The following is a 115,343-nucleotide window of genomic DNA, read 5'->3' as shown; positions in this document are numbered from 1 at the left end:
ACGCCTTACAGGTTTTGGGCGATACCCATGTTCACTTCCATTAATAATAAATCTAACTTTTTCAACAACCTCATCGGGGGAACATCTTCCAATGTCCTCGATTGTGAGATTGTCTGTGCCACTTGTTTTACTTCCCGTATTTTTCTTGATATTTCTGTACGCTAGAAGAATGTTTTCCCGTTGAAGAATGACAGACATTAAATCTGTAAAAACTTCTCCGTTCAAACTTGCCTGGTATAGATTATCAATCGTATTCTGCATTCCGTAATACTCATTGTGACGCAGATTATCCTCACAGAGCAGTTGCTTTTTCTTTTTCATGGTCATAAGGCATCACTCTCCTTTCTTGGGAAAGTGTCCCTTTTTGTCATTCTCGTAATCCTTATAAGATTGAATGACAACAATTGTTTCTAACCGACTAAAGCTCATCCCTCGTGCCCGCCTTTTTCGTAGGGCTGTCGTAGGTTCGAGCTTCGCTTTTCAGCACAGATTAGGCGGCTTATATGATTCGTCCGCAGATTGCTTATGAGCAACTCTGTACCTTTCCACGTTCCGATAATTCTATCTGTGCATATATCCTTAGGTGTTCGCTATAGTCCTGTCAGCTTGATTGTGCCTGTAACACAATACGGAGTTTCATATTTTCGATTCTTACTACACCGCACTGACCCACAATTAAGTGTCCATACATTTCTATATGGTAAACATCTAGACCCGTACATTCGCGGTTTTCGTCAGTCCGTCGTGGACATTCTCACCATAGATATTTTATAGACTCCCGACGTGTCATCTGCATACAGTACCTCTACCGCACTTTCGACAGCTGTATTTCTACACTGTTTCGGCAGACTTCCGCCGACTTTATCGAGCTCCAGACCCCAACCATTACAGTCGGAGCCGGTCGAAGTATCAGAGAAGGCATTTCAAGGCGTTACCCCATCATTCTACCTTTCGAATTATCAGTTGTTACTTACCTCGTAAGAAGGTAAGTCCGACGATTTTAGCATCGCATGGCCATAAGTCCATGAAGTTTTACCCTCATAGAGCGATGTTTGTGCGTCAACGTGTCGCACCAAAAATGTTCTCGATCTCACGGCTTGCCAGCAAATCCTTAATGTTCTGGGTGATACCCGTGGGGATACCGCCCCATTTACGAAAGCGTTTCCAAATCTCCACGGAGTAGGCGGCGGTCTGTTCCTCCTTTAAGAGCAGATGGAACTCGTCACAGTAGAACCAGGTGTTGGCGTGCAGTTCCCGGTTTTCGGTGACTCTGCCCCAGACCTGGTCCTGGATGATGAGCATACCCAGCTTTTTAAGCTGTTTCCCCAGTTCCTTAATGTCAAAGCACACAAGACGGTTCTGAATATCCACGTTGGTACGGTGGTTGAAAATGTTAAGGCTGCCTGTCACATAGAGCTCCAGGGCGGCGGCGATACGGGCAGCCTCCAGCTCCGGCTGTCTCTGGATTTCCTCATAGAGATCGCCGAGGACAGGCATATTTTCCGGTCTGGGGTCAGCCAGATACCCGCGGTACACGGTGGTAACGGCCCGGTCAATAATGGTCTTTTCAATGGGCTGCAATCCATCCTTGCCGCCCACGATCAGCTCGCATAGGGAAAGGATGAAGTCGCTCTTTAAGGCCAGGGGGCTTTCATCCTCGGAGTAGTTCAGGTTCAAATCCATAGGGTTCACAAAGTCTTTGCTTGTAGGGGAAATCTTTACCACCTGCCCGCCCAGACGGTTCACAAGCGGAGCGTATTCTGCCTCCGGGTCGCAGATGATGATGGTATCTTTCTTACTTGCCACCAGGAATACATTGGTGATCTCCCTCTTTGCGGAGAAGGACTTGCCGCTGCCCGGTGTACCCAGGATAAGGCCGTTGGGATTTTTAAGCTGCTTTCTGTCTGCCATAATCATGTTGCCGGAAAGGGCATTGAGCCCGTAGTACAACGCCTCGCCGCCCTGAAAAAGTTCCTGAGTGGTGAACGGCACGAAGATGGCGGTGCTAGAAGTGGTGAGGCTCCGCTTGATATTTACCTGGTTCAGTCCCAAAGGGAGAGAGGACATAAGCCCCTGTTCCTGGCAGAAATCAAGGCGGGTCAGGGCACAGTTATATTTCTGAGCCACGCCCGCCGACTGGAATACATTGTTTTCAAGTTTCTGTCTGGTATCCGCAAAGTTCACCACCAGGAATGTGAGCAGGAACATCCTTTCATTTCTGCTCTGCAAATCACGGAGCAGGTTCTTTGCCTCGCCGCCATAGGTAGCAAGGTCAGAGGGGATTATATCCATATCATAACCTGCCCGGACTGCTTTTTTCTGTTCGGCGATCTTCATGGCGTCCAGATCGGTGATCTTCCTCTTGATGGTCTTGATCGCCTCGTTGTGGTCGATACTGCGGATATGCAGCGTCACCATAAGGCCGTCCTGTGCCTCCATGAAATCCGCCAGCATACGGTCATTGAGTTCCGGCGCCAGGATTTGCAGGAAAGAGACCGCACCCAGTTTCTTCCCCATGCGGAACATCCTTGTGTTTCCAAACTGGAATGAGGACGGGGCGATATAATCCTTGACAGAGAGGCCTGTCTTAGGAAGCCAGTTCCATTCAAAGGAAAACGGCTCCCCGTCCGGGTGCATGAGCCCGTGGAGGACTTGCAGGCGTTCTTTGCCGTTTAGTGGTCTTGCCGCCGCACCGATCACCTTAAAGAGGTTCAGCACATCCGTTTCAATCCGGGAGAGCCTTGCCCTGGCTGCCTTTAAGTCCTCCGCCTCGATGGTGAGGGTCAGATATTTCCGTTTCACCAGGCCGTTGTTGCCGCGAGAAAGCTGGTTCTTTAACATGAGGGCATATTCCTTTCGGATACTGTCAAAGCTGTCCCCCTGGTCGCTGATCTCGATGGAGCGTTCAAATTCCTCCCGGCCTACATACTGGCTGATAAGGGAGAGCTGCACTCCCACGGAAGCGTCAAAGTAGTTATACAGATCGCACAGGTTTTCAAAGGTGGCTGTCTTATCATCCGCCTGGGCGAGCTGGTAATTTATATCGTCAAAAGCAAGGCTTTTGGAATAGGATTTGCCCGGCAGCTTGCAGATACCGTCCGGGTATATCACCTCAAAAGGGATACTGTCCTGGGCAGTATGGGGCTTTCCGTCCCCCTTAGCCTGCCGGATGGCCTTATCCACGGCCTTTTTCTCTCTGGCGGTGAGTTTTACCTTTCCCGCCGTTTTTTCTGTTCTGGACAATCCGTTTCACCTCCATTTCCAGATCACGCTGCCTTGCCAGGGCCTCGTAGAAGTTGTTGGTCTGATAGGGGCGGTTCTTTGGGCGGATGAATTTTGTTTCGATCATCTGCTTTAAGATCACCTCTAAAGGCTGTCCGTTTTTCTCATACATGGCAAGCAGAAAGAACGGCAGCATAACCATCATCATGCAAAGGGTCGCCGTGGAGTTCCCGGCAGACTCTTTGAGTAAAAAGAAAAGCGGCACTCCTAAAAGCACCGCCGGGGTAAAGCAGACAAGCTGCCTTTTTGTCAGGCCGAAAAATACCTTTGTTTTGATTTTGGAAAGGTCTTTCGGTACGGTCACATAAGCCAATCAGCATACACCTCCTTTAATGGGCGCTGAAAATGCCCTTTGCCATGCTGCCGGTCTTAAAGAGGGTAAAGCATAAGAGGACCGTGTATCCCATGCAGCCCCAGATGGCAGCGGATATGTTGTCGGCGGTGGAAATCTCCTGGATGAGGACCGCATAAATGCCAACGCATATCATAATGAGAAACGCCTGGAAGCCTAAAGCGATCAGAGACTTTAAGTAGTTCTGCCCCACGCCGGACCATTCCCGGTTGCTCATGGTAGCAAAGGGGATAGGCCCCACGGAGGTTACAAGATAAATCTCGATCATACGGCCATAGACCACCAGGAAGATACAGATGGAGAGGATATTCATGGTGAGCCCCACCACCATGCTCTGGAACCACAGCCCTAAAAGAGGCCCTAAGTCCATAGCCTCAAGCTGAGCCTCCATATCAGGGATGGCGGTGGAGAGGTCAATGCTGGTAGATCCGCTGATGATACCGCCGCTCTGGCTTACCACGTTCTGGGCCACATCAAAGATCGCCATAACGATATTCCAGGTGTTGGTGACTAAGAACACGGCCACAAAGGTTTTGAATATCCACTTGAAGAAAATCCATGTGTCTACATCATGCAGGTTGTTCTTCTCGATCACAAGCTGAATGAGCTCGTAGCACATCACAAAGGTTAAAATGATACCGGCTATGGGGATAATGACTGTTTCAGACAGAGACCGAATGAGGTTGAAAACGCCACCGTTCCATGCCGACGGCGTCATGCCAACCTCCCCGGCGATCTCGCCCACTTTGGTATTTACCGTGTCAAACATCCCCGACAGATTACCGAGTATCCCGCTGATGAGCAGCTCTTTGAGCCACTCCGCCAGCTTGTCGAGTATGCTTTGCATAGGTTATCCCTCCGTCATTATCCAAACAGGCCGGAAAGCAGCGGTACAAGGGTCATGCCGATGAGGGCAACGCCGCCGCCCGCCATAAGCTGTTTCATGCCCTGGCTTTTTGCTCCAGGGTTATCATTTCCGTATCCCTCCATGAGGTTGATACCACCCCAGATACCAAGACCGGCTCCCAGAGCCACAACAAGGGTCTGTAATACGTCTACTGCGCTGTTGAAAAATTCCATAAATTCAATCCTCCTAATTTTTTTCGTTATCGCTGTCAGGTTCTATTTCCAGTTCGTACATCTCAAAAGGTTCCTCCGGCTTTACCACCGCAGGACGCCGTTTCATGTACCGTTCCACATCAAATTCATTTTTCTTGTCGGCATCGGCAAGGTATTTGTAATTCTTATGGGCTGTAATATCGAACTTGTCCGATAAAAACGGCCGGGTGCCCCGCACCTGCAGGATACACTTGCCTCCGTCCATGACTGCGATCTCGTCCTGGCTCATCAACTCCTTTCCTAATTTCTGATAATTGAGGCCGTGGGAAACCTGCGTCCCCCGGTTCTCTGAGGTGTTGAAACTGTCAATGGTCTCTTTCCCCAGGATTTCCGAGAGCTCTTTGAGCGTGGATTTCTCCTTGCCTCCCAAAAACAAGGTAGTGTCGCAGTTGCCGACAATGGTATCTGCGGCGTCCTTGTAGATGGTCTTTAGCTGTGACTGTGATTGTAAAATAATAGAAGCCGAGATTTCCCGGCTTCTGATAGTAGCGATCAGTTTATCAAAGTTTGGTATCTGTCCAATGTTGGCGAACTCATCCAGGATACACCGTACATGAACCGGCAGCCTGCCGCCGTATTCATCATCCGCCTTATCACAGAGCAGATTGAAAAGCTGACTCTGGAGCATGGCGATCACGAAATTAAAGGTGGTGTCCGTGTCGCTCATAATGAGGAACAAGGCGGTTTTTCGGTCGCCCAGGGTATCAAGTTCCAGATCGTCATACTCCATCAAATCCCGCAGTTCCTTAATATCGAATGGGGCAAGCCGGGCTCCGCAGCTAATCAGGATGGACTTTGCCGTTTTGCCGGCAGCCAGCTTGTATTTCTTGTACTGTTTGACTGCGAAATGGTCCGGCTCTTTTTCCTCCAGACGGGAGAACATGAGATCAACGGGGCTCTGGTATGCCTCGTCGTCCTCCCTGGCCTCGCTTGCGTTTATCATTTCCAAAAGGGTGATGAAGTTCTTTTCTTCCTCCGGGGCCTCATACCAGATATAGCCAATCAGGGCACAGTACAGGAGGCGTTCCGCCTTGACCCAGAAATCCTCGGAAGATTTTTCACCGTCGCCTTTGGTGTTGGCTATGATGGTGTTGGTAAGTTTCAAAATATCCTTTTCACTCCGCAGATAGGCGAATGGGTTATAGTGCATGGACTTCTTAAAGTTGATCGTGTTCAGCACCTTGACCTTGTAGCCTGCCCGCACCAGGAGAGAGCCTGTTTCCAGAATGAGGGTTCCTTTCGGGTCCGTGACGACATACGAGGAATGGAGCTGCATGAGGTTGGGCTTTACAAAGAACCTGGTCTTGCCGCTGCCAGAACCGCCGATCACCAGGATATTTTTATTCCTGGCATACTTTGGGTTCTTTGGGCGGTTCGACATCATCAGCCGTTCCGTTTGGGTCAGCAGTACATTGTTTTCAAATACCGGGTCTATGTAGGGTTTTATATCCTCCGGCGTTCCCCATCTTGCCGAGCCATACTCCATGCCTTTACGGTATTTCTTTGCGTTTTTGCCTTTGGTGTAGATAATCAACCGGATTATCACCACACCGATCAGCCCCACAAGCAGGTCTGCCGGGTGAAAACTGGGAGCAACGCTTTCCATAGCCTGAGAAAATCCGTCTCCCAGGTTCAGCAGTTTGCCGGAGAGGTCAGCTCCGGGAGAGAGCCGCACCGCCTGGGCTGCCTTATCGAACAGCCACACAAATAGTAAGTATGGGAGGTTTAAGATCAGCAGCTTTTTCACATTTACCTGTTTCATAGCTCCATCCCCCTGTCCTTGTGTTTGGTGCGGTCCAGAACTTTATCCTTTTTCTGCACCAGCTCTTTCATGCTGGACAGGAGTTTGCGGATAGAGGGCTTTTTCTCCTGGGAGAGCTGCTTTGCGGAAAACTCCTTAAAAGCCGCCGTCATAACGTCAGCGTCCCGGCCTTTGAAGAATACCAGGTACCGGGGCGGCTGCGTGCTGCTGTCTTTTTTCAGGGCAAAATCAATGCCGTACTTCTTAGCGGTGGCAGAAAATGCCCGGATGTTGTCGTTGGTGATCTCCAGGTTGGAGACTCCGGTGTTATGTTTCATCAGCTCCTTTAGGGTCTGTTTCCCTTTGGGGAGCTGGTGGCTTTTGTTTTTCTGTGCCTCCAGGAACTTCCGCATGGCCTTAGCCAGGACGGAGGCGGTCATTTTGGAAGTGGTGATGGCAAGTGCCATTGTTTTCTGGGTTACTTCTTCCTGCATGGATTACCTCCTTTCCCCTCCGCCGTACAGGTCATGGTTCACCAGGGAAGTGTAGTAGCTGCTGATGGTGGATGGTGCATTATACAGGGCCGCCAGCAGATATTTCTTGATGTTACGGACATAGGTGGTATTCTCCTGCATACTGGAAAGCACATACTCAATATGCGAACTGTCCAGTTTCATAAAGCGGGATTTCACCACCCCCGCCGGGTAGTCGTCCCCGGCAATACGGATGGTCTTTCTTGCGGAACAGACCGTGTCCACGATCAGTTCCACCAGTTCGTCAAGCCGCTCTCTGTCGATCTGGTTATTCTGGACCAGATGGCGGTACTCGATATTTTCCAGGATGATCTCCCGATAAATCTCTCTGGCAGACCTCGTATCCGTTCCCATCCCATCCGCCGCCTGTGGCTCATCCTCATACGGATTTGATCGGATAGGATTTGATACCTCCGTATTTGATAAATCAGTATTTAATCCCTGGTTACTTGATTTCTTAGTATTTAATTGTGCGGGGTTTCCCTGTTCAGGTTCTTCCTGTTCAGGACTTCCCAGGACTGGATTACCCAAAACTGGATTTTCCTGTTTAGGTTTTCCCTGTCCCGGCTGGGACGGCTTAGGCTGTTCTAAAATGGTGTACTGAATATCCGTAAGCTGCCCTTTGGCGTTTCGGATACGCTCCCGTATCACATAGCCGTGTTCCTCCAGCTCATTTACCGTTGAGCAAATGCTGTCCACACCGTCCTTGCATATCTTTGCAAGCCCTTTGGTGGTGTAATCCCAGTCCTCCGGTAGGGAGAGCATGAGGGAGAGAAGCCCCTTTGCTTTGAGGGAGAGTTTCGTGTTCCGCAGATGGTGGTTTGCCATCACGGTATAATCACGGGTTTTCTCTATGCGGAAAACTGCCATAATCGGACACCTCCTTTCCGTTTTCTAAAAAGGTCGTTTTTCTTGTGATTTTTCCTCTGTGCTGTTTCCGTCAGGGTACAGGGATAAATCCTCCTGCCTGTTGTCGGAGAGAGGCATACAGAGAGGAAAAGGGATGATTTTCGCCCCAAAAGAGGGTGCTTTTCAGAGGTCACGGTCTTTTGCGTCATAGTGGAGGTTTCCCGCTATCACTTTGGCGTGGTTTCTGATCTTGATAAATCCCTTGTCCTGGTTCTCCCTGGCTTTCTGGTATCCCTGCTCGGTGAGGAACAGACGCATACGCTCACCTTTATATCCCATAGGGGACTCATGGGAGAGAACATCTAAGACGATCATGTGGCGGGTATCAGGGGCAAAACGCTCCAGAGCCATAATGTCATGGCCGGCCAGTTTCTCTGCCCCGGACTTCTGCCTTGCCTCCGCAAGCATTTCCCCGATGGTTCGGGCTTTCCCCGGCAAGTGGTAATTCTTCTGAACATCATTTACCAGAGCCATGCACTCCTTGTCGGAGAGGGGGCGGATTTTTGCCATAAGGCTTTCCGCCGTGGCTTTGGTATCTTCATCCCGTGAATAGCGGCAGGTCATGTAAAGTTCGTTCAGGACACCCGCCTGGCTTGTGCTTTCAAGCTGGTAGGCCATCCTCATTTCAGGTTCCGTCAGTTTCATGGTTGGCTCCTTTCTGTAAATGGGCATGAAAAAAGCCATAGGCGAAAATACCTATGGCGGTCTGCCCGATGAGAGGCATACGGAGGCAACAGAAAAGGGATACTGCTGTCATAACAATATCCCTTAGTCTGTCTGATATTCAGTTTTAAGCCAAAGCCCTGTCTGTTGCTGTCCGCAATGCCTTGATTTTATTGGTTTTTTACTACCATCCTTATCAAAGCCTTGCTAACACTGGGTTTTTACGATACTCCAACTTATTCAAACTCGTAAAGTTCTATTTGCATTGTAGTTCTTCTGCTTTGTTTTAGTCTTAAATCCGTTCGTTTTCGAACTGTTTTGTATGTATTTGCTGTGATTTCATCAAATTGTATTGTCATTTTATTGTCAGCAACTTATATCGTATATCTCAAAATTCATCTGATGCTCTTACATCATAGTGTTTAAATACTTTCAGATAGCACTCCAACGCCCCTACAACCTGAAATTTAAAGTTATAGCGTAATCCAATATCTTTGTATTAACTTACCCTCTTCTAAAACTTCATTTTCTAATATTCCGCCATTATTGATAATCGATTTAGCAGAACCAATGTTGTCTTTATCACAAACCAATAAAACTTTATCAATGCCAAGTCTCTTGCATTCTTCTAAAGCCAAGCCAATCATTTTGGTTGCATAGCCTTTTCTTCTTTCACTTGGTCTTATACCATCTCCAATATGACCACCATATTTTAATAAATATTCATTTAAATAATGTCTAATATTAACAGCGCCAACAATAATATTCCTGTCTTCATCTAAACAAAAGAAAGTAGAATCAGGAACAAATCCATCTTCAGTGGTTGATATTTCTAAATTATTCAAATAATATTCAAAATCATCATAATCATTTTTAAATATAGCCCATGGCGAAGTATTTGCGTTATGGGCGTCGTTATGCGATTTCCACTCTTTAATCATTTCTATAATTTGATTTTTGTATTGTAAACTGCCTTTAATTAATTTTAATGCCATGAATTTACCCCTTCCAAATTCAAAGTTTCGTTTTTCTTTTTATTATACCACACTACTTATTCAAAATCTATTTAAGCTTTTCTTATTTTTACATTACCCAAAAACCTATTCACCAAATTCCAAAAGATCCGCCAGAGCCGTCTCCTCTCCCTGCCTATATAAAACTATGCCCTTTGAGTTTCAACTCAAAAAAGCAACGTCTAGACCGTACTTTTGGAGCACCAATTGGCTTCTATCAATTCCTTTTATCTTCGTTTATCTAACATCTCTATCTATGTGTTTCTTATTGGCTTTTTGTTTTGCATTTACCTGTTCCAAACGCTTCGCCATCGCTATCGCATCATCAACCTTACTTTTTCCAAGCATATTTCTTGCTCTTTCCAGATCATATGCCACATTTAACAAAGCTAAATTCTCTTTCTTTATAATAGACACTTCATCTCGCAATCGATCTACACGATTTTCAAGATCCATATTTCGATCGGATAGCTTTCGATTTCTGTCTTTCAGCTCTAAATATTTGCTATATAATGACTGTATCATATTCGCAACTTTTTTCAGCAAAGGAAATATTCTCTTCCGATAAGATTTTGCTGACTCTAAAGTTCCAGCTTCAGGCAGCCATTCTTCCGGGTAATATCCATACTCACGTGCATGTGAGTCAACAAGTCCAGCTTTTGAATTTAGTGCAGAAAATCGTTTCTCTAAAACTTCTGTCTTTTTTATTACCGCATCTCTCTCTTTTTCTACCTGTTCTTTTTCCTTTTGAATCTCATCCACACATTCACTAATATCATGCAAATCATGTTCCAATAAATTCTTATGTTCCGTTAATTCTTCTACTTCCTGTTCTCGAACCTTTTTCTTGTAATCCAACACAGAAAGATGTTGTGCATGAGTTCCTTTTTGATCCCATTCTATCTCATTTTCCCTCATGACCATGGCTAATTTTTGCTTTTCCGATTGTACCCATTGATTTAGCTCCGTCTCACTTCTGGAGCCACCTTTAAATCCTAATGACGATAAGGCTTGTTTTAAAGATACTCTTGTATCAAGTCCTCGCTTACTTCCTGTAACATAGGGAATAAAATCAATATGTAGATGTGGTGTTGCTTCGTCTAAATGCAGATGAGCAGCAAATACTCGCAACGTAGGATTCCGTTCTTGAAATCCTTTCATGTATTCATCTAATATCTTTGCAGCAAGTTGTCCTTCCATCGTTTCTGATCCCATATTGTCTTTATCACCGATCTGAAGGATAACCTCATGAAATAATTTTTCTTGTTTCCCGGAACGTATCTTTTCGTAGTAATCATCTATCTTACGATCTTTTCGAGTCTGTTTATCATTGTAACGCTTCAAGGCTTCGTCAAATAATTCATGATATACGTCTTTGATATCTTCATTACAATATTCAACATTCCAATGAGTTCTGTTCGGATCCGTATTCTTTGCATGAAATTTTCTACTGTTATGCTTCAGGGAGCCTTTTCCTGTCATAAAACTAATCGTCCTCTTCAATAAATCTCCTTTCATTCATTTTAAAACGCCAGATATGGCGATCATGTTTTGTTACTTTTGTCAAAAGTAACGCAAAAGCACTTTCGACAGCCTAACGTCCATCAAAAGTACCCTTGCGCCCTGCCGGGAGCTTCCAAATCAGCCAGTACCGTATCGGCTACACCCTACAGCAATTATCCTTGTTTGGTATTATACAGGTGCGTGCCACGCTCCTGTTCTATATTTTCCAAACAAACATCACCATCGATAACCGGCTGACACTCCACGTTTATCCAAATAATCCTGTCGTGCTTTCTCCTGCTCTTCCTCAGAAGGAGCCGTCTTATACTTCGTATAAAGTTCATGTCTGACTAATGCATCCAATTTGTCTTCCAAGCCATTTCGAATATCTTCTTCATACTGATCATCTGAACCCAGATGATAAAAGATCAATTTTCGAAACAGTTCATAATCAATCTGTACTTTTTTCATCGCTTCACTCCTTTTTATTCAAGGTGGCAAGATTCCCTATTCTTTAAGATATGGTAATCTTGCCATCTTCCTTTACTCGTCTTGTAACATCCAAAACCATTTATTCCCTATCTTCACGGAATCAATCTGCAGCTCTTTCTTCGCATTCCAAAGTGTTTTCTTTTTAATTCCTCGTTCTTCTGCTTCTTCCGCTATTTTTGCCTGTTCCATTGATCCATTCTCTAAGATCTCTTTTAAAAATTCTTTCGCACTTCGGATCTTTTGCCCTCGTCCATCACCAGACAATAAGTCCTCTGCACTGATGTCATATTTTCCAATCCAATGGAATCCTTTTTCTTTGTCTAATCGAAAGGCGATAGCATCTCCTTCCGGAGCAAGAGAACTCTTTACATGACAGATCACCCGGATTTCCGGTTCATCTTTCACTCTTCCAACAATCAATACGCTTCTTGCTGCCGCTTGAAAGTCAATAGAACCCAATCCACGATAGGATGATTTTCCATTACTATTCTTATTCATATGACCGATCAGAATAATGGCACATTGATATTTCTCTGCTAATACAGAGATTCTTTTCATCAATGGGCGAATCTCATTTGCCCTATGCATATCAACACCAGCCCCTAGAAAGCCTTGAATTGGATCTAATACTACAAGTCTTGCTTTTGTCTGTATAATCGCTTCTTCCAGCCTTGCATCTACCATTGTTAATGGCTGATCCTGATCATCAATTACCAAGACTCTGGAACAATCTGCCCCTGCCGCTAACAATCTTGGTTTGATCGTATCGCCCAATCCATCTTCAGCTGTTTGATAAATCACATTGATTGGCTCTACCCCTGTCTCTTCGGATTTTCCTTCGCTTGTTTCACTTAATATTGCTTCTCCTTTTGTTAACTTTGCAATGATCTGCAACACCACGGTGGTCTTCCCCTCTCCAGGATCTCCTTGAATAATGGTGACCTTCCCGTATGGTATGAAGGGATAAAAGAGCCATTTGATTTCTTCCACTTCAACCTGATCCATGTGGATCAATTTCAGGCATGGTTCTGCCTTTTTTACTTCTCTATAATTCTCTTCCATTTCCACCTCCTGCCCAACCGGGCAAGTCCCTGGCAAACAGAATTTAACAATTGTTGCAACAACAATTTTGTGATATACTCAAGTTGTTAAGGTGATATATCAGTTATTCTGATGATCAGGGAACTTGCTCAGATTATTTCTGGGCTTTTTCTTTTTTCCTTTTTTCATAGTTTCTTTCTTCTGCAAATGCATTTAATATCTCCAACATTGTTCGAATAGGTGTAAACAACTCTTCATCGGCATCCTCTAATGTAGTTAACCTTTTTAGTTCCTCTTCAATCCCTCGAAGCTGTTTTCTAAACTGTACTAACATCAACGGATTTCCTACTGCTGTGACTTTTTGATGTAAAACGCTTTCAATGATATATTCTTGTCTCGTCTGGTATCCACAAAGTTTTACTCTTAAATCTAGCTCTTCATTTTCTTCTGGAGACATTCGAAACGCTATGGTTACATTACGCCACCGGTTCTTGCTGTCCATATTTTTTTCACTCATCCAGATATTCCTCTCTTTCCTGATTTAGATTTTCCGCCATCTCTGTTTGAATTGTCGGGAACAAATGTGCATATCGATATGTGATTTCCACACTTTCATGCCCTACCCTTTCTCCAATTGCCACCGCAGAATATCCCATATTGATCAATAATGACACATGGGAATGCCATTACGGTATAATAACGACAAACGGAAAAAGCCTTGATTTTCAAGGGGTTTCAGCGTTTGTCGCCGTCTATTCAATTCCTTTTCCCAAGTTGAAATATGGCGAGAAAATTGACGAAAAAAGGAGGCTGTTACATTAACGACAAAACCGAATAGTGCCAGCGGTCCGGCATTTTGCCTGGCCGCTGATTGCCGTGGGCGTTTCATCTTTTTAGGTGGACGCCCTTTTTTCATGCAGATTTTTAGAAGAAAGGAGCCACACATGGAACTGAACGAAATGGAAAAAAAGATGCTCTTTCAGGCCGAAGGAGACTGTCAGGCAAAGGTTCTGAATGAGCTTTACATGACCGTGCGATATTCAAACAATTCCGAGCTGCGGGAGGCGGCGGAAAGCCTTATGGCAAAGGTGCGTGTTCTGTCGGACCGTGAGTGCATGGATTTGGTGCGGGACATTCAGAAGAATTACCGGCTGCCCCACCCGCCCCGGACTATCGGGGAAAGGATCGCCGAGGCCAGGCAGCAGTCCGGCGCGGAGAAATTAAAGGGGCATGACATCATGGGGCTGGAACGCTTTGACCCGGAGGTTAAGCACATGATCGTCTTTGATGTGCTGTCCTATGATTCCCCTGTTGGGGATAAGGGCGATAAAATGCGCCTGTTTCTTACGGAGGCCGGCTATCAGAAATTCTTAGAGAGCCAGGAACGGGGCGAAGTCAAACTGAAAAATCATGCGAAGGTCTCAGGCGGCCATCTCCATTATGACCGCAGGGACCGCGCTTTGTAACGGAATAACCGAAGAAAGGAGGCTGTGAAATGGCTGTATTCCGTGTAGAGAAAACGAAGGACTTTACGGTTATGAGCAATCACCACCTGCGCAATACGGAACTGTCCTTAAAGGCGAAGGGGCTTCTTTCCCTTATGCTGTCGCTGCCGGAAGATTGGGATTATACCACAAAGGGGCTGGCCCACATTTGCAGGGATGGCGTGGATTCCATTACCACCGCCCTGAAGGAGCTGGAACGGCACGGGTATCTCACCAGGCAGCGCCTCCGCAATGAGAACGGACAGCTCGGCGATATTGAGTACACGATCCACGAAAAGCCTGTAACCGGCGTAAAACAAGGTGTTTCACCTAAACGGGAAAATCCAAGACAGGTAAATCCAAGACAGGCAAAACCTGAACAGGCGGAACCTGAACAGGAAAATCCCGCACAATTAAATACTAATCCACAAAAAACTAAAAAATCAAAAACGGATATATCAAGGACACATCAATCAATCTATCCGGAAGAGCCGGAAACGGCAGGCTGTCAGGATGGGATTGATAGGATGGATATGGCAGAGGCATACCGTGGAATTATCAAAGAGAATATTGAGTATGACTTTCTGGTTCCCCGCTATGGGCAGGAACGCATGGACGAGACTGTGGAGCTTATGCTGGAAACGGTGCTGTCAAGACGGCCCTATATCCGCATTGCCGGAGACGACTTCCCACGGGAGGTTGTCAGGAGCCGGTTCTTAAAGATCAATTCCGACCACCTGGAGTATGTTTTTGACTGTATCGACAAGAACGTTACGAAGGTCAACAACATCAAGGCTTATCTGCTGGCAGCGCTGTATAACGCGCCGGCAACAATGGATAGCTATTACCGTGCGGAGGTCAACCATGACCTGTACGGCTGTTAGGCGCTTTCAGGCGTCTTTTTTCATATCATCACAGGAAGGAGGCGAAGCACGATGAAACGAAAATCTGTGCCGACACCATGCCCGGTGTAACCAAAGAGCAGATTCAGGCGGCACGGGAGGCGGACCTGTTCGCCTGGCTGCAATCCCATGAGCCCGGCGTGCTCAAACGGGACGGCCCCAATTACCGGCACAAGGAGCATGACAGCCTGGTCTATGTGACCGGGAAACGGTACTGGTACTGGAACAGCCGGGGCCGCAGTATTAACGCCCTGGATTACCTGATCCAGATTCGGGGCTATGGTCTGGTGGATGCGGTTCAAGCACTGGCAGGCGGAGAAATACGGCAGACGCCGGCTTACCAAAGCGCGGCGGCAAAGCAGGCACAGAGAGAGCCGGAAAAGAAACCGTTTACGCTGCCCTGGGCCAGACGGTGTGCTACCGCCGCTGTTTCGTATTTGCAGCGGCGCGGGATCAGTTCGGATGTGATCAGCCGGTGCTTTCGGAACGGGCTTTTCTATGAGGCCCGGTATCATGGCGAACCGGTCTGCGTGTTTGTCGGAAAAGACAACGCGGGGAAAGCGAAGTTTGCCTGTATGCGCGGTATCACCGGCAATCTCAAAAAGGATGTTTATGGCAGTGACAAGGAATTTAGCTTCTGCTACCCACCGCAGAATCCGGGCAGCCGCCATGTGGCCGTTTTTGAGGCTCCCATTGACGCACTTTCCCATGCCACGCTGCAAGAGCTCGAAGGCTGGAAATGGAATGGCTACCGCTTATCCCTGGGAGGCACCTCCCATGTGGCGCTGACCGCGTTTCTGGAACGCCACCCGGAAATAAAGCGGGTCACGCTTTACATGGACAATGATCTTGGCGGCCTTACCAATGCCCGGAAAATCAAAGCCATGCTCCATGAGGATCAGCGGTTTAAGCATATCCGGGTGAGCGTCAACCCGCCCCGCGTCGGAAAGGACTATAACGAAAAGCTGCAACATATCAGGGAACAAATTAAAGGCCGTCAACTACAATGCCGCCAGAAACAGGCGGCTATTTCAATTTAACAGGAGGATTTTAACATGACGAAGACAGAAAATACCGCTTTGCAAATGATCGCCGAAGCCGCCCGGTGCCCGGAATATGGCCCCGATATGGTTAAGGCTTTGATGGAAAAATTGGATATGAACGAAAAGGGCTTTGCGCTTCTGATGAACGTTACGCCCTCCACTGTCCGGCTCTGGACCAGCGGCGCCGTTCAGCCCAGCGGCACGGCCAAGCGCCTGATGCAAATTTATGAAACCGGGCCGGAAATCGTGAGCAAGATTGCCGGCGGACAGCACCCGGAGGATGGAAATGCTTATAAATGATTGCGTTAAGTTTTCGCACAGACTGGAGGTGATAATGTTTGGCAGAAAATTTACAGCATGAGGATTTTGGGGAAAAGATCGGAGGTGCGAAAAAAGACCTCTGGAAAGACCGCGGCCTGTATGTAGACGACCTGGGCGCCATGAATGAGCGGGAGGCGGAGAAATTCGTCAAGAAGGATAATGTCTGGAAGAAACCGGACTATCAGGCCATGCTTGACGATGGCGTTCCCCTCGGCGTTGTCTATTTCATCAAAAAGGCACGGGACAGCCTGGGGGCTTCTCCCCAATACCGGTACAGTGACAAAACCCCGGAGCTCAGGCGTGCCAGGCAGGAGGAATATATTGAGACCGTCCGGCAGCTACAGGCCGTGATCGAGGATGTGCGCACACTGGATGACGCTATGCAAGCCTATGACCGCTTTCTGATACAAAATGGATATGTGGAGCAGGTGCAGGGCTGGGCCAGCGGAACCCATTACCGCGCTACGAAGAAATCCCTGGATAACCCGGTCATTACCAATAAGCTGGTGCAGGCCTTACATATCCGCTCCGCTTCTCACTTTGACCGGGATTTCACGCAAAAGGCGCAGCAGGAACAGTTTGGCGTTTCCAAAGACCAGAAGATGCCAAAGGGCTATGCGATCCACTTCAATGACGGGAAAAACACCTATTCCAGAAATAACGACTGGAAACCCGGCACCTATTATGTGACGAAAGGCTATTCCATTTTGCAGACAAATTTGGAATCCCGTGAGGCAGCCCTGAAATGGGTACAGGATTTTGCCCGGCAGCGGAGCAAAGGCGGAAAGGTCCGGTTTACCCCTCCGCAGCTTGCGCATGTGAGACGGACCGGGCCGGACTACCGGAGCGGTCAGGAGATCACCGGACAGCATTATCTTGACACTTTCGGCTTCCGGGGCGGCGAATTTGGAAACTGGATGAACCAGAATGACCGGCAGGCGTCCCTGAACATGGGATTTGAAGCACTGAAAGACCTGGCGGCTGCCTTACAGATCAGCGATCAGGATATTGCCTTTGGCGGCACGCTTGCTATCGCTTTCGGTGCCAGGGGCAGCGGCAACGCCGCGGCCCATTATGAACCGCTCCGCAAGGTCATCAACCTTACGAAGATGCACGGGGCCGGTTCCCTGGCGCATGAATGGTGGCACGGCTTTGACGACTATTTGGGGGCAAAGATGGGCGCGAAAGGGATGCTCTCAGAACAGCCCCGCCTTTACCCATTGTTCCAAAAGCTCATTGATACCATGAAGTACAAACCGGAGACGCCGGAGCAGGCGGCCAAACGCACCGAGGCACAGAACAGCCGGACAAAGAAAAACGCGGCAAGCTGGCTGGATTCGGCGGTGCTTGGCTCCTTGAAGCGGTACGGCAATGAAAGTACGCTGGAACAGTATGTGGCATTAAAAGACGCTTTCCTTTCCGGGGAGGTCGGTTCTGTGGATCAGATCAGCGCCTTAAAGAAATCCGTCAGCGGCCATGTGATTCCCAAAAGTGATCGTGAACGTTTGGAAATGTTCGAGCGGATGCTTCACAGGATGCAGGAACAGGAAACCCCGCAGATCGGGCGGACAGAGACCGACTACTACCGCAATTCCGTAAAAATGGGAAAAGAATGCGAGAAAGACGGCGGCTATTGGGACAGCAACACGGAAATGACGGCCAGGGCTTTTGCCTGTTATATCAAGGATAAGCTGCCCTATGCTTCTGATTATCTGGCCGGCCATGCGGATTGCGCGGTAGCCCTTGTCATGGATAAATCCGGGGAAACAGAGGTTTTGAAAGCCTATCCCCAGGGTGAGGAACGCAGGGCGATCAACGCGGTGTTTGACGAGATCGTGGCAGATTTGAAATTGCAGCACACCCTTACCCATGCGGAAACAACGCTGCCCCTTGCGGTGCAGGCTGTACCGTTGGCTGAAAATGAGCAGATTACCATATTTACGATGGAACGCCCTTCGGTGATCGGGCAACTTGCGGCGGCAAGATCGGCAGAAAAAAGTACCCCGGCGCAGGCGGCTCCTAAAAAGTCCCACGCGCCGGAGATTTAAGGAGGTGAAACATTGGAAGAAAACAAGGATTATCAGGTTTACCGGTTTGACTATCTAACGGAAGGCAGCCAGCTCAAATTGGAGCACAACGTATATTGTGAGGATGTGGATATATCTTCCCTGATTACGCAGGGTGCGGATGCACTGGAGGCATTGCGTCAGGACAGCATAGACGGCGAGCAGAAAGCCCTTGCAATCGTGCAGGCGGCGGCAAAACAATGGGAACAGCAGGCGGCAGTCACACAGAAATTGAACCGCTCGCTGGAATACCTGCGGACCCCGGAGGTTGCACATACGGGAAATGAATGGCGCAAAACCGGCAACTGGCGGGACGCCGAGGAAATCAGCAACCGTGTCTATAAGATGACATGCAGCGTTTGGGAAGATACCAAATATGACCGGGAAACGAAGCAAAGCGTCCCGGTTGCCTGGTATGTGACATGGGATGTGTATGTGAATTCCCCGAAGGAGGGATATGGGGAAAAGATCGCCGGGCAGAACCAGAAACGCTATACCGACAAAGCCGCCGCTATGAAATACCTGGATGGGCGCAAGAAAGCCTACTCCCACCTGTTTACAGAAATCTCTCCGCAGATTCCAAAAGAATATGAGCACCACTTTACCGTTCACGGTACCCTCCTTCCCGGTTATACCGTGGAGGGCCAGGAACCGGTCAAGGCAGAGCACACCGCCGCCGAGGTTTCGGAGGGCGATATTTCTTTGCCCGAAAAGGCGGAAAAGCCTTCCGTGCTGGGGAAACTGGCGGCGGCGAAGCTGGACGCAAAAGAATCCGGGCAGCCGGTCCGACAGGGAGAAAAATATCAGTCAGAAGAAAGGAGCAGCTTATGAATGAGTGGGAAAAGAACCGCCGCATGGCAGAATCTTACCGGCAGTCATACCCTCCCGGTACAAGGCTGGAACTGATTGGGATGGATGATCCGTTTGCACCGATTCCGGCAGGAATGAGGGGAACGGTTAACTATGTGGATGACCAGTCTCAGATTCATGTGAAATGGGACAATGGCAGCGGGCTTGCCCTTATCCCGGACACAGACAGTTTTCGCAGGCTGTCCGCAAAAGAGATTGAGGCGGAGAATGCGGCGAAGGGTTCTGTCGTAAGCAGGCTTACCGCTTCCAAAACGCAGCCAGGGAAAGAACGGGAAGAAGGCAGGCGGCAGGCAAAGCCGAATAAAAAGAAGGAGGATATGCAGTTATGAAAGTTTTAATGGTGGAGCCTGGGAAAGTCCCCTATGCGGCAGAAATTGGCGAAGGTCTGGAGCCATTGCAGGCCGCTGTCGGCGGGGACATTCAGGCTGTTTACCCTTACGATGACCCGGTTGCCTTGATCTGTAACGAGGAAGGCAAATACATGGGGCTTCCCCTGAACCGTGCTCTCCATGATGACGAGGGCAATATCTATGACATTGTTGCAGGGAATTTCTTTCTCTGCGGGCTTGGCGAGGAAGATTTTACAGACCTTCCAGCAGACCTTATGGAGAAATACCGGCAGCAGTTTGAGCACCCGGAGCAGTTTGTCCGCATTGCCGGGAAAATCCTGGCAGTCAAGCAGCCGGTCCCTTCCCCTGAAGAACAGGAGGCACAGCGGGCGCAGATGGCCGCACAGGAGGCACAGCGGGAAGAAATGCGGCTGGACGAGTCCACGGACCTGGCCTTTGACCTGGATGTGTTCCTGCGGCAGTACAGTGACGCTTATGCGGATATGCACCCCGTTTTCCATGAGGAAAAAGAACGCATGGCGGACGAACTCCTTTCCGGGCAGACCGGAAAGATACGCATGAGGATGGCAACTGTCATTCAGGAGGAACACCTGAACGGCGAGGCCGGGCCGCTGCTGGATCGCATTGCCGCCTATGAAAAAGAATACGGGATCAGCGCCTACTCCATTTACCAGCTTGACTTATCGGACAGCACCGATGACCTGCGCTTTATGTCCCTTGATTGGCTGGAAAAGAAAGGGCTCCCGGTAGACAGGGACAATTACCAGATGGTCTATGCGGCGGAGCTTTCGCCCGGCGAAACACTGGAAGATATTTATACCCGCTTTAACATCGACCACCCGGAGGATTTTAAGGGGCATTCCCTTTCTGTCTCTGATGTAGTAGTGCTCCACGAAAAAGGCAGCGACACCGCCTACTATGTGGACAGCATTGGGTTTAAGGAAGTGCCGGATTTTTTGGGCGGCGCCCGGCAGCCGGAGGCAAAGCGGGATGTGTCGCTGCGGGAGCTGCTTGACGACGCTAAGAAACAGGCGGCAAAGGCAGAACCTAAGACGCCGGAGAAAAAGAAAGAACCGGAAAGGAGCTGATGGCTTATGCTGATGGCAGAACAGGAACCCTATGCCTTAATGGTGCAGCCGGACGATATGCTGATCAGCCCTCGTGAAGTTAATGACAACTTCGGGACAATGGTATGCTTCCACCCCCGCTATGCCCTGGGCGACCACCACAACTATATTGACAAGGACGATTTTCTGCGGGAAATGTACTTAAACACCGTTGGCAACAATGAGCGCGGCACGGAACGCTATGAGCGCATGGTAAATATGGTCTGGAGCCGGAAAATGACTGGCGACCACCCCGACCCCCGTGCCGTGGATGATGCCATGCTCCGGGTGATCTCTGAAAAATACGTTGTGATGCCCCTGTACCTTCTGGACCACAGCGGCCTTGCCATGCAGACAGAGAGTTTCCACGATCCCTGGGACAGCGGGCAGGTAGGTTGGGTGTATGTTTCCAAAGAGGATGTGCTGAAAGAGTTCGGCGGGGAGAAAATGACCGGCGCCCTCCGAAAAAAAGCCGAGGATTTGCTTAGGGGCGAGGTTGCTGAGTATGACGCCTATCTCCGGGGTGAGTGTTATGGCTTTGAGCTGTATAAAAACGGCGAGCTGTCGGATAGCTGCTGGGGATTCATCGGAAGTCTGGAAGATGCCTGTAAAGCAATGGCGGATTATCTGCCAGACGAGTGCAAAGGCATGACGGAGCACCTTTCGGAAGTGAAAGAACCGGCTTCCATGATTAAGACGCTCCTTCGGCACGCCCGGATTCAGATCGAACAGGCGGAAAAAGCCCACGAACACGCCCCGCGCCAGCAGGTACTAAGTGAGGCACGGTAATGAACAGACTATATTTTTTCAGGAAGGAGGATGTAGGTGCAGGAAGATATTGAACAAAGAACCATGTCGGTCACGGTCCAGGCGGCAAAGCTGTCCGGGCGGGTGCTGAAAGCGGCCATTGCCGCCGCGCTTCAAAAGATGGAGCATAGCCGCAATACCCCGAAAGTTGGCCGCAACAGCATGAAGCGGCTGACCGCCAGGGACCCCGGCGCCAGTACCATTGAAGTGACCGGACGGATTCGCTCTTTTGAACGGATCGCCAAAAAGCATGAGGTCCGCTATCACATTGAAAAAGACCCCGGCACGGATCCGCCCAAATGGACGGTGTATTTCAAGGCAAACCAGGCGGACGCCCTGACCGCGGCATTTAAGGAATATACAAGAAAAGACCTTGCCCGTAGCACCAGGCCGTCGCTGCTTTCCCAGCTTGCCAAATTCAAAGAGCTGGCACAGGCGCTTGGCCGTGACAAGGTAAAGAATAAGGAGCATGGAGGGCCGGAGCGTTGAAGATAGATACGGTCACCCTGAAAAAGCAGGTGATCCTCCACCTGCCTTACCTTCTGTTCCTTTTGGTATTCGCAAAGCTGGGCCAGACGGTACGGCTGGCTCCCGGAGCGGATGCTTCGCAAAAACTGCTGGGGCTAAGTGAAGGCTTCACTTTGGCCTTTCAGAGCATGTGGCCCGGTGCGGCGCTGGATTGGCTGGTGGGGCTCTGCGGTGCGGTCATTATGAGGCTGGCGGTGTATCTCAAAGGAAAGGACGCAAAAAAGTACCGTAAAAATGTGGAATACGGTTCTGCCCGCTGGGGCAGCAAAACGGATATTGCACCGTTTATGGACCAAAAACCGGAAAACAACATCATTCTGACGCAGAGCGAGGGGCTTATGATGTCCGGCAGGCCGAAGAACCCGGCCAACGCCCGGAATAAAAATGTGCTGGTGGTCGGCGGTTCCGGCTCCGGCAAAACGAGGTTTTTTATCAAGCCCAGTGCGCCCGTAAGGGCGGTATAAATCCTACCTTGAGCAAGTAGTAGGTAAAAGTATCAAGCGGCATTGTGCCGCAACCTATCATTCCCCGTCTTACCCCAAAAGGGAAACCGGAGGGCGACCATAGCATGACGGAGGACACGGGGCGCTGAAGCCTCAGAAGCGCCGGCGTGACGGAATGAAAATCCACGTATGAGGATGGAAGCTAGACTGCTTGAATGACAGCCTGAAATCGGGACCAAGAGCGTACCCCTGACGTAGAGAGGTTGTACTCGTCAGTGTTCCTGACAGTCGCATTGTTTGGCTATGCGGCTGCTGATACTCGGAGCAGGTTCAGCCACGGGAAAGTGGAAAAAGGCGAACGTCACATACCGACAACGTGGAACGCTTGTTTATACCGTACTAAACGGGGATTGCCTAAAGTGAAATGCCGAAAGGCTATGAAAACGCTGAAATGCGGGGTTCTGAATATTCACCATGGCAACAGAGTTCCCATAGTAGTCTGCGGACGGGAAAGCCGTCTACATGGCAAAGGGGAACAGTGAATCATTTTCAAAACAGAAAGGATGGTGTGTGAGACACTATGAGAAATCCGATTCATGTCTTGAAAAGCCTTGAAGAAAAGGCAAGTGTAAGTAACTACAAATATGAAAGATTATATCGCAACCTATACAATCCAGAGTTCTATCTCCTTGCATATGCGAACATTGCGAAATCGCAGGGGAGCATGACGCAGGGGGTAGACGGGCAGACGCTGGACAACATGAGCCTGCCGAGAATTAACCGGATTATTGAATCCATACGCAACAGGACATATCAGCCAAAGCCTGCAAAAAGAAAGTACATTCCTAAAAAGAACGGGAAACTTCGCCCGTTGGGAATCACTTCTACTGATGATAAGTTAGTGCAGGAAGTGGTCAGAATGATTCTTGAAGCAATCTATGAGCCGACATTCAGCAACAATTCACACGGTTTCAGACCAAAAAGAAGCTGTCACACGGCACTTACGCAAGTGAAGAAAAACTTCACAGGTGTTACATGGATTGTCGAGGGAGACATTAAGGCGTGCTTTGATAACTTCGACCATCATGTGTTGGTTGAATTACTGCGGAAAAGGATTTCAGACGAGGCTTTTATCGGTCTAATCTGGAAGTTCCTGAAAGCCGGATATATGGAACAATGGCAGTACAACTGCACCTACTCCGGTGTTCCGCAGGGCAGCGGTATCAGTCCGATATGTGCAAACATCTACCTCAGCGAACTGGACAACTATATGCAGGAATACAAAGAAAAGTATGATTGCGAGCCAGAACGCAGAAGGACGACCAGAGAATACGAGCGGGCGTCCCGGAGATACAGAAAGGCACGTAAAGCGTTAATGGGCGCAGAAAAATCAACTCCTGAACTGGTAAAAGAATTTAAGGATTCCAGAAGGAAGAAGATGAATCAGCACTATTACAATCCGTTTGAGGAAGGCTTCAAGAAAATCCAGTACAACCGTTACGCCGATGATTTTGTAATCGGCGTTATCGGCTCCAAAAAGGACGCAGAAAAAATCAAGGAAGATGTAAAAATCTTTCTCCAAGAAAAACTGCATTTGGAAATGTCCGAGGAAAAGACGAAAGTCACCCATTCCAGTAAGCCGGTACGCTATCTGGGGTACGATTTCAAAGTAATCCATTCCAAGAACATGAAGCGTTGTAAAAACGGCGACATGAAACGGGTGTGGTATGGAAAAGTATTCCTGTATATGCCGAAAGAAAAATGGATTAAAAAAGCGATGGAACGGGGAGCGATACAGGTGAAACGCAACAATGACACAGGCAAAGAAATGTGGCGGCCTATGCCAAGGAAAGACCTGATGAACCGCAGCGACGCAGAGATTGTGTCTACTTTCAATTCCGAAATTCGAGGGTTATATAACTTCTATCGGATAGCAGAAAACGTAGGCGCATTGCACAAGTATTACTACATGGTGCGGTACAGCATGTTAAAAACTCTGGCAGGAAAGCACAGAACGAATGTCAGTGTTATTAAGAAGCGGCACATGGTAAACGGAGTACTGAGAATCCCATACGATACAACTAAGGGACGTAAATACTGCGAATTTTACCATGATGGATTCAGAAAGCACAGCGACGGCTATGACAATGTGGCAGACGTTATGCCGAGTTATAGGAAATATGACAGCAGGCACACGATAGTAAACCGCATAAAAGCCGGAGTATGCGAGATTTGCGGGGAACATGCAGACTATTTATGTATGCACCACGTAAGAACGCTGAAATCGCTGAAAGGCAGGGATATATTTGAGCAGAAAATGCTGAAAATGAGAAGAAAATCTCTGGCTCTCTGCCCTGACTGCTTTGAACTCTTACACGAAACCAAAGAATCAAGGTGATTCATGGAAAGCCGGATACGCTGAGAGGTGTACGTCCGGTTTGGGAGGCGGCTCCCTGAAACCTACTGATGAAAGTCAGCAAGGCGCAGGGTGCCTACCTCATATCTCATGCAGATGCACAGCTCCTATGTCGTTACCGATCCGAAGGGCACGGTCTTGATTGAGGTTGGAAAGCTGTTAAGCCGGGGCACACCGAAGCTGGATAAGGACGGAAAGCCGGTCCGTGGCAAGAATGGTAAGATCGTGTATGAGCCGTATAAAATCAAGGTATTCAACACCATCAATTTCTCAAAGAGTATGCACTATAACCCTTTTGCGTATATCCACAATGAGAAGGACATTCTCAAACTGGTAACGGTGCTGATCGCCAACACGAAAGGCGAAGGGAAATCGGGAGACGATTTCTGGGTCAAGGCCGAAACACTGCTCTATACGGCGCTGATCGGCTACATCTATTATGAAGCGCCCTCCAATGAGCAGAACTTTTCCACGCTGGTGGAAATGATAAACGCTATGGAGGTCCGGGAGGATGACGAGACTTTCAAGAACGCGGTAGATTTGCTGTTTGACGCACTGGAGCAGAAAGACCCGGATCACTTTGCCCTCCGGCAGTATAAAAAATACAAGCTGGCCGCAGGCAAGACGGCTAAGTCGATCTTAATTAGCTGCGGCGCCAGGCTTGCCCCGTTTGACATTAAGGAAGTCCGGGAGATCACCATGTATGACGAGCTGGAACTTGACCTGGTGGGCGACAGGAAAACGGCGCTGTTCTTTATTATCAGTGATACGGACGCGACCTTTAATTTCCTTGTCAGTATGGCTTATACCCAGCTATTCAACCTGCTCTGTGAGCGGGCGGATGATAAATTTGGTGGCAGGCTCCCGGTCCATGTGCGGTGCCTGATCGACGAGGCGGCCAATATAGGCCAAATCCCGAACCTGGAAAAGCTGATGGCAACGATCCGTTCCAGGGAAATATCCGCCTGCCTGGTATTGCAGGCCCAGAGTCAGCTCAAAGCGCTTTATAAGGACAACATGGACACGATCATCGGCAACTGTGATTCTTCTCTTTTCCTGGGAGGTAAGGAGGAAACCACCTTGAAAAGCTGGAACTCCCTGCTGGGGAAAGAAACCATTGATCTATATAACACCAGCGTCACGAAGGGCACCCAGGAATCCCACGGGCAGAACTTTCAAAAGCTGGGAAAAGATTTGATGTCCGTTGACGAGCTTGCGGTGATGGACGGCGGAAAATGCCTCCTGCAGATCAGGGGCGTGCGTCCCTTCCTGTCCCGGAAGTATGACATTACCAAACACCCGAATTACAAATATCTTTCGGATTTTGACGAAAAGAACGCCTTTGACATAGAGAAATACCTGTCTACAAGACTGCCTGTACGTCCCAGAGAGCTGTACCCCAACTATGAGATCACGCCGGAAGAACTGGCAGCGCAGACAAGCGCGTAAAACCCGCCGTATCATTTCCTTATTGTATGGCGGGTTTTTCTATACCCTTTGGAAAGGAGGCGCCTATTGCGGATTCGTGATTCTCCCTGACAACTGAATATCCCCCGCAGGTCTTGTCCTGCCCCTTATGCTGCCGTCATGTTTTTGTAGGTTTTCTATTTGAACATGGCGGCGGCTTTTTTCGTTTCCGGCCCAATGCGGCCACAACAATAAATTCTATGAACATTAAGGAGGATTAACTTTATGGCTTTTTTTACAAGCGCGATTGACACGCTGAAAATTCTCGTGATCGCCCTGGGCGCGGGTCTCGGCGCATGGGGTGTCATCAACCTTTTGGAAGGTTACGGCAACGACAACCCCGGTGCAAAATCCCAGGGGATCAAGCAGCTTATGGCGGGCGGCGGTATCGCCCTGGTGGGTGCCACGCTGATTCCGCTCCTGTCCGGCCTGTTCAGTTAATAGCCGATGGGCAGTCTGTTTGATTGGATAACAGACTGGATCAAAGAGGGCCTGATCGAAGCGATCACCGGGCAGTACACCAGTATTTTTGAATCGGTAAACAGCCAGGTCGCGGATGTGGCCGGGCAGGTCGGACAGACCCCGCAGGGCTGGAATGGCGGCGTGTTCAGTATGATCCAGAATCTTTCTGAAACCGTCGTCATTCCCATTGCGGGCATGATCCTGACCTTTGTGCTGGTATATGAGCTGATTCAGATGATTTTGGAAAAGAACAACATGCACGATTTTGATACGTTCAACATCTTCAAGTGGATCTTCAAGACCTTTGTAGCCACCTACCTGCTTACCAACTGTTTTACGATTGTCATGGCGGTGTTTGATGTCGCCCAAAATGTGGTATCGCGGAGCGCCGGCGTGATAAACGGGAACCTGGATGTCACGGCGGCGCTGGCTGACCTGGAAACGCAGCTTGAAGCAATGGGGATGTGGGAGCTGATCGGCTTATGGCTGGAAACCAACATCATCAACCTGTGTATGTGGGTACTGTCTATTGTGATCTTTGTCATTGTCTATGGCCGCATGATTGAAATATATCTCACGGTCAGCCTGGCACCCATACCGTTTTCCACAATGGCAAACCGTGAATGGGGACAGATGGGGACGAATTACCTTCGTTCCCTGTTCGCTCTGGGATTCCAGGGGTTCTTAATTCTGGTATGCGTCGCGATCTACGCGGTGCTGGTCCAGTCGATCCCCTCGTCCGGCGATATTCACGGTGCGATCTGGGGCACGGCGGGATATACCGTACTGCTGGCCTTCGCCCTCTTTAAGACAGGCTCGTTATCTAAAAGTATATTCAACTCGCATTAGCGGGTAACAACTACATTTTAACAAGGAGGAACTTTCATTATGAGTAAAACCAATACCGAACCCATGCAGCCGGACACTCAGGCGTCCGAAAGCTTGAAGCTGGATGTAACCGTGCGCCCGATTGCCCCGATGGGGAACCTCTTGGCCTTTGCCAACGTGACGATTGGCGACTGTTTCAAGATCGACGGCTTCCGTATCTGCTCCGGCGAGAACGGCCTGTATGTCAACATGCCTTCCACCCAGGATAAGCAGGGAAAATGGAGGGATGTGTGCTGGCCGGTGACGGCGGACTTTCGCAGGCAGCTCAACGACGCCCTGATCGAAGGGTACGGCCAGGCGATTGAAAATTTGCAGGCCACCCTTGAAGCGACCAGGGACGCAGAAAAGCCTTCCCTGACCGGCGCCCTGAAAGAAAATGCCGGAAAGGTCAAGACGCAGCCGGCAAAGCCCGCGCCTGCCAAGAGTGAGCAGGCCCGCTGATGGCGGAGGCTAAGAAATATGGCATTGTGTACGCGGACCCGCCCTGGCGCTATGACATGAAGCGCGGCAAAGGCGTGGCAGAAAACCATTACCCCACCATGAGCATGGATGAAATATGCGCACTGCCGGTTGCAGACCTTGCGGCCAAAGACAGTGCGCTTTTTCTATGGGCCACCTTCCCGCAGCTTAATGAGGCGTTCCGGGTGATTGAGGCATGGGGCTTCCACTATAAGACCCTGGCGTTTCTGTGGCTGAAGCAGAACCGGAAAGCCGATAGCTGGTTTTATGGGATGGGCTTCTGGACCCGCTCCAACGCGGAGGTATGTCTGCTGGCAACACGCGGGCACCCGAAACGCCAGTGTGCGGGAATCCACCAGTTTGTGATCTCCCATATCGAGCAGCACAGCAAGAAACCCGATGAAGTGCGGGACAAGATCATAAAGCTCATGGGAGATCAGCCCAGGGTGGAGCTTTTTGCCAGGCAGCAGACCCCCGGCTGGGATGTATGGGGCAATGAAGTGGATTGCAGTATTACAATGCCGCAAAACGGATAAAAAAGATTCTCGCAGATCGGAGGTGACAACGAAATGCCTTATGTACCCGTACCCAAAGACTTAACCAAAGTCAAGACCAAAGTAGCCGCTGGCCTGACAAAGCGCCAGCTTATTTGTTTCAGTCTGGCCGCGCTGGTGGGGCTGCCGGTATATTTCCTTACCCGCGGCGCCATCGGCAATTCGGCGGCGGTGCTCCTTATGATCGGCCTGATGATGCCCTTTTTCTTCTTTGCCATGTATGAGAAGGACGGGCAGCCGGCGGAAAAGCTGTTAAGGAACCGGCTCCGCTATAAGCTCTGGCCGAAGGACCGCCCTTACCGGACAGAAAACTTCTACAAATCCATATCCAAAAAGGAGGTATCACAGATTGCCAAAAACCAGACAGCAGGAGGCGCAGGAAAAACGTCTGCAAAGAAACGTAAAGCAGGCAAAAAAGACCCGCACCGAAGCAAGAAAGGCAGGAAGTAAAACTGCCTCTCCTGCCGGGCCGAAGAAAAAGCCCGGCTTTTTTTCCGGGCTGAAAGCGGACGCCCCGCAGACGGTCCAGCAGAGTATTCCCTATAAGGAAATGTACCGGGACGGTATCTGCCGTGTGAGCGGCAATTATTACACCAAGACGGTGCAGTTCTTTGATATTAACTACCAGCTCGCGCAGGCGGACGACAAGGCGCAGATTTTTGAGGGCTACTGCGATTTTCTCAATTACTTTGACGCCTCGATCCATGTGCAGCTCACCTTCATCAACCAGCGGGCCAATATGCAGGACTTTGTTCACAGCATAGAGATTCCTGCCCGTGGCGACGAGTACGACGGAATCCGCAGGGAGTACGCGGATATGTTAAAGAACCAGCTCCAAAAGGGCAACAACGGCCTTACCAAGCGGAAATACATCACCTTCGGGATTGAAGCGGAGGACCTTCGCACGGCGAAAATGCGTCTGGAACGGATCGAAACGGACGTGCTGGGGAACTTCAAAGCCCTGGGCGTGCAGGCAAGGCCCTTAAACGGGCTGGAACGTCTGGAGCTTCTGCACAGCCAGCTCCACCCGGACGGCCAGGAGAAACTTCATTTTAACTGGTCGGATTTGCCGAAAACCGGGCTCTCCACAAAGGACTATATCGCCCCTTCCGGTCTCTCCTTCTCCCAGGACGGCAAGACCTTCCGGGTGGGCGACCATTCCGGCGCGGTGTCCTTCTTGCAGATTTTGGCCCCGGAGCTGACGGATCGGCTGCTGGCGGAACTGCTTGACCTGGATGACGCCGTGACAATCAACCTGCATATCCAGTCTATCGACCAGGCCCAGGCGATCAAGAACATCAAACGCAAGATGTCTGATTTGCAGAAGATGACGATTGAGGAACAGAAGAAAGCGGTCCGCTCCGGCTATGACATGGACATCATACCTACCGACCTTGCCACTTATGGGGAAGAAGCGAAAAATCTCCTGCAGGATTTGCAGAGCCGGAATGAAAGGATGTTCCTTGTGACGGTTCTGGTGGAGAATATCGCCCCGAAGCGCAAAAAGCTGTTTACGGATATTTTTTCCGCTTCCGGTGTGGCGCAGAAATACAACTGTGCCCTGAAACGCCTGGACTTCCAGCAGGAGCAGGGCCTTATGTCCTCTCTATGCCTGGGGCAGAACCAGATCGAGATCGAGCGGGGTCTTACCACCAGCAGCACGGCCATTTTCGTGCCGTTTACCACCTGCGAGCTGTTTCAGGAGGGCGAGGCTTTGTATTACGGTCTCAATGCCCTTAGCAACAACCTGATTATGGCGAACCGCAAGAACCTGAAAAACCCCAACGGCCTGTTCCTGGGTACGCCCGGCAGTGGCAAATCTTTCTCTGCCAAGCGTGAGATCGTCAATGTGTTCCTTCTGACGGAGGACGACATTATCATAGCAGACCCGGAAAATGAGTACGGGCCTTTGGTAAAGCAGTTTGGAGCTCAGGGGCAGGTCATTGACATTTCCCCTAACTCCACTAACTACATCAATCCGATGGATATAAACCTGGACTATTCGGATGATGAAAACCCGATCACCCTGAAAAGTGATTTTATCCTGTCTCTGTGTGACCTTATCATCGGCGGCAAGGAGGGGCTTTCCCCTATTGAAAAGACGATCATTGACCGCTGCACAAGGCTTGTGTACCGGGACTATTTGCAGGACCCGCGCCCGGAAAACATGCCAATCCTGGGGGATTTGTACGACCTCCTTCGCAAACAGAGCGAACCGGAGGCGCAGAATATCGCCACGGCGCTGGAAATCTACGTCAATGGTTCCTTGAATGTGTTTAACCACCGTTCCAATATCCAGATGGATCACCACCGGGTACTGTGCTTCCAGTTGAAGTCATTGGGAAAGGCCCTGAAAGAGATCGGCCTTCTTATCATGCAGGACGCGGTCTGGAACCGTGTTACGGCCAACCGCTCCAAGCATAAGACGACCTGGTTCTATATCGACGAATTCCACCTCCTGCTGAAAGGACAGACCGGAAGTTTCAGTGTAGAGATATGGAAACGGTTCAGAAAATGGGGCGGGATTCCCAGCGGTTTAACGCAGAATGTGAAGGACCTGCTGGCTTCCAGGGAGATCGAGAACATCTTTGGTGCGACACGTTGACGCACAAACATCGCTCTATGAGGGTAAAACTTCATGGACTTATGGCCATGCGATGCTAAAATCGTCGGACTTACCTTCTTACGAGGTAAGTAACAACTGATAATTCGAAAGGTAGAATGATGGGGTAACGCCTTGAAATGCCTTCTCTGATACTTCGACCGGCTCCGACTGTAATGGTTGGGGTCTGGAGCTCGATAAAGTCGGCGGAAGTCTGCCGAAACAGTGTAGAAATACAGCTGTCGAAAGTGCGGTAGAGGTACTGTATGCAGATGACACGTCGGGAGTCTATAAAATATCTATGGTGAGAATGTCCACGACGGACTGACGAAAACCGCGAATGTACGGGTCTAGATGTTTACCATATAGAAATGTATGGACACTTAATTGTGGGTCAGTGCGGTGTAGTAAGAATCGAAAATATGAAACTCCGTATTGTGTTACAGGCACAATCAAGCTGACAGGACTATAGCGAACACCTAAGGATATATGCACAGATAGAATTATCGGAACGTGGAAAGGTACAGAGTTGCTCATAAGCAATCTGCGGACGAATCATATAAGCCGCCTAATCTGTGCTGAAAAGCGAAGCTCGAACCTACGACAGCCCTACGAAAAAGGCGGGCTCGAGGAATGGGCTTTAGTCGGTTAGAAACAATTGTTGTCATTCAATCTTATAAGGATTACGAGTATGACAAAAAGGGACACTTTCCCAAGAAAGGAGAGTGATGCCTTATGACCATGAAAAAGAAAAAGCAACTGCTCTGTGAGGATAATCTGCGTCACAATGAGTATTACGGAATGCAGAATACGATTGATAATCTATACCAGGCAAGTTTGAACGGAGAAGTTTTTACAGATTTAATGTCTGTCATTCTTCAACGGGAAAACATTCTTCTAGCGTACAGAAATATCAAGAAAAATACGGGAAGTAAAACAAGTGGCACAGACAATCTCACAATCGAGGACATTGGAAGATGTTCCCCCGATGAGGTTGTTGAAAAAGTTAGATTTATTATTAATGGAAGTGAACATGGGTATCGCCCAAAACCTGTAAGGCGTAAGGAGATACCAAAACCATACGACCCAAGTAAAATGAGACCCTTAGGGATTCCGTGTATATGGGATAGACTTGTTCAACAATGTATCAAACAGGTATTGGAACCTGTTTGTGAGGCTAAGTTCAGCAAAAACAGCTATGGATTCAGACCGAACCATTCGGTTGAGAACGCTATAGCAAGAAGTTATCAGCTACTTCAACATGCCAATCTTCACTATGTCATTGAATTCGATATAAAAGGGTTCTTTGATAACGTGAATCATGCCAAGCTGATACGACAGATATGGGCTATGGGTATTCATGACAAGCAACTGATATTTGTCATAAGACGAATTCTCAAAGCACCAATCAAACTGGAAGATGGGACTTTTATCACACCCGACAAAGGAACCCCACAGGGAGGTATTATATCGCCACTTCTGGCTAATATCGTGCTTAACGAATTAGACCACTGGGTAGAAAGTCAATGGCAATGGTGTCCGATTTGCAAACGGAATGCTAGACCTGAAAACGGCTTTCGACAGGCTAAGAAATCTAACCTGAAGGAAATGTTCATTGTTCGCTATGCAGATGATTTTCGAATCTTTTGTAGGACAAAGGACTCCGCTGAACGCACCAAATGTGCAGTCACTCTGTGGCTGAAAGAAAGGCTCAAACTGGAAATTTCTGAAAAGAAAACGAGGATTGTCAATGTAAGAAATCATTACTCTGATTTTCTCGGATTCAAAATGAAAGTTCACAGAAAAGGCAACAAACTCGTGGTTATATCTCATATCGCAGATAAAAATCTCGAGCACAAAAGGGAGAAGCTTAAAGAACAGGCAAAGAGAATCGTTCACCCTCGCAAAATATATGGCGAACAGGGGGAAATCAGACTCTATAACAGTATGGTTACTGGCATGCAGAATTATTACTGTATCGCCACACATGTTAATCATGATTGTGCTTCCCTAAACCGCACAGTCATGACCTTGCTGACAAACAGGCTTAGCACTCGCACAGGCAACCGTCTTGTGAAAACAGGGCGAGAGCTTACGGAGTTTGAAAAAGCCCGTTTTGGTAAATCCAAAATGATGCGATATGTCGCTGGTACGAATGAGCCCGTGTATCCAATAGGATACACACAGCACAAAAACCCACTTTTCCGTAAGAAGAGCTGGAATTATTACACTCCCGAAGGACGAGAAGGTATTCACAACTGTCTGAGAATCAACATCCCTATGATGTTGGCTCTCATGCGTCAACCAGCCTATTCCAATAGTGCGGAATACGCAGACAATCGAATATCTCTCTTCTCAGCCCAATGGGGAAAATGTGCTATAACAGGTGTTGAATTCTCCTCTGTTGGGGAAATTCATTGCCATCATAAGTTACCCCGACATTTAGGCGGTACGGATGCCTATGAGAATCTTATTCTCATAAAGAATTCCGTACATAAACTCATTCATGCTTCAAAAGCGGAAACTATTTACAAATATATGGATTTACTACAGCTAGATATCAAACAGCTTATAAAGGTTAACCACCTTCGTGAGTTGGCTTCCATGCAACCTATTTAATCTTATTTCAACTACTACAGTTTTTATTCTATTCAAAGGTTGATTGTTTAGACAATGAAAAATACTAACCGATGGAACGCCGTGTGCGGTGAAAGTCGCATGCACGGTGTGGAGTGGGGGAAAAGCCCGAGATGATATCAGAGGCTTACCTATCACTATAGAACTCGGATTTTATCTACATGCTCAACCAGGCCCAGGGAGACCGGCAGATTTTGGCGAAGCAGTTAGGCATTTCGCCCCACCAGCTTTCCTATGTGACCCATTCCGGCCCCGGCGAGGGTCTTTTGTTTTTCGGCAATGTGATTATTCCTTTCGTCGATCACTTCCCGAAGGACACCCTTCTGTATTCGGTCCTTACCACAAGGCCGGATGAAGTGGCAGGCGCATGAGCGCCGGCAGACCAGCAACGATAATTCAGACTGGAGGTGATGGATATGTCCCGTGATAAAGAGTTCAGACGGCCCAAAGACGCGGTGCGGCAGCCGGCGGGAAAAACAGAAACCGACGTCCGGACCGGCGAGATGCGCGGGCAGGATTTTGATCTGCGCCGGGCCCGTGACGCTCCTGTGCAGGAAGATAACCGCCATAGAGGGTGGAACCTGTATCAAGGGGCTTCGGAGGACGGCGCAGTTCCAGCAACGGATTCCAATACGTATGCTGCTGCTTCCCGGCAGCCAGTGGATGAAATGGCGGCTTATGAATCTGCGGACTATGGAACACATGCGGAGGCTTTTTCCCGGCAGTCGTCCGGGGATTCTGACAGCTTCATTCAGGACAGCCGCAGCGTTCCGCAGCAAAACGGGCCGGATTTTTCCGGGCGTGACAGCTTCCGCGAAAGCAGGCAGCAGGATTCCAGGCACAGTGATTCCGGCAGGCTCCAGCGCCGGGATGCAGACTTTTCCCGGCGCGGCGGCCAGGAGTTGCCCGGTTCCGGCAGTTCGGAGGCTTCCGCTGCTTCGGAGGCCGGCAGCACAAATGCCGGGGAAACATCGGGCAGACGCCGGATGCACCAGCATGGCAACAAGTACCAGCAGCGTTTCCAGGAGGCGGCAAAAGCCGAGGAACCCCAGGAGAAACAGCCGGGTTCAGCCGAGGGAGAACCGAAACGGCCTTCCAAGCTGGAATTTACCGCTGACGAGCTGCCACCGGAGGCGGCGGATAAAAAGCTGACCCAGGCGAGGCGCAGGGCCGAGCGTGTGGAAAAGAAGCTGGAGGACGCCGAGGCGCGTCTGCCTTCCCGGAAAAAACTGCGGATGGAGACGGCTTCCGACCCGGAGACCGGCAAAGCAAAAAAACGGCTGAAATTTGAGCAGGAAGTAAAATCCCAGCGGGCGCATGTAAAGGGCTCCCTTCCCATGCGCCCGGTAAAGGCGGCAGCGAATACGGCTGTCGGCTACGCCCATAAGAAAATCTACCAGGCGGAGGAAGAAAATGTCGGCGTGAAAGCCGCCCACCGCACCGAGCTTGTGGGTGAGGCCTGGGCGCGCACCCTGTACCACCGCCATAAAACAGCGCCATACCGCCGGGTGACAAAGTTACAGCAGAAATCAGCGAGGGCTAACGCGAAGCTTGCCTACCGGCAGACCCTTTCGGAACACCCGGAGCTAAAGAAAAATTTCCTTGCCCGGATGTGGCAGAAGCAAAAGCTGAAACGGCAGTATGCCAAAGCCGCAAGGGAGGCACAGAAAACCGGAAAGCGGGCAAAGAACGCAGCCGTTACAACGGAAAAGATCGCTGCTTCGGTGGTAAACACCGTCAAGCGTCACCCGGTTATCTGCAGCATTCTCGTCCTTCTGCTTTTGGTGGTATTTCTCATTTCTTCGCTGTTTTCCTCGTTTTCCAATATCGGGACCGGGGGCCTGGGAAGTATCGCCGCCTCTACCTATCTGGCGGAGGACCAGGACATCAACAACGCGGAGCTTATCTATACCGAGTGGGAAACAGACCTGCAAATGGAAATAGACCGTGTGGAGACAGACCGGCCCGGTTATGACGAGTACCGCTATAACATCGGCGCAATCGAGCATGACCCCTATATCCTGATGGGCTATCTCACTTCTGCCTATCAGAATTTCACCTATGAGCAGATCGAGGGCGTCCTGCGGCAGCTTTTTAATGAGCAGTATTCCCTTACCTTTACGGAGGAAACGGAAATCCGCTACCGGACAGAGACCCATGTTGACCCGGAGACCGGCGAGGAAACCGAGGAAGAAGTACCGTATGAGTGGCACATTCTGAATGTAAAGCTCACGGCCACGCCTCTTGCAAACCTGGTGGTGCAGCGCATGAGCACCGAGCAGAAAGAAATCTGTGAGATTCTATTGCAGACCAAGGGCAACCGGCAGTATGTGAAAAATGTCTTTGGGATAAACTGGCTGCCCTATGTCACCAGCTACTACGGCTACCGGGTACACCCCATCAGCGGGGAAAAGAACTACCATACCGGCGTTGACATCGGCATGGCCCAGGGCACGGAAATCTTAGCCGGCCATGACGGTACGGTTACGCTGGCAGGAAACGCGGGCGGCTACGGCCTGTGTGTCGCCATTGAAGGCGAGGCTTACGAGGGGCATACCCTTACCACGAAATACGGCCACTGTTCACAGCTTCTTGTGTCCGTGGGCCAGGAAGTAAAGGCCGGGGATGTAATCGCGAAGGTCGGCAGCACCGGCAATTCCACCGGGCCGCACCTGCACCTGGAGGTATTGGTGGACGGGCAGTATTTGAATCCGCTGTATTTTGCAGATACCGGTGACACCGGCAGTACCGGGCTGCCAGCCATTGGCGCAGGCGGAGGCGGCAGCTACTTTGATTACGATATTCCGCCGGAGGCCCTTGCGGATGAACAGTTCGCGGCCATGATCGCGGAGGCGGAGAAATACTTAGGCTATCCGTATGTGTGGGGCGGCGCAAGCCCTTCCACTTCCTTTGACTGTTCAGGCTTCGTTTCCTGGGTAGTCAACCATACCGGCTGGAACTTCGGGCGGCTTACCGCGGACGGGCTTTTAGGCGTGTGTACGCCTGTATCGAGTGCGGACGCAAGACCCGGCGACCTGATTTTCTTCCAGGGGACCTATAACACCAGCGGCGCAAGCCATGTGGGAATCTATGTGGGTAACGGAATGATGATCCACTGCGGGGACCCGATCTCTTACGCAAATATCAATACAAGTTACTGGCAGCAGCATTTTTACACCTTTGCGCGGCTGCCTTAACAGAATGGAGGTAACAACTTGAACCCTAAAATTGAAAAACTGGCAAAAGACATTGAAAAGACCAAGGCGAAGATCGCGGAGCAGCAGGCCAGGCTCCAGGATTTGGAGAAACAGAAAACGGAGCTGGAGAACACCGACTTTGTGGCGGTGGCCCGCAGCTACCACCTGACGCCCCAGGAACTGGCCGAATTCTTAAAAACGCGGCAGATGGCGTCCGCACAGGAGTCTTCGCCGCAGGAACAGGAGGAAGTGCATGAGGACTAAACGAATCTCTCTCCTTGTGGCGCTTGTCTTTCTCATAGGCGCCATGACCTTGCCCATGACGGCTTTTGCCGCCGGGGGCAAGGACACCACGCCGCCCACGCTTACGGCGGTGCTGGATGGGGAAACCGTAAAGATCGTAAGCAGCGACGACAATTCCGGCGTGGAGGCGGTCTATATCGACAAGACCCGTGTAAATTCCCTTGTGGACGGGAAAGCCTCTGTCGCGCTGAAGGATTATGCCGGCACAGATAAAAAAGTGAGCGTCTACGCGGTGGATTATGCCGGCAACCGTTCTGATGCCGTGCAATTTGACAACCCCTATTACAAGGAACCGGTGTCCACGGAAAAGCCGGCTGCCCCCACGCAGCCGAGCCAGAGCAGCACCCCGGCAACAAAACCGGTACAGACCCAGGCAGCTTCTTCCGGCAGCACGGGCACCCAAAGCAGCAGTTCCAATACGGGAACGGATTCGGGCGGCACAAGCTCCCAGGACGGCAGCTCCGGCAGTACAGGAAATTCCGGCACACCGGAGCCCACCACTTCCTCCGTCCCGGAGGGCGCTTTCACCCCGGAGGGGACCGGGACCGTGCTGGACAGCGCCACCGGCGAGGATGGGGATAAACAGTTTTACACCATTACCACCGAGGCCGGGAATGTGTTCTACCTTATCATTGACGGCAAGCGTGACGACAACAACGTTTACTTTCTGAATGGCGTCACCGAGGCGGACCTGATGGCCCTTGCGGAAAAGAATGATGGCAGCGTGAGCGTGATCCCCGCTGCGGATGTCTGCACCTGTAAGGAGAAATGCGAGGCCGGAAAAGTCAATACCGGCTGCCCGGTCTGCAAAAATGACTTAAACGGCTGCATCGGAAAGGAAAAGCCGGCAGAGCCGGAGGAACCGGCTGAATCGGAACAGCCAAAGAAAGATACCGGCAGCGTCGGCACGATCATCTTTATCATCGTCGCCCTGCTTGCAGTCGGAGGCGTCGGCTATTATGTGAAGATCGTGCGCCCGAAACAGCAGGCGGCGGACGAGGACGAATTTGACGAGGACGACGGCTACGGGGAGGGCTTTGACCCGGACGAGGCTTACGGCGAACCGGAATATCTCTCCGAGGATGACTTTGAGGATAGCACCCATGAGGACGGCGAGTAATGCGCCGTCCTTACCTATTTTATGAAAGTGAGGTCTTTCTATCGTGAATATGAAAACGAATACACACCGCCGCGGTCTGCACAGGATCGTGGCATTTTTACTCTGCGCGGTATGCGTCTTTAGCCTGCTTCCCGCCCAGGCGTTTGCGGCAGGCGTGGGCCAGAAAGCAAGCTCCTGGCTGGGCGACCAGTATGTAGGGTCTGACGGGCAGCATTATTATTCCCCGGTGCCTACCAATTTCCTTGCTTACAATTCAGACGGAACCACGGATAAACGTTCCGGCTCCGGCGGCAGCGCCTACCGGCACTACATGCTGACAGATTCGGACGGCGTGACCCATTCGGTCTACTGCGTGGAGAGCGGGATTCCCTACAACACTTCCGAAAATACCTATACTTCGGAGAACGGGACCAACAGCGATTACCTGAATATGCTCCCGTCCGCTGCCAGGCGCGGCATTACCCTGACTGCGATCTATGGCTGGAAACCCGGCGCCTCCCTTCCTGTTTCCGGAATCAATGAGGACGATTATAAAATGGCGACGCAGATCATCCTCTGGGAATACCAGCAGCAGCTTCGCAGCGACCCCTACAGCCGGCACAGCAACGGCCACGCTTCGGCGGACCAGTATTACAGCGTGGTTGCCGGGCGTCCTGCGGAAAAGGCATACAACTGGATTCTGGAACAGGTGGCGTCCCACTCCACCGTCCCTTCCTTTACCGCGGCGAATAAGGGGGATGCCCCTGTTCTGGAACTGAAATGGGACACCAGCAGAAAGGTCTATACCCTGACTGTTACCGACACCAACAACCTGAATATCGACCTGCAAATGCTTTCCGGCAGCGGCGTGACCGTGAGCAGGAACGGCAACCAGTACACCTTCACCAGCAAAAACATGATTATGGAGCCGGTGAGCTTTGAGTTCAGAAAAGACATTCCGGTTGCCAACGACATGCTGATCTGGGGCCGCCCTGGTTATCAGACCATGATGACCGGCGCCAGCGACCCGGTTTCCTTCTTTATGAACATCAAAACGGAGACCTACGGCACCGCGAAGATCGTCAAGACCAGTGAGGACGGCATTGTGTCCGGCATTTCCTTCCGCATTTCCGGCACGGATATTTTGGGAAATGAAGTCAATGAGACTGTTACTACCGGGGATAACGGCCAGGTGGAAAAGAAATTCCTGCCCGGCACTTACCTGGTGACGGAAATCCCGGTTGACCGCTATGTGACCCCTTCCGCACAGTACATCACTATTGAGAGCGGCCAGACTGCTTCCGTCCATTTCAGCAATATTTTGAAGAAATTCCGCGTGCATGTGGTAAAGAGCGACGCGGACACCGGGACCGCCCAGGGCGACGCCACCCTTGCCGGGGCGACCTATGGGATTTATAACAATGGCGAGCTGGTAGATACCTATACCACCGGGCCGGACGGCAGCTTTATGACCCGTTACTATGTCTGCGGCGATAGCTGGACGGTACGGGAAATCGAGCCCAGCACCGGTTATCTTCTGAATGATACGGTCTATGAGGTGGGCGCTTCCCCGGCGCTGTACGAGGTGGAGCTGAACACTACGGAGAACCAGGTCACGGAAACCGTGATCTATGGCAATATCCAGCTTGTCAAGCATACGGACGACCCGGACCCGGATGTGTCCGAAGATGAAAATACGGAAGAACCGAATGAGGGTGTGATCGAGCACCCGGAGGCCGGCGCCGTCTTTGAAATCTACTTGAAGGCGGCGGGTAGCTATGATGCGGCGAAGGAAAGCGAGCGCGACCTGCTCACCACGGACAGCGACGGCTTTACTTCCTCCAAAATGCTGCCTTACGGCCATTATACGGTCCACCAGACAGCCGGTGAGGAAGGCAAGGCGTTCATTCCTGATTTTACCGTCTTTATTTCCGCAGACGGCCAGACCTACAGCTATATTCTGAATAACCGCACCATTACCGCAAGGCTCAAGGTGGAGAAATGCGACGCCGAGACCGGGAGCATTATCCCGATGACCGGCACGGGCTTCCAGATCAAGGACCTTTCCACCGGGGAATTTGTCACCCAGGAAATCTTCTACCCAAACCCGGAGACCCTTGATACCTTCTATGTTTCGGACGAAGGCTGGCTCATGCTGCCGGAACCTCTGCATACCGGGGATTATGAGCTTTATGAGGTGGCGGCTCCTTACGGTTATGTCCTTTCCAGTGAGCCCGTACCGTTCACCATTGACGGCAGCGAGGCGGTTGTGACCGTCACACAGTACAACATGCCCCAGAAGGGCCAGCTCACCATCACAAAGACCGGCGAGGTGTTCGCTTCCGTCCAGGAAAACGACGGCCTGTATCAGCCGGTATATGAAGTGGCCGGGCTTCCCGGCGCAGTTTATGATGTGATCGCTGACGAGGATATTTACACCGGCGACGGGACCCTCCGAGTAGCAAAGGACACAGTTGTAGAGACCCTTACCACCGGGGAAGATGGAACCGCCACAAGCGTACTTCTGTACCTGGGCCGCTACCGTCTGGAAGAACGGCAGGCGCCGGCTGGCATGGTCGTAAATGCTGTCCCGGAATATGCGGAGCTGACCTACGCGGGCGAGACCGTGGAGGTCACGCAGACCGCAGTAGGGTTGTATGACGAGCGCCAGAAAGTGGATGTTGCCCTGTTCAAAGCTCTGGAAACAGACGAGCTTTTCGGGCTTGGCATGAATGAGGAATACAAGGACATTTCCTTTGGTCTGTATGCTTCCGCTGACTTGACGGCGGCGGATGGCAGCGTGATCCCGGCAGGCGGGCTTCTGGAAGTGGTCTCCGTTTCCGCAAATGAGGCGGGCGGCTATGACGCTTGCTTTGATTCCGACCTTCCGTTTGGCAGCTATTATGTGCAGGAGCGCACCACCAACAGCGCCTATGTGCTTTCCGATACCAAATACCCGGTAGTTTTTGAATATGCGGGTCAGGAGGCTGCTCTTGTCTCTATCCTGATAAATGAGGGCGAGGCTGTTCCCAATGACCTGCTCCGCGGACGCATTGACGGTGTGAAATATGGCGAGAGCACGGAGGTTGGCGAAGATGTGAAGCTGGCCGGCGCGGTGATGGGCCTGTTTAAGCCTGACACCGAAGAATTTACCGAGGAAAACGCGCTGCTTACCGTAACCACCGGTGAGGATGGCAGCTTTGCCTTTGAGAATATCCCTTACGGTCACTGGATTGTAAAGGAAATTTCCGCTCCCGCGCTCTATACGGTGAGCCCGGAGGAACACCACATTTATATCGGTGCGGACGGCCAGACAATCGAATTCCGCGTGGATAATACCCTGATCCGCGGACGGGTGCAGCTCCATAAGACCGAGGCGGTGGATGAACCTTCCTCTGTGGAGAGCGATAAGGAGAATACTTTCCTGCGCTTCCTCTCCGGCGCGGTGTTTGAACTGTATGAGGACGCCAACGGCAACAAGGAGCTGGATGCCGAAGATACGCTGGTCGGCGCCCTGAAAGAGACAGACGGCGGATTCCACATGGCGGAGGATCTTCTGGCTAAGGGCTATTTCGTAAAAGAAAAGAAAGCGCCGGAGGGCTACCAGCCTGACGAAAAGGCTTATTACTTTGCGATCACCGAGGACGGCCAGACCGTTGTGATCGAAAACGGCGAGGCAGGCCGGGGATTTACCAATGAGGCATACCGCGGCAACCTGAAAATCACCAAAGATTCCAGTGACGGACGCAAGGACGGATTTGCCATTGAGGTCAAGAGCGCAGACGGTTCTTACTGTGAGACCTTCACCACACCGAAATCCGGCGTGATCGAGGTCAAGGGGCTGCGCGTCGGCATTTATACCGTAACCGAGCTTTCCAACCGTGCAAGCAAGGATTATATCATTCCTGACGCGGCCACGGTGGAGATCAAGGCGGACCAGACCGCAACGGTCCAGTTCTTTAATGAGAAACCAGAAAAACCGGAAACTCCTGATAATCCGAAAACACCGTCCAAGCCTTCCACACCGTCTAATCCTGATAAGGCAGTACCGCAGACCGGTGATGACAATTTCATTTTCCTGTACGGCGGCCTTCTGGCGCTGGCTCTGATCGGCGGTGGGATGTTTGCTGCCCTCTATTTCAAGAAGGGGAAATACAGCAGACAGACCCCTAAGACAAAGGCTGCGGGCATTGCGGCCCTCTCCCTCTGCGCGGCACTGGCGTTAGGCAGCGGCTTCCTGATGGTCCGTGACCTCTGCCAGTACAGTGAAAGCGCCGGGGCTTATGATGACCTCGCAGGACTGGTGGAGCTGCCGGAGCGGACCGAAACACCGGAGGATATGGAGACCGGGACCGCACCCATTGAAACGGAACCTGCTGGGTCAGCCCCTTCCGTGGTTCTTCCTATGGTGGATTTTGAATCTTTGCGGGAAAGCGGGCCGGACATCATCGGGTGGCTTACCCTTCCCGATACGGTGATCAACTACCCGGTAACGCAGGCGGATGACAACGAGTATTACCTGCACCACCTGTATGACGGCACCTACAATAAGGTGGGATGCCTGTTCGCGGATTATGAGAACAAGGCGGATTTTTCTGACCGGAACACCATTATTTACGGACATAACATGCGGGACGGCTCCATGTTCGCCGCCCTGAATGAGTATGACGAACAGAGCTACTTTGATACCCATAAGCAGATGTACCTTGTGACCCCGGAGGGCGGTTATCTCTGTGAGGTTTTCGCGGCGTTTGTGGCAAAGCCTTCCGAATCCGGCAGCGATACCTCTCCCTGGCGTCTTAGCTGGAAGGATGACGGCGCTTATACGACCTGGCTTACCGCTATGGCGGAGCGTTCTGTTGTGGAAACGGACGTCACGGTGACAAGCAGCGATAAGGTGCTGACCCTTTCCACCTGCACGCCCGGAGGCGCGAGCCGCTTCATCGTCATGGCAAAGCTGGTGGAAGTAAACAACGAAGCAGACTGAAAACCGGTGCGGGGGCATGTGCTCCCGCACCAGTCATTTACAAGGAGGATTTTTTCTATGGTGAATACCATTGTTTCAATACCCGGCTATGTGCATTTGTACCGCTCCCTTCTTAGGTTTTACGACATGCCGGAAAATGAGATCAGGGAAATGCTGTACCTGCTGAACACGGCCAACCTGGACTGCTACGAGTATTACCACCCCGAGCGGGAACTGGCCCTGAGCGGCCCGGTAGCTTTCTGCCACTGGCTGGAGACGATGGACTGCCGGCCCTACCGCACGGAGGTACAGCTTTACAAGTCGCTACTGTTCCTACAGCGCAGCGTGGACCGTGACCTGATCGTGACTTCCCAGCGGGAGGCATTGCAGACGCTTAAATGTATTATCTCCAATATCGAATACCGCTTTTACAAGGCTTATGAAATGGAGATCGAGGACAAGCGGACCGTGTACGGGGAATGTACCTACCGGCTGGTCCCCAGGGAGGACGAGCCGAGCGTGTGCCTGATGCACGACTGGATTTATCTGCCAAGCGCGTAAACTGTCACGGATTCTATACAGGATTCGGGACAAAACCATTTTCAAAGGAGGGATGCCTTATCACGCAGAAAGAGGTCAATGCCGTTTTTGACGGTCAGGTGGCTCTATGCAGGGAAATCCTGCAAAAGAAAACAAAGGAATACACAGGGGGCGATACGGACCGGCTGGGGGCTTTCAAGGCTGCCGCTGCTTTACAGCACACGACACCGGAGCGTGCCCTTGCCGGGATGCTGGCAAAGCATATCGTTTCCCTGTATGACATGTGCTTTGCCGACGGCATGAGCTTTGACGCCGGCACATGGGACGAGAAGATCACAGACAGTCTTAACTATCTGTTTTTACTGAAAGCGATTGTAAAGGAGGGACAGACCAATCAACAGAATTGAAGTAAAGGTTTTGAACTGCCAGGCGGTGGCGGAGGCCGAGAAAAACATGGTGTTTGCGGCCAGGCTTACCCAGCGCGGGCATAAGATCAATACAATGGAGGATCTGACGGCGCTTTATGAAAAGTCGTTCAGCAATGATACCGTAACGGCGATCAGCAAGCTCCCGCACCCCACGATCCAGAAATTCGCGGTTATCACCGTTGCCATTGTAGGCGCAAGCAGGCGTTTCCTTGCGCAGATCACCAGGCACCAGAACGAGGTAAAGTTTATGAGTGCGTCCTTACAGTACAGCAACTATGCGGGACAGGCGGATTTTGCTGTACCCTATGAGATTTTGACTGCGCCGAAGGCAATTCAGGAAATGTATCTGGAAAGCTGTAAATCCGATATGGATTGTTACGAAGAACTGTGCGCGGCAGGGATCGGGCACGACGCGGCGGGCTATGTCACGCCCCAGGGCCTTAGGAATGTGCTGATTATCAGCGCAACACCTTACCAGTGGAAACATATCATCGGCCAGCGGGTATGCCGGCGCAATACGGACGAGACCCGGATCGTGCTCCTGAAAATCTGGCAGGAGCTTTTTTCATTGAGCCAGGTACTCTTTGCTCCCGATCTTACCGGCCCTTTCTGCCAGAGAGATCAATGTCTGGAGGGGAAAATGAGCTGCAAAAGAAAGATCGCGGGCAGCATGACGCCCGGCGGGATTTTGGCGGCGGATTACCCGCTGCTTATGGAAGGCGGCGCCCATGAAGATTAAGCTGATCGATTTTGGCGTGCCGGAGGATCAGAGACCCTACCGGCCACATGGGAACGATGCCGGCGCGGATGTGTATATGCCCTATGACTGCACCCTACAGCCCGGCGAGATTACGAAAATTCCCCTGGGATTTGGGATCGAGGTGCCGGATGGGTTTGCCGGATATGTGTTCCCCCGCAGCAGCATGGCTGTCAAAGGGCTGGTCTGCGAGCTGCCGCCTGTAGATTCCGGCTACCGTGGGGAAATCCATGCAATTCTTAGCAATGTGAGCAGCCAGACGCGGCACATTCCCAAAGGTTCAAGGATCGGCCAGCTCGTCATTACGCCGGTGGTGATCGCGGATTTTGTGACAGAGCTTGGGGAGCAGCGGGGCACCGGCGCCTTTGGCAGTACAGGGAAATGATAAAGAGTGCAGCAGGAAAATGAGCCGCCAGACAAAAGGCGGCTCATTTTAGGACAAAACAGGGATTATCGCCGGTATAGGGATGGGACATTATCAGGACATTACCGGATACAATATTAAGAAAAGCGGCCAACTGCTGGCCGCTCTACCGTTTGCTATTGAGTTCTTTCATAATGCCGAGAATATATTCCATTGATTTTGAGTCCAGTTTTTTGGCCTCAGTCATAAATTCCTGTAGTGTCTGCGGGCAGGCATTTCCTTCATCAAAGAATTCCTGGGGTGTTACGCCGAGATATTCGCAGATGTAGAAAAAGGACTGCATGGCGGGAAGTGACTTCTTATTCTCAATGTTATTGATGTAATTGTTCGCCTGACCCAGCGACAAAGACATGTCACGGGCAGATACTCCCTTTAGCGCCCTTAGCTTTGCCAGCCGTTCCGGGACAAAATCTTCATACATCATAGTCACCTCCTTCTGCATAATAGATTGTACCTTACAGGAGGTAAATATTCGGTAGATGAAAAAGGGTATTTGCGTTGACTTGCTAAAATAAACCTACTACACTATAGCAAGGCGGTAGTTTTAATCTATTATCGGAGGTGCCAGATGAAAAAGAAAACATGCTGTGTCACGGGACACAGGGATTTACCGCAGAATCAGATCAACTATGTAAAGGCTGCCCTGCTGCGTGAAATTGAAAAATCGGTTGCGGACGGCTTTACCTGCTTCATGAGTGGGGTCGCGGAGGGCGTGGATCAGTATTTTGTGGAAATAGTTATGGAAAAGCAGAAAGATGATCCTTCATTGGAATTGATTGCCGTAATCCCATATCAGAAACGGCTGGACAGTCTCAGGGCAAAGAGGCGGACCTATGAAATGCTGGAGGCTTGCCGTGATGTGGTTGTGATACAGGAGGAATACCAGCCCAGCGTCTATTCCCACCGCAACCGCTATATGGTGGAACACTCTGACCGGGTAATCGCGGTGTATGACGGGCGGGAAAAAGGCGGAACCGTAAGGACGATCCGCTTCGCACATCAAATGAAAAAAGAACTGCGGGAAATACCCGTGGGAGAAATCTATTTCCCGAAAAAGTAAAACAGAATAAGACAACTTGGCACAGCGCTCACTTGGACAGTGGGCGTTTTCTTTTGCCCGAAAGGAGGCATTTTTATGTGGAGTATCATAACACACCTTATCGCATTTACAGCCGGTACGGTAGCCGGCGTTGTGCTGCTCTGTCTGATGCAGGCAGGAAAAATGGCGGATGAAGGTTACGAAAATATGGAACGGAGGAATAATAGATGAATACTGAAATTGCGGAATATATCAAAAACCATATCCGGGAGTATTTACCGCCGGAGTATCAGGAGGCTCATATCACTCTGGAAGAAGTGACAAAAGGAAATGACCGGAGGCTTACCGGCCTTATGATCCGAAACGACGGAGAAATTACTGTCCCGACAATCTATTTGGAACCCTATGCCAAGCAGCTTGCGCAGGGGCGGCCAATGGATGAAATCATACGGGAAATCGTACAGATCAGGACGGAACAAGATACCAGGGTTCCCTTTGAAGTATCGGACTTAATGGATTACAGACAAGTAAAGCCCATGCTTGCTATCCGTCTATGCGATCCTGAACAAAACCGGGAGTATTTGAAAGATAAACCGTTTACCCCGTGCGGAGAGTTGGCTGCGGTCTACCGGATTCAGGTCATGGAGAGCAAAGAGGGTGTTGCCTCTGCTGTTGTTACAGATCGTATGATGGAATTGTGGGGTGTTACTAAAGAGCAGCTTCATCAGGATGCAGTTGCGGCAGAAACAGAAAGAAGCCCGGTCTGTTTTTACAGTATGGAAGATATGATGGACGAAATCATGTTCTCGTCAAAACCTGAAAATCTGTTTGAGTGCACAGAACCGTTGGATGCAGCTACTATGCCAATGTATGTTCTGACAAATGCCAGCAAAGTAAACGGTTCCGGGATTCTTGCGCGGGACGGGGTTCTGGATAAAATCGGTGAGCTGCTTGGAAAGAATTTCTATGTTCTCCCCTCGTCTATACATGAGGTGCTGATCGTACCGGATAATGGCGATATGCAGGCAAAGGAACTGGAAAGCATGGTTAAGGAAGTTAATGCGACCCAGGTGGCTCCGGCTGACCTTCTTTCCGATAAGGTACAGTATTATGACCGGGCGGCAAAAACTCTTGGCCGGAAACAGGAAAAGGGGCTCCTGGAACGGCTGGCAGAAAATAAGGCGCAGGTAAAAGAACAGGCAGAAAAAGCACCAAAGGAAAAAACAGCGGCAAAACAGGAACCGAGTTTATAAGGGCAGCTATGCGGCTGCCTTTTCTATATTCAAAGAAATGGAGGATGACAAGTGAAATTAGTGATTGCAGAAAAGCCCTCTGTCGCTATGGCTTTGGCGGCGGTATTGGGCGCAGATGAGAAAAAGGACGGCTATCTGGAAGGCGGCGGCTACCTGGTGAGCTGGTGCGTCGGCCACCTTCTGGAGCTGGCACAGCCTGAAGCCTACGGGGAACAGTATGCCAGATGGCGCTATGGCGATCTGCCGATCCTGCCGGACGAATGGAAATATGAGGTGCCGAAGGACAAGAAGAAACAGCTTGACCTCCTGTGCCGGCTGATGAAGGACAAACGGGTGGATTCCGTGGTGTGCGCCACTGACGCCGGACGCGAGGGTGAGCTGATCTTCCGTCTGGTCTATGAGTATGCCGGGTGCAGGAAACCGATGGAACGCCTCTGGATTTCCAGTATGGAGGACGCGGCGATCCGGGACGGTTTTGAACACCTGCGCCCCGGTAAGGATTATGACCGTCTCTATGAGGCCGCGGTTTGCCGGGCCGGTGCGGACTGGCTGGTTGGGATCAATGCGACCAGGCTGTTTTCTGTCTTGTACGGCGTCACCCTGAATGTCGGGCGCGTCATGTCCCCAACGCTGGCGCTTTTGGTGCAGCGTGAGGCAGAGATTCAGGCATTTACCAGCAGGCCCTTCTATGTCCCAGAGATCACTTGCGGCGGTCTTACTGCTTCCGGTGATAAGCTGGCGGAAAAACAGGCAGCAGAGACAATCCGCAGGGAATGTGACGGGCAGACGGCTTCTGTCCTTTCAGTGGAAAAGCAGGTAAAGACCGTACAGCCTCCCCGCCTCTATGATCTGACGACCTTGCAGCGGGAATGTAACCGTATCTACGGCTACACCGCCCAGCAGACCCTTGACTACCTGCAATCCCTCTATGAGAAAAAGCTGGCGACCTATCCCCGTACCGACAGCCAGTATTTGACCGAGGATATGCAGGCAACCGCCGCCTCCCTGATCCTGTGGCTGCGGGACAACATGCCTTTCGGGAAAGGATGCCTGGAAGAACCGGATATTGACCGGGTAACGGATGGCAGTAAAGTCACCGACCACCATGCCATTATTCCCACCGTGGAGATCGCCCGGACGGACCTGTCTGCTCTCCCTTCCGGGGAACGGGATGTTTTGGCGCTGATCGCCATGAGGCTCCTTTGCGCCACCGGCCAGACGCACCGCTTTGAGGCGGTCACGGTGGTACTGGATTGTGCAGGCCATTCCTTCACAGCGAAAGGAAAGACCGTCTTGCAGGCAGGTTGGAAGGAAATTGAACGGCTCTACCGCATGGGGCTGAAACAGGCGGAACTGGAAAAGGAGGACCCCGCAGACGCGGCCTTGCCGGAGCTTACCCAGGGCCAGACCTTTGAACCGGTGGCAGCAGGCGTCCGGGAAGGCAAGACCTCCCCGCCAAAGCACTATACGGAGGATTCCCTGTTGGCAGCTATGGAAACGGCAGGCGCGGCAGACGCACCGGAGGATGCAGAGCGCAAGGGTTTAGGCACCCCGGCTACCCGTGCGGCTACACTGGAAAAGCTGGTAACAACCGGCTTTGTGCAGAGAAAGAAAAAACAGCTCATTCCCACGGAAAAGGGAACCAACCTGATTACGGTCCTGCCGGATAATATTAAATCCCCGCTGCTTACCGCGGAATGGGAATCCAGACTAAAACAGGTGGAGCGCGGCGAGATCAGTGCGGAGGCTTTCATGGAAGGGATCGCCGATATGAACAGGGGGCTTGTCAAAGAACATACCGCACCGGAGGAACGGTTTGCCGGCCTGTTCCCTTACGCAAAAGGAACCCGGCGCGAGGCTGTCGGCACCTGTCCCCGCTGCGGCGGCACTGTGTATGAGGGCAAAAAGGGATTTTTCTGTGAAAAGCGAGACTGCTCCTTTGCCCTCTGGAAAGATAACAAATTCTTTACAGGTAAGAAGAAAACCCTGACAAAAACCGTTGCGGCGGCCCTTCTGAAAGAGGGCCGCGTTTCTATGTCCGGGCTTTACAGTGAAAAAACGGGCCGGACCTATGACGCGGTTGTGGTGCTGGATGATACGGGCGGCAAGTATGTGAATTTCAAGCTGGAATTTCCGGCGAGGAAAGGTGGGCGCAAATGAGCGCCCCACCGGAAAGAGAACTGACACGATCCGAGCGGGCGGCAATCCGAAGGCTGGTGACGAGTTTGTGCGCCAACTATGACTGCCAGGATAAGCTCTGCCTCCCCCTGGACTGTCCCTGCTACATGCTGAATAAATGGTGGACCGGCGCGTTCTGCCGTTATTTCCGGGCGGCGGTGCTGCCTACGGAGCCAAAGCTGGAATCTGCCCTGACCGGTGAAGATACTTCTCTCAGGCAGAAGATATGCCCGGTCTGCGGAAAGGCTTACCTTCCGGTCACAAGCCAGGCGTATTGTTCGGATTTTTGCCGTAGCTTTGCCAGACGGAAATCCGAGCGGGAACGGAAACGGCGCAGGCGGCAAAACAGAGGGTGATGTGTCCGCAACTTAGCCCAATCAGGCCAGTGTTTTCAAGGGTTTTAAGGCCCTGTTTACGGGGCGCCTATATTAGAATACTCCCGGCCTCTGAAATGGGGCTAAGTTGCGGACAAAGGGCGCATTTTAGTGCTCTATTTTTATGACAGTTTGGAGGGATGCTTATAGAAAAAATACCGATTGTGCCGGAGATCATGCGGATCGATACCAGGACGCAGGCCATTGACATGCAGCAGATCGGCAACCGGCGCTTCCTGTTCAATCCAAAGACCGGCGTGCTGGTCCTGGGCCGCCAGTATCAGGAAACAAGTCTTGTAAATGCCAGCCATGCCGTGGAGCTGGCAGATGCGGGAATCACAAAAGATTTTGACGATTTTGTGCGGGGCTGGATCGGGACCGGCAGGAACTATCCCAAAGGGGTGATCCACTTTGCCCCATGTGTAGATTCCGGAAACATTTCTCTTTTTGACCGGGCTTTTGACACGCTGGAAATGTTCAGGGAAAACGGTGCTCTGGCCGGAACGGTGGTACGGGGCTTCGGGAGCCGGTGGGAACAGCCCTTATCTGCGATCCTTACGGATTTACAGAAAGAGGAACAAAAGCCCTCCCTCCGGCAGCAGCTAAGGAAAACGCCGGAGGGCAAAGCTGTCCGGCACAGGAAAGAAAACCAACAACAACGATAGGAGGCGATTTTTTGAGTATCAACCATATTGAAACAGAGGACCTTCGCCGTATGGAGGGAAAAGGCGGCCTGATTTTGCAGGGCTGCGGCGGCGAGCTGCAGGAATGGCTTGACGGGATCAATGAAATGTTCACCGAGGCCGGTATTCTGAAAAACGGCGCGAAGTTCCAGGATATTTTTGCTTTTGAGTATAATGATTCTCCCTGTCTGCTCTATCCCTTTGAGGGTGTGGACCTGGAGATTGGGAAACTTGCCATGTGGCGTTTGCAGACCCATGAGACTTTCGGTGGCACATGGCTCTCTGATTTTGTCCCCAACCGTCTGGGCGGGTTTATCGGGGAACCGGCGCCGGAGCCGGAAAAGCCGGACTGCGCGCTGATCGGGCAGGACGGCAATATTTTTAACCTGGTGGGGATCGCTGAGCGCACTTTGCGGGAGCATGGGCTTACAGACCAGGCAAAGGAAATGAAGGACCGGGTATTTGCTTCCGGCAGCTATGGCGAGGCGCTTTGTATCATCGGCGAGTATGTGAATATCACAGATACGGAGCCGGAACAAAGGCCCTCCCTCCGGCAGCAGCTTAAAGAAACGAAAACAGCGGAACCGTCTGCCCGGCTAAAACCGGAAAAGCAGCAGGAACGATAACAGGAGGTGCCGATGGAAAAAGAAAAGACTTACGGTGTATGGGCGGTGCGCAGCGCCGCTTCAATCTTTGGGCGGGCGGAAAGCTGGTGCAAGGAGGCCGGCAGGCCCCTTGAATTTGCCTCCCAGGAGACAGCCGAGGCTTACGCGAAGGAGTGTAACAGCCGCACGACTGCCAACGTCCACTATTTTGTAAAGGAAAAGGAACCGGAACCGGGTGCTGTCCGAAAGGACGGAACACAGCCGGACAGAGCTGCCCGCGCCCATGAGGAACAGACGCCCCGAAACGCGGCGATGGAAAAACTGAATGAGATTCCCGGCAGGCAGCTTTCCAAAGATCCGGACCCTTTGGTGGAAATCCGTTCCGCGGTACACAGCAATTATGCCGGCATGGTCGCCATGCTTGCGGCAGACAACCGGGTCTATCTGGGCCGCGAGGAACACTATCACTATCAGGACGGGCTTACCTCCTATTACGATAACGGCGACGGCTCCCTATGCTTTGTCACAGACCGGGCGGATATGTATTATTTCCTCTACGGTGAGGGCTGGGCCCATTCTCAGGCGGAAATGCTGGAGCGTGGGCTTACATCGGATCAGTATGCGGAGTTTGCCCGGCTACAAAACGGCGTTCTCCGGCAGTTTGAAGCACAGCGGGAAATCCTGTTCGCCGGGCAGCCCTTCCAGCCGCCTGAAAGCTATCTGCGGAACGCGGAGCTTTACGAGGAAGGACAGACCGGCAATTATAATATGCTGGACGGCAGGCTGAACAACGAGCCCCCGGTGAAGCCGGACCTGACGGACGGCCAGACCCACGAGGAAATCCGGGAGCTTGCCCCGGAGACCTTGCCGGAAGAAAAGCCCTCTGTCCTGGACCGCCTGAAATCCGAGCGCCCGGAGCATGAGGCAAGGCAGATCACACCGCCTGTCCCGGAAAGGGGGCTTTGAGTATGGGGACCAAATTTGAAGGCGTAGACATACTGGACTTTCTGGGGCAGGTCGTAGAACTGCATACACAGCATTATAAAGAAGATTTTGACGTGGATAAAGAACTGATCCAAAAGGTGGCCTTATCAGGAGAACCGGAGGAGCGGCGCCTTCTCTGGATGTCACGGCCCTGCGGCACCTATTGTTTGAGCGAGCGGGAGGTGTATCTACAGGAAAGCAATGAAAATAAAGTGTGGATGTTCTACCATGAGCAGACGAATGACCCGATTTTAGCTTATGCCCTTACATTGGATGGTTTGCAGGATGGAAAAGTGACCGGCACCATCTACCCTCTGGATTACCCTTCCCATGTGGAGCGGGTGAAATCACTGTCCTGTCCCATTGACCGGGTAACGGTGACATTCGAGGACGGCGTACAGTTTACCTTGCCCTATCAGTCCCGGAGACGGCAGATCAATGAGCTTATGCCGGAGCACGGCACGCCAAAATCCATGCAGTACGCGCCGGAAAGCGAGCGGGAGCTGGCGGTGATCCTGCGCCGGGAACGGCTGAAACGGGATTACCATGCAAAGCCGGGCAATGTTCAGGAATACATGGAAAAATTAAAAAAGGCGTCCATGCGCGGCAGGCTCAAAGAGGCCCAGGCCGCCGTCGCTGCTCCCGGTAGAGGCGCACCCCATAAAGGCGGGCTGGACCGATGAAGGGCGGACGGGATAAGCGGTCTGTCCGTGTGGAGTTTGTTCTGACCGAGGCGGAGGCTGCTTTGATAAAAGAGCGCATGGCAGAGCTGGGGATCACCAACCTTTCCGCTTATCTCCGCAAAATGGCGGTGGACGGTTACATCATTCACCTGGATATGGGCGACATTCAGGAAATGATACGCCTCCTTCGTATCTGCTCCAACAACTTAAACCAGTACACCCGGCGTGCCAATGAAACCGGCAGCGTTTATGCTGCGGATGTGGAAGATCTGCGTACCCGGCTGGATGACCTGTGGAATGGTATGGATAAGCTGCTCCGGGGATTTGCAAACATTTCGTAAACGGAGAAAATAGCCGTTGCTTTCCGGGAACCGGCACGGTAGAATTTTGGCAGAGGGACATGATATTTTCCCGTGGAAGGAGGCTTGACCTATGCGTCTGATATTCAAACTGTTGGCGTTTCCCTTTGTCCTGGTTACGGGGCTTCTTTATCTGGTGTGCAAGTTCCTGGTGATCGCATCCGGCGCGGTGCTGGGGATTTTATCAGGCATTGTATTTCTGGCGTCGCTGGTGCTGTTCTTTACTGCCGGAGTGTGGGCCGGGCTTGCATGGCTGGTGATCGCGTTTCTGATAAGCCCCTACGGTCTGCCAATGGCGGCGGCCTGGCTGGTCGGGATGATCGGCGGCGCAAACCACGCACTCAAAGATTTTGTATTTGGATAAACTTATGGGCGGGGCATTTTCGGTGTCCCGCCCTCTTTTTCACTATTCGGGGCTGTCTCACAAGGCAGCTTTTTCTATTTGGAGGGATCACATGAAAGACACAACACAGCTATATATCTATCCGGCTTCCTATGTGCGTGAGCATGGAGAACTGGAACAATACCGTGCTTCCTATAAGGCAAATATCGCCTGTAAGGAGGCAATCGAACAGGCCATTGCCGATCACTACCGGGATAACCGCCTCGGAACGGAGGCAGTACATCAGGTTTTGGAACAATTCGGTTATGACCGGATGTTTTATGTGCTTGCGGGCACGGTCCGGCAAAAGGATTGGGATGGGCGTATTTCCCGCGATAACAAAGCCTGGGCGAAAACCATTCCGGTCTACGAGAACCCGGACGGCTTCGGCCAAGATCGGAATGTTTACTTTGTGGTGGATCGTAGCCACCCCGGACTTGTCGATCTCTTTCTTACGCAGGCCCGGCTCGATTATACAAAGGAACATGGGAAGAAAGTCTCGATCCGCGAAGGCATAAAACAGAGTACAGAGCGGACGGCAGCCGTACATGCACCAACAAAACGGAAAGAGCCGGAACGTTAATACATTTTCAAATTCGCACAAAACAGATACTTTCCCTATTGCTTCGTGCAGTTCAAAAAACGATTATTTCTAAATCCGTTCAAAACCATTGTATTTTCTCTTGCTTTGCGTTATAATGAAAACAAAAAAGGAGGCTGTGCAATGGAACGATACAAAGAGCTTGCCGCTTTGCGCTGTTTTACACATGATGATATGGTGCAGCTCGCCGGATCAGAAAGTTCCGCTGTATGGCAGATAAAGAGTTATCTGCAAAAAGGATATATCGAGCGTGTGCGCCGCAATCTATATGCGGTCATCAGCATGGAAACCGGACAGGCGATCCCGAACCGCTACCAGATAGCTTCCCGCGTGACAGACGATGCCTGTGTGTCCCACCACAGCGCCTTTGAATACTACGGATATGCGAACCAGGTTTTTTATGATGTGTACTTCACCACCCAAAAGCGCGTCCGCCCGTTCTCTTATGACGGCGTAAATTACTGTCCGATGGCCTGCCGGGGAAATACGGACATCATAAAAACAGACACCGGCATCCGCGTGACTTCTTTAGAGCGGACCGTGATAGACAGTATAGCGGATTTTGAAAAAATCGGAGGCCTGGAAGAATTGTTGCGCTGCCTTCTCCTGATTCCTTCGCTTGATTACAGCAAACTGCTTGACGCGCTGGAACTGTATGGCCGGGCGCAGCTATATCAAAAGGCCGGATTTATTCTTGAAGCATGGAAAGAGGAACTGTCTTTACCGGAACCGTTTTTTGTGGAATGTGAAAAACGGTCTTCTGCCAGTAAAACCTATCTCTTTGAAAAGCAGGGCGATTTTGTCCTTCATAACAGATGGAAACTGTTTGCTCCAAAAGATTTGAAAACGATCATAAATAAGGGGGTAACTGATTATGATGCGCTTTGACCGTATTACGCTTGGCAGGCAGGCCAAAGAACTCGGCTTTGTCCGTGACACCTTTGAGAAAGTCTGCCGCCTCGCGGATGTTCTTTCTTTTATGGAAAGCGATGGGTTGCTTGCGGACAGCCTTGCCCTGAAAGGCGGCACGGCGATCAATCTGACGATTTTTGATCTGCCCCGCCTGTCGGTTGATATAGACCTGGATTTCTCAAAGGATGTATCAAGGGAAGCTATGCTAGCGGAGCGGGAGCAGATCAATGAACACATACAAAAATACATGGCGGCTTCCGGCTATACGCTGAGTTTGAAATCAAAGCAATACCACGCGCTGGATTCCTTCGTGTACGAGTATGTGAATGCCGGAGGAATGAAAGACAACCTGAAAATTGAGATCAACTATATGCTCCGCTGCCATGTGCTGCCTGTTTCCCGCAGACCGGTTTATTTGCCATGGAACGATCAGGAGCTTACAGTATTAAACGTTGATCCTCTGGAAATCTTCTCCGCAAAGACGGTCGCCCTCTTAAACCGGGCGGCCCCGCGGGATTTATATGATATGTTCAATATGCAAAAGTATGGATTGTTTGACGAGACGCAGGAACCGCTTTTCAGAAAGTGTATCATGTTCTACGCGGCGATTGCTTCGGAAACCGTGCCGGAATACTTTGACCTCAATGGTATCGGCAGCATATCCGCACGGAAAATCAGGACGGACCTTACACCGGTGCTGCGCCGTGGAGAACGCTTTGACCTGGCCTGTGCGCAGAAACAGGTAAAGGATTATTTAGCCGCGATTCTAAAACCGGAAGATACGGAGCTGTCCTTCTGGCAGGCTTTTGCAGAGGGAAACTATCAGCCGGGCCTTTTGTTTGACGATGCTGATATTCTCTCGCGTGTTGAACATCACCCGATGGCACTATGGAAATGCGGCGGGCGGATGCCAAAGTAAAAAGATACACCGGCACTATAACGAATACATACCAAGGGCTGTCCTTCCGGGCAGCTCTTTCATTTTGGCAAGGGGGTGATCCTGATAGCAACCACAAGACTAATGCCGCTGCATGTGGGAAAAGGGCGGGATGTGTCTACGGCCATTGCGGACATCATTGACTATGTGGAGAATCCGCGGAAAACGGATTTTGGAAAATTCATTTATGGCTATGAGTGTGATACCCGAATCGCGGATGCGGAGTTCCTTCTTTCCAAGCGGCAGTATTTGAACCTGACCGGGCGGGACCGGGGCGCGGATGATGTGATCGCCTACCACCTCCGGCAAGCCTTCAAGCCCGGCGAAGTCACGCCGGAAGAAGCGAACCAGATCGGGCGGGAGCTCGCACTGAAACTGACAAAGGGCAATCATGCCTTTGTGGTGTGTACCCATGTGGATAAGCACCATGTTCATAATCACATCATCATCAATTCCACCGCCCTTGACTGCACCCGGAAATTCCGCAACTTCTGGGGCTCTACCTGGGCGATCCGGCGCATGAATGACAAGCTGTGTCTGGAGCACGGTCTGTCTATCGTGGAAAATCCAAAACCCAGCAGGGACCACTATGGCACATGGCTGGGAAATACGAAACAGCCCTCCTTCCAGGAGCAGCTACGCCGGGCAATCGACGCGGCCCTGGAAGAAAGGCCGAAAGACTTTGAGGACTTCCTGAAGAAGCTGGAGGCTGCCGGAATCGAAGTCAACCGGGAACGCAAGAACCTCCGGCTCCGGGGGCCGGGGCAGAAAAACTATACCCGGTGCAATACGCTGAAAGGCGACTATACCGAGCAGGCGATACAGGAACGGATCGAGGGCACCCGCACGGCAAAACCCCGCCGTACTTTTTCGCAAAAGCCCGTTCCAAAGGCTGGGCTGCTGGTGGATATTGAGGCAGCGGTCCGGGCCGGCAAGGGACCGGGCTATGAACGCTGGGCGAAGGTATTTAACTTAAAACAGCTCTCCCAGGCGGTGATCTACCTGAAAGAGCATGGAGATATGAGCTATGAAGATTTGCTGGAAAAAGCTGCTGCGGCTACCATCAGCTTTAATGCACTGTCGGCAAAGATCAAGGAACTGGAATCGCAGATGACCGCCAATGGAGAATTGCAGAAACAGATCGTGAACTATGCCAAGACGCGGGCGGTCTATGTGGAATACCGCAAGGCTGGTTATAGTAAAAAGTTCCGGGCGGAGCATGAGGCGGATATTCTATTACACCAGGCGGCGAAGAAATATTTTGACAGCATAGGAATCACAAAACTGCCCTCCGTCAAATCGCTCCGAGAGGAATACGCCGGTCTGCTGGAACAGAAACGGAAAGCCTATGCCGCCTATAAGCAGGCCCGGTCTGATATGAAGGAGCTTCACAATATCAAGGCCAATGTGGACTATCTGCTGGACATTCCTGCGTCTCAGGAGCAGCAGAAAGACAAGCAAAAATCCCGACAATAGTTTTATGTTGCTCCCAGTTTTCAGCGTTCCGAAGGAACGCGCAGCCGTCACCGCAGGTGACGATCTCAGGGGTTTGGGGATATGTCACCAACAAGCATTTTAGAGGGTTTCACGGCAACGGGAAATCCTCTAAAATACGCAATCTTACGGAAGATTGCATTGCTTGCCGGTAGTATCGTGAATTACTGATAACCAGTTTTGTTCTCTAATCTTTGCATATTCCACAGAGATAAATTGACTTTTCAAGGCAAGTGGTGTAGACTGTGATTAGCTAAAACTAACCAAAAGGAGGGCGCACAATGACAAATCAATACATGACAAAGCTGTACCATGATCTGCTCTCCAACTCTCCGCAGACAGTGACAATAGATATTCCGGCTGATATGGGAACAGGTCAGATTTCACAGGTTGTTACAAAGCAAGGAGCTGTTGTATCAGACTGGAAAATGAATTATTTTTCAGATATGAATGTGCAGGGTGTAAGCTGCGAAGATTATATTCAACTTTTATTTTGCTTTAATGATGGCGTATCGTGGAATATTGCAGATGCACGTCAATGTGTCAGCATACAGAAAGGCGAATCCTGTATTTATCGAGGACATGGTAAGATGGAATATCTGTGTTATTCCGGAAAGACAAACTTTCTTTTCAAAAATATAAAAATTCCCATGCCCTATTTTCATAAAATTTTGAGTGACTACTTTGAAGATAGTGAGATAGATGCTTATGAGAAAAAATTATTGACTGGCATTTCAAAAGTGAGTATCACCCCGTATATGGAACATATTTTTGCGGAGTTAAAAGATTTTACGCAATACCGGGGCGGTTTAGGGTATTTATTTCTGGAAAGCAAGGTCTTTGAATTGCTGTCCGTGTATTTGAGTGAAGTATTGGAACTCAGTATTCTTTCATCGAGTTATATCAGCATTTCTAAAAGTGACAGGGACTCAATTACCGAGGCAAAGCGGATTATCGACAGCCAGCTTGCTTTTGCACCGAGTTGTGAGAAACTGGCGAAAAAGGTCAATATCAGTGTTTCCAAGCTGACAAAGGGATTTAATTCTTTATTTGGGACATCGGTTCACGCATACATCATAGATCAAAGACTGGAAAAAGCGGCAGGGCTGCTTTTGGAAAGCGACTTGAATGTAAGCCAGATCGCAACGCTGGTTGGATATTCAAAACCAAGCAATTTTGCGGCTGCGTTCAAAAAGAAATATGGAGTAATACCTAAGAACTATAAAGATGAAAATACGATTGGCTAAACCTAAAAAAATACCGTTTTTGGGTAGAATGAAATCGGGTTTGGGTTGGATTCATTGTCGGTAACAGTTACAATATGTGGTGTGGTTAGATTATGCTAACTACGCCACATTTTATTTTTCCGTACAAGGATAGGAGGATATTGTTTATGGATGCAAAGAAAAAAAGTGCTTCCCGACTTGAGGGAAAGGACTTAATCACGATTGGCATTTACACGGTTATCTATGTTGTTATTGTCATGCTGGTGGCGATGCTTGGCTTCATCCCCATTTTTATTCCGCTGATGGCGGTGCTGTGCCCTTTGATTGGTGGCATCCCCTATATGCTGTATGTTACAAAGGCTAAAAAATTCGGGATGACCGCAATCATGGGTTTCCTGATCGGCCTGGTCATGGTGTTCTTTGGTAACGGCTATCTTACGATGGTAACAGGGCTGGTTGGCGGTCTGATTGCTGATGTAATTTTGAAAAACGGCGGATATAAAAGCGCAAAGAGCAGCGTTCTATCCTGCGGCGTGTTCAGCATTTGGGTGTTTGGCAACTTTGCTCCCATTTTCCTGAACCGCGAAAGCTATATGGTTATGCTGACTGAAGGCTATGGTGCGGAATATGCTGCTACGCTTAATAGCTATATGCCGATGTGGATTGCTCCTGTTCTGCTGGTTGCCTGCTTTGTGTTCGGACTTGTCGGCGGTCTGCTTGGCAAAGCAATTTGTAAAAAGCACTTCCAGCGTGCAGGTATTGCGTAATGGCGCGGGAAATTCTGCTCAGCAAAAAAACAGAACAAGGGTTGCGGCTTGATCCGCGTACAAAGCTGTTGCTCATCTTCATCATAAGTATTTTTGTCATGGGAGGAACAGGCGGAGAGGCTATGGGGCTGATCCGCCTTGTTCTTTGTGCGGTTCCGGCACTGTTGTTGCTTACTTCAAAACAATTTGTAAAAGCCGTAAGCTATATTGCTGTGTTCTCTGTTTTTTACGCTGTTCAAGTTTATGTTTTACCACACCTTACAGGAATATTGAATTTTCTCGTGCTGTTTACAACAGGATTTTTCTGCCGTATCCTTCCCAGCGTTGCAATCGCTGCGTATGCAGTCAAAACAACAACGGTTAGTGAATTGATTTCGGGCATGGAAAGAATCCACATGCCTAAAGAAGTGACAATCCCCTTAACTGTCATGTTCCGCTTTTTTCCAACTGTCTTTCAAGAGTCGGAAGCAATCAGTGATGCCATGAAAATGCGGGGGATTAAACTCGGTGGGAAAAAATCTTCAAAAATACTGGAGTATAAGTTGATTCCAATGATTACCTGTTCCGTGAAAATTGGGGAGGAACTTTCCGCTTCTGCGATTACCCGTGGCCTTGGCGCTCCCGTTAAACGGACAAATATTTGTCAGCTTAAATTCAATTTCGCTGATGTGGTGCTGATTTTGTTCTGCTGCTTTGTAGTATTTTGGGCGATTGCTTCCCCGATAATTTCCGCAGGAGGGATTTTGCCATGATAGATTTTCAAAATGTTTCTTTTTCTTATGGTGAAGAATCCAGCGGCGGAGGGATTAGAAATGTCAATCTCACCATAAACACAGGGGAATTTGTTTTACTCACGGGAGAATCCGGCTGTGGGAAAACAACGATTACCCGTTTGGTAAACGGGCTGGTGCCTCATTATTACGAGGGCAATTTAGAGGGTGATGTCCTTCTGGACGGAAAAAGCGTATCAGATACGCCGCTTTATGACTTGGCTGCTATGGTGGGATCTGTATTCCAGAATCCCAAAAGTCAGTTTTTCAACGTGGATACGGATAGTGAATTAGCCTTTGCCTGTGAAAATTTAGGCTATCCCCAGGAAGATATCCTGAAAAGGATTGACCGTACAGTTTCCGATTATCATATTGAAGATTTGATGGGGCGAAGCGTGTTTGCTCTGTCCGGGGGCGAAAAGCAAAAAATAGCCTGTGCTTCATCAAGTGTATTGCTACCGGGAATTATGGTCCTTGACGAACCATCTTCTAATCTGGATATGGCTGCTATTGATGACCTGCGGCAGGTCTTGAGCCTCTGGAAAAAGCAGGGCAAAACAATTCTGATTGCAGAACACCGCCTTTACTACCTTCACGATCTTGCAGATCGTGTGCTGTATGTAAAAGATGGGGAGATTGAACGGGAATACACGCCTGCTGAATTTGACAGTTTATCGGATAGCACTCGAAAAGAAATGGGGCTGCGGCCGTTTTCTCTCTCGAAGTTGAAACCCGCGAATCAGTATCAGGCGCATACAGCTAAACTGATGGAATTTCAAAATTTCTGCTTTGCGTATAAAAAGCGGGAACCGGAAAGCCTCCATATTCCGAGTGCTGAACTGCCTGTTGGAGAAACGATTGCCATTATCGGCCTGAATGGCGCTGGAAAATCTACTTTGGCCCGCTGTATTTGCGGACTGGAAAAGAAGTGTGGCCTTTTGCAGGTTGACGGGAAAACCCTTGATTGGAAAGCCCGGCTCAAACATTGCTACATGGTAATGCAGGATACCAGCCATCAGCTATTTACCGAAAGCGTGATGGATGAAGTGCTTCTGAGCATGGACAACGAGGATGAAACTGTTGCAGATGAAATCCTTAAACAGTTTGATCTGCTGGAATATAAAGACAGGCACCCGCTTTCTCTTTCCGGCGGGCAAAAACAGCGGGTAGCGATCGCATCTGCCATTGTGAGTAACCGGGAGATCATTGTGTTTGACGAACCAACCAGCGGGCTTGATCTCAAACATATGTGGGAAGTTGCGCGGAGTTTGAAGTCACTCGCGGATCAGGGCAAAACGCTTCTTGTTATTACGCATGATCCGGAGTTGGTGATGGCGGGATGTTCGTATGTAGTCCATATGGAAAAAGGGCAAATAAAAGAAAGCTATCCATTGGACGAATCCGGCAGTAAAAAGGTTTTGGATTTTTTCCGAATCCGCCAGTGAATTTTAGAAATTATGAATGTCAGGGCCGCCTTGACTGGACAGAAAGATAATGATAAGAGGCCGCTTTACTTTGGCGGCCTCTTGTTTTTGAAGCACAGACAGTACGGCTCAATATAAGGAGGGCTTATGTTCAAAAAAATCTTTGAGTACGCAGGGCCATATAAGAAAAATATGTATGTGGCCACGGTTGTCGTACTGGTCAGCGTTCTTATGGGCGTCCTGCCTTTTGTGCTGGCCTATCAGGTCATTTCGCCATTGGTTATGGGCGATTCTGTTGAGACAGAATTTGTTTTATTGCGTGTTATAGGGGTTTTGATCTGTCTTGTTTTGCAGGCGGTTTTATATGGATGGGGATTATCAATTTCTCATAAAGCAGCATATAACACATTGTTCCGGCTGCGGGTATCTCTGCAAGAGAAGTTTGAGAAACTTCCCCTTGGCATTGTGGAGGAAAAAGGGACAGGGACAATCAAAAAGCTGTTTGTCGATGATGTGGACAGCTTGGAATTGCTCCTTGCTCATTCAGTCCCGGAGGGTATCGCAAATTTGCTGATCCCGCTGGTGATTTATGTTGCTATGTTTTGTGCGGACTGGAAACTGGCTCTTATGTCTTTGGCCTCTATCCCGATCAGCCTGCTCTCCATGGTCATTATGTACTCTGTTGGAATGAAGCGCATGGGTCCCTACTATCAGTCTGCACAGAAAATGAACAACACGATCATTGAGTACATCAATGGTATGGAGGTTGTCAAGGTTTTCAACCGGGAGAGTGAATCTTACGAGAACTTCCGCAAGGATGTAACGGACTATCGGGATTATACCTTGGCATGGTATAAGGCCGCCTGGCCCTGGATGGCGATATACGGAAGTCTGCTGCCCTGCACTGTTATTCTGACTTTGCCTCTTGGGGCATGGTTTGTTCTCTGTGGCATAAGCACTTTACCTGATTTGATTTTAGTCCTCTGCCTTTCCCTCAGCATTGGGATTCCTCTCCTGAAAGCACTGGGCTTTATGGAGACGATTCCGAATCTGAATTATAAGATCACGGCACTTGAACAGATGTTAAATGCGGCACCGCTGCAAGCTGCTGAGGATGATTTCCACGGACAGGATTTTAACATTTCTTACGATCATGTTTCCTTTGCGTATCAAACGACACAGCCTGGCCCAGATGGGAAACCGATAATAGCGGAAAACGAAGTCCTCCACGATATTACCCTTGTGGCAAAAGCAGGACAAAAAACTGCCCTGGTTGGTGAATCCGGTTCTGGCAAGAGCACCCTTGCAAAACTGTTGATCCACTACTATGACCCGCAGAAAGGGAGCATTTCCATTGGCGGGCAGAAACTTTGTGATATGAGCCTGGAGGCATTGAACAGCCGCATTTCCTATGTGGCTCAGGATCAGTACCTGTTTAACACCTCCCTGCTGGAAAATATCCGTCTTGGACGTTTGGATGCTACCGATGAGGAAGTAATGGAGGCGGCGAAGAAAGCCCAGTGTATGGAGTTTCTGGAAAAGCTGCCGCAAGGTATTCACTCCATGGCGGGCGATGCGGGGAAAATGCTTTCCGGGGGGCAGCGCCAGCGAATTTCCCTGGCGCGAGCAATATTGAAGGATGCCCCGATTGTAGTGCTTGACGAGGCCACGGCCTATGCTGATCCAGAAAATGAGGAAAAAATGGAGGCTGCTATTGCGGAGCTGGTGAAGGGAAAAACCTTGGTAGTTATCGCTCACAAACTTCCCGCTATAATGAACGCAGATCAAATATGCGTTATGGATCACGGAAAGATGGTGGCAACCGGAAAACATCAGGAGCTGATTCAAGCTTGCCCAGAATACCAAAAGTTGTGGAAAGCGGCTCAGGACAGCGCCGAGTGGAAAGTATCTACTGCAAAGGAGGGAAGATAAATGTTTGCATTGATTTCAAGAATCCTGAACCTCTCCGGGAGGTATAAAAGCCGTATTCAGGCTGCATTTCTATGTGCATTTGTCGAGTCCATTCTCTCCAAAATGCCGATCTTCATGGCGTTTATTGTCTTTGCCGGGTTTGCTGATAATACGCTGACTGGAAAGACCTGTCTGTTTGTCGGACTTGGATTATTAGCTGTTGTAGTGGTTCAGACAGTGGTTCACTATTTGAGCGACCGTCTGCAAAGTGCCGCTGGATTTATGATCTTTGCTGATAAACGGATGGAGTTGGGAAATCATTTAAGAAAAATGCCGATGGGTTACTTTACATCGGGGAATATTGGCAAAATCAGCTCTGTTCTCAGTACGGATATGGTTTTCATTGAGGAAGTTTCTATGAGTACCATTGGCAACATGATGAGCTATATGCTGTCTACTTTGGTTTTAGCTGTTTTTATGTTCGTACTGGATTGGAGACTTGGGCTGATTGCGGTAATCATTACCTTGCTGGCATCGCTGGTTGCAAAATATATGAATAAGGTTTCCTTCAAGGAGGCTGTCGGGCGTCAAAACCAAAGCGAGAATTTGACGGATGCGGTCTTGTCTTTTGCTGAAGGAATTGGGGTTATCAAAAGTTACAATCTGCTCGGAGAAAAATCTGACGAATTAACGGAAAACTTCAAAAAATCAAGGGATGTCAATACGAAGTTTGAGCAGAAAATGACACCGTGGACCACTGGCTTAAACATTCTCTATGGCGTGGGTATTGCCGCTATCTTCGGTTTATCCGTTTTTTTACATCAGGAAGGCGTACTCTCCCTGGCTTATCTTTTGGGCGTGCTGCTGTTTGTCTTTGATCTCTTTGGGCCTCTGAAAGCTCTTTATGGAGAAGCAACCCGACTGACCGTGATGAATGCCGCATTAGACCGCATTGAAGCTGTTTTGGACGAGCCCGAACTTCCCGATAACGGAAATCAACATATTCTGTCACAGGCACAGCCGGATCAGCCAGAAGTACAATTTAGCGATGTGGCCTTCGCCTATCAGGACAAGGAAGTCCTGCACAACATCAGCTTCTCTATGCAGAAGAATACCATGACCGCACTTGTGGGACCGTCTGGCGGTGGCAAATCCACGATTGCGAACCTTCTGGCGCGGCTGTGGGATGTGAAATCTGGAACGGTAACGGTTCGCGGGACGGATATTCGGGATGTGCCGCTGGCTGAGTTGATGGAACAAATCAGCATGGTATTCCAGCGCGTGTACTTATTCCAAGACACAATTTATAACAATATCAGCATGGGCAAACCTGACGCCACTGAACAGGAAGTCTATGAGGCAGCTAAGAAAGCTCGGTGTTATGACTTTATCATGGCTCTGCCGGATGGATTTCAGACTGTTGTTGGCGAGGGCGGCGCTACTTTGTCCGGCGGCGAGAAACAGCGTATTTCTATTGCCCGCTGTATTCTGAAAGATGCCCCGATTGTAATTTTAGACGAAGCAACAGCCAGTGTCGATACTGATAATGAAAGTTACATTCAGGAGGCAATCAATGAGCTGGTCAAGGGTAAGACATTACTTGTAATTGCACATCGGCTGAATACCATCCGGCAGGCAGATCAGATTTTGGTAATCTCTAATGGACAGATTAGCGAACAGGGAACCCATGATGAGCTTATGGCAAAAGCCGGAATTTATCAGGAATTTGTCAATATCCGAAAAAAATCTGCTGGATGGAGCCTTACATAAGGGAGGAACGGATGAAACTTCATGCGTCAGGCGAGGACTACTTAGAGGCCATACTAATGCTGCAAAAGAAATCCGGCATGGTACGCTCTGTTGATCTTGCCCGACACATGGGCTTTAGCAAACCGAGTATCAGCCATGCAGTAGGTGTCCTGCGGGACGGTGGCTTTCTGACCGTGGATAAAGATGGTTTTCTCCATCTGACAGACATAGGCCGGGAGATTGCCGAGAAAATTTATGAACGGCACCGATTCTTTACGGAGCAGCTTGTCGCTGCCGGTGTCGATCAGGAAACGGCAGAGCAAGACGCCTGCCGGATAGAACACGCAATCAGCGAGGAATCCTTTCAGAAATTGAAAGACGCTTTAAGGAAGGAAGGTGATGACATGGGAAACTAGCGGTACTTGATTTATCGGAGAATGGCCGGCAGATTGGTGAGAAACTTTTTGTTTTGCTTGATGTTGAGCAGAAACGCGAAATGATACAGTTTGTCCTTGAAACAGAACAACAGCAGGGCTTTTCGGCCATCCCATGTACTAACCCGGATTCTTTTGGCGCACGGATAGATACGTCTCAACCTTTAACAGAAATTCGGGAAGGTGATCTGTATTTTTGTCTGGAAGAAAGAGAGGTCGCTGTCCAAGGGAAAAAGGTAGATTTGTCGGTCAGAGAGTTTAATGCCCTTTACTTATTGCTTATGAATCGAAGACGAGTAATGACCTTTGAAACCATAGCCTACCATGTATGGAGTGAGGAATATGTTGAGAACGAACTAACTGCGATTCATAACATAATGAGTCGGCTGCGGCAAAAACTCAAAATATCCCCGGACATTCCAGATTATATTATCAGTGTGCGCGGTGTTGGATATAAATTTGACACAACGCAGCAAAAGAAGTGAAATTACAACATCTTGATTAACTTCTGAGAAAAAGGTGAACGGAGGCTGATTACTATACCCTATATAATGTCCCCAAAGTAACAGATTGGGGGAAGTATAAAAGCAATACCGTTCTAATCTGTTTGTGCTCCCCCAGGTATGGGGGCAGACATGCACATTTGGAAGGTCCAATATTTCTACAGAAACCGACAACGATATAGCCGAAAATCTTTTAGTGCCGCAGCTCAAAACGCTGCGGCGCTTTTTGTATCGACATATTTTTATCCTTTTCCCCAATACTCAACAAAATATTCCTATGAGCGCGTTCCTGAAATAAAACAGGTACGCGCTTTTTTCATATCTGAAAGGCGGACAAGCCTATCTGATTTTTTTCTTGTAGGCGGAACTCCTGGCTGTCGCTCCCCGCCCTCTGATTTCGATTTTGCCTATCAACTCAAAAATTGAAATTGGAGGATAATCTAATGAAAAAGATCAATCTGCGGGATTATTACCCGTTTTATACAACTGATACCATTGTGGAAGTGCCGGACGAAGTGGCTGATTTGCTCCATGAGTATAAGCTGAATGAGGCGGCTTATATTTTGCGTACATACCGGCACAAAGCATATTTTTCGCTGGACTATGATGCCAATGTCGAGCGTGACGCTCTGGTAATTGTCCTGACACCTGCGGATATTTTGGAACGGAAAGAAGAAAATGCCAGGCTGTATCAGGCACTTGCCTCTTTGCCGGAGAAACAGCGGAATCGGATTTATGCGCACTATTTTCTTGGCATGAGCAAATCGGATATTGCAAAAGCGGAGGGCACCCATAAGAGCCGAATTACTCGCTCTATCAATGCCGGCCTGCGAAGTTTGGAAAAGTTTTTGAAAGAACTTTCCTGACAGACGGCAACTTTGCCCCCGAAAATGAAATGAATAATAGAGGGACATATTCGGCAGACAAGTCCAATGGGTGCGGCCATACAGCACATGCTCTGGTCCACCCCAACTATAAAATGTCATAATGGCCGTGCCCTCGTTGCACTTTGACAACCGAATATACGTTGCTATGGGTACGTCATTCTGTGTTCCGAGCGGCAAATGGAGCGGCGCAAAGACAGGCAGCCAGGGAGGTGATGAATCCGGCTGTCCGAGCGATCCACGCAATCCATTGACCCGGCTGTGGCAGGCCGGGCGCGACGACGGCGCAGATCATAATGGTACTTTTTCACAATCTCTCACGGACTTGAAGGGAAGTCCCTGCGGTGTGCGCTTGCTCTGGCAAAGCGGCGGCATCTGCGGGGCTATGATGCGGTAAAGCTGGCCGCAGCCTATGGCAACCCCGCTTTGTGTAGACAGAGCTGCCGGGGGGCGTGGCAAATACGGCAAGCAAAATCGAAATCAGATACAATGGGCCGGACCTGTTTCTATTTATAGGGCGGGTCCGGCTTATTCATGTGGTTTTGATAGACCAGTAATTTCAGGAAGGAGTTGGTATTATGGAGAATATTACTGCTGGCGGAAGCGGTTCATTGGTAGACATTCGGGATGTCACCGTGGATAAGGAGCTTCCCCGCGAGGAACGAATCACTGAATTTGTGCGCCAGATCAAAAACCCTTACCGTTTTAAGTGCGGACGTTTTACCGTCCGGGCCAGCTTTGCCCCTGGCGGTGCCACCCTGGAGGAATGTATCAAGGGTATTTTACGGTGAAGCAAAATTTCTTCCAGAAAAGGGCTGACTTTCCCGTAAGAGCGTGGTACAATAAGAGTCGGAAAAGGAATTGAATACGGCATAACCACACTTCTTGAATTGCGGGGATTTTTCTGCGCAACGAAAGGAGTGTTTTTTTATGCAGGTTTATAAAGCTATTAAGTATATCCGTCTTTCCTATACGGATGACAAGTCGGTGGAAAGTGACAGCGTTGCCAATCAGCGGCGGCTCATTGATGATTTCATTGCCCGGCACCCGGAGATTGAGGTTGTGGCAGAAAAGATTGACGACGGTTACAGCGGTGTCCTCTTTGACCGTCCAGCATTTCAGGAAATGATGCGGATGATCGAACAGGGCGAGGCTAACTGTGTCATTGTAAAAGACCTTTCCCGCCTGGGGCGTGAGTACATAGAGACGGGCCGTTATATGCGTCGGGTATTTCCGGCCTACGGCGTCCGTTTTATCGCCATCAATGACAATGTAGACACGGAAAATGACGCTGCAGATGATCTCACCGTATCGGTAAAAAACATTATGAACGAGGCATACTGCCGGGATATTTCCGTAAAGACCCGGAGTGCCCTGGATGTGAAACGACGCAGCGGTGATTTTGTTGGAGCTTTTACTATTTACGGTTATGTAAAAACTGGCGACAAGCATAAGAGTTTGGAAGTTGACGAGTATGCAGCGGGTGTGGTACGGGATATTTTCAGAAAGCGTCTGGAAGGATTCAGTGCTTCCCATATTGCTGATGAACTGAACCGCATGGGTATTCTCTCTCCGCTGGCTTATAAGAGGAATCACGGGATGCCCCATGCCAAAGGCGGCTATACGGACCGTAAGGATTGTAAATGGTCTGCCACTACCATCATCCGCATTTTGAAGGACGAAACCTATACCGGGACACTGGTGCAGGGAAAACAGACAACGCCCCACTTCAAATTGAAGGAGCGTGAGGATAAGCCTTCATCCGAGTGGATTCGTGTAGAGGGCACCCATGAGGCGATTATCCAGAAACACGATTTTGACCTGATTCAGCGACTTCGCCGGATTGACACCCGGACCTCTCCTAAATCGGATAAGGTATATCTGTTCTCCGGTATTTTGATCTGTGGATGCTGCGGCTGCCGCATGACCCGTAAGACAAACCGCTACAAAGACAAGGAATACCACTACTACTATTGCCCTACGGGCAAAAAGAATGGCTGCGCTTCCTCTGTGATGCTGAAAGAGGACGACTTGATCGAGTGTGTGCAGGACAGCTTAAAGGGCCATATTGAAAATGTGGCTTCTCTGGATTCGCTGTTGTCCAGTATCAGTCAGGAACGGATCAACCGGGAACTGGCCCAGGAATACGCCGGACAGATCAGAGCCAATGAAAAACAGTTGGCACAGATTGAGGGTTTCAAGACGAAGCTCTATGAAAATCTGGTGAGCGGGATTCTTACCAAAGAAGAATATCTATCCTACAAGCGGAAATACAATGCGGACATTGAATTGCTGCAAAAGGCAGTTGCGGAATGGGAGGAACGGCTGACAGATGTATTGGAAAACCGCAGCGAGCGGAACCGCTGGATCAATCACTTCATGCAGTTTTCCACGATGGAGGAAATTGACCGCCGCGCAGTCATGCAGCTTATCCGCAGTATTCGCGTGATTAGCAAGGACGAGCTGCATATTGAATTTAATTATCAGGACGAATACAAAAAAGCGGTTGCCCTGGCAGAGCAGATCGTAGAACAGGCCGCGGAAAGGAAGGTGGGTTAAATGGCAAGAAAGAGCAGAAAAGAAACAGTAATCACGGCTGAGCCAGTACCATCTTTATATGTTCATGTAGCACTGTATATCCGGCTTTCCGTGGAGGATAACAAGAAACGGGGATGTTCGGTGGAAAACCAAAAGCTGGTCCTGAATGATTTTCTTGCTGATAAACCGGATTTTGTCGTCTATGATACCTATATCGACAACGGCATGACGGGCACGAATTTCCATCGTCCGGGCTTTCAACAGATGCTTTCGGATATTGAGGCAGGCTATATCAACTGTGTGATTGTTAAGGACCTATCCCGCCTGGGGCGTAATTCCATTGATACCGGCTATTATATCGAACAGTATTTCTACACGCACAATGTCCGTTTTATTGCGGTTACAGATCAGTTTGATACGGCAGACCCCGGCAATCTTCACGGAGGCATTATGCTTCCGCTGAAAAACATGATAAATGAAGCCTATTCGCTGGATATTGGCCGGAAGATCAAGGCCCAGGCAAGGCAGGCCATGAAAGACGGTGACTATATTGGCGCACGGGCTCCATACGGCTACCGGAAAGACCCGGAGAACTGTCATAAACTGCTGATTGACGAGGCCGCCGCTCCTGTTGTGCAGCAGATTTTCCAGTGGGCTTATGAGCGTGTAGCGTTAAACCGTATTGTGCGTAATCTGAATGAAATGGGGATTCCTGCCCCAAGCCATTATAAAAAGACTACCGGTGAAATTACCAGCCCTGGGCTGATCGGGAGCGGGAAATGGCAGACCCGTACTGTAATGAAGATACTGGAAAGTGAGGTTTATACCGGTGATCTGGTACAGGGCAAGACCAAAATTGTAGACCACCAGCAGGTACAGGCCGGAGACGATAATCTGATCGTTGCAAGGCATACCCATGAGCCTATTATCAGCCATGCGGTTTTTGAGGCGGTACAGGACTATCGGAAACAGGTCTGCGAGCAAAGCAAGGCTGTGCCAAAAAAACCATATACCCCCAATATCTTTAAGGGAAAGGTATTCTGTGCGGATTGCGGCAGGAGTCTCCACCGGCAGCGGGCGGAGCGCAAAAAAGGGCCGGATATTTACTGGTTTCATTGCCTTACCAACAGCCGGGTAGAAAAAGATAGCTGCAAGGGTGTGATGATACAGGAAACGGAGCTGATCGCTACGGTCACATCTGTTTTGGAGAAAGAGCTGACGGTTGCCCTGGGAATGTCTCTCCCCCTCTTTCAGTTGGAGGCAAGGCAAAAACAGGAAAAGGATAAACTCAGGGGCCAGATGTCATCCAAACGGCAGGAAATTGAAAAGAAACGCCGGTTGATCCGCGGCCTATATGAGAACTTTGTACAGGGTGTTTTGACAAGCGAGGAATACTTTGAACTGAAAGCGGATTATGAGGAATCCATCAATACACTGTCCGGTGAGATCACCGAGCTTGAAAGGGATATGGATGCTCTCGACGAACAGTTTGTACGCTACCGGACTATGGAAAAGGATGCAAAGTCACTGGCAAAGGATCACCTGCTTACGGCAGAACTGATTGACCGGCTGATTGAGCGGATCGAGATAGACCACAAACGGGATATTCATGTGACCTTCCGCTTTAAGAGTGAATTTCAGGGAAAGGAAGTGGAGTCATGCGCAAATATGTAATTGCCCTTTATATTCGGTTATCCGTGGAGGATATTAAGACAGAAAGTTTGAGTATTCCGAACCAGCGCCTTATCCTGCGGGAAAAAGCCATGTCGCTGCCGGAATGGGATAATGGCGAGGTTTTGGAGTTTGTCGATAATGGCCATACGGGTACGAATTTTGAACGTCCCGCAGTGCAGGAGCTTTTGACGATGGTGCAGGCAGGAAGTATCGACTGTATCATTGTCAAAGACCTATCCCGGTTTGGACGCAACAGCATTGAGACCGGTTATTTCATCGAGCGGGTGTTTCCGCTCTATCACACCCGGTTTATCTCTGTCAGCGACGATTTTGACACCGTCAATTTCAAAGGAGATACCGGAGGGATTGATGTTGCCTTTAAGTATCTTATCAGCGAGTGCTACAGCCGTGATATGTCCATGAAAACAAAAAGCGCCAAATATGCGAAGATGCGCCGGGGCGAGTACCAGAGCGTTATCTGTCCTTACGGCTACCGCAAAAGCGCAGACGGGCGTATGGAGCCGGACGAAAATGTTGCGGGAAATGTCCGTCTGATATTTGAATGGGCGGCTGAAGGCAATACCGCAGCAGAGATCACCCGCAAGTTGTACGCCCTCCATATTCCCACGCCTGGAGAGTATCGGAGGGATAACGGAAAAGACCATTATAATGTGTCAAGGACACACGGCGTATGGAGCAGTTCAACAGTCCTGCGGATGCTGGAGGATCAGCGGTATATCGGCACCTACATAATCGGCAAACGCAAGGTGCAGGAAATCGGCAGCCGCTGCATGAAGCTCAAAGATGAAAGCGAGTGGTTCAAAATCCCCGACCATCATTCCGCGATTGTCAGCAAGGAATTGTTTGAGCAGGCCAATACTTCTATTAAGCGTTTTTCCCTCCCCAATAAAAAAAGGCGTGACTATCTGCTTCGGGGAAAGGTGTTTTGTGGATGCTGCGATCATGCTATGTCACTCAGAAATGGAGCATGGTTTTATTGCCGTCATTCCGAAGTGTCAGAAAGTTTTCCCTGTCATGGCGTGCGGGTAAAGATGGCTGATCTGGAGCAGGTAGTCTTTGAGACGATCCGGGCGCAGATGTGTCCGGCGTTGGGAATCGACGGCAGTAAAGATAAGCTGGATTTACAGACGGTCCAGCAGGCCGAGCATGAAGATAAGTTGCGGGCTATACAGGACAGCAAACGGCAGCTTTATGAACGGTATGCGCTTGGCGAGATCGATCTGGAAACCTACCGGTCACAGAAAGCAGTATATGACGCGGAACTGGTACAGGCCAAGAATGTCCATGCCGCTATCACAGCGCAGACCAAACAGATACAGAGTGATTATGAGGCGAGGCTGAAACAGCGGGAAATTGTTCAGGAAGTAGGCAGCACCGATGTCCTGACGCAATCGCTGATAGACCGGCTTATCAACAGGGTATATGTTTTTCCTGGGGATCGGATTGAGATAGAATATGTTACGCAGGACTTTTTAGGAACGGAGAAATCTGGAAAGGAAGCATGAGCCATGAATACCGTATGGAACAGCTACGGGCAGCTATTGCAGCTGCCCGAAAAAACTTCAAAAAAGATGCAAATTTTTTTGTCGTGGGCTTGACATACGGGTGTCTCAGATCATGGATACGAATTCTCTTCACGCCTGATAACTTCACTCCCCGATCCATTTCGTGATGAAGATAACTTTTTGAAATTTGAAAAATCCTGTCATTTTCATCCAATCCATACAGCATACTTAAGTACGATTCTAATTCCTCACTTAAAAACTCCGGCATGGTAATCATGCGATTACTCTTTGCAGTCTTAGGATCCGTAATAATATCCTTCCCCCCTAATCTTTGATAAGATTTATTGATCCGGATCGTACACGCCTGAAAATCAAAATCTGCCGGTGTCAGCGCTAACAACTCTCCCATACGCACTCCACACCAATATAAGATTTCAAATGCATAAAAGGAAATTGGCTTATCCGCCACCGCTTCAATGAACTTCATATACTCTTCTTTTGTCCAGAAAAGCATTTCTTTTGTTCTTTCTTTTCCCATAGATCCTGCCTTACGTGCAGGATTGCTCTTCAAATCATAGAAATTAACCGCATGATTCAAAATCGCACTCAGCTGATTATGGATGGTCTTTAGGTAGACCTGCGAATAGCCTTCTCCTTGTTTATTCCGATAGTTCATCATGGTGTTCTGCCACTGTCGAATATCGGAAGGTTTTATTTCCTGCAACTTCTTTTTCGAAAAATATGGGAGAATCTTTTTTTCTACAATATGCTTTTTCGTCAGCCAGGTATTATATTTGATTCTGGATTTGATATCATTCAGATAAAGATCTACAAAATCTTCAAAATACATATCCAGACTCAAATTCTCCTTTAATTTAAACGCTCTTTCCCATTCCTGAGCATCACATTTGCGTTTAAATCCCCTTTTCGTCTTCTGCTTTCTTACGCCAGTCCAGTCCTTATAATAGGTTCTTACCTCGTAAGTATTTGACTTTTGGTTTTTGATTACTGTCAAAACATCACCTCCTGCTATTTCATTTCGTTCATACCGTAAACTCGTTCTTCAAAATATTTACGGCTGATTTTTCCTTTGACAACAACGAAACCTTTTTGCTCCAATTCCGCATTTAACTGACGGATCAAACGATACGCATAGGAATCAGATACTTCTAATTCTTTCGCTACTTCTTTTGCTGATATAAATAATTTACTAGCCATCTATATCCCTCCTTTCTTTTTCAGTTCATTATCGAACGGTGTATATGCATCATAACATTTCATTTCCGTACTGTCAATAGAATGATTTCAAAAATGAACGGTTTATTTTTATATTTCATTTTTGAACTGTTTATGCTATACTTTTAAGTAACAATCAGCAAAGGAGTGTTTTCTTATGACAGTAGGTGAGAAAATAAGAAAATTCCGGATCGATCAAGGATATACACAGAAAGAATTGGCAATCATGTCCGGGTTGAGCGAATCGGCAATTAGAAATTATGAACTTGGGAATCGTTTTCCATCATCAGAACAATTAGAAAAAATAGCAAACTCATTAAAGATCAGTCCATACGCCATGTCTGATCCAAACTTTGATACTTATGTTAGTGTCATGCACGCATTATTTGCTTTAGAGGATCAATATGGTCTGCACGCCTACCGAGATGAGTCCGGCGTACCACAACTCATGTTTAAAGACAAAGGACATGATTCTTTAAATATGCTGGATCATATTGGAACATGGGCTGATATGTACCAGAAATTCAGAAATGAAGAGATTACAGAAAAAGAATATTTAGACTGGAAGAGTCAATTCCCAGCTAAATAAGAAGAAATTATTTACAATAATATTAAAAAAGTATTGTCATTTGATTGTCAACGGACATAGAAAGAGCCAAGAAAGCCCGTAAAATAGGCATTTCTTGGCTCTAATATATTATTCAAATTCGTCTTTTACATTCGTACAAACGCTTATAAAGTGTATTATTAATTCGTTTTACGTGTGTTTTATGATTGGTTATCCGCATAATCCGCTTCGTCTGTAATGTTTTTGTAGCCAAAATGTAGCCACTAATTTTATTCACCTCAATGCAATCTATTGAGTGGCACCAGATTTTATACAACACAAAATGAATTTTTTCTAGTGGTTTGCATGTTAGTTCTCAACTGAATTTAATGTTTAGAGAACTGGGAGCGCTTGATTTTACTGGATTCTTAGAATGTAGTATTGCAAACACGTTACAAACGCAGAGCTTCTCATTACTCCGAAGAACACCTCAATAAATGAAAAAGGAACCCGACGCATCAGGTTCCCTTAGGTGTAGTCCGAGGACATCCACCGCAATTCTTATATATAGTATACATCTTCTCTTCCAAATATGCAAGTCTTTCTACGATTTACTAATAAATTTTTGAAGAGTATTTATATTACTTCTATGTTGAGTTCCCAGTATTTGATTGCACACACTAATAGGCAATTCACTTCTCAGATATTCAGTTTGTTGTTGATATGCGGCAACAAACTGTTTGCATGAAGTTTTTGTTTCTCCCATTTTCCTCAAAAAATATGTAATCATAATTACATACGCATCCATATAATTAAAATTAAGATTGGAAATCCCCACTTCTTTTTCAAGTAAATCAACTAATCTTTTATCTATTTTCCCTGTCTTAAATCTCGTATCAAAAATCACATTATTATGTGCAACCGCATTTCTCAAATCTTTTATGGTAAAAATAAAAAACTTTGTTATAAAACCATCTGAATCTAGATTTGTAGGCAATTTCATGATTTTGGAAACATATAGTTTAACGTTTGTCGAAGCACAATCAAACAGTGTTCCAAACTCACCCAATGTCAATGTTTCAAATATTGCCCAAATAGGAATTGCTCTATCATTGTTAAAAAAATGTGAAACAACACTTCGCTTTGTATAGTCACGTACAAGTGCGCTATTAATTTTCCCTTTAAGATTCATTCTCTTTATATATTCTTCTTTATACCGCCTACTCCCTGATCCATGATTTCGATATGAAACCAACGAACGATTAAAAATAACATCAAAATTTTCTGATTTACTATCTGTTATAAGTGCCTCTATAACATAGCTTTTCAACGCATTTTCTATGAACATGACTTTAGGATACAAAACCGTTTTCAACTGCATATCATATTTATTCAACGCTATAACTTCATTAAGAGACGAAAATTTAATACGATTTCTATCCTCTCTTACAAATCTATATCCTTTAAACCCATGATAATACCCTATATTTCGAAGAGACTGTGTCTGCGAACTTTTAACGCTAATATGATGCTTATTCCTCAAATATTTCATCAATTGGTAAATTGATAGCATTTTCTCTCTTGCCTCCAATGATTCAAATGAATTACATGTTTACATTATAACATCTCCACTCAAAAAACCAATACTTTTTCATAACAAAAACTCCCCAGAACCAAAATCCTGAGGAGTCAAAAAATCTTTTTGAAATTATACGTTCCGAAAATGTATGATTAACGTTTAGACAACGGAGAACGCTTGATTTTACCGGATTCTTGGAATGTGGTGTTGCAAACACGTTACAAACGCAAGGTTTCTCATTACTCCTCCCACACCTCGGAATTATAAAGGAAGGAGATGGCACAAAATATTTATTTCCTTCTTTGATCTTCTTTCACAATTTTATTCCCATCTTATAATTTAATATGAAAACTCTCTACTCGTATTGATTCGTCACATAAATATAAGCATCTTCCAACGTTGCAGGAACTAACACGCACTCTAATTCTGGCTGTATTTCAGAAATCACTCTTAACTGCAATCCCCCCTCAACGTACTGTTTTGATGTAATACGATACTTCTGTTCCACTTCTCTTGCTTTTCTCTCATCAGGTACTTTACAAATCCATATCTTTCCCTGTACTTCTTCTGTCAAATTCTTCATAGAACCCGCATATAAGAAACTACCTTTGTGCATAATCGCAAGTTGGTTACAGGTAGCAGCCAAATCTTCCACCACATGAGTTGAAAACAAAACCGTTCTGTTTTCAGAAAAATCTACTAACAAGTTGCGGATGCGAATACGTTCCTCTGGATCTAAACCGGTAGTCGGCTCATCCACAATTAAAAATTCCGGTTCATTTAAAAGCGCCTGCACCAATCCTACCCGTCGTTTCATGCCGCCTGACAACTGTTTCATTTTCTTTTTCCGGTGTTCTGCAAGACTGGTCTTTTTCAAATAATATTCTATTCGTTTCTTGCACTCTGCTTTTGGAACACCTGCCAAATCACCCATATACTCTAAACACTCCTGAACAGTCAAATTAGGATAAAGTTCAATTTCCTGTGGCAGATACCCTATTTTTCTCTGAATTTTTTCATAGTTTCCTTCACTATATAAAATCCCGTCCAATGTGACCGTTCCACTTGTAGGCTTAAGTACAGTAGTTAAAACCCTCATCAAAGTTGTCTTTCCTGCTCCATTTTCTCCCAATAATCCGAAAATTCCATTCGGTATATTTAAATTCGCATGATTGATTGCTGTCACACCATTTTTAAATCTTACTGTTAAATCCTCAATATGAATACTCATAAACTTACCCTCTCTTTCTAACTATTTTCGGCAATACTACCAATAAAATCAATCCAATACCAATACACAAAGCTTTCCCTTGCAGCCATGTAACATCAGCAGTATTTTCTATATCTCTAAAAGCATAGGAAAACAGATTCCATGCCCCAAAAAATATATCTCCTCCCGTGGAATTTGTTGCTACCCATATCAGAAGGCAGCTTCCAATCCCCATCCACATATTGCGAAAAAGCATAGACAATGTATTGACCAATATTCCCCAAAAGAAAATGGTTACTACAATCGCTAAAAAATAGGTAATAAACTGAAGTATTTCACTTTCCGTTGCCGGATGTGTAACTGGTTTTTGAAACACAAAAAACAATCCGTAACCTAAAACAGCAAGCAGTAATAAAAAAACTTCCTGTATCATTATTCGCTGCATGATGGAGCAAATTCTCTTTCTTATTGGATACAGCCTATGGATTTCTGATCGCTTGCTTGTAATTTCCTGCACATAAGTGTCCGCACAAAAAACAGCAGTCAATATAGCAAAAGGTGTCTCAATGGAAAGTCCTATTTCATTTGTGAATACAACCCCACGTATCAAGCTTAAAATCACAACAAAAGATACTGCATAAGCAATCTTATAAAACGGCAGAACAATCTTCATTTCCTTCTTCATTTACATCCGCCTCCTCTTCCAAATCTGTATTGAAATCAGAATAATCACTACAGATGCTAAAATAAGTAGACTCTGATTTAAAAATGCCATTGGTGGCGGTGTCGTATCGAAAAGCTGATCAGGGAATCGAACCATAATCGCAAAAGGTCTTCCCCAATATCCATAAACTCCTTCCGCATTTCTTCCGCCCATATTGGAATATACCATGTAAAGAATCAGAAGCGGCACTCCCGGAAGTGGATTTTTAAATATGAGTGAAATCAATGTATATACACTTACAATCATCAGCATATTGGGAAGTATATAAAGTACAGTAGAAACTATAAAATCCCAGAACCGCACTTCAAACCCACTGTCTTTTGTATAAATAACACACAATGCCCAAAATAATAGATTTATAATAGTCAGAGCAATCAAACAAATTGCAAATCCTGCGCTTACTTTTCCCAATACATACTTTCCGGCAGTGATCGGTTTCGTGTGAAGCAATTCATAAGTATGCTTTTTCGTATCCTGTAAAAACAGAACCGCTAACATAATTGTTGCAAAAAAACACATAAACAACCCTGCAAAATCAGCAAATTTTCTTGAGTAATAAAAAGAAAACGCCTTATTTTTCATTTTTTCGTTCAGATATGTGTTGATTTCTTCTGGAGTTCCTTTGTAATAGGCACTATCTTCGTACATATATCTTGCACTATACCAATCATATTTTTCCTCCAGATATACGAATGCTTCTTCTAACTCCATATCAACAAGTTTGCTCATTACGGATTGTGCCTCTAGATCAGACATTTCTAGTTCATCAATTAGTGCTTGTTTTATCTGTCCACTCCATATTTCTCGATGTTTTTCAGGATTCGCAGGAATATATCCTTCATAAACATCTCCTAAGCGAACTGTATCAGGATAATCATTGACAATTTTCTCGCCTTGCCCTAAATAATGTGTGGTTAAATATGGACTTGTCGTATTAAACACACCATAAATCACAAGCAGAATACCTACCCAAAATAACGGTCGCTTTAGATAATTCTTAATCTCTCTTTTAAAAATAGCAATCATACGTTTGCCTCCTTTCCTTGTTATAGACATAATAAAATATAAATCACAACAAAAAGACAACAGCATAAAAAATCGGACTGCTTATGCAATCCGATGAAATACTGCTGTTATTACAGCGCCACTCTGTTTTTCATTTTCTATTAGTAACTGTCCGCCATGCTTTTCACAATACAATCTACTGATATACATGCCCATTCCTGAATGTTTCAAACTGTCTTTCACATTTTGCTGATAAAAAAGCTCTGTTGCCTTTTGCTTGTCTACTGTAAAACCCACTCCATCATCCTTTACTCTGATTTGTAATTCAGAACAAGTAAGGAGAACTTCCATTTCCACTTTTGTTTTAGCATAACGAAAGGCATTTGACAAAAGGTTTTCTATAACTTCTAAAATCACTTCCTTATCTCCCGAAAATTTTTCTGCTGTTTCCACACATTCTAATTCGCATCTCTTTCCAAATTTTTTCTCAAACACATTCAACTCTGCCTGTATATCTATTTCTAACTGCATACTTGTAATTTCTTCTACCACTAACTCCCTTGTATCTAAACTGCTCATCTTCCTCATTGTTTCTACGAATGTATCCATGCGTTCAATCTGTTTTTTACTCTCATTTACCATACCTAAGGCTTGATCCATATCTATCTCTTCTTCAGGAAGATATTCTGAAAGCATTTCCTGATACCCCGCCAGTACAGATAGCGGTGAACGGATATCATGTGCAATCGCTGCTCGCAAAGCCTTTTCTTCCTCAATTATTTTCCATAATTGATGGTTATTTTCTGCAAGCTGCTCCTTCATCCGTTCAAATTCTTTGCACAATCTTCCCATTTCATCTTTATTTTCATAGGTAATATGAAAATCCAAATTGTTTCGACCAACTTGTTGTGATGCCAGTTCTAATTCTTCAATGGGATTTTTTAATTTATGTTTATAAAAAAGAAACACTGCTATGATATTGCCTGCCACAGACACAATAAGTACTGTAAATGTCTGAAGGAAATCGCATACCTCTGATATATGATAATCAACTTTCTTCATCTCGTAAGAATTCGGTCTCGGAACATCTGTCAAATACTTTCTACCCTCACCTTCTGCCATTTCAAAATACTTTTCTTGATCTACGTATTTCCACCAAATGTCATCTTGTATAGTGGCTGCTGTTCGCATAATCAATGCTGAAAGATAAAAACTAACTATCAAACTAACTATCATATATAAGACAATGGTTTTTCTTAACGAAAGATTTTTTATTTTCTCCATTTATATCCCATCCCCCATATCGTTTCGATATATTCATGTTCTGTATATCGTTTTATTTTATTACGAATTCTGCGGATTAGTTCAGTCACTACTCGACTATCTCCTTCTGTGTCATATCCACTAATCTTTTCATAAATACGTTCTTTATCAAAAACCATTTCCGGATTCATGGACAAAAATTCTATAATCTGATACTCTAATTTTGTAAACTCTAACTCTTCTCCTTTTATCTGCACAAGTTTTCTAGCATAATCAATTATCAAATCTCCATAAAATCGTTGTTCTGTTTTCCTATGTATACGTTCCTCTCGTTTTAGGTGAGCAATTATTCTGGCATCTAACTCTTTCAAACTAAATGGTTTCGTTACATAATCATCACCACCGGACAACAATCCCATTACTCGATCCTGTTCTTCTACTTTTGCAGTCAAAAAAATAATCGGACAGGAAACCATATCTCTGATTCTTCTGCACACTTCAATTCCATCCATGCCCGGCATATTTACATCCAATAAAATAATATCAGGATTTGCACTTATCTTTTCCATTGCTTCTATGCCATTTTCTGCAATAAGCACTGTATAATTCTTCAATGTAAAGTATTGATTCAACATTTTTAGCAATTCTATATCATCATCAACCATTAAAATTTTATAGTTCATAAATTCCACCTCTGGCTCTAATGTTATCTTTTCCTTATAGTATATCTTATAAAAAACAACAAATAAACAACAACTGCCAAAAAGGGGCTGTCGGTTAATACCGATTTTTAGGCTCTAAATCTCAAAATACGAATCTCCTTTAGAAATCAGTGTTTTTCGCACCTGATCTTCTATGAGAGATTCGTATTTTGTCTTTTTCGTATGTATTTTTGGGCACAAAAACCCCTCAACCTGCATATTTAAACGTACACATTTTCTAAGCAACTGTTTCTTCGATTTTTTTCTCAAATTTTTGGATTTTTTCATGAAGAAAACGATGGTATTTATTTATATTTCTTCCAATCGCATACAGCATGAATTCTTTATATACTTTTTCGGATGTCCGGTAATTGAATCGGCGGAAACTGTCATTTTCTTTAATGTCTCCAAAATGTCCCTCTGTCTGGATGGAACGAATCTGACGATTTAAGATCCCTTTCTCACTCTGGATGTTTTTATGGGATTCTTCTTTCAAAGATTCCCATTGTTCGTTGATCTTCATCACTTTATTTTTCTCTCTATCTTTTTCGGCATCATATTTATAGAGACATTTTGCTTTATGTTCACAACCACTGCAGTCTGCACATCCATACACTTCAAAGGTTTGTGTATAACCAGTCTGTGCTTTTGTTTCTGTTCGGATATGATGCAATTCTCTTCCGTCATGGCAAATATAATACAACTCATCTTCAAATATCTGCGTTTTCATGTTGTAATATTTTCCGATTTCTTCTGTATACGCACGTGTTTTCCGTTTTTCATGATCCTGCAGCTTGATATAGCTGGAGATTTTATGTTCTTTTAAGTACAGTAGGTTTCTTTCGCTGCAATACCCGCTATCTGCTGTCACTTCCTCAAGAATATCCCCAAATGCTTTTTGATGTTTTTCCAAAACCGGAATCAACGTATTATAATCTGTCCGATCATTGCTGACATAAGTCTGGACAATGAAATAATTCTCTACTGCAATCTGAACATTATATGCCGCTTTTAATTGCCCGTTCAGCATATGATCCTCTTTCATCCGCATAAAAGTAGCTTCCAGATCTGTTTTGGAATAACTGTTTCTGTCTGTTCCCATGATCTCAAAACACTCTTTATATCCCATAAGACGTTCACCACAGGCTTCCAATTCTTCGTAAAGCTGCTGGATTTCCGATTTTCTTTTTCCTTTTCCATAAACAAATGTAATCTGTTCCTGTTCTGCTATCTGTATCAGATTTTTTTGGAGCTTCAGTATCTCCAACGGAGAACAATTGTCAATCTCTATGATTGTATTATTGGATAACTTTTTATGTTTTGTCAGTTTTCTTTTTCGGTTCTTTTCAATGACATCCCGTACTTTCTCCATTCCTTCGATCACGAATATATGTGCATGGGGAATGTCATATTTGATGCCATACTCATTTTCATCAATCAAAACGTTATACTTTTGATACAATAAATCAATAGTATCCAGTAGTCCTGCAAGATGATAATTGATTGTTCCTCTCCAGACAAACGTATAACGGTTCGCATTGGCTTCTATTTTTGTACCGTCAATAAAAAGATTTTTTAGTGTGATGAATCCTTCTTTTTGCAGGCGACGAAGAAACTGATAATTCAGCTCATCCAGTACATCAGCGGTCAGTTTCTTATTCTTGAAGTCATAAAAAGCATCCCGTTTCGGCTTCTGACCTTTCGTAAGCCAGATAAAGGCGAGATCTCTTTCACATAATTCTACAATACGGTCAACAGCTCTTATCCCACGCATGTTTGCGTAAGTAACTACAGCATACATCATGATTGGGTTGTACCCGGTTCTTCCCTTATCAGAACAATTGGCTAATAAGCCAGAAAAATCTAACTCCTCCATCACTTTTTTCAGGGTATAGACTGGATCGTCGTCTGGTAAACACAATTCGAAGAAACTGAAGTTAATTTTCTGTTGCCCTAATTCAAAAAAATCGTTATAATAGTCTTTGTTTAGCATAGTTCCATTATAACATGGAACGGAGAAAATGATGGTTGTCGTTAGCCATCTTTTTCTCTTTTTATGGAAAAGTTTCAGGGGCAGGTTTGACTCATACAAGTCAAATCTGCCCCTGTTTGGAACTATCATTTCCCGACAGCCCCCTCTTTTATTACGCAATATTTCTTTATTTAAAATCTATCTATTTCAATAAATTATCCACTTTTCTTATCGTTCTCTATCCATAGATTTTTTCTTGACTGATCGTTTCGGCTGCTGTCTGCCTTCCTGCTGATAGCGGTGTAGCTTTTCCAGTACACTTGCTTTTTTCGGCTGTTCTAACGGTTTCTCTTTCTTCTGTTCCGTCTGATTTTTCCATGCCCTTAGTTCTTCATTGTATTCTATAACCAGTTCTTCTGCCTTGTTATAAACCTTCTGAAAGGCTTGCACATTGGGATAGCCTTCACGTTTTACTATCTGTTCCAAACTCTTGTGCAGACGCTTTTCCAAATCCTCTAACAGTTCAATTCGCCCTTCCAGAGATTTTCGCTCTTTGCCTTTAAATAACCCTCGTAACTCTGACAGTTGCTTTTTCAAAGAAGAAATATCCTGCTGTGTGCGTTTTATCTCCATTGACTGTCTCTGCAATTCATACATGAGCTTCTGCATATCTTTCCACTCCTGCAAGTCAATCTTTGGTACAGGTTTCGGCGGTAGTTTAAATTTAAAAATTACTTCCTGCAAAAAGTCTTTCGCACCTCGGATAATCTGACGGAACATATCCGGCAGCCAACCATGTGTCCTGATAGATTGCAGCGTTTTTTCTGTGATTTTTTCCTGCTTGATCTTCAAAATATCTTCTTCAGGAACTCCCTCAACCAATGCCACATCAACTGTCCGATTCCATTCCTGCCTTGCCGCATTGTCTGCCTTTATCTCCTCTGCTTTCGGATTGTTCTTTCCTATTTTCTTGGTTGCCAGATATACGCCGCCCTGTTGAAATACGGACAGTTTTTCTGATTCCTCTTTTACATATCGGTTGATCGTATCGGTAAACAGTTCCTTGACTTCTTTGGTAAAGGCGTTGTTCTTAAACCATTCATCCTTTTTTGTGAAGATATGGCTTTCATAAACTTCCCCTTTGGGGATAATACTGCACCCCGCCCGAAGATTGCCCTGCTCGTCCAAAACCTCTTTCTTTGTGCGTCTATGCTTTCCCTGCTCATCATAAAACATATTTCGGGTAGCAATCTTTACTTCGGGTTGTTCCAACATTTTCCGTTCACTAAATACCAGATGAATATGATAATTCGTCTTTGCCTTGTTGTGATGAAGGGCAGCACTGCATTCCACACCGTATCTTTTATGAAAAGTCTCTGTAAAAAGTCTTACCACATCATCTGCCCTATACTGAACAAAACTTTCGGGAAGTGCTATGATAAACTCACGCCCCTCGATACATTTCCCTGCCGATCCGCTCGCCTTAAAGTCCAACTGATTTTCTCTTGCAAGATTTTTCCAAAACTCCGGTGTTGCCCCTTCTGTCTGGTAGGTCGCATAGAGATATTCCTGTCGTTTCGGATTGGAGATATAATCAATCCTTCCTGCCACATCGGACAGCTTACTTTGTCTGATAAATGAATGTCTGCCTATAAGCATCCTCCTTCCCCAGCTCTCGCCAACTTTACTGTGAGTAGGTGCATAGGCACCTGTTTACGAACTGATTGCCGTATCCGGCATAAGCCTCGCAGAGCGAAATACACAGAGTATAAACCATAGGTTTGTGCGATGGGTGTATTTCGCTCTCAATCGCCGAGGGCTATTTTTATATTACATAATCTGATTATTGCTCAGACTTGAGATTTCATTTATGGGCGTATCCGCCCTTTTGATCTGCCCGTATTCGGGCTGCTTTTTCTATGACTGACAGCGGATTACCTACGGTACTTTCTTCCCATCCAGCAAGCCATATCAAGGTTCTTTCCTCTGCTTTTGTCAGTTCTACGCCTGCCAGTACCTTGTTCATTTTTTGTATCTGTCTGCCCTCCATCTCATAAAAAATCATTCACATTTCTGCTTTCTATTTCCGGCTGCTTTAACATCTGCAACACTCCCTTCTGCTAAAAAATAAAATAAATTCAAAAATCACACGTATAAGCGTATAAACGTATCTTCCATACTTTTCAGAAACCTGTAATCCCTTGATTTTCCTGAAGATATACGCTTATACGCTTCTTTGGAAAATTCTTTTTTATCTGTTTTTCATCCGTATCAACGATAGCTGTCTATGCGTATCTGCGTATGGATTCCCTGAAATCCTCTGGCATTTTTCCCATTGTCTGAGGGAATATTCGTCGAATAATGAATGTGATATTTCTTTTCATTTTCTTTTAAGTACCCCGAAAAACTTTTTGCACTCATAGGTTTTTCTGTATTGTCTTCACACCAGCGGCAGTATGCCTGATATAAATTTTTAGAAGTTGCTGTTGTATTTTCTTCCAAACGGATATACCCCGATGACTGCATAAAAGCGATAATATTATTTCCAGATTCCATAGCTTCGTGTAGATTTTTCTTTGCACGTTCGCTGATGGTAAAGCGGTAATTGTTTTTCAATAATCGTTTCAATCCCTCCAGACACCAAAGGAAAATATCGTCTGCTTCTCTTTGCAGTTTCTCAATCAGATAGGGATCATCTACTCTGTCTGGCGGCACATCTTTGACCGTAAGGATAATCTGTCTGCGGTAAAATCCATAGGAACGGTCATGCAAGGCACTGAGATTTCCGTTTCCAAAGCAGAGAAATCTGACATATAAATTCCCCTGTACGCTCTGCTTTGACTTCCGTTCCAAATCCATCTTATCCTCCAAAGTGACTATGGTTTTAATATAGTTGGTGTCTTTCAAGGCTTCCAGTTTCATATCATCATCCACCATCAAAAGCCTGTATTCCAAATCTGCCCTTGCAAAACGGTTATGCTCTACCTTTTGAATATTGCTTACATTCATATTCGTTCCGAGAATTTTTCTCATCACCAGACCGATACGGGATTTTCCCTCCCCGCCTTTTCCTAAGATAATCAATAACTTCTGTGCCTTGTTTGATGGGATTAAACAATATCCCATATATTCCTGCAATGTAGAAATATCATCTTCCTCCAACAGTTCCGAAAGAAATTGTAACCACCGTTCTGGCTTTGTTTCTTTCATTTCATAATTTACAGGCAAGCGGTTCAGGCAGAACTCCTTATTTTCTGTAAAATCTCCATTCAGAAAATAAGTCCCATTATTCACATGGATACGATCCATCTGCACCGGAAGTTCCTCTGAATAGGCTTCCAGTTTTAGAACCTCCAAAAGCTGTTTTACTTTCTTGGAAATTCCTTTGGTAAGAACCGGCTTTACCATTCTGTAAATTTCTTTTTCCACTTCGCTGTCCGGCAACATTCCGTCATAGCTGAAAAAGATACCGTTGATACATTTCAATGGCATTCTTTGCAGGAAATTTTCACAAAATGCCACCTCATCAATCTGCCCATCCTCAAACCATTCCTGAGAGTACGGCTTAGAGTTCAGTTTCCTCTGATCCAATGCTTCTTCCAGTCTGTTCCTTGTTGTTTCGTCTATATCTTTCCATTCGTTCTTCAATTCTTTTCACATCCTTCCCACTATCCAGTAAAAATTCAATCCTGTCCTGTAACTCCCCAAACACCAGTAAATCCAGATAGTAATTTATCTTTTCTGTCTGCTGACAGGCTTCTATAAATTCTGCTTTCCATTCTTCCTCTGGCATTTTTGGTGCGTATCTTATTTTCCATTCTTCCAGCAGATGAAGATAATCCGATAAAATGCAGATACTTTCCCGTTCCCATTCTTCAAATTTCTTTTCGGTCTGGTACAATGTTCTTTTCAGTTTTTCTTTCTTCTTACTGGTATTCCTTTTCTTTGCGTTATCTGTAAAAATAGGTATCTGAAAATCTTCTGCCAGTTTCTTTGCTGCTTCCAATGGTGCAAGATGAAAGAAATCTGCCACAAATGTGATCACATCCCCCTTCGAACCACAGGCGAAACAGCAAAATCCTTTGTCTACTTTCATACTGGGATGCCTGTCATCATGAAAGGGGCAACAGACCATCCCGTTTTTATTAACTTTTAATCCGTACTGTTCGGCTGCCTGCCTTGCAGTTACGTTTTCTTTTACTGTCTGAAAGATATTCATTCCATTTTCATCTCACAGCCATAATATTTTTTCTGAAAATACCTGACTGGAACTTTCCCCTTGATGATGTTATATCCGGCATTTTCCAGTTCCTCATTCATTATCCGCACAATCTCATAGGCTTTGCTTCTCCCAACCCCGAGAATCTCCATAATGTCATTTGCGGTAATATAAGATACATTAATCTGCATACAATCTCCTCCTTTTTCTGCTTTCTATCTATCCAAAGTGCTATTAAAGTACGCTTTTATCTCATATTTATTATTTAATACGTTTTTAATATGCACTTTTAGTTCGCATTTATATCATACGTTTCTTTTTCGTATTTGTCAACATATATTTTCAATATTACGCACTTGCAATTCGTTTTATTTCGTGTTATATTATCCATGAGGTGAATAAAAAATGAACGAAATGGAAGTTTCAACAATAGGAGAACGGATTAAAACACTCCGAAAAAAAAGAGGGTACAACCAGAAAGATTTAGCAAACCTTCTTGGAAAATCTCTCCGTACCATCCAAAAATATGAAAGTGGGGAAATTGAAGTATCAATCGCAATGGTCAATGAATTGGCTAAAGTGCTCGATACTACTTCTACCTATCTTCTCGGACATCAGACAGGGGATTTCAAATTTGACTGTCTCTCTGATGTTATGGAATGTTTGTTTCAACTGGAAAAAATCAGCGGACTGCACTTTTCCATAGAAACCAAAAGACCGCCCCACCATGATGGCTGGCAATGTTCCATTACTTTTGACGGAAAAGACAAATCTGCCGAACAGAATGCAGATATGTGCCTGTTCCTCGAAGAATGGGAAAACAACAGGGAATCTTTCCAGCAGTATTGCATGGCTAAAGATGCCTATGAAGATTGGAAAGATAAAACTCTTGCCTACTATGCTTCACAGGGTGTAGAGATGAAAGAACCGGAAAATCTCGATACTGAAGAACGGTTAAAAAGAAGGAATGCTCTTTTTTCTGGCAAATAGACCTACATAAGATGAGTTGAAAGCTCTTATGAAAGGAATGATGTAATTGTCAGTAACAAAAGATACAACAGGGAAATGGATGTCACAGGTACGTGTCAAAGACTATACAGGAAAGACCATCCATAAGAAAAAACGTGGTTTTGCCACAAAAAAAGAGGCTCTGGAGTGGGAAAGAGACTTTCTCAACAAAGCCAATGCAGATATGGGTATGCTGTTTCGGGATTTTGTAGATCTTTATTTTGAGGATATGGGACACCGTCTGAAAGAATCCACCATTATCAGCAAGCGTTATATGATAGATAAGAAAATCCTTCCAGTATTCGGAAAAATCCCGATCAATGAGATTACTCCAAAGGATATCCGTAAATGGCAGAACGGATTGACTGCATATCGTGATAAGAACGGAAAGCCTTATGCTCAGACCTACCTTAGAGCGATCAACAACCAGATTACCGCTATGTTCAATTATGCAGTGAAATATTATGATTTGCGGGAAAATCCATGCACAAAGGCTGGGAGCATGGGAAAGAGCAATGCAGAAGAAATGCAGTTCTGGACAAAGGCAGAATTTGAACAATTTATAGCAGCCGTACAGGATAAGCCAGCTTCTTATACAGCCTTCATGACCATGTACTATACTGGAATGCGGGTAGGCGAACTGTGTGCTTTAACACCGGCTGATGTAGACTTGAAAAATAATACCATCGCCATCAGCAAAACCTTCCAGAGAATCAATGGTAAAGATGTTGTCTGGGCACCTAAAACACCGAAAAGTAACCGGGTTATCACGATACCACAAACACTTGCTGATTGTTTGAAAACCTATATGGATAAGTGTTATGAGATTCAGCCTAACGACAGGCTTTTCCCTTACACCAAACATTTCCTGAACCATGAAATGCTCAGAGGATGTAAAAAATCCGGTGTAAAGAAGATTCGTGTGCATGATCTCCGTCACTCCCATGCCAGCCTTTTGATTGAGATGGGATGCCAGCCACTTCTGATTGCTGACCGTTTAGGGCATGAAAAAATACAGACAACCTTAAATACTTACAGTCATCTGTATCCAAACAAACAAGCCGAAGTCGCACAACAGCTTGAAAACCTTATCAACGGAACAACAGTCCCAGATAGTAGCCAACTGGCAGATGTAGCCAATTTGTAGCCAATAAAAAGAAAAGCCTCTGGAAAGCCTTATAAATCAAGACTTTCCAGAGATGTAGCAACTATTCAAACTCAATCGTTGCCGGCGGTTTTCCAGTACAGTCATACAGTACTCTGTTAACCCCTTTTACTTCATTAACGATTCTGGTTGTCACTTTTCCCAATACTTCCCAAGGAAGTTCTGCACTTTCTGCTGTCATAAAATCACTTGTAAGAACTGCGCGTAATGCAACTGCATAATCATAAGTTCTCTCATCGCCCATACATCCAACAGAACGCATGTTAGTCAATCCTGCAAAATACTGACCTAACGTTGATGCAATACCGGCTTTTGCAATTTCTTCACGATAAATTGCATCTGCTTCTTGAACGATGCGTACCTTCTCCGGTGTAACTTCACCAATAATTCGTACACCAAGTCCAGGACCTGGAAATGGCTGACGGAATACAAGGTACTCTGGAATTCCCAATTCCAGTCCCGCTTTTCTTACTTCATCTTTAAAGAGCAGGCGAAGCGGTTCAATAATTTCTTTAAAATCAACACAGTCCGGAAGTCCTCCAACATTGTGGTGACTCTTGATGACAGCTGATTTTCCAAGTCCGGATTCTATTACATCCGGATAGATTGTTCCCTGTACAAGGAAGTCTACCGCACCTATTTTTTGTGCTTCTTCTTCAAATACGCGGATAAATTCTTCTCCGATAATTTTACGTTTTGTTTCCGGCTCTTCTACTCCGGCAAGTTTTTTATAAAAACGATCCTGTGCATTTACACGAATGAAGTTCAGATCATAATGACCTTCTGGGCCAAATACAGCTTCTACTTCATCTCCCTCATCTTTACGAAGAAGACCATGATCTACAAAGACACAAGTCAGCTGCTTGCCAACTGCTTTGGAAAGAAGTACCGCTGCCACAGATGAATCTACACCGCCGGACAATGCACATAATACTTTTCCGCTGCCAACTTTCTCACGAACTTCCTGAATTGTTTTTTCAACAAAGGAATCCATTTTCCAGTCACCCTTGCATCCACATACGTTATACACGAAATTACTAAGCATTTTGCTTCCTTCCTGTGTATGCATAACTTCTGGGTGAAACTGTACTGCATAAAGATTTTTTCCCGGAAGTTCCATAGCAGCTACCGGACATACTGGCGTGTGCGCTGTAATTTTAAAATGTTCCGGCGCTTTTTCAATATAGTCTGTATGGCTCATCCAGCAAATTGTATCTGGTGATACATTTTCAAATAATTTTGATGTAGTATCCACAGCAACTTCAGTCTTTCCATATTCACTGACCGGTGCTGTTGCCACATTACCGCCAAGCATGTATGCCATCAGCTGGGAACCATAGCAGATACCAAAGATCGGAATTCCAAGCTCAAATATTTCTTTCGGACATCTCGGAGAATCTTCTCCGTAAACACTGTTTGGTCCTCCGGTAAAAATGATCCCCTTTGGATTCATTTCTTTAATTTTTTCTAAACTTAATGTGTATGGATGAACTTCACAATAAACGTTACATTCTCTGACACGTCTTGCGATTAACTGGTTATATTGTCCTCCGAAATCAAGAACGATTACTAATTCGTTTTTCACGTATTTTCCTCCTCAAATAGGTTCTCGTTTTCCAAATAAAAAATGCCACTGACATTACAAACGCCAATAACACGTTTTTATTATAATGTAGCAATGGAAAATTGACAAGAGAATTCTCTAAATCTCTAAAAATTCTCTTGCATGGGGCTTATCTGCATTTACAGCGTATTTATCTTTATGTTTATACTGCTGCCTTTCCTTTCCATTTTCCACTTCTATAGCGCCATACAAAACAGACAGCTCGAACGACCCAGTCAAGAATCATGGCAATCCAAACGCCTAATACACCTATTCCCATATATTTTCCAATAACATAACTCATAACGATTCTGCACAGCCACATGGAAACAATGGAGATCAGCATTGTAACACGAACATCTCCTGCTGCCCGGAATACTGTAGGCAGTACAAATGCCAACGGCCACAACACAATCGCAAATACTCCGTGGAATATTAATATCTGCTCTGCCACAACTGCAGTCTTTGATGACAGATTATAAGCTTTCATAATTAACGGGAGTGCCAGAATGATAATTCCAACCGTTACAATAGTCGCTACAAATGCCAGTAAATGTAATTTCACAGTGTAATAATGCGTCTGTTCATGATCATTTGCCCCAATACACCTCGAAACTACAGTTGTTACTGCAAGAGAAATCGCCATTCCGGGAAGGATTTGGAAACTTGCTACCGCATTTGCCACCGCATTTGCCGCAATTGCATATGTGCCAAATGTAGAAACAAGACTCAACACAAGAATTTTCCCTAATTGAAACATGCTGCTTTCTAATCCATTTGGAACTCCAATATATAAGATCTTCTTGACTTTTGTCCAGTCAAATTGATAACGCAATGATTTTTTTATATGCAGCGTCAAATCTTGATTACATACAAGTATTGTAATCATAATCGCCGCAAACATTCGTGACACCAGTGTCGGAATCGCAACGCCTTCTGTACCGCAGTGGAATCCATAAATTAATATTGCATTTCCGACAACATTAATCAAGTTCATCAACATAGAAACTTGCATGGAAACTTTTGAATTCCCCATCGTTCTGAAAATTGCCGCCCCTGCATTATACAATGCAATAAATGGAATTGATGCTGTTACAATCATCAAATAGGTATTTGCATATGCTGCAACTTCATCAGTAATCTCCCCAAACACTGTATTTAAAATAAAATCTTTTCCAAGATACATCAGCACCATAATAATCACTGCACAAATTGTCACAAACCATACAAGCTGATTGGCTGCTTCACATGCATCTTCCTTCTTTTTCTGTCCGAGATACTGTCCGGCAATTACTGCTCCTCCGGTAGCCAATGCTCCAAAAATATTAATCAATAAAATCATAATACTGTCAACAAGAGAAACACTGGAGACAGCTGCCTCCCCAACACTTGCTACCATAATAGAGTCTGCCATTCCCACAAGTACTGCCAAAAACTGTTCGACAACCAATGGAACAATCAATGCTGCTAATGCCTTATTATCAAACAGATAATGACTTCTGTCTGTTTTTATTTTTTCCCTCACGCTACCACTTCTTTCCCTGATCTCATAAAATAAAGAAACAAAGCAGGTGCCCCCGCTTTGTTTAAAACTAGATACTATTTATTATATCAGCAAATGCTCTATTCTTTCAATCATTTCTTTTGTTTGTTCTGGAATTCTCCCCGTCATTTTGATGATATTCGTAGTATGCGTTGTATCAAGTTCCACTGATTTTTCGATGTGTAATTGTTCCAGCAATGTTTTTAATTCAAAAAGCTTCTCTTTTATTGGCGCTTCTACAAACATACCTTTTTTTACCATTTCTGCCAATTCAGTCATCTCAAACACTGTTAAATTCATTGTGATAATTTTGGTTGGCACAAACTGATTCAAAAGTTCTGCTGTTAACTTTGCATTTTTCTCGCCATTTCCTTCTCCTGCAATTCCATACATTATAATTGCATAAAATGGGATTTTGGCTTCATTTAGTTTTTTCCCCTGATTTGCAGCAATTTCTGACGTATGCCCTTTTTTCATCAATCGCAATACTTCGTCATTTCCTGTTTCAAAACCAACATAAAGTAATCGCAACCCTTCTGCATGAAGCTTTTGTAATTCTTCTACACTATATTTCTGCAGACTGCGAACAGATGCATACGCTGCCACACATCCACAATATGGAAAATATTTTTTTATTAATTCCAGTACACGAAACATTTTCTCAAATCCAATGGACAGTGGATCCGCACCTGTCAAAAATACTCGTTCCGTATATGTATTTCCATTCATCAACTCATGTTCTATTTCCCGCAAAGGAATCTCACTATATGTATTATCTTTATACATCGAACAAAAAGCACAACGGTTGTATGGACATCCTGTTGTAACAGGTATTAATGTTGTATGGATTTCACTTTGTGGATAATGTACACTCTGAATTTCACTCATACTCGATTCCTCCTTTAAAAAGCCTTTAGAGTAGTAATTCTTATTTTTATTATACTCCGGAAGGCCTATCTATAAAAGAGAAAATGGCTAGGAATATTAATTTTCCCAACCATTGTTAATTGTTATGTTAATGCTCCAAATGTAAATATTTTTCCCGTGTCGCCATTCCTCCCCGGATATGTCTCTCAGATTTGTTTAAGTCTAATACTGTTCGTGTCTTTTCTGCAAGTAATGGATTAATCTGCTGCAATCTTTCAGTTACGTCTTTATGTTTGGTCGTTACTATTTAGAGCTGTTTTATTTTCACATTCGTCTTCCACTAAAATGCTTTCATTTAATCCCAAATCACCTAGTAAACGAAGGTAAATATCCACATTTCCCTCTTTGTCTACTTCTATTTTCTTAATCAGTCTCTTTAATTGTACGTTAGTCATCTCATGAACATCTGTAATATCCTCAATCTGCTTAAAGGTATCATTTAAGATTTTTTCCATCTGATCTCCTTTTGTCAAATTGCTGGATACCATTTTCAATTCATTCTCCAGACGATCCAGTTCTTGGCGAGTACCACCCAACTTATCATTCAATTCTTCTCTTGAAATCAAATCATCGGTATACATATCCATATATTTCTGTCGCATTCTCTGTAATCTGGCAATCTGCAAATTCAGTTCCTTCTCATACTCTGCATTTTCATCTTTCGCTTTGTACACTCTTTGAAATTCTTTCACAACATAATCGATCACTTTATTTTTTTGTTGAAGAACCCGATTAAAATATTCTTGTAAAACCTGGATCAATTCTTCTTCATCTACAGCGGTTTTATTTGGACAGCTATCTGCTCCTTTTCCATTTCTTCCGGAACAAACCCAACGCACATACGTATTTTTATAAGTACGAACTGTTCTTCGGAAAGACCAGCCACATTCTTTACATTTAATCAATGTAGAAAACAAATATTTGTTGCTTTGTCGCTCATGATTCAGATTGAATGCATCGTTTCTTCCACGAAGAATTTCCTGTGCTTTTTCAAACACCTCATCTTCAATCATACGAAGCTCCGGACGTTCCACAACAAGCCATTCCGTTTCATCCTTCTCTCTTCTCTGACCAGTCAGAAAATCACTGATTTCCTGTTTTCCATTGATAATCTTTCCCGTATAAATCTCATTGGTCAAAATCCGACAGATGGCATTTTGACTCCATTTGCAGTTTCTCTTTGTCCGATACCCCTTTTCATTCAGCATATTGGAAATCTTGGCAGCACCATATCCTTCTTCTGTGTACCACTTATAAATTTGCTTTACAACTTTTGATTCTTCTTTGTTAATCTCAAGATTGAAATAGTCTCCAATTGTTTTATCATATCCGTACACAATGTTAGGAACTCGTCCTTTTTCTGCATTCAGTTTTTTACCAAATTTCACTCGCTTAGATGTATTGGCACTTTCTTCCTGAGCCAATGCTCCAAAGATGGTGAGAACAAACTCACTATTTCCCATACTTGTCATATTCGCTGTAAGGAACTGTGTTTCAATACCTAACGCTTTCAACTTGCGAACATTCTGTAAAAGATCTACGGTATTTCTGGCAAAGCGAGAAATATCCTTTACAACAACCATATCAAACATTCCTTTTTCCGCATCGGACATCATGCGAAGAAATTCCTTGCGATTTTTGATTTTCGTTCCGGAAATACCTTCATCTGCATATAATTTTACTAAAACATCTCCGGTACGCTGGGTGTATTCGGAGAAAAATTCCTTTTGCGCTTCTAAACTGTTGAGCTGGTCGGCTTTATCTGTGGAAACACGGCAATAGGCTGCTATCTTCATAGGATTATCCTTTCTGTTAGGTATATATCATTCTGTTACTACTTTTTATTATATCGTAAAAATGGGAGATGTAAACAGAAAAATAGAGGATTATTAAGTAAGTTGTAATCTTAATAATCCCCTGCATACATTTTTTACGCTTCTTCTACGTATTGAAAAGACTGTGGCGCACTATTCACTCCGTAATCTTTCAACTCTTTTGGCTTTCCATATTTGATAACATTTTTTAATTTATAAGCAACAGCTTGATTTCTATTTTTATAATATTGATCAAAAAATTTTTTATCAATTCCTGATTTTGTTTTTGTTTTTTTCCAAATAACTTCTGGATTATCAACAAGAACATCTTCAACCTCAGCTTCTCCTACTACTTTCATAATTGGAGTTGTAGAATAAATTAGAATTTTATCTACTTGTCTTTTACATGCTTTTTTTCTAAATTCGTATCTCTTAGTTCCATTCAATATATTTTCTACATGATTAGGATTAATTGATAATAAGATTGCACACATTATTTTCACTCCACTTCAAAATTTTATATAATATATTATACGACAATCAATTTACGATTTCAACACCTTTTCGAACATTAGTTCTTGTCAACAAAAATCTTATTGACTTCTCCTCTATGAACTATTTTTTGAAATTGTTCATTTGTCAATTCAAAAAAACCCCAATACTGATTTCGTTCTAACCCTATTTCTTCTATCAAGTCATGACGTACAATTCTCTTTTTCATAGCAGCATTATAAGTCATTTTTATAGCTTTACATTCTCCTCGATTAAACCAGTAACGCAAATCATTCTTGTCAAACACACTATATTTACTTACATAATTATAAAATTCTTCAAATGAAAGAAATTCATCTTGCTTTTTTACTTCTTCTACTACACAAACAGACGTAGCTACTGCAGAATACTCTGCACTTCTTCCATATTCAGCGGTCCTATAAATAATTACTATATCTCCGTATTTCAACGATTCAACTTGCCCCATCGAACATACATATACCTTTTGAATCGAATTCGTATAAGAAACATCTGTAATAATATTTTTGTTTTCTGTTGTCAAAATAGAATCTGGAAACATAACCGAATGGTATTTAGGATAAATACTTAACAAATATTTCTTTACTGTTCCACAATCAACCAATGGAAAATCCTTCTTAATATCACCAGTTATTATATTCATTCGTTTCAAATACACATTTTCTATATATTCGCCTTCTCCCTTTGTACCATATAATTCGAAGCCAAATTGTTGCACCAAATCTATAAGTGTTTTATGTTTTTCATAAATCGTAACATAGCAAACATCCACTTTTTCGTTCGAAGCATAATCCATAATTATCTTAATAAATTGTTCACCCATTTTGGTTCCATGTGCATCAATTTTAAAAGTCCCTACCTTTAATATTCTATCTGCATAAATAGGAGGGGTAACATCTTCAACGCACAATTTTTCTACCTTCAAATATAAAAAACCTACTAACTTCTCATCGACATATTGAACAAATGCATCCTGATTGCTTTTTCTCTTAAACCATTCATCAAAGCCTGGATAATCCGCTCTCAAAGATTGAAAAAAAGAATCCTGCAAATTTATTTCAGCAAATGTTTTATGTGAGATATTATTCAATATTGTCACCTCCAATTTCTTGTATTCTTTTCATAAATTCCACTCCCGTACACTCATGTGTAATTATCACATACGGTATTTTATATTTTTCCCATAATTCCTCCGCAAACTTTTGTTCTTCATGTTGCATCTTTTCTATCGACTCTATTCTGATTTCTTTCCCATCTCTTGCATTAATTCTGCCTAAAATCAGATCAGGACAATCTTGCAAAAGTACTATTCCTTCTATCTGAGTTTCATAAAAAAAATTTTCTGGAATACGAACCACATTTCCTTCTGTATCAAAAATACATAAATGTCCATCTAATATAAAACTATTTTCATCTTTCAATTTTGCTTCTTTTATCGCTTTAATCAGAATATCTTGATTATTCTTCACATTACGGACTTTCTTATATCCCGCATCTGTTGAAGGTTGATACTTTTCAATCAAAGTACTCGCTGAATAGATATTATATTCTTCGATTTCTTTCTTAATCTTCTCTAAAAAGAAACCTTTTCCAACGCCATGTACTCCTGAAAATAAAATACTTTTCATTTATAAACATTCCTTTCCTACTTTATGCACAATTTATATTAGATTCCAAAAAAGTTTCTAAGCTACTTACTGGTTTAATCCTAGGTGCTAACATAACCATTGTTCCACCCTCGGTTAATTGACATATCCGTTTAGGGGCATTAGTTTCTTCACTATATAACGAGGGAACATACTTCTGAGCATTATCCATAATGTATTCTAGTACTTCCACCATAAATCCTAATGCCCATTTGCCTCTTACTGAATAATTTTTCTTATCTTTTTCAAATCTACTTTGCATCTGCAAAATTTTTTCTTCATGCTTGCTTGATAGTTTCAAATTTTCATATAAATATTCTTTAATAGGTTTTCCCTTGACCAATTCCACCCAAACATTTTCACTATCTATTTTTATCATCTTTTTGATTTTAGCATATTTCGCCAAACGCACTTTATTAACAATATTACTAACCAACACGGCTGCCATACCGTAGGTCGAATTATCACAAAATGTTTTCCATCGTTCAAGATATATTTCTCTAATCTTTTCTAATTCTTCATCTTTAGCATTAGCAAATCCGTAAAAATCTTCTAATACTTCCATAAACATTTCTGCATTCACTGCATCATTCTCAAACGAATATTGATCAGTTATATATACATTTGTATCTATAAATTGTTTTTCTCCCATCCAATAAGAGAAATCACGATCCACAAAAAACAAAATTTTATTTTTTTCATAAATACTCCAGTCAAAAGCACTATATACTTCTAGTACAGACTCTTTTCCGCCTACATACTGTTTTCTCATTTGAATATCAGCATATTTTCTTTTTATTATTTGTCCGTAATACCCCAGGTCTTCTCTCCCCTCACAAACAATATAGATTTTCTTCTCATCCCTTTTGTATTCAGTCTTTATATTATGTACAAACACATTGACTTTTTTCCGAGCAAGACTGTGTCTTTCCAACATATTCATTATTTTATCACTCCACTGTTAAAAATTCTTCCATTGCACATGCATATGATAATAATGAATTATCATAAACAAATGGGGATTGTGTGGCCACGATAAGGTGGTCACACATGCCACTCTTTAAGACGTCTTCCAAGATAGTTTCTTGCCAAGTAACAGAGAGCGACAATTCAGGCTCATCAATAATGATTATACTCTGTTGTTTAATGAACAAGTAAATGTAACTAAAAAGAGCTACTATTTGCTTCTCTCCAGAAGATAACTGTTCTATATTCATTTCTTTTTGGCTTCCGTCACGACTCTGAACAGTTATTGCGTATTCAAAACTTTTAGGTTTATACACAAATTCTTTCCCTGATAAATATTGATTACATACATAAAAAAAATGTTCCAGTTTGCTTTCGATTTCTTTGAGACTTTCATATCTCTTAATCAACATATTATAGTAATAAATTACAATTTTATCATATTCATCGTATACTTCCGTTTTCTCTATAATAGCAAGCAACTTTTCTTTTATCGGGGTTTTATCTACATCCAAAAGTTCATCTTCATTTAAACTTTCGAATATCATTTTTATGCTTTCAGCCTCCATATATTCTTCGGGAATAGAATCTATCTGCTGAAAGTCTTGAGTCAGTATTCCTTTAAAGCAATCTAAGTTTAATTGAGCGGAAGTTCTTGCATACTTTGATTTAATTTCCGAAATCAGTTCATGTATTGCATCATTAACGTCGCTCATACCAATATGCGAAACTTCCATCTTCAGATTTTTCAAATTATGTATAGGATAACTCTTGTATCTTCTTCGTTCCAATTCTCTTTCCTGCAGCTCTGGATTCTTTTCAATTCTTCGATATGTAGGCATATATAACACGGGCTGGTTCAAACATCTTTTCAACCACTCAGAGATTTCCTTTATTGACTCCGGAACTCTAGATGCAATTTCTTCAAGCCGTTCTATTTCTACATCAAACATTCCTTCTGGATATCGCATTCGTTCTAAATGTTCTAGCACTTTCTCTGCCATAACCTTATCTCTGAGACCATCTAAATATCTACGCCTAAATGATATAGGCAAACGAGATAATATCTCAGAATCCGCATCTATCAAATATTCTTCTGGCTTTCCCAATTGTTCCTTCGTAAACTCTTTCTGCTCTGTTCCAATGGTAATTCGAATTCGCTCAAAATCCTCTTTGATTAACCGTCCCCACTTTTCGGCTAGCGTATAATATATAATTCTTAAAACAGTACTCTTTCCACTTCCATTTTCGCCTACCATAACTAATTTACCATCGTTGATTTTCAAATGGTAATTTCTTTCTCCCCATAAGCCAATAATACAAAACTCTTTTATTTGATTCATTTCTAACAACTCCTTTAACCAATCATATAGTTCTTCACAATTCAAATTTTATTTTATGTAATAAAGGATATTTTCATTATACTTTGAGTACACACTTTTGTCCATTGATGTAATTTAAATTCAAAATCTTTTATTTTTCGCCTTGCTTGTCCTCTTCCGCACTCTTCTCAGCTACCTCCTGCATAACTCGTTCAACTTTCTTCGCATTCACCTCAACAAATACTTTTAATATGTAATCGGCGGTCACTTCCGCAGTATTCGGATTATGAAAACGATAATTCAGTTTTTGTTTCTTCATAGCGGTGCTCCCACCTCCCTTTTCTCTTTGTCCATTACTATGAAAATACCTATTAAAATAGACCTTAACTATCATCTATTCGTAATTACTCTGACATTGGCGGCTGGCAAAAGCATCTATAAAGACTGCCAATGCCAAAGTAATTTTTTGCCAATGTCATCTTTTATTCTGTGATTAACGCAACTGTTTTTCTTCCCTGACACCAGTCATAGCTTAATCTACTTTCCAATTGCTTTCTTGCATCTCTTCCTGTTCTGGAAGAAATCCCATAGGCAAGTAGTTCTGCCTCTAATTCTTCTAAACACATCACTTTTCGTTTGGTTAATAACTCCAGGATCAACTTCTGTGCCTTTTCCAGTTTCGTTTCCTTTTTCGTTCCTGCTTTCCCCATCAGCAGATCTTCAATGGATATATCGTATTCTCCTAACCATTTTAAGCCTTCTTCTCCTAAAGAAAACGCTACCGGATTTTCCTTCTTAGCAAGAGAATCCTTTTGCTGATATACCACTCGGATATCCTGTTCCTTCTCTTTTTCCACCTTTTCTACAAATAAGATGCTTCGTACTGCCGCTGCGATATCAATGGATCCCAGGGAACGGTAATCACTCTGACTTCCCGACGACTTATTCAAATGTCCAATGAGAACAATGGCGCATCCAGTTCTCTCTGCAATCGTACTGAGATGTCGGAATAATGGCCGTATCTCATTGGCCCGGTTCATATCCACATTGGCTCCCAGATAGGCCTGTATGGGATCCATGATCATGAGGCGTACATTGTTCTGGCGGATGGCTTTTTCAATCCGATCGTCCGTCATAGAAAGCTGTTTTTCATCTTCATTGATGAATCGCACCCTTGTCATATCTGCACCACATTTTGCTAATCTAGGCTTAATGGTATCTGCTATTCCATCCTCTGCTGTTTGATACAACACATTAAAGGGTTCTATGGGAAGTGCATTGGGAAGTTCCTTTCCGTTGGTACAGTATGCAGCAATCGCCATTGCAAGCCATGTTTTTCCTTTTCCCGGATTTCCCTGGATCAAAGTAACCTTTCCAAAGGGAATGAACGGATACCATAGCCACTGGACCACCGTTTCCTCAACCTCCGACATCTTCATGACCGGAACTGGTTTTTCCCTGGCATCTCTCCAACACATCTGCTTTGCCATATTTTCTACCGAAACTTCTGCTACCAGACATTCATTCCAGTCTTTCTTCACCGGTTCTAATCGGTACACGCTCAATTTCTCTGGAATAAGAGAAACAAACTGCCTGCATCTCTCATTTCCAGGCTCATCATTATCCAGACACAAGTAGATGGAATGGATATGAGGATATTCTGTATACATCCGTTTCATTGCTTTTTCACTCAATCCTCCCAGGGAAATATAACTATGCTTTTCCCATTCTTCTGGAACTGCAGTGATATAAGACAAAAGATCAATGGGGGATTCAAACACAAACAGTTTTTCATCCGTTCCTATATGGCCAAATCCATAGATTTTTTCTGAACCTCTTGCTTCCCCACGATATCGTTTCTCATCGGTTCCCCGCATAGCTGCATATCTGGGATTCTGTTCTTTGTCTCTTCCAACGAATACCACATTGTGATAGTTTTTACTTTCATAAATATCCCCTTTTTCGATCATCTGATCTACAAGCTGTTTGGATAGTTTTCTCTGCTCAATCAGGTACTTCCTTGCAATCTCACAGTTTTCATTTCTTTTTGGCAGTTCCAATCCAGGCAAGGGGATGGGGCAGACCTTCTGTCTGCCTGCATCTTCCTTCGCCGTTCTATTATTGCTGTCTCCCTCTTCGCCTAATAATTCTTTGACTGCCTCTGCAAAAGAAAGACCGTAGAATTCTTTCATAAAATCAATGGCATGACCGCCTTTATTCTGACTAAAACGATACCATTCGTTCTTGTTGATCATCACACTGTCATGTCGCAACCATCGGTATTCCTTCCCGCATCGTTTGAACTGTTCCCCTCTCCCAGAAAGAAAAACATATAAATCTGTATCATCTGCTCTTTGAATCTGTTCTCTTGTATATTCTTCCATTTTCTAAAATTCCTCCTATAATTCCATTCCATGATGTTTCTTCTTTCGTTTCATGGTTCTCACTGCCTCTTTTGTTTCTGTGGCGTGCTCCCTCTTGTTTGTTTCTGGAAGAGAAACCCCTTCGTCCTCCTCTGCCATCAAAGCTTCCACATGATTTTTGATTCCCTCATACTTTCGTAACATCGCATGGATCCGTTTATCTTCTTTTCGTAAAGCAGCTATCTCTTCTGATAAACTAGCGGCTTCTCGTTTCCATTGTCCTTCTGGAATCTTCCCACTTGGGTCTAGATTTTCTTTTAAGATTCTTTCCGAACGATAATATCCGCTAAGTTCCTTCTTATGTTCCTCTTTGAATTTTTCCCTGCCAAAATATTTCTTCTTTAATTCCAGATAAACAGGTCTCGTTTCAAAATACTCTTTCATCGCATAAAGGTTGCTGTTGACACTTCGTAAAGCAGACAATTGTTGATTCAATCGCTGACTTACCTCTTTTAGCTGAGTATCTAATTCCTGGATTTTCTCTGTCAGCTGTTCTGGGGTTCTCACATCCTGCTCTTCCAAAAAGCGGATCGTCTCTGCAAATTGTTTCAGATTCGTATTCTTCGCCTTTTGTGTTCCATAAGCGTAAGATTCTGCAACTGCATTTCTCTTGTCATAATAGTTTCTTAGATAATCTGCTAAAGTTGGCTGATGTAAGAACAGCATCCGTTCCATCAACTGGCTTTGTCGAAGCAAAGACCATTGAAGAAGATTCTTTGCCCGTTCTTTCATATCATTTAAGGCTCGGATGAGTCGGTTTAAACTTCCCAATGCAGTTGAAATTCCTCTTGCTTCCATTGCCTGTACGTTCGGTCCTTCATGCACCATCGGGATCTTATCAATCCCCCGTTCCTCATAAGATCTGGCATCGACTCTTTCTGTAAGTCCTTTTTCTTCATACAGTTCATTGCACATCCTCGCCCAGGCACTTCTCAGTTCTTCCAAGGTTTCTTTCCTGCTCCAATCCGTTGTATGCACTGCCCGAAACACCGGCTGTCCTTTCTGATTCAAAACTGGCTGTCCATCCGGTGTCAGTACTGGAACCTTTTTTTGTTTTTGTCCCCAGGTACCATCTTCCTGTAAAGGGCGGATGGGAACCATGATGTGCATATGGGGATTGGGAATTTTATCCTTTCCCTTCTTCGGATCATGGATTGCCAGATTAGCGATCATTCCTCTTGCCACCAATTGTTCTTCCACAAATCTTCTTGCAAGCTCAATATTTTCTTCCATGGAAAACTCATTCATCAAGGCAATATCAAAGCTGTGTGCCAGCTGTGCTTTCTTATTTCCTTCGATCCATTCCACCTCATTCCAAAGGGTCTCCCTGTCTTTGAGTCTCTCCGGAGCCTGTTTAGGAAGATGGATCTCCGCTAATACCACACCGCCTTTTCTCGTATAATCACTTACTTCTCCATAATACGTACATTCCAGTTTTGCACCGGCTCGATAAGCAGCACTGGCAATGGCAGACTGTCCTTTTCCTCTGGATAATTGATTCAGATGAAAGTGATAACATCCCATCTTACGCATCTCCCTGTGGCAGTTCACCTCGTTGCATCGCCTTTAATAGTGCTTCCTCTTCTGCTAATTCTCGTTCTTTTACTTCTGCAGTTTCCGCCCGTCCACGAACCATTTCATGAACGACATCACAAAACTTACAAGCGGGATCATGAAGAAGTTCATCCATCAGCCGATAAAATTCCGCCTCTGTCAGATATTTGGTATCTTTACAGATTGCTTCTATGGCTGCTCCCTTCTGGATCAACAGATGGGTTCGTGCCTTTCGCTTTTTCTTTTTCTGTGTATCCAGATAGTTCAAGGATCTCTGGATCCTATGCTCTGCCTGTTCCTTCTCAAGCTTTGCCTGTTTCAATGCAGCTTCTGTTTTTTCAATCTCAAGAAGTGCTTCCTGAGTATATTCCTGAAATGTTTTCTTCTTCGCCATATCGTTCTTTTTCTCCTTTTTCAACTCTTCAATTTTCTCTGTTACGGGATAGGCATTTCTGCCGGAAGGGGAACCCTTCTTCGGATGGATCATCCGCAAACACTTTTAGAATTTCCCTTCAGAAAGATGCAAACTCCGTAGAACGCACATACCTTGTAAGGTATATAAGTGCGCTCTTCTGCTTTCAGCATCCGAGTTATTCTTACTCAAACGGAAGTTCTTCTCCGTCTGGAAGATTCATAAATCCATCTGGATCGGTATCTTCTTTCTTTTCTGATCCTGACAGTTTCTTCCCTTCTGCGAAATAATGTTCTTCTACGATCACATTGGTGGCATAAACTTTATTTCCCTCCTGATTCACATAGCTTCCTGTCTGGATCCGTCCGCTTACTAAAATCTTCAAGCCTTTTTTCAGATATTTTTCTGCAAACTCAGCATTCTTCCCAAAGGTAACACAGGAAATAAAATCTGTTTCTGCCTTTCCATCCTTTCGATATCGTCTTTCTACTGCCAGCGTGTATCTTGCCATTGCAGTACTGTTTTCATCCTGGAGATATTTCACCTCCAGATCTTTTGTCAATCTTCCCATTAAGATTGTTTTGTTCATGTAGTTTCTCCTTTCTCTTTTCGTTTTTTCTTTGTTCTTGAATCAGGCCCGATTCCTTTAAGGTAAATGTAATTTGTTCCTCATATATCAGAACGTAGAGAGGGCTTTTTACAAATAAAAAAGGAATTTTATTTATTTGCCCTCATATAACGAAAGGTTCAGAGGGGAAAATACAGGGTGGAAAAGGAAATTTTTTATTTTTCTGCACAAAAAAATACCCCTATGACTTCAAAATTAAAATCATAGGAGTACAGTTACTTCAACTCTCTTTGGATTATACTATATTTATTTTTCACTAGAGCAAAAATCTATTTAAAATTACAAAATTGTGTTTTTTCTTATCGCCCAAAATCAATTTCGTAGTACTCAAGATTAAGATAATATTCTCCGTGATTCCAACAAAACTGAGGCTTGTCTCCATCTTTTTCTAAGTAAAACGCACTAAATCCCATGTCTGTTATATCACCATCTTGTAATAAAAAATTTCTTTTTTTATCCGTGTTCCAAGTATTGAGTCGACATAATATAAAAGGCTCCATCTCTTCTCTTTTTGCTTCTTCAGTCTCAGAGTAGAAATGTCCTTTACATAAAATATCTCCTGATTCAAACGGTGTTGGAATATCAAACCACATTCCTTCAAATGCAGATAATATCTTTTGTTCATTATCAGGAATGGCGTCATTGATTTCTATAGATAGAATCTCTAATTTTACGTTCATGTGCGCCACAATGATGTGATTTGAATTCTTCAGAGAATGTCGCCTAACTGTAATTCCATAGATGTCATATATTTCATTTGCATTTAAATATTCATTGATTTCATCAATGAGATACCTTTTGCATTCAGCTAAACTTGAATAAATAGGCTCGTAGTTTTCCTTTTTTAAATATTCCCACTTTCCATTTGAATACGCTCTAACATGATATTGATAAGAATAAACTTCATGAACGGGACAATTGAATTTTTCCATCCACTTGTTTTGAATATACATATACTCCTTCAAAAAATCATGTACACTTTTTATTTCCATCATATTCATTCGCTCCGGCATAGAATCATTCGGTAAATGAGCTATTACTTCCTCCCATGCCTTAAATTTCTCTTTTAAGGGAATCTCTTGGGATTGCCATATCAAATAGGCAGCCTCCGGTGTCGAAAAGGAATAATTTATTTTTTTGAGATATGCCTTGATAGCATTGGAGCGAATAAAACGAAAAATATCCATTTTTTTGCCTTCCTCTTTTTCAATTCTCTCATAACCAGTGAACTTTCATATACATATTTTCAATTTTTTGAATCAGGTAACATACCTGCTTTCTCCATATATTCAGGAAGATAAATGGAAACACATTGTTCAGAAACCTTTTTTACAACTTCTTCCATGCGAATGGCAGAACAACAATTTGTCAATGTAATTCCATCCAACTCTCTTTTTTCATATAGAGAGACTAGTTGCAACTGCCTTTCATAGTTTTCTAGCGGTTTCTGAAAATACTCAAGATCGATTGACATTCCCAAAAAGGAGTCCCAATATAAATCCATTTCATTAGTAAGCACTGTTCCAAATGCTTGCATATTCGTATAATCTCCACAACATATTTTTCCTTTCACGGATTTGTCATAGTCATTCCACGTATTTCGCACCGGACATTCATGTTCTTGAAATCCTTTTTCCATCATTTCTTTAGAGTCCCAGGTTGCAATATAAGATAGTACAAATGGTCGATTGTTCGTCCCTTCATATGTTGTAAGAATATCGCCTCGTTGAAAAGGCGTCGGAAAATTAAAACATAATCCTTCTAAAAAAGTTCATAATCCATGCTACATTCATTCGTGTCAACTTCTAAAACATCTAAATTACGATTCAAGATTATGCTTCCACTTCTTTTTTGTATCTGTTCAGAGTATTTATTAATTGGACATTTTAATATACGAATTTTATCAATGACTACATCGTCCTCTTTATTCTTTGTAAATTCATTCTGTATACAATGTTGAAGACACGATTTATAATCCCCAAAAAAGGGTTCCTGCAATCCACTCCACCCAAAATAAGAAGCCTCTTTCTGAGAAATTTCATGTATCTCATAACAATATACACAGCTTTTATGATTATAAAAAGCTTCCAAACTTTGTTTTTGAAATTCTATGTAACACTTCAAATATTCATGAAGGCTTTCAATACAAAATCTTCCTCTTTGCCTTGTTATAGAACAATCTGACATTGTATCCGTTAATTCTAACCATGCATCCATCTTTTCTTGCAATGTTACTTGTTTGCTATGGTATATTACAAAAGCAGCTTCCAAAATCGAGAACTGATAATGCAATTCTTCCATATATTTTCTCACATCTTTGGAATTTATAAATTTATAAAGATTCATCTTTACGTTCACTTCCTTTAATACGAGGCTTTAAAATTATAAATCGGCTTCATAACATCAATCACCTCAACTGTGTCCTCAATCACACCTACTATATCGTGCAGTGATTTATAAGCCATAGGGGACTCATCTAGTGTTTTTTCATTAACGGATGTGGAGTAAATTCCTTCCATAGATACTTTGTATTCTTCCATCTTCAAAGTTTCACTTGCCCGTTTTCTAGACATGACTCTCCCCGCCCCATGAGGAGCAGAAAAGTTCCAATCCGGATTCCCTTTTCCCACCGCAAGAATACTGCCATCTCTCATATTGATTGGTATTAAAACTTTCTTTCCCACATGAGCTGCAATGGCTCCCTTTCTTAAAATCTGTTCCTCTACATCAATATAATTATGAACCGTATGAAATCCTTCCTCTCCAGTAATTCCTATCTGACTTAATATAATATTGGCAAGTATCTCTCGATTTCTTACTGCAAATTTCTGACAAATATCGATGTCATGTAAATAAGCTTCCATATATTTGCCATATAAAAAACACAATTCCATCGGCATTGTAATTGGTTTTGGACTCCACTGTAATCCTTTTAACGCTTCCTGAATCTCATTTCTTCGTCCGGATGCCTTATATTCTTTAATCAAGGCTTCCTTTTTCTCAAAATACGTTTCCTTTCCCTTATGTAAATCTATTGCAAGCTGCTGATAGAATTCTGCTACCTGTTTTCCAAGATTTCTGCTTCCGGTATGTACAATAAGATATAAAGAACCATCCGCAGCTTTATCAATTTCTATGAAATGATTTCCTCCACCCAAAGAACCCAAACTTTTTTCAATTCTTTTGGTTTGCTTCAAATGACGATAACAACATAGCTTTGTCAAATCAAATTTTTCTTGTCTGCTCTCCCAGATATCTCGACCAGAGGGAATGGCATGGCAGACCTCATCAACTTTCTCAAAATCCAATGTTTGATTCGGTAGTTTAACCGTATACATTCCACATCCGATATCGACACCTACCAGATTCGGAACAACTTTATCCTTTACTGTCATTGTGGTGCCAATGGTACATCCTATTCCCACATGGACATCAGGCATAATACGTACTTTACATCCTTCTGCAAAATCCTGATCACACATTTCACGAATTTGAGCAATTGCATCTTCTTCTATTACGTTGGTAAAACATAACGCAGTTGCTTTCTTTCCCTTGATTTGAACTCCTATTACATTAATCATATTTTTACCTCTTTTTAATGTATTGTCCACCACATATCAAACAATTTGCGGTAACTGTTCCCTTTTTTTATTTCTCCCTTAAATTTTCTTATAATTCTATTTGTATACTTCTTACAGTATGGAGAAACCTTTCCTCTGTAAATTCGCACGTAGTATGCCGGTGCCAATGTACAATTTTGACATTCATCAACTTCATGTACAGAAATACTATATTTACTTAATTTTTTCAATTTTCGCTTATACTTTCTGTTATACATTCTTCTTTTTCTTCTTTTGTATTTATTATACATTGGCATATCTCCATCATATTTTCTCCTGTCTCCTTTAGTGCAAAGTCTGCACAGTATAATGCCTCTAACCGAACTTAGCATTAAAAAGTTTTTAGAAATGAAAATATCTGCATTTTTTATAAGAGATTTGAACTCCTTCTCATTTTTATTTTTACAACTATAAAACCTTAACAGATAAGAAATAAATACAAAGGCACTATAACAGAAACTATAAACTATCTTTTAAACTGTAAGCCTTGATTTCCACTTTTGTGTTTGCAAATATGATCAATTCTCGGAAAATATTATTACAAATTCACCTCGAACGTATACGTACTATTTACTACATTTAATTTCGACTGAACTTCTAACATCCTCTCATACATGGATTTTCCATATGTTTTCACCTCTTGAATATCATAATTTGTATATGTATATTCAATTTCATTCCCATACCCTGTACGATTGCGCTCTTTTCTTTCTTTATTTCCCAACTTTGTATAATACTCATAATTCTTATTCAACATCGCCATTAAGACAAGAGCTTCATCCACCGTAATCTTTTCATCTGGAAGATATGTAAGCGTATTAAACACATTTCTGGCATGTTTAATTGCTCGTATCTTCTGATCTATCATCTCAATTTCTTTGATCGTACCCATACAATCAAACTCTGGTCGCAAATCTTCCGGATTCCCTTCAGATACAGCAACAACAAATGTTGACAATTTATTGATTTTCTCCACTAACTGATGTCTGTCTTCTTCCAATGAACGTATTAACTTCTGCGCTCCATCTGGTGTGATTTTCATAAGCATATTCCTCCTAATTAAATTGATTTTTCTTTTATAATGTACTTTTATCTGGTTTCCATCCTTGGTCAAAATGTGATCTGTAATGTCTGCTGTTATCATATATAACTCTAGGCTGCTCATCCAAGCCAAACTTTTCCATAATCTGCGGTATATAATCTGATGAAATATTTGGATTCATATACACAATATATTTTCCTTTGGGAGTAATTTCAACACGTCCTCTGGGATAGTAATTATATGGATGATTACAGCTTTTAGGCTTAATTTTTCTCCAGATTTTCTTGTGTACATAGGAATCTCCTGATTTTGATATACTAAAAGTGAATTGCTCTTCTCTGAAAGGGAATGCCCATATTTCATCTTCCACTAACCAAAAAACACCTTTTCGTGGATGTTTTATTTCTTGATGAATATTTTCTTCATAATGAATGATATAAACTTCCATTCCATAGCTTTCTGCCCGCTGTATCATGTCATTTGTTCCTCTGGATACTCCATTCCAAAATGCAATGAGAATAGAATTCACTCCTTTCATCGCATATTCTGCCATTTCCTGATTCCGTAGATAACCTGCCCTTTTCCCATATTTTTTCCAGTCTGCCGGAAACCTTACTAGTTGTATTTTGTGTTCTAACGCATATTTCTCACCTAATGTATCTGCACCTCTAGCCCCACCGGATATAATCACAGGTTCGTCAATGTCTTTGAGAATTTCATCTACTTTTTGTTCAAGCAATTCATAATCAGTAAACATTCTTCCTCCGGCAACGATAATCCTTATTTCCATTTTTCCTATTTCCTCTATTTACTACCAATAACGTTTTATTAATCGGACCATATTTTCAATTTTTTCCACCTACAAATATCGCATTATTAATCTCTACAAATGCCTGAAGCCACCAATCCACTGAATCCCTGTAAGAAGAATTTTCTATTGCTTCTCGTAATGTCGTTTGATACTCGATATATTCTGGATAATTCCATTGTTCAGAATGAATTACCTTTCCCTGATCTGGACTAAACCAATCCATAATATAATCGTTTTCATCTTTTTTGAAAGGAGCACATTTTAAATGAAGGATATGTTGATAATCATTCCGTCCTTTTGTTGTTGCCATTTGCAGCGTATGCAATTCCACAGGAACATGAAAAAACTTTCTTGTATCCGCAATATTCCAATATCCGGTTTGTAAATTGGTTTCAATCACAATTAGATGAAGCATTGTTTGATTGACGAGTCGTTGTGCGACTCCGTATGGAATCCCGCCAATATCATCATACAAACTAATAAGTAACTCACATAATTCATGATGCCTTTCATCAAACATTTCCTGCGTATCCACCTCTTGAAGCAACGGCAAATGTTCAGAAAGAAAATATTCTGCTCTTCTCTCATATTCTGTCTTTTGGTTAAATGTTGCCTTTTCAGGAAAATTGATTCGCCTCCAAAAATCACGATAACTTCTCCTAGCCGCCTTAAAAATCATCTTCTCACTTGAAAAATTTTCTTGAATATCATAGTAACTAAGAATCAAAAATTTATTTTCATTGCTAACAGACTCTTTTCCCTTATTCTGTTTTTTCCTTTTCATCTCATTTAATGCATCAAATACTTTATGATAAATGACTTGATTCGGATAATATCGATAGTCTGTAAAAATCGAAAGACCATCTTGATAAAAATATTCTAAAATTGCAGCCGCACATCCGGAACTACGGCTTTCGCCATATTCACATTGGCAAATAATATCTAATCCGTCTTGATATGCTTCAAAAATAAACTCTGCCAGATCACATGCTTCCGTAAAATATGTATTATAATTCAGACCATATTCTGGTAATACAGATAAATCTATATCATGAACTGCCACTTGAAACAAACGTGCCGGTTTTCCCTTATAGTCCACAGCACAATAATTTTCATCATGAAATTTTCCAGGCGGATCATAAAAACTAATCACCGCTATATTCTTAGGGAATCCTGTTTTTAGCAACATTTCTATTGCACTTCTTGAATAAATTTCGACTTTCATTTTCCTTCTCCTAACTTTTTGATATACTCTATAAAATACTTAGTTGCATCCCATGTACCATCTAGTATTTTTTTCTCTCCACACTCATCAATTAAAACAAGACTTTTACTATACTTTCTACGACTACATATATCACTCTCTTGAATCTCACCTAACATTTCCTTTGGATTTTGTACTAGCTGAAAATGCAAAATGTATTTCTCAACCACTTCCTTTGAAGTATTTCCTGTAATGTAGAAGGAAGAATAATGCGAAAACTCATTTTCATATTTTGTAATCCATTTTGTACCATCTTTCATACACACATATACATCAATCCAATGCACCTCTTGATGTGGAAATGAATTTTTTATCTTTTTTTCCATGTCTGATTTCCTACCCGAAACATAATTTTTCCATTTTTCACCTGAATATCACAATCGTCTATGTCTTTCATTTCAATAATCTTATCTGTATCCAATACTCTTCTTACCTGTAGATTGGTAGATTGTTCTCTTACTGGCATGATACTATATTCTAAATCATGATCATGTCCCCAATACTGCAACAAATAAAGTTGTATCAACTGCCCATTTACAATTTTAGATGCAATAACGTATGGTGTTTGCAATTCATTGATTACCTCATCATTTTCATAATCCCAAATGATGGTATAGCCCCACTGGCTTTTCTCAGCAAGTAAATGAATGAAACAAAATTGTCCATCAATAGAAATCTTCCAATCTTCTAAACCATCTTGTATTTTTTCTTTGATTTCTAATGTTTGAATCTGTTTTTTCAACAACTCTTTGGTCGTACCATTGCCAAGAGTGACTTGACAAATACTGGTTTCATTTAATAATAACTTGGCTTCCAGTGCATATAACATAAACTTTCCCTCTTTCCACTGTTTATAATGCTCCTTCATACATACAGCACACGGACGATATCCTGCTTGGATAGCTGTGAGTTCATCTGTAAAAAACACCCTGTGATTTACGTAATTTCCATTCTGAATATGACGAAGTGCAGACGGACAGTCTAGTCTGCCATAAATTTTTAGCTTTCGATGCCCACCGATTGTTCCTTTTTCTGATGACAAATATTCCTTCCCATCTTTTCCTATTAAGTGATACATTAGTTTTACCTCTTGTTTTTTCTATATATATCTTACATCAATAGATGGGATAAAATAGGTGCATCTAATTCTCTAAAATATACATGTTTTCTTTTAAACAAATATAGTGAAGCTCTTCTGTTGTACTACAACTATACTCCAAGATTTCGTTATTCCATAAAATACATGAAATTAACTCTTTCCATTCCGTGTATCCCTGAAAATAATCTAATGCATCTGCTTCATCTAACTTTCCAAACCATACAAGCAACAGAATCGGTTTATTCTTTCTGATAAATTGTTTCAATTCTTCTATCACTTTATCATCAAATGCACGTGGACAATTTTCCGGATTCATCCAATGTTGCAACATAACTTTTGGCTCTGTATTTACTCCAAAAGACATTGACGGAGCATTTCGTATACCTTTCGTTTGAATTGTCCCCCCATAAAATTTAATTCTAGGGTCACATGAATCATTACACTCGGAAAAATAGATGTAATCATGTATCACTCCTGTCCGGGATATATCCGCTTTTCGTGCAACTAACTTTGACATAGAAAAAATATCTTCCTTAGATTCGATTATCTTTTTCATTATGTAATTCCCTATCTTTTTGCTTCACTTACTTTATTCTTTCAATAACAGCGTATCTGATAACATGAGACAAAAATGGTGTATCTAATCTGTTATAGGACAGAAAAAAGCCTGCCGTTTTCGACAGACTTTTCTACTAAAAATTATTCATTTAATACACCTATCCTTACCATTGCGGATTCTGTGATTTGTTTTACTTGCTGAAGTTTCTCAAGCAATGTATCATTTAAGTTTCCTAGTGCATATTTATTTATATATCCATTATTTAAATTATCAGAATCTTCTGTATGATCCTCTTCATCTTTAAATGTTTTTATAAAAGCTTCCGCTGAAAGAATCATTTGCATTCTCGGCCATACATAAAAGTCTACCAATAAAGGAGATACATCTCCTAATTCATCATGAAGTAAATCTACGTAAAACTGATAGGTACATTTTAGGCTTTTCTCTTCAGCACTTCCATGTTCCAATGTGCTCCAGGATCCAATAGGTCCCTTCTCTTTATCTTGTTTCATAAAATATTCTGGTTTACTTTTTTTAAGAGGATTTTGTTTCCACACTAAATTATCAAAATACTTTGTATATTTTTCTAAATTTTTGCCTTTAATATAACATCTGTTAATCCATTCCAAACTGAAACTATCAAGTGGCATATGGCACGCTTCACACTTCTCCAAATATTCTTTATATTCTTTTTTCCCGTACCAAACACAATACATATATTTAAAAGCCATATTTACTATCTTTTGTGCTTGACCATATTTCATCCCCCAATAGTCCACAAACCACTGACACCATTTATCATGTTGCTCATTGAATTTGTCTTTATTTCCATCACAAAGATACTTATAAATATCCTCTGCAATACTCCGTAATTTATTATTTTCTGTTCCGTCAGCTTTCTCATTTTCAACCTTAATCTTACTGATTTTTTCTTGTCCCTTAAAAGTTCTACAAGCATCTAAATATCCGGAATAAAGCGCATCTACTATGACATCTACTTTGTCTTTATCTTCTACAAAGCATGCTTTGAAATCTCCTCTAATGGTTTTTATGAAACTTTCAACTTCCTTCGGAATTCTCTTTTCTAAATCAAAACTCACTTCACACAACTCCTCCCAAACCTTTACCATTGCATACGTATCCAGTTCACAGTACTTCAATAAATTTCTTTTTGCCTTTTCCTGCTCCTTTTTTGACATATCCTTAATCTTCGGAAAAATTGTCATTGCTTCAGACCCATTATGTACACCTTCCAAGCTATGATAATCCAATTCAGGATCATTTGGAAAGATT

112 protein-coding genes and 4 pseudogenes (2 of these 116 only partly in view) are annotated in these 115,343 nt (G+C 45.1%); 60 read left to right on the top strand and 56 right to left on the bottom strand.

Going from position 1 to position 115,343, the window contains the following annotated elements; all coding sequences use genetic code 11:
* The 15 genes and pseudogenes from ltrA (KFE17_14450) to KFE17_14380 all read right to left on the bottom strand — a co-directional run.
* Nucleotides 1–327, bottom strand: the beginning of a protein-coding gene (gene ltrA / locus KFE17_14450) for a group II intron reverse transcriptase/maturase (protein QUO31986.1). It extends 1,557 nt beyond the left edge of the window; 327 of the gene's 1,884 nt are visible here — the first part of the coding sequence; its start codon is at nt 325–327; its stop codon lies off the left edge, out of view.
* 732 nt (nt 328–1,059) lie between these two features.
* On the bottom strand, nt 1,060–3,243 hold the full coding sequence (locus tag KFE17_14445) for a DUF87 domain-containing protein (protein QUO31985.1): 2,184 nt from the start codon (nt 3,241–3,243) through the stop codon (nt 1,060–1,062).
* Nucleotides 3,176–3,595 carry a PrgI family protein gene (locus tag KFE17_14440; protein QUO31984.1) on the bottom strand — a complete coding sequence of 140 codons (420 nt, stop codon included), beginning with the start codon at nt 3,593–3,595 and terminating at the stop codon, nt 3,176–3,178. Before KFE17_14440 ends, KFE17_14445 begins: the two co-directional genes overlap by 68 nt.
* A 16-nt stretch (nt 3,596–3,611) precedes the next feature.
* Nucleotides 3,612–4,481 (bottom strand): hypothetical protein, encoded by an 870-nt coding sequence (locus KFE17_14435; GenBank protein QUO31983.1) that lies wholly within the window; start codon nt 4,479–4,481, stop codon nt 3,612–3,614.
* A 17-nt stretch (nt 4,482–4,498) separates the two neighbouring features.
* Nucleotides 4,499–4,714: a Maff2 family protein gene (locus KFE17_14430; GenBank protein QUO31982.1), complete on the bottom strand. Its 216-nt coding sequence runs from the start codon at nt 4,712–4,714 to the stop codon at nt 4,499–4,501.
* A gap of 13 nt (nt 4,715–4,727) precedes the next feature.
* Nucleotides 4,728–6,515: a type IV secretory system conjugative DNA transfer family protein gene (locus tag KFE17_14425; protein QUO31981.1), complete on the bottom strand. Its 1,788-nt coding sequence runs from the start codon at nt 6,513–6,515 to the stop codon at nt 4,728–4,730.
* The gene (locus KFE17_14420) at nt 6,512–6,988 is read right to left on the bottom strand and encodes a PcfB family protein (protein ID QUO31980.1); all 477 of its coding nucleotides are present in this window, start codon (nt 6,986–6,988) and stop codon (nt 6,512–6,514) included. The genes KFE17_14425 and KFE17_14420 overlap by 4 nt, the downstream gene beginning before the upstream one ends.
* A gap of 3 nt (nt 6,989–6,991) precedes the next feature.
* On the bottom strand, nt 6,992–7,897 hold the full coding sequence (locus KFE17_14415; protein ID QUO31979.1) for a helix-turn-helix domain-containing protein: 906 nt from the start codon (nt 7,895–7,897) through the stop codon (nt 6,992–6,994).
* Nucleotides 7,898–8,059: 162 nt separating this feature from the next.
* Nucleotides 8,060–8,581 carry an addiction module toxin RelE gene (locus tag KFE17_14410; GenBank protein QUO31978.1) on the bottom strand — a complete coding sequence of 174 codons (522 nt, stop codon included), beginning with the start codon at nt 8,579–8,581 and terminating at the stop codon, nt 8,060–8,062.
* Nucleotides 8,582–9,072: 491 nt separating this feature from the next.
* Complete coding sequence (locus KFE17_14405) at nt 9,073–9,594, bottom strand: GNAT family N-acetyltransferase (GenBank protein ID QUO31977.1); 522 nt, start codon at nt 9,592–9,594, stop codon at nt 9,073–9,075.
* 255 nt (nt 9,595–9,849) lie between these two features.
* Complete coding sequence (locus KFE17_14400) at nt 9,850–11,094, bottom strand: plasmid recombination protein (GenBank protein ID QUO31976.1); 1,245 nt, start codon at nt 11,092–11,094, stop codon at nt 9,850–9,852.
* A gap of 258 nt (nt 11,095–11,352) precedes the next feature.
* A complete protein-coding gene (locus KFE17_14395) occupies nt 11,353–11,586 on the bottom strand; it encodes a complexin-2 (protein ID QUO31975.1) in 234 nt (77 codons plus the stop codon).
* A 72-nt stretch (nt 11,587–11,658) separates the two neighbouring features.
* Nucleotides 11,659–12,669 carry an AAA family ATPase gene (locus tag KFE17_14390; GenBank protein ID QUO31974.1) on the bottom strand — a complete coding sequence of 337 codons (1,011 nt, stop codon included), beginning with the start codon at nt 12,667–12,669 and terminating at the stop codon, nt 11,659–11,661.
* Between the two features lie 133 nt (nt 12,670–12,802).
* Nucleotides 12,803–13,165, bottom strand: coding sequence for a hypothetical protein (locus KFE17_14385; GenBank protein ID QUO31973.1), 363 nt, complete (start codon nt 13,163–13,165; stop codon nt 12,803–12,805).
* Nucleotides 13,158–13,331, bottom strand: a pseudogene (locus KFE17_14380) (site-specific integrase). The gene KFE17_14385 and the pseudogene KFE17_14380 overlap by 8 nt, the downstream one beginning before the upstream one ends.
* Before the next feature lie 261 nt (nt 13,332–13,592).
* Between KFE17_14380 and KFE17_14375 the strand changes: the two are divergent.
* From KFE17_14375 to KFE17_14235, 29 genes and pseudogenes are all read left to right on the top strand, one after another.
* Nucleotides 13,593–14,114, top strand: coding sequence for an addiction module toxin RelE (locus KFE17_14375; GenBank protein QUO31972.1), 522 nt, complete (start codon nt 13,593–13,595; stop codon nt 14,112–14,114).
* 29 nt (nt 14,115–14,143) lie between these two features.
* On the top strand, nt 14,144–15,016 hold the full coding sequence (locus KFE17_14370; GenBank protein ID QUO31971.1) for a helix-turn-helix domain-containing protein: 873 nt from the start codon (nt 14,144–14,146) through the stop codon (nt 15,014–15,016).
* A 77-nt stretch (nt 15,017–15,093) separates the two neighbouring features.
* Nucleotides 15,094–16,074 (top strand): toprim domain-containing protein, encoded by a 981-nt coding sequence (locus KFE17_14365; protein QUO31970.1) that lies wholly within the window; start codon nt 15,094–15,096, stop codon nt 16,072–16,074.
* Nucleotides 16,075–16,089: 15 nt separating this feature from the next.
* A complete protein-coding gene (locus KFE17_14360) occupies nt 16,090–16,377 on the top strand; it encodes a transcriptional regulator (protein QUO31969.1) in 288 nt (95 codons plus the stop codon).
* A gap of 38 nt (nt 16,378–16,415) precedes the next feature.
* The gene (locus tag KFE17_14355) at nt 16,416–18,446 is read left to right on the top strand and encodes a hypothetical protein (GenBank protein QUO31968.1); all 2,031 of its coding nucleotides are present in this window, start codon (nt 16,416–16,418) and stop codon (nt 18,444–18,446) included.
* Nucleotides 18,447–18,458: 12 nt separating this feature from the next.
* Nucleotides 18,459–19,295, top strand: coding sequence for a hypothetical protein (locus tag KFE17_14350; protein ID QUO31967.1), 837 nt, complete (start codon nt 18,459–18,461; stop codon nt 19,293–19,295).
* Entirely contained in the window at nt 19,292–19,663 is a 372-nt protein-coding gene (locus KFE17_14345) for a DUF4314 domain-containing protein (GenBank protein QUO31966.1), read from the top strand. Before KFE17_14350 ends, KFE17_14345 begins: the two co-directional genes overlap by 4 nt.
* Nucleotides 19,660–20,772, top strand: a complete 1,113-nt coding sequence (locus KFE17_14340; protein ID QUO31965.1) for a DUF3846 domain-containing protein — start codon at nt 19,660–19,662, stop codon at nt 20,770–20,772. Before KFE17_14345 ends, KFE17_14340 begins: the two co-directional genes overlap by 4 nt.
* Before the next feature lie 6 nt (nt 20,773–20,778).
* Nucleotides 20,779–21,579, top strand: a complete 801-nt coding sequence (locus KFE17_14335; GenBank protein ID QUO31964.1) for a hypothetical protein — start codon at nt 20,779–20,781, stop codon at nt 21,577–21,579.
* A gap of 36 nt (nt 21,580–21,615) precedes the next feature.
* Nucleotides 21,616–22,086, top strand: a complete 471-nt coding sequence (locus tag KFE17_14330) for a PcfB family protein (protein ID QUO31963.1) — start codon at nt 21,616–21,618, stop codon at nt 22,084–22,086.
* Nucleotides 22,083–22,589 (top strand): conjugal transfer protein TraG, encoded by a 507-nt coding sequence (locus KFE17_14325; GenBank protein QUO31962.1) that lies wholly within the window; start codon nt 22,083–22,085, stop codon nt 22,587–22,589. The genes KFE17_14330 and KFE17_14325 overlap by 4 nt, the downstream gene beginning before the upstream one ends.
* A gap of 559 nt (nt 22,590–23,148) precedes the next feature.
* The gene (locus tag KFE17_14320; protein ID QUO31961.1) at nt 23,149–24,966 is read left to right on the top strand and encodes a group II intron reverse transcriptase/maturase; all 1,818 of its coding nucleotides are present in this window, start codon (nt 23,149–23,151) and stop codon (nt 24,964–24,966) included.
* Nucleotides 24,967–25,056: 90 nt separating this feature from the next.
* Nucleotides 25,057–26,433, top strand: coding sequence for a type IV secretory system conjugative DNA transfer family protein (locus KFE17_14315; protein QUO31960.1), 1,377 nt, complete (start codon nt 25,057–25,059; stop codon nt 26,431–26,433).
* Nucleotides 26,434–26,676: 243 nt separating this feature from the next.
* Nucleotides 26,677–26,892, top strand: a complete 216-nt coding sequence (locus KFE17_14310) for a Maff2 family protein (GenBank protein ID QUO31959.1) — start codon at nt 26,677–26,679, stop codon at nt 26,890–26,892.
* A gap of 6 nt (nt 26,893–26,898) precedes the next feature.
* Nucleotides 26,899–27,762 (top strand): hypothetical protein, encoded by an 864-nt coding sequence (locus tag KFE17_14305; GenBank protein QUO31958.1) that lies wholly within the window; start codon nt 26,899–26,901, stop codon nt 27,760–27,762.
* Nucleotides 27,763–27,801: 39 nt separating this feature from the next.
* On the top strand, nt 27,802–28,242 hold the full coding sequence (locus tag KFE17_14300; protein QUO31957.1) for a SpoVG family protein: 441 nt from the start codon (nt 27,802–27,804) through the stop codon (nt 28,240–28,242).
* Entirely contained in the window at nt 28,242–28,796 is a 555-nt protein-coding gene (locus tag KFE17_14295; protein QUO31956.1) for a DNA methyltransferase, read from the top strand. The genes KFE17_14300 and KFE17_14295 overlap by 1 nt, the downstream gene beginning before the upstream one ends.
* Before the next feature lie 33 nt (nt 28,797–28,829).
* Entirely contained in the window at nt 28,830–29,264 is a 435-nt protein-coding gene (locus tag KFE17_14290) for a PrgI family protein (protein QUO31955.1), read from the top strand.
* Nucleotides 29,164–31,404: pseudogene (locus KFE17_14285) on the top strand (ATP-binding protein). Before KFE17_14290 ends, KFE17_14285 begins: the two are co-directional and overlap by 101 nt.
* A gap of 747 nt (nt 31,405–32,151) precedes the next feature.
* A complete protein-coding gene (gene ltrA / locus KFE17_14280; GenBank protein QUO31954.1) occupies nt 32,152–34,035 on the top strand; it encodes a group II intron reverse transcriptase/maturase in 1,884 nt (627 codons plus the stop codon).
* Between the two features lie 161 nt (nt 34,036–34,196).
* Nucleotides 34,197–34,424: pseudogene (locus KFE17_14275) on the top strand (hypothetical protein).
* Between the two features lie 45 nt (nt 34,425–34,469).
* Nucleotides 34,470–37,250: a peptidoglycan DD-metalloendopeptidase family protein gene (locus KFE17_14270; GenBank protein ID QUO31953.1), complete on the top strand. Its 2,781-nt coding sequence runs from the start codon at nt 34,470–34,472 to the stop codon at nt 37,248–37,250.
* 18 nt (nt 37,251–37,268) lie between these two features.
* Complete coding sequence (locus KFE17_14265; GenBank protein QUO31952.1) at nt 37,269–37,514, top strand: DUF4315 family protein; 246 nt, start codon at nt 37,269–37,271, stop codon at nt 37,512–37,514.
* Nucleotides 37,504–38,673: a DUF4366 domain-containing protein gene (locus tag KFE17_14260; protein ID QUO31951.1), complete on the top strand. Its 1,170-nt coding sequence runs from the start codon at nt 37,504–37,506 to the stop codon at nt 38,671–38,673. Before KFE17_14265 ends, KFE17_14260 begins: the two co-directional genes overlap by 11 nt.
* Nucleotides 38,674–38,722: 49 nt before the next feature.
* The gene (gene srtB / locus KFE17_14255) at nt 38,723–43,639 is read left to right on the top strand and encodes a class B sortase (protein QUO33736.1); all 4,917 of its coding nucleotides are present in this window, start codon (nt 38,723–38,725) and stop codon (nt 43,637–43,639) included.
* A gap of 57 nt (nt 43,640–43,696) precedes the next feature.
* Nucleotides 43,697–44,179, top strand: coding sequence for a hypothetical protein (locus KFE17_14250; protein QUO31950.1), 483 nt, complete (start codon nt 43,697–43,699; stop codon nt 44,177–44,179).
* A 59-nt stretch (nt 44,180–44,238) separates the two neighbouring features.
* On the top strand, nt 44,239–44,565 hold the full coding sequence (locus KFE17_14245; GenBank protein ID QUO33735.1) for a hypothetical protein: 327 nt from the start codon (nt 44,239–44,241) through the stop codon (nt 44,563–44,565).
* 46 nt (nt 44,566–44,611) lie between these two features.
* Entirely contained in the window at nt 44,612–45,325 is a 714-nt protein-coding gene (locus KFE17_14240) for an FAD-dependent thymidylate synthase (GenBank protein QUO33734.1), read from the top strand.
* Nucleotides 45,315–45,728 (top strand): deoxyuridine 5'-triphosphate nucleotidohydrolase, encoded by a 414-nt coding sequence (locus tag KFE17_14235; GenBank protein ID QUO31949.1) that lies wholly within the window; start codon nt 45,315–45,317, stop codon nt 45,726–45,728. Before KFE17_14240 ends, KFE17_14235 begins: the two co-directional genes overlap by 11 nt.
* Before the next feature lie 145 nt (nt 45,729–45,873).
* Here KFE17_14235 and KFE17_14230 read toward each other — a convergent pair whose 3' ends face one another.
* Complete coding sequence (locus tag KFE17_14230) at nt 45,874–46,188, bottom strand: helix-turn-helix transcriptional regulator (protein QUO33733.1); 315 nt, start codon at nt 46,186–46,188, stop codon at nt 45,874–45,876.
* A gap of 147 nt (nt 46,189–46,335) precedes the next feature.
* On the opposite strand from KFE17_14230, the gene KFE17_14225 reads away from it, so the two are divergent.
* The 28 genes from KFE17_14225 to KFE17_14090 all read left to right on the top strand — a co-directional run bounded on the left by KFE17_14225 (nt 46,336) and on the right by KFE17_14090 (nt 73,657).
* On the top strand, nt 46,336–46,827 hold the full coding sequence (locus KFE17_14225; protein QUO31948.1) for a DUF1273 family protein: 492 nt from the start codon (nt 46,336–46,338) through the stop codon (nt 46,825–46,827).
* 75 nt (nt 46,828–46,902) lie between these two features.
* Nucleotides 46,903–47,037, top strand: coding sequence for a DUF3789 domain-containing protein (locus KFE17_14220; GenBank protein ID QUO31947.1), 135 nt, complete (start codon nt 46,903–46,905; stop codon nt 47,035–47,037).
* Nucleotides 47,034–48,059, top strand: a complete 1,026-nt coding sequence (locus tag KFE17_14215; GenBank protein QUO31946.1) for a hypothetical protein — start codon at nt 47,034–47,036, stop codon at nt 48,057–48,059. The genes KFE17_14220 and KFE17_14215 overlap by 4 nt, the downstream gene beginning before the upstream one ends.
* Before the next feature lie 51 nt (nt 48,060–48,110).
* Nucleotides 48,111–50,219, top strand: coding sequence for a DNA topoisomerase 3 (locus KFE17_14210; GenBank protein QUO31945.1), 2,109 nt, complete (start codon nt 48,111–48,113; stop codon nt 50,217–50,219).
* Entirely contained in the window at nt 50,216–50,593 is a 378-nt protein-coding gene (locus KFE17_14205) for a cysteine-rich VLP protein (GenBank protein QUO31944.1), read from the top strand. Before KFE17_14210 ends, KFE17_14205 begins: the two co-directional genes overlap by 4 nt.
* 158 nt (nt 50,594–50,751) lie before the next feature.
* Nucleotides 50,752–51,276 (top strand): hypothetical protein, encoded by a 525-nt coding sequence (locus tag KFE17_14200; protein QUO31943.1) that lies wholly within the window; start codon nt 50,752–50,754, stop codon nt 51,274–51,276.
* A gap of 11 nt (nt 51,277–51,287) precedes the next feature.
* Complete coding sequence (locus tag KFE17_14195; GenBank protein ID QUO31942.1) at nt 51,288–51,920, top strand: hypothetical protein; 633 nt, start codon at nt 51,288–51,290, stop codon at nt 51,918–51,920.
* 12 nt (nt 51,921–51,932) lie between these two features.
* The gene (locus tag KFE17_14190; GenBank protein QUO31941.1) at nt 51,933–52,865 is read left to right on the top strand and encodes a DUF4316 domain-containing protein; all 933 of its coding nucleotides are present in this window, start codon (nt 51,933–51,935) and stop codon (nt 52,863–52,865) included.
* Between the two features lie 2 nt (nt 52,866–52,867).
* Nucleotides 52,868–53,566, top strand: coding sequence for a hypothetical protein (locus KFE17_14185; GenBank protein ID QUO31940.1), 699 nt, complete (start codon nt 52,868–52,870; stop codon nt 53,564–53,566).
* Nucleotides 53,563–53,907 (top strand): plasmid mobilization relaxosome protein MobC, encoded by a 345-nt coding sequence (gene mobC, locus KFE17_14180; GenBank protein QUO31939.1) that lies wholly within the window; start codon nt 53,563–53,565, stop codon nt 53,905–53,907. Before KFE17_14185 ends, mobC begins: the two co-directional genes overlap by 4 nt.
* 91 nt (nt 53,908–53,998) lie before the next feature.
* Nucleotides 53,999–54,289, top strand: coding sequence for a hypothetical protein (locus KFE17_14175; GenBank protein ID QUO31938.1), 291 nt, complete (start codon nt 53,999–54,001; stop codon nt 54,287–54,289).
* 91 nt (nt 54,290–54,380) lie between these two features.
* Nucleotides 54,381–54,890, top strand: a complete 510-nt coding sequence (locus KFE17_14170) for a DUF3849 domain-containing protein (protein ID QUO31937.1) — start codon at nt 54,381–54,383, stop codon at nt 54,888–54,890.
* A 141-nt stretch (nt 54,891–55,031) separates the two neighbouring features.
* Entirely contained in the window at nt 55,032–55,796 is a 765-nt protein-coding gene (locus tag KFE17_14165) for a transcriptional regulator (GenBank protein QUO31936.1), read from the top strand.
* The gene (locus tag KFE17_14160; GenBank protein QUO31935.1) at nt 55,783–56,739 is read left to right on the top strand and encodes a nucleotidyl transferase AbiEii/AbiGii toxin family protein; all 957 of its coding nucleotides are present in this window, start codon (nt 55,783–55,785) and stop codon (nt 56,737–56,739) included. The genes KFE17_14165 and KFE17_14160 overlap by 14 nt, the downstream gene beginning before the upstream one ends.
* 84 nt (nt 56,740–56,823) lie before the next feature.
* Nucleotides 56,824–58,233 carry a relaxase/mobilization nuclease domain-containing protein gene (locus KFE17_14155; GenBank protein QUO33732.1) on the top strand — a complete coding sequence of 470 codons (1,410 nt, stop codon included), beginning with the start codon at nt 56,824–56,826 and terminating at the stop codon, nt 58,231–58,233.
* Nucleotides 58,234–58,532: 299 nt separating this feature from the next.
* Complete coding sequence (locus tag KFE17_14150) at nt 58,533–59,498, top strand: helix-turn-helix transcriptional regulator (protein ID QUO31934.1); 966 nt, start codon at nt 58,533–58,535, stop codon at nt 59,496–59,498.
* A gap of 146 nt (nt 59,499–59,644) precedes the next feature.
* The gene (locus KFE17_14145; protein ID QUO31933.1) at nt 59,645–60,244 is read left to right on the top strand and encodes an MptD family putative ECF transporter S component; all 600 of its coding nucleotides are present in this window, start codon (nt 59,645–59,647) and stop codon (nt 60,242–60,244) included.
* Complete coding sequence (locus tag KFE17_14140; protein ID QUO31932.1) at nt 60,244–60,996, top strand: energy-coupling factor transporter transmembrane protein EcfT; 753 nt, start codon at nt 60,244–60,246, stop codon at nt 60,994–60,996. The genes KFE17_14145 and KFE17_14140 overlap by 1 nt, the downstream gene beginning before the upstream one ends.
* Entirely contained in the window at nt 60,993–62,459 is a 1,467-nt protein-coding gene (locus tag KFE17_14135; GenBank protein QUO31931.1) for an energy-coupling factor ABC transporter ATP-binding protein, read from the top strand. Before KFE17_14140 ends, KFE17_14135 begins: the two co-directional genes overlap by 4 nt.
* Before the next feature lie 126 nt (nt 62,460–62,585).
* Nucleotides 62,586–64,370 (top strand): ABC transporter ATP-binding protein, encoded by a 1,785-nt coding sequence (locus KFE17_14130; protein QUO31930.1) that lies wholly within the window; start codon nt 62,586–62,588, stop codon nt 64,368–64,370.
* Nucleotides 64,371–66,119, top strand: a complete 1,749-nt coding sequence (locus KFE17_14125; protein QUO31929.1) for an ABC transporter ATP-binding protein — start codon at nt 64,371–64,373, stop codon at nt 66,117–66,119. It abuts the gene before it with no gap.
* 11 nt (nt 66,120–66,130) lie between these two features.
* Nucleotides 66,131–66,514, top strand: a complete 384-nt coding sequence (locus KFE17_14120) for a metal-dependent transcriptional regulator (GenBank protein ID QUO31928.1) — start codon at nt 66,131–66,133, stop codon at nt 66,512–66,514.
* A gap of 80 nt (nt 66,515–66,594) precedes the next feature.
* Nucleotides 66,595–67,017 carry a winged helix-turn-helix transcriptional regulator gene (locus tag KFE17_14115; protein QUO31927.1) on the top strand — a complete coding sequence of 141 codons (423 nt, stop codon included), beginning with the start codon at nt 66,595–66,597 and terminating at the stop codon, nt 67,015–67,017.
* Between the two features lie 461 nt (nt 67,018–67,478).
* A complete protein-coding gene (locus KFE17_14110; GenBank protein ID QUO31926.1) occupies nt 67,479–67,901 on the top strand; it encodes a sigma-70 family RNA polymerase sigma factor in 423 nt (140 codons plus the stop codon).
* A 596-nt stretch (nt 67,902–68,497) separates the two neighbouring features.
* Nucleotides 68,498–68,710, top strand: a complete 213-nt coding sequence (locus tag KFE17_14105) for a hypothetical protein (GenBank protein QUO31925.1) — start codon at nt 68,498–68,500, stop codon at nt 68,708–68,710.
* Between the two features lie 139 nt (nt 68,711–68,849).
* The gene (locus KFE17_14100; GenBank protein QUO31924.1) at nt 68,850–70,478 is read left to right on the top strand and encodes a recombinase family protein; all 1,629 of its coding nucleotides are present in this window, start codon (nt 68,850–68,852) and stop codon (nt 70,476–70,478) included.
* Nucleotides 70,479–72,131 (top strand): recombinase family protein, encoded by a 1,653-nt coding sequence (locus KFE17_14095; protein QUO31923.1) that lies wholly within the window; start codon nt 70,479–70,481, stop codon nt 72,129–72,131.
* Nucleotides 72,116–73,657 carry a recombinase family protein gene (locus KFE17_14090; GenBank protein QUO31922.1) on the top strand — a complete coding sequence of 514 codons (1,542 nt, stop codon included), beginning with the start codon at nt 72,116–72,118 and terminating at the stop codon, nt 73,655–73,657. The genes KFE17_14095 and KFE17_14090 overlap by 16 nt, the downstream gene beginning before the upstream one ends.
* Before the next feature lie 91 nt (nt 73,658–73,748).
* Here the strand turns inward: KFE17_14090 and KFE17_14085 are convergent.
* Together KFE17_14085 and KFE17_14080 are read right to left on the bottom strand one after the other, a co-directional pair.
* A pseudogene (locus tag KFE17_14085) lies at nt 73,749–74,672 on the bottom strand (site-specific integrase).
* Nucleotides 74,673–74,686: 14 nt separating this feature from the next.
* Nucleotides 74,687–74,875, bottom strand: a complete 189-nt coding sequence (locus KFE17_14080; GenBank protein QUO31921.1) for a DNA-binding protein — start codon at nt 74,873–74,875, stop codon at nt 74,687–74,689.
* A 175-nt stretch (nt 74,876–75,050) separates the two neighbouring features.
* Here KFE17_14080 and KFE17_14075 point away from each other — a divergent pair, with 175 nt between their 5' ends.
* Nucleotides 75,051–75,482, top strand: a complete 432-nt coding sequence (locus KFE17_14075) for a helix-turn-helix transcriptional regulator (GenBank protein ID QUO31920.1) — start codon at nt 75,051–75,053, stop codon at nt 75,480–75,482.
* Between the two features lie 562 nt (nt 75,483–76,044).
* Here the strand turns inward: KFE17_14075 and KFE17_14070 are convergent.
* From KFE17_14070 to KFE17_14015, 12 genes are all read right to left on the bottom strand, one after another.
* Nucleotides 76,045–77,013, bottom strand: coding sequence for an Abi family protein (locus KFE17_14070; GenBank protein QUO31919.1), 969 nt, complete (start codon nt 77,011–77,013; stop codon nt 76,045–76,047).
* A gap of 361 nt (nt 77,014–77,374) precedes the next feature.
* The gene (locus KFE17_14065; protein QUO31918.1) at nt 77,375–78,250 is read right to left on the bottom strand and encodes an ABC transporter ATP-binding protein; all 876 of its coding nucleotides are present in this window, start codon (nt 78,248–78,250) and stop codon (nt 77,375–77,377) included.
* 4 nt (nt 78,251–78,254) lie between these two features.
* The gene (locus KFE17_14060; protein ID QUO31917.1) at nt 78,255–78,914 is read right to left on the bottom strand and encodes a hypothetical protein; all 660 of its coding nucleotides are present in this window, start codon (nt 78,912–78,914) and stop codon (nt 78,255–78,257) included.
* Nucleotides 78,915–79,979 (bottom strand): ABC transporter permease subunit, encoded by a 1,065-nt coding sequence (locus tag KFE17_14055; GenBank protein ID QUO31916.1) that lies wholly within the window; start codon nt 79,977–79,979, stop codon nt 78,915–78,917.
* Between the two features lie 81 nt (nt 79,980–80,060).
* A complete protein-coding gene (locus KFE17_14050; protein ID QUO31915.1) occupies nt 80,061–81,242 on the bottom strand; it encodes a HAMP domain-containing histidine kinase in 1,182 nt (393 codons plus the stop codon).
* Nucleotides 81,230–81,904 (bottom strand): response regulator transcription factor, encoded by a 675-nt coding sequence (locus tag KFE17_14045; protein ID QUO31914.1) that lies wholly within the window; start codon nt 81,902–81,904, stop codon nt 81,230–81,232. The genes KFE17_14050 and KFE17_14045 overlap by 13 nt, the downstream gene beginning before the upstream one ends.
* 256 nt (nt 81,905–82,160) lie before the next feature.
* Entirely contained in the window at nt 82,161–83,915 is a 1,755-nt protein-coding gene (locus KFE17_14040; protein ID QUO33731.1) for an IS1182 family transposase, read from the bottom strand.
* A 207-nt stretch (nt 83,916–84,122) separates the two neighbouring features.
* Nucleotides 84,123–85,553, bottom strand: a complete 1,431-nt coding sequence (locus KFE17_14035; protein ID QUO31913.1) for a MobA/MobL family protein — start codon at nt 85,551–85,553, stop codon at nt 84,123–84,125.
* 205 nt (nt 85,554–85,758) lie between these two features.
* On the bottom strand, nt 85,759–85,944 hold the full coding sequence (locus tag KFE17_14030) for a hypothetical protein (protein QUO33730.1): 186 nt from the start codon (nt 85,942–85,944) through the stop codon (nt 85,759–85,761).
* Nucleotides 85,945–86,165: 221 nt separating this feature from the next.
* Complete coding sequence (locus KFE17_14025; protein QUO33729.1) at nt 86,166–87,470, bottom strand: DNA primase; 1,305 nt, start codon at nt 87,468–87,470, stop codon at nt 86,166–86,168.
* Nucleotides 87,460–88,113, bottom strand: a complete 654-nt coding sequence (locus KFE17_14020; protein QUO31912.1) for a DNA primase — start codon at nt 88,111–88,113, stop codon at nt 87,460–87,462. Before KFE17_14020 ends, KFE17_14025 begins: the two co-directional genes overlap by 11 nt.
* Complete coding sequence (locus KFE17_14015) at nt 88,110–88,304, bottom strand: ICEBs1 excisionase (GenBank protein QUO31911.1); 195 nt, start codon at nt 88,302–88,304, stop codon at nt 88,110–88,112. The genes KFE17_14020 and KFE17_14015 overlap by 4 nt, the downstream gene beginning before the upstream one ends.
* A gap of 214 nt (nt 88,305–88,518) precedes the next feature.
* Between KFE17_14015 and KFE17_14010 the strand changes: the two genes are divergently transcribed.
* Nucleotides 88,519–89,103: a helix-turn-helix transcriptional regulator gene (locus KFE17_14010; GenBank protein ID QUO31910.1), complete on the top strand. Its 585-nt coding sequence runs from the start codon at nt 88,519–88,521 to the stop codon at nt 89,101–89,103.
* A 46-nt stretch (nt 89,104–89,149) separates the two neighbouring features.
* Complete coding sequence (locus tag KFE17_14005) at nt 89,150–90,268, top strand: site-specific integrase (protein ID QUO31909.1); 1,119 nt, start codon at nt 89,150–89,152, stop codon at nt 90,266–90,268.
* A gap of 61 nt (nt 90,269–90,329) precedes the next feature.
* Here KFE17_14005 and guaA read toward each other — a convergent pair whose 3' ends face one another.
* The 26 genes from guaA to KFE17_13875 all read right to left on the bottom strand — a co-directional run.
* Nucleotides 90,330–91,871, bottom strand: a complete 1,542-nt coding sequence (gene guaA / locus KFE17_14000; GenBank protein ID QUO31908.1) for a glutamine-hydrolyzing GMP synthase — start codon at nt 91,869–91,871, stop codon at nt 90,330–90,332.
* 181 nt (nt 91,872–92,052) lie between these two features.
* Nucleotides 92,053–93,414, bottom strand: a complete 1,362-nt coding sequence (locus KFE17_13995) for an MATE family efflux transporter (protein QUO31907.1) — start codon at nt 93,412–93,414, stop codon at nt 92,053–92,055.
* Between the two features lie 81 nt (nt 93,415–93,495).
* Entirely contained in the window at nt 93,496–94,320 is an 825-nt protein-coding gene (locus tag KFE17_13990; GenBank protein QUO31906.1) for a radical SAM protein, read from the bottom strand.
* A 127-nt stretch (nt 94,321–94,447) separates the two neighbouring features.
* Nucleotides 94,448–94,606, bottom strand: coding sequence for a sporulation transcriptional regulator SpoIIID (locus KFE17_13985; GenBank protein ID QUO33728.1), 159 nt, complete (start codon nt 94,604–94,606; stop codon nt 94,448–94,450).
* On the bottom strand, nt 94,587–96,155 hold the full coding sequence (locus tag KFE17_13980) for a recombinase family protein (GenBank protein QUO31905.1): 1,569 nt from the start codon (nt 96,153–96,155) through the stop codon (nt 94,587–94,589). The genes KFE17_13985 and KFE17_13980 overlap by 20 nt, the downstream gene beginning before the upstream one ends.
* Before the next feature lie 134 nt (nt 96,156–96,289).
* Nucleotides 96,290–96,667 (bottom strand): hypothetical protein, encoded by a 378-nt coding sequence (locus KFE17_13975; GenBank protein ID QUO31904.1) that lies wholly within the window; start codon nt 96,665–96,667, stop codon nt 96,290–96,292.
* 77 nt (nt 96,668–96,744) lie between these two features.
* The gene (locus KFE17_13970; protein QUO31903.1) at nt 96,745–97,794 is read right to left on the bottom strand and encodes an N-acetyltransferase; all 1,050 of its coding nucleotides are present in this window, start codon (nt 97,792–97,794) and stop codon (nt 96,745–96,747) included.
* Nucleotides 97,787–98,332: an AAA family ATPase gene (locus KFE17_13965; protein ID QUO31902.1), complete on the bottom strand. Its 546-nt coding sequence runs from the start codon at nt 98,330–98,332 to the stop codon at nt 97,787–97,789. The genes KFE17_13970 and KFE17_13965 overlap by 8 nt, the downstream gene beginning before the upstream one ends.
* A gap of 22 nt (nt 98,333–98,354) precedes the next feature.
* Nucleotides 98,355–99,293, bottom strand: a complete 939-nt coding sequence (locus tag KFE17_13960; GenBank protein ID QUO31901.1) for a DUF4435 domain-containing protein — start codon at nt 99,291–99,293, stop codon at nt 98,355–98,357.
* Between the two features lie 7 nt (nt 99,294–99,300).
* Nucleotides 99,301–100,659, bottom strand: a complete 1,359-nt coding sequence (locus tag KFE17_13955) for an AAA family ATPase (protein QUO31900.1) — start codon at nt 100,657–100,659, stop codon at nt 99,301–99,303.
* 130 nt (nt 100,660–100,789) lie between these two features.
* The gene (locus tag KFE17_13950) at nt 100,790–100,957 is read right to left on the bottom strand and encodes a hypothetical protein (GenBank protein ID QUO31899.1); all 168 of its coding nucleotides are present in this window, start codon (nt 100,955–100,957) and stop codon (nt 100,790–100,792) included.
* A 163-nt stretch (nt 100,958–101,120) separates the two neighbouring features.
* Nucleotides 101,121–103,022, bottom strand: coding sequence for an AAA family ATPase (locus KFE17_13945; protein ID QUO31898.1), 1,902 nt, complete (start codon nt 103,020–103,022; stop codon nt 101,121–101,123).
* A 15-nt stretch (nt 103,023–103,037) separates the two neighbouring features.
* Nucleotides 103,038–104,585, bottom strand: coding sequence for a MobA/MobL family protein (locus tag KFE17_13940; protein QUO31897.1), 1,548 nt, complete (start codon nt 104,583–104,585; stop codon nt 103,038–103,040).
* A 1-nt stretch (nt 104,586) separates the two neighbouring features.
* Nucleotides 104,587–105,009 (bottom strand): DUF3847 domain-containing protein, encoded by a 423-nt coding sequence (locus KFE17_13935; protein QUO31896.1) that lies wholly within the window; start codon nt 105,007–105,009, stop codon nt 104,587–104,589.
* Nucleotides 105,010–105,211: 202 nt separating this feature from the next.
* Nucleotides 105,212–105,616, bottom strand: coding sequence for a single-stranded DNA-binding protein (locus KFE17_13930; protein ID QUO31895.1), 405 nt, complete (start codon nt 105,614–105,616; stop codon nt 105,212–105,214).
* Between the two features lie 338 nt (nt 105,617–105,954).
* The gene (locus KFE17_13925; GenBank protein QUO31894.1) at nt 105,955–106,842 is read right to left on the bottom strand and encodes a hypothetical protein; all 888 of its coding nucleotides are present in this window, start codon (nt 106,840–106,842) and stop codon (nt 105,955–105,957) included.
* A 59-nt stretch (nt 106,843–106,901) separates the two neighbouring features.
* Nucleotides 106,902–107,192, bottom strand: coding sequence for a hypothetical protein (locus KFE17_13920; protein ID QUO31893.1), 291 nt, complete (start codon nt 107,190–107,192; stop codon nt 106,902–106,904).
* Between the two features lie 224 nt (nt 107,193–107,416).
* Nucleotides 107,417–108,001 (bottom strand): hypothetical protein, encoded by a 585-nt coding sequence (locus KFE17_13915; GenBank protein QUO31892.1) that lies wholly within the window; start codon nt 107,999–108,001, stop codon nt 107,417–107,419.
* A 17-nt stretch (nt 108,002–108,018) separates the two neighbouring features.
* Nucleotides 108,019–109,236 carry an RtcB family protein gene (locus tag KFE17_13910; GenBank protein ID QUO31891.1) on the bottom strand — a complete coding sequence of 406 codons (1,218 nt, stop codon included), beginning with the start codon at nt 109,234–109,236 and terminating at the stop codon, nt 108,019–108,021.
* Nucleotides 109,237–109,813: 577 nt separating this feature from the next.
* The gene (locus KFE17_13905) at nt 109,814–110,317 is read right to left on the bottom strand and encodes a hypothetical protein (GenBank protein QUO31890.1); all 504 of its coding nucleotides are present in this window, start codon (nt 110,315–110,317) and stop codon (nt 109,814–109,816) included.
* Between the two features lie 34 nt (nt 110,318–110,351).
* Nucleotides 110,352–111,107: a DUF2493 domain-containing protein gene (locus KFE17_13900; GenBank protein ID QUO31889.1), complete on the bottom strand. Its 756-nt coding sequence runs from the start codon at nt 111,105–111,107 to the stop codon at nt 110,352–110,354.
* 55 nt (nt 111,108–111,162) lie between these two features.
* A complete protein-coding gene (locus KFE17_13895; protein QUO31888.1) occupies nt 111,163–112,353 on the bottom strand; it encodes a hypothetical protein in 1,191 nt (396 codons plus the stop codon).
* Nucleotides 112,350–112,718 (bottom strand): hypothetical protein, encoded by a 369-nt coding sequence (locus tag KFE17_13890; protein QUO31887.1) that lies wholly within the window; start codon nt 112,716–112,718, stop codon nt 112,350–112,352. The genes KFE17_13895 and KFE17_13890 overlap by 4 nt, the downstream gene beginning before the upstream one ends.
* Nucleotides 112,703–113,470: a hypothetical protein gene (locus KFE17_13885; GenBank protein ID QUO31886.1), complete on the bottom strand. Its 768-nt coding sequence runs from the start codon at nt 113,468–113,470 to the stop codon at nt 112,703–112,705. The genes KFE17_13890 and KFE17_13885 overlap by 16 nt, the downstream gene beginning before the upstream one ends.
* Before the next feature lie 64 nt (nt 113,471–113,534).
* Nucleotides 113,535–114,047, bottom strand: coding sequence for a hypothetical protein (locus tag KFE17_13880; protein QUO31885.1), 513 nt, complete (start codon nt 114,045–114,047; stop codon nt 113,535–113,537).
* A gap of 143 nt (nt 114,048–114,190) precedes the next feature.
* Nucleotides 114,191–115,343, bottom strand: the 3' end of a protein-coding gene (locus tag KFE17_13875) for a DUF2779 domain-containing protein (protein ID QUO31884.1). Its footprint extends 1,307 nt past the window's final position; the window shows 1,153 of its 2,460 coding nt (coding positions 1,308–2,460); its start codon lies beyond the right edge, outside the window; the stop codon is at nt 114,191–114,193.

The sequence above is a fragment of the Faecalicatena sp. Marseille-Q4148 genome, assembly GCA_018228665.1.
In the GTDB taxonomy this organism is placed as follows: Bacteria; Bacillota; Clostridia; order Lachnospirales; family Lachnospiraceae; genus UBA9414.
This window is presented reverse-complemented; position numbering and strand designations above follow the sequence as displayed.

Coding starts and splice junctions, on each gene's coding strand:
- KFE17_14435 (QUO31983.1), bottom strand. CDS start 4,481: ATGCAAAGCATACTCGACAAGCTGGCGGAGTGGCTCAAAGAGCTGCTC.
- KFE17_14430 (QUO31982.1), bottom strand. CDS start 4,714: ATGGAATTTTTCAACAGCGCAGTAGACGTATTACAGACCCTTGTTGTG.
- KFE17_14425 (QUO31981.1), bottom strand. CDS start 6,515: ATGAAACAGGTAAATGTGAAAAAGCTGCTGATCTTAAACCTCCCATAC.
- KFE17_14420 (QUO31980.1), bottom strand. CDS start 6,988: ATGCAGGAAGAAGTAACCCAGAAAACAATGGCACTTGCCATCACCACT.
- KFE17_14415 (QUO31979.1), bottom strand. CDS start 7,897: ATGGCAGTTTTCCGCATAGAGAAAACCCGTGATTATACCGTGATGGCA.
- KFE17_14410 (QUO31978.1), bottom strand. CDS start 8,581: ATGAAACTGACGGAACCTGAAATGAGGATGGCCTACCAGCTTGAAAGC.
- KFE17_14405 (QUO31977.1), bottom strand. CDS start 9,594: ATGGCATTAAAATTAATTAAAGGCAGTTTACAATACAAAAATCAAATT.
- KFE17_14400 (QUO31976.1), bottom strand. CDS start 11,094: ATGACAGGAAAAGGCTCCCTGAAGCATAACAGTAGAAAATTTCATGCA.
- KFE17_14395 (QUO31975.1), bottom strand. CDS start 11,586: ATGAAAAAAGTACAGATTGATTATGAACTGTTTCGAAAATTGATCTTT.
- KFE17_14390 (QUO31974.1), bottom strand. CDS start 12,669: ATGGAAGAGAATTATAGAGAAGTAAAAAAGGCAGAACCATGCCTGAAA.
- KFE17_14385 (QUO31973.1), bottom strand. CDS start 13,165: ATGAGTGAAAAAAATATGGACAGCAAGAACCGGTGGCGTAATGTAACC.
- KFE17_14375 (QUO31972.1), top strand. CDS start 13,593: ATGGAACTGAACGAAATGGAAAAAAAGATGCTCTTTCAGGCCGAAGGA.
- KFE17_14370 (QUO31971.1), top strand. CDS start 14,144: ATGGCTGTATTCCGTGTAGAGAAAACGAAGGACTTTACGGTTATGAGC.
- KFE17_14365 (QUO31970.1), top strand. CDS start 15,094: ATGCCCGGTGTAACCAAAGAGCAGATTCAGGCGGCACGGGAGGCGGAC.
- KFE17_14360 (QUO31969.1), top strand. CDS start 16,090: ATGACGAAGACAGAAAATACCGCTTTGCAAATGATCGCCGAAGCCGCC.
- KFE17_14345 (QUO31966.1), top strand. CDS start 19,292: ATGAATGAGTGGGAAAAGAACCGCCGCATGGCAGAATCTTACCGGCAG.
- KFE17_14340 (QUO31965.1), top strand. CDS start 19,660: ATGAAAGTTTTAATGGTGGAGCCTGGGAAAGTCCCCTATGCGGCAGAA.
- KFE17_14335 (QUO31964.1), top strand. CDS start 20,779: ATGCTGATGGCAGAACAGGAACCCTATGCCTTAATGGTGCAGCCGGAC.
- KFE17_14320 (QUO31961.1), top strand. CDS start 23,149: ATGAGAAATCCGATTCATGTCTTGAAAAGCCTTGAAGAAAAGGCAAGT.
- KFE17_14310 (QUO31959.1), top strand. CDS start 26,677: ATGGCTTTTTTTACAAGCGCGATTGACACGCTGAAAATTCTCGTGATC.
- KFE17_14305 (QUO31958.1), top strand. CDS start 26,899: ATGGGCAGTCTGTTTGATTGGATAACAGACTGGATCAAAGAGGGCCTG.
- KFE17_14300 (QUO31957.1), top strand. CDS start 27,802: ATGAGTAAAACCAATACCGAACCCATGCAGCCGGACACTCAGGCGTCC.
- KFE17_14295 (QUO31956.1), top strand. CDS start 28,242: ATGGCGGAGGCTAAGAAATATGGCATTGTGTACGCGGACCCGCCCTGG.
- KFE17_14290 (QUO31955.1), top strand. CDS start 28,830: ATGCCTTATGTACCCGTACCCAAAGACTTAACCAAAGTCAAGACCAAA.
- ltrA (QUO31954.1), top strand. CDS start 32,152: ATGACCATGAAAAAGAAAAAGCAACTGCTCTGTGAGGATAATCTGCGT.
- KFE17_14270 (QUO31953.1), top strand. CDS start 34,470: ATGTCCCGTGATAAAGAGTTCAGACGGCCCAAAGACGCGGTGCGGCAG.
- KFE17_14260 (QUO31951.1), top strand. CDS start 37,504: ATGAGGACTAAACGAATCTCTCTCCTTGTGGCGCTTGTCTTTCTCATA.
- srtB (QUO33736.1), top strand. CDS start 38,723: ATGAAAACGAATACACACCGCCGCGGTCTGCACAGGATCGTGGCATTT.
- KFE17_14250 (QUO31950.1), top strand. CDS start 43,697: ATGGTGAATACCATTGTTTCAATACCCGGCTATGTGCATTTGTACCGC.
- KFE17_14240 (QUO33734.1), top strand. CDS start 44,612: ATGGTGTTTGCGGCCAGGCTTACCCAGCGCGGGCATAAGATCAATACA.
- KFE17_14235 (QUO31949.1), top strand. CDS start 45,315: ATGAAGATTAAGCTGATCGATTTTGGCGTGCCGGAGGATCAGAGACCC.
- KFE17_14230 (QUO33733.1), bottom strand. CDS start 46,188: ATGTATGAAGATTTTGTCCCGGAACGGCTGGCAAAGCTAAGGGCGCTA.
- KFE17_14225 (QUO31948.1), top strand. CDS start 46,336: ATGAAAAAGAAAACATGCTGTGTCACGGGACACAGGGATTTACCGCAG.
- KFE17_14220 (QUO31947.1), top strand. CDS start 46,903: ATGTGGAGTATCATAACACACCTTATCGCATTTACAGCCGGTACGGTA.
- KFE17_14215 (QUO31946.1), top strand. CDS start 47,034: ATGAATACTGAAATTGCGGAATATATCAAAAACCATATCCGGGAGTAT.
- KFE17_14205 (QUO31944.1), top strand. CDS start 50,216: ATGAGCGCCCCACCGGAAAGAGAACTGACACGATCCGAGCGGGCGGCA.
- KFE17_14200 (QUO31943.1), top strand. CDS start 50,752: ATGCTTATAGAAAAAATACCGATTGTGCCGGAGATCATGCGGATCGAT.
- KFE17_14190 (QUO31941.1), top strand. CDS start 51,933: ATGGAAAAAGAAAAGACTTACGGTGTATGGGCGGTGCGCAGCGCCGCT.
- KFE17_14185 (QUO31940.1), top strand. CDS start 52,868: ATGGGGACCAAATTTGAAGGCGTAGACATACTGGACTTTCTGGGGCAG.
- mobC (QUO31939.1), top strand. CDS start 53,563: ATGAAGGGCGGACGGGATAAGCGGTCTGTCCGTGTGGAGTTTGTTCTG.
- KFE17_14175 (QUO31938.1), top strand. CDS start 53,999: ATGCGTCTGATATTCAAACTGTTGGCGTTTCCCTTTGTCCTGGTTACG.
- KFE17_14170 (QUO31937.1), top strand. CDS start 54,381: ATGAAAGACACAACACAGCTATATATCTATCCGGCTTCCTATGTGCGT.
- KFE17_14165 (QUO31936.1), top strand. CDS start 55,032: ATGGAACGATACAAAGAGCTTGCCGCTTTGCGCTGTTTTACACATGAT.
- KFE17_14160 (QUO31935.1), top strand. CDS start 55,783: ATGATGCGCTTTGACCGTATTACGCTTGGCAGGCAGGCCAAAGAACTC.
- KFE17_14150 (QUO31934.1), top strand. CDS start 58,533: ATGACAAATCAATACATGACAAAGCTGTACCATGATCTGCTCTCCAAC.
- KFE17_14145 (QUO31933.1), top strand. CDS start 59,645: ATGGATGCAAAGAAAAAAAGTGCTTCCCGACTTGAGGGAAAGGACTTA.
- KFE17_14140 (QUO31932.1), top strand. CDS start 60,244: ATGGCGCGGGAAATTCTGCTCAGCAAAAAAACAGAACAAGGGTTGCGG.
- KFE17_14135 (QUO31931.1), top strand. CDS start 60,993: ATGATAGATTTTCAAAATGTTTCTTTTTCTTATGGTGAAGAATCCAGC.
- KFE17_14130 (QUO31930.1), top strand. CDS start 62,586: ATGTTCAAAAAAATCTTTGAGTACGCAGGGCCATATAAGAAAAATATG.
- KFE17_14125 (QUO31929.1), top strand. CDS start 64,371: ATGTTTGCATTGATTTCAAGAATCCTGAACCTCTCCGGGAGGTATAAA.
- KFE17_14120 (QUO31928.1), top strand. CDS start 66,131: ATGAAACTTCATGCGTCAGGCGAGGACTACTTAGAGGCCATACTAATG.
- KFE17_14115 (QUO31927.1), top strand. CDS start 66,595: ATGATACAGTTTGTCCTTGAAACAGAACAACAGCAGGGCTTTTCGGCC.
- KFE17_14110 (QUO31926.1), top strand. CDS start 67,479: ATGAAAAAGATCAATCTGCGGGATTATTACCCGTTTTATACAACTGAT.
- KFE17_14105 (QUO31925.1), top strand. CDS start 68,498: ATGGAGAATATTACTGCTGGCGGAAGCGGTTCATTGGTAGACATTCGG.
- KFE17_14100 (QUO31924.1), top strand. CDS start 68,850: ATGCAGGTTTATAAAGCTATTAAGTATATCCGTCTTTCCTATACGGAT.
- KFE17_14095 (QUO31923.1), top strand. CDS start 70,479: ATGGCAAGAAAGAGCAGAAAAGAAACAGTAATCACGGCTGAGCCAGTA.
- KFE17_14090 (QUO31922.1), top strand. CDS start 72,116: ATGCGCAAATATGTAATTGCCCTTTATATTCGGTTATCCGTGGAGGAT.
- KFE17_14080 (QUO31921.1), bottom strand. CDS start 74,875: ATGGCTAGTAAATTATTTATATCAGCAAAAGAAGTAGCGAAAGAATTA.
- KFE17_14075 (QUO31920.1), top strand. CDS start 75,051: ATGACAGTAGGTGAGAAAATAAGAAAATTCCGGATCGATCAAGGATAT.
- KFE17_14070 (QUO31919.1), bottom strand. CDS start 77,013: ATGCTATCAATTTACCAATTGATGAAATATTTGAGGAATAAGCATCAT.
- KFE17_14065 (QUO31918.1), bottom strand. CDS start 78,250: ATGAGTATTCATATTGAGGATTTAACAGTAAGATTTAAAAATGGTGTG.
- KFE17_14060 (QUO31917.1), bottom strand. CDS start 78,914: ATGAAGAAGGAAATGAAGATTGTTCTGCCGTTTTATAAGATTGCTTAT.
- KFE17_14055 (QUO31916.1), bottom strand. CDS start 79,979: ATGATTGCTATTTTTAAAAGAGAGATTAAGAATTATCTAAAGCGACCG.
- KFE17_14050 (QUO31915.1), bottom strand. CDS start 81,242: ATGGAGAAAATAAAAAATCTTTCGTTAAGAAAAACCATTGTCTTATAT.
- KFE17_14045 (QUO31914.1), bottom strand. CDS start 81,904: ATGAACTATAAAATTTTAATGGTTGATGATGATATAGAATTGCTAAAA.
- KFE17_14040 (QUO33731.1), bottom strand. CDS start 83,915: ATGCTAAACAAAGACTATTATAACGATTTTTTTGAATTAGGGCAACAG.
- KFE17_14035 (QUO31913.1), bottom strand. CDS start 85,553: ATGCTTATAGGCAGACATTCATTTATCAGACAAAGTAAGCTGTCCGAT.
- KFE17_14030 (QUO33730.1), bottom strand. CDS start 85,944: ATGGAGGGCAGACAGATACAAAAAATGAACAAGGTACTGGCAGGCGTA.
- KFE17_14020 (QUO31912.1), bottom strand. CDS start 88,113: ATGAATATCTTTCAGACAGTAAAAGAAAACGTAACTGCAAGGCAGGCA.
- KFE17_14015 (QUO31911.1), bottom strand. CDS start 88,304: ATGCAGATTAATGTATCTTATATTACCGCAAATGACATTATGGAGATT.
- KFE17_14010 (QUO31910.1), top strand. CDS start 88,519: ATGAACGAAATGGAAGTTTCAACAATAGGAGAACGGATTAAAACACTC.
- KFE17_13990 (QUO31906.1), bottom strand. CDS start 94,320: ATGAGTGAAATTCAGAGTGTACATTATCCACAAAGTGAAATCCATACA.
- KFE17_13980 (QUO31905.1), bottom strand. CDS start 96,155: ATGAAGATAGCAGCCTATTGCCGTGTTTCCACAGATAAAGCCGACCAG.
- KFE17_13975 (QUO31904.1), bottom strand. CDS start 96,667: ATGTGTGCAATCTTATTATCAATTAATCCTAATCATGTAGAAAATATA.
- KFE17_13965 (QUO31902.1), bottom strand. CDS start 98,332: ATGAAAAGTATTTTATTTTCAGGAGTACATGGCGTTGGAAAAGGTTTC.
- KFE17_13960 (QUO31901.1), bottom strand. CDS start 99,293: ATGAATATGTTGGAAAGACACAGTCTTGCTCGGAAAAAAGTCAATGTG.
- KFE17_13955 (QUO31900.1), bottom strand. CDS start 100,659: ATGAATCAAATAAAAGAGTTTTGTATTATTGGCTTATGGGGAGAAAGA.
- KFE17_13950 (QUO31899.1), bottom strand. CDS start 100,957: ATGAAGAAACAAAAACTGAATTATCGTTTTCATAATCCGAATACTGCG.
- KFE17_13945 (QUO31898.1), bottom strand. CDS start 103,022: ATGGAAGAATATACAAGAGAACAGATTCAAAGAGCAGATGATACAGAT.
- KFE17_13940 (QUO31897.1), bottom strand. CDS start 104,585: ATGGGATGTTATCACTTTCATCTGAATCAATTATCCAGAGGAAAAGGA.
- KFE17_13935 (QUO31896.1), bottom strand. CDS start 105,009: ATGGCGAAGAAGAAAACATTTCAGGAATATACTCAGGAAGCACTTCTT.
- KFE17_13930 (QUO31895.1), bottom strand. CDS start 105,616: ATGAACAAAACAATCTTAATGGGAAGATTGACAAAAGATCTGGAGGTG.
- KFE17_13925 (QUO31894.1), bottom strand. CDS start 106,842: ATGGATATTTTTCGTTTTATTCGCTCCAATGCTATCAAGGCATATCTC.
- KFE17_13920 (QUO31893.1), bottom strand. CDS start 107,192: ATGCAAGCATTTGGAACAGTGCTTACTAATGAAATGGATTTATATTGG.
- KFE17_13915 (QUO31892.1), bottom strand. CDS start 108,001: ATGAATCTTTATAAATTTATAAATTCCAAAGATGTGAGAAAATATATG.
- KFE17_13910 (QUO31891.1), bottom strand. CDS start 109,236: ATGATTAATGTAATAGGAGTTCAAATCAAGGGAAAGAAAGCAACTGCG.
- KFE17_13905 (QUO31890.1), bottom strand. CDS start 110,317: ATGAAAATCACACCAGATGGAGCGCAGAAGTTAATACGTTCATTGGAA.
- KFE17_13900 (QUO31889.1), bottom strand. CDS start 111,107: ATGGAAATAAGGATTATCGTTGCCGGAGGAAGAATGTTTACTGATTAT.
- KFE17_13895 (QUO31888.1), bottom strand. CDS start 112,353: ATGAAAGTCGAAATTTATTCAAGAAGTGCAATAGAAATGTTGCTAAAA.
- KFE17_13890 (QUO31887.1), bottom strand. CDS start 112,718: ATGGAAAAAAAGATAAAAAATTCATTTCCACATCAAGAGGTGCATTGG.
- KFE17_13885 (QUO31886.1), bottom strand. CDS start 113,470: ATGTATCACTTAATAGGAAAAGATGGGAAGGAATATTTGTCATCAGAA.
- KFE17_13880 (QUO31885.1), bottom strand. CDS start 114,047: ATGAAAAAGATAATCGAATCTAAGGAAGATATTTTTTCTATGTCAAAG.